Annotated in this window: 97 protein-coding genes and 1 other RNA gene (1 of these 98 running past the window's edge); 64 read left to right on the top strand and 34 right to left on the bottom strand. The window is 69.1% G+C overall.

The window, feature by feature from the left end; genetic code table 11:
* Together pknB and EY822_RS00485 are read right to left on the bottom strand one after the other, a co-directional pair.
* A protein-coding gene (gene pknB / locus EY822_RS00490; protein ID WP_150306478.1) for a Stk1 family PASTA domain-containing Ser/Thr kinase crosses the window boundary here: on the bottom strand, positions 1–168 show its 5' portion. It extends 1,797 nt beyond the left edge of the window; only the first 168 of its 1,965 coding nucleotides appear in the window; it begins with the start codon at positions 166–168; its stop codon lies off the left edge, out of view.
* Positions 169–248: 80 nt separating this feature from the next.
* Positions 249–1,445 (bottom strand): LysM peptidoglycan-binding domain-containing protein, encoded by a 1,197-nt coding sequence (locus EY822_RS00485; protein ID WP_454824029.1) that lies wholly within the window; start codon positions 1,443–1,445, stop codon positions 249–251.
* A 274-nt stretch (positions 1,446–1,719) separates the two neighbouring features.
* Between EY822_RS00485 and EY822_RS00480 the strand changes: the two genes are divergently transcribed.
* Positions 1,720–2,067, top strand: a complete 348-nt coding sequence (locus EY822_RS00480; RefSeq protein WP_406610288.1) for an Rv2175c family DNA-binding protein — start codon at positions 1,720–1,722, stop codon at positions 2,065–2,067.
* 89 nt (positions 2,068–2,156) lie between these two features.
* On the opposite strand, the gene EY822_RS00475 is transcribed toward EY822_RS00480, so the two are convergent.
* A complete protein-coding gene (locus EY822_RS00475) occupies positions 2,157–3,269 on the bottom strand; it encodes a polyprenyl synthetase family protein (protein ID WP_150306477.1) in 1,113 nt (370 codons plus the stop codon).
* A gap of 83 nt (positions 3,270–3,352) precedes the next feature.
* Here EY822_RS00475 and EY822_RS00470 point away from each other — a divergent pair, with 83 nt between their 5' ends.
* The 21 genes from EY822_RS00470 (at position 3,353) to dnaE (ending at position 27,558) form a co-directional block, all read left to right on the top strand.
* Positions 3,353–3,745: a DUF3040 domain-containing protein gene (locus EY822_RS00470; protein ID WP_150306476.1), complete on the top strand. Its 393-nt coding sequence runs from the start codon at positions 3,353–3,355 to the stop codon at positions 3,743–3,745.
* A 294-nt stretch (positions 3,746–4,039) separates the two neighbouring features.
* Complete coding sequence (gene mraZ, locus EY822_RS00465) at positions 4,040–4,471, top strand: division/cell wall cluster transcriptional repressor MraZ (RefSeq protein ID WP_150306475.1); 432 nt, start codon at positions 4,040–4,042, stop codon at positions 4,469–4,471.
* A gap of 105 nt (positions 4,472–4,576) precedes the next feature.
* The gene (gene rsmH / locus EY822_RS00460; RefSeq protein WP_150306474.1) at positions 4,577–5,533 is read left to right on the top strand and encodes a 16S rRNA (cytosine(1402)-N(4))-methyltransferase RsmH; all 957 of its coding nucleotides are present in this window, start codon (positions 4,577–4,579) and stop codon (positions 5,531–5,533) included.
* Positions 5,530–6,174 (top strand): hypothetical protein, encoded by a 645-nt coding sequence (locus tag EY822_RS00455; RefSeq protein ID WP_150306473.1) that lies wholly within the window; start codon positions 5,530–5,532, stop codon positions 6,172–6,174. The genes rsmH and EY822_RS00455 overlap by 4 nt, the downstream gene beginning before the upstream one ends.
* A gap of 49 nt (positions 6,175–6,223) precedes the next feature.
* A complete protein-coding gene (locus EY822_RS00450; protein WP_150306472.1) occupies positions 6,224–8,005 on the top strand; it encodes a peptidoglycan D,D-transpeptidase FtsI family protein in 1,782 nt (593 codons plus the stop codon).
* Between the two features lie 10 nt (positions 8,006–8,015).
* Positions 8,016–9,560, top strand: a complete 1,545-nt coding sequence (locus tag EY822_RS00445) for a Mur ligase family protein (RefSeq protein WP_150306471.1) — start codon at positions 8,016–8,018, stop codon at positions 9,558–9,560.
* 4 nt (positions 9,561–9,564) lie between these two features.
* Positions 9,565–10,974, top strand: coding sequence for a UDP-N-acetylmuramoyl-tripeptide--D-alanyl-D-alanine ligase (locus EY822_RS00440; protein ID WP_150306470.1), 1,410 nt, complete (start codon positions 9,565–9,567; stop codon positions 10,972–10,974).
* The gene (gene mraY, locus EY822_RS00435; protein WP_150306469.1) at positions 10,968–12,068 is read left to right on the top strand and encodes a phospho-N-acetylmuramoyl-pentapeptide-transferase; all 1,101 of its coding nucleotides are present in this window, start codon (positions 10,968–10,970) and stop codon (positions 12,066–12,068) included. The genes EY822_RS00440 and mraY overlap by 7 nt, the downstream gene beginning before the upstream one ends.
* A complete protein-coding gene (murD, locus tag EY822_RS00430; RefSeq protein ID WP_150306468.1) occupies positions 12,053–13,576 on the top strand; it encodes a UDP-N-acetylmuramoyl-L-alanine--D-glutamate ligase in 1,524 nt (507 codons plus the stop codon). The genes mraY and murD overlap by 16 nt, the downstream gene beginning before the upstream one ends.
* 148 nt (positions 13,577–13,724) lie before the next feature.
* The gene (gene ftsW / locus EY822_RS00425; RefSeq protein WP_227496897.1) at positions 13,725–14,969 is read left to right on the top strand and encodes a putative lipid II flippase FtsW; all 1,245 of its coding nucleotides are present in this window, start codon (positions 13,725–13,727) and stop codon (positions 14,967–14,969) included.
* Entirely contained in the window at positions 14,966–16,051 is a 1,086-nt protein-coding gene (locus EY822_RS00420; protein WP_150306467.1) for a UDP-N-acetylglucosamine--N-acetylmuramyl-(pentapeptide) pyrophosphoryl-undecaprenol N-acetylglucosamine transferase, read from the top strand. The genes ftsW and EY822_RS00420 overlap by 4 nt, the downstream gene beginning before the upstream one ends.
* Positions 16,052–16,123: 72 nt before the next feature.
* Positions 16,124–17,527: a UDP-N-acetylmuramate--L-alanine ligase gene (gene murC, locus EY822_RS00415; protein ID WP_150306466.1), complete on the top strand. Its 1,404-nt coding sequence runs from the start codon at positions 16,124–16,126 to the stop codon at positions 17,525–17,527.
* A gap of 200 nt (positions 17,528–17,727) precedes the next feature.
* A complete protein-coding gene (locus tag EY822_RS00410) occupies positions 17,728–18,429 on the top strand; it encodes an FtsQ-type POTRA domain-containing protein (RefSeq protein ID WP_227496896.1) in 702 nt (233 codons plus the stop codon).
* Positions 18,430–18,643: 214 nt separating this feature from the next.
* Entirely contained in the window at positions 18,644–19,819 is a 1,176-nt protein-coding gene (gene ftsZ, locus EY822_RS00405) for a cell division protein FtsZ (RefSeq protein ID WP_150306464.1), read from the top strand.
* Positions 19,816–20,496, top strand: coding sequence for a YggS family pyridoxal phosphate-dependent enzyme (locus EY822_RS00400; protein WP_150306463.1), 681 nt, complete (start codon positions 19,816–19,818; stop codon positions 20,494–20,496). Before ftsZ ends, EY822_RS00400 begins: the two co-directional genes overlap by 4 nt.
* A gap of 33 nt (positions 20,497–20,529) precedes the next feature.
* Positions 20,530–21,027 carry a cell division protein SepF gene (locus tag EY822_RS00395; protein ID WP_150306462.1) on the top strand — a complete coding sequence of 166 codons (498 nt, stop codon included), beginning with the start codon at positions 20,530–20,532 and terminating at the stop codon, positions 21,025–21,027.
* Between the two features lie 44 nt (positions 21,028–21,071).
* Positions 21,072–21,371 (top strand): YggT family protein, encoded by a 300-nt coding sequence (locus tag EY822_RS00390; RefSeq protein WP_227496895.1) that lies wholly within the window; start codon positions 21,072–21,074, stop codon positions 21,369–21,371.
* Positions 21,372–21,532: 161 nt separating this feature from the next.
* A complete protein-coding gene (locus EY822_RS15555) occupies positions 21,533–22,417 on the top strand; it encodes a DivIVA domain-containing protein (protein ID WP_150306461.1) in 885 nt (294 codons plus the stop codon).
* A gap of 31 nt (positions 22,418–22,448) precedes the next feature.
* Positions 22,449–23,069, top strand: a complete 621-nt coding sequence (gene lspA, locus EY822_RS00380; RefSeq protein ID WP_227496894.1) for a signal peptidase II — start codon at positions 22,449–22,451, stop codon at positions 23,067–23,069.
* Positions 23,069–23,989 (top strand): RluA family pseudouridine synthase, encoded by a 921-nt coding sequence (locus EY822_RS00375; protein WP_150306460.1) that lies wholly within the window; start codon positions 23,069–23,071, stop codon positions 23,987–23,989. The genes lspA and EY822_RS00375 overlap by 1 nt, the downstream gene beginning before the upstream one ends.
* A gap of 113 nt (positions 23,990–24,102) precedes the next feature.
* Positions 24,103–27,558, top strand: a complete 3,456-nt coding sequence (gene dnaE / locus EY822_RS00370) for a DNA polymerase III subunit alpha (RefSeq protein WP_406610287.1) — start codon at positions 24,103–24,105, stop codon at positions 27,556–27,558.
* Between the two features lie 251 nt (positions 27,559–27,809).
* Here the strand turns inward: dnaE and EY822_RS00365 are convergent, their stop codons facing one another.
* On the bottom strand, positions 27,810–28,421 hold the full coding sequence (locus tag EY822_RS00365) for a flavin reductase family protein (RefSeq protein WP_150306458.1): 612 nt from the start codon (positions 28,419–28,421) through the stop codon (positions 27,810–27,812).
* A 94-nt stretch (positions 28,422–28,515) separates the two neighbouring features.
* Between EY822_RS00365 and hisD the strand changes: the two genes are divergently transcribed.
* From hisD to EY822_RS00350, 3 genes are all read left to right on the top strand, one after another.
* A complete protein-coding gene (gene hisD / locus EY822_RS00360; protein WP_150306457.1) occupies positions 28,516–29,826 on the top strand; it encodes a histidinol dehydrogenase in 1,311 nt (436 codons plus the stop codon).
* A gap of 28 nt (positions 29,827–29,854) precedes the next feature.
* On the top strand, positions 29,855–30,328 hold the full coding sequence (gene nrdR, locus EY822_RS00355; protein ID WP_150306456.1) for a transcriptional regulator NrdR: 474 nt from the start codon (positions 29,855–29,857) through the stop codon (positions 30,326–30,328).
* 72 nt (positions 30,329–30,400) lie between these two features.
* On the top strand, positions 30,401–31,432 hold the full coding sequence (locus tag EY822_RS00350; RefSeq protein ID WP_150306455.1) for a quinone-dependent dihydroorotate dehydrogenase: 1,032 nt from the start codon (positions 30,401–30,403) through the stop codon (positions 31,430–31,432).
* Here EY822_RS00350 and EY822_RS00345 read toward each other — a convergent pair.
* Entirely contained in the window at positions 31,422–32,000 is a 579-nt protein-coding gene (locus EY822_RS00345) for a DUF3043 domain-containing protein (protein WP_150306454.1), read from the bottom strand. The genes EY822_RS00350 and EY822_RS00345 overlap by 11 nt on opposite strands.
* Positions 32,001–32,041: 41 nt before the next feature.
* Between EY822_RS00345 and EY822_RS00340 the strand changes: the two genes are divergently transcribed.
* The 7 genes from EY822_RS00340 (at position 32,042) to EY822_RS00310 (ending at position 39,917) form a co-directional block, all read left to right on the top strand.
* Positions 32,042–33,481 carry a dipeptidase gene (locus tag EY822_RS00340; RefSeq protein ID WP_150306453.1) on the top strand — a complete coding sequence of 480 codons (1,440 nt, stop codon included), beginning with the start codon at positions 32,042–32,044 and terminating at the stop codon, positions 33,479–33,481.
* Between the two features lie 174 nt (positions 33,482–33,655).
* Complete coding sequence (locus EY822_RS00335) at positions 33,656–34,018, top strand: HesB/IscA family protein (protein WP_150306452.1); 363 nt, start codon at positions 33,656–33,658, stop codon at positions 34,016–34,018.
* Positions 34,019–34,251: 233 nt separating this feature from the next.
* Positions 34,252–35,130: an aa3-type cytochrome oxidase subunit II gene (ctaC, locus tag EY822_RS00330; RefSeq protein WP_454824027.1), complete on the top strand. Its 879-nt coding sequence runs from the start codon at positions 34,252–34,254 to the stop codon at positions 35,128–35,130.
* Positions 35,131–35,138: 8 nt separating this feature from the next.
* Positions 35,139–36,881: an aa3-type cytochrome oxidase subunit I gene (ctaD, locus tag EY822_RS00325; protein WP_150306450.1), complete on the top strand. Its 1,743-nt coding sequence runs from the start codon at positions 35,139–35,141 to the stop codon at positions 36,879–36,881.
* Between the two features lies 1 nt (position 36,882).
* Entirely contained in the window at positions 36,883–37,299 is a 417-nt protein-coding gene (locus EY822_RS00320) for a cytochrome c oxidase subunit 4 (RefSeq protein ID WP_150306449.1), read from the top strand.
* Positions 37,300–37,306: 7 nt separating this feature from the next.
* On the top strand, positions 37,307–37,738 hold the full coding sequence (locus tag EY822_RS00315) for a GNAT family N-acetyltransferase (RefSeq protein ID WP_150306448.1): 432 nt from the start codon (positions 37,307–37,309) through the stop codon (positions 37,736–37,738).
* Between the two features lie 283 nt (positions 37,739–38,021).
* Positions 38,022–39,917 carry a putative bifunctional diguanylate cyclase/phosphodiesterase gene (locus EY822_RS00310; protein ID WP_150306447.1) on the top strand — a complete coding sequence of 632 codons (1,896 nt, stop codon included), beginning with the start codon at positions 38,022–38,024 and terminating at the stop codon, positions 39,915–39,917.
* 4 nt (positions 39,918–39,921) lie between these two features.
* Here the strand turns inward: EY822_RS00310 and EY822_RS00305 are convergent, their stop codons facing one another.
* The 5 genes from EY822_RS00305 to ctaE form a co-directional block, all read right to left on the bottom strand.
* Entirely contained in the window at positions 39,922–40,770 is an 849-nt protein-coding gene (locus tag EY822_RS00305) for a putative RNA methyltransferase (RefSeq protein ID WP_150306446.1), read from the bottom strand.
* A gap of 18 nt (positions 40,771–40,788) precedes the next feature.
* The gene (gene qcrB / locus EY822_RS00300; RefSeq protein WP_150306445.1) at positions 40,789–42,354 is read right to left on the bottom strand and encodes a cytochrome bc1 complex cytochrome b subunit; all 1,566 of its coding nucleotides are present in this window, start codon (positions 42,352–42,354) and stop codon (positions 40,789–40,791) included.
* Positions 42,355–42,442: 88 nt separating this feature from the next.
* The gene (qcrA, locus tag EY822_RS00295) at positions 42,443–43,564 is read right to left on the bottom strand and encodes a cytochrome bc1 complex Rieske iron-sulfur subunit (RefSeq protein WP_150306444.1); all 1,122 of its coding nucleotides are present in this window, start codon (positions 43,562–43,564) and stop codon (positions 42,443–42,445) included.
* A 35-nt stretch (positions 43,565–43,599) separates the two neighbouring features.
* Positions 43,600–44,397, bottom strand: coding sequence for a cytochrome bc1 complex diheme cytochrome c subunit (gene qcrC, locus EY822_RS00290; RefSeq protein ID WP_150306443.1), 798 nt, complete (start codon positions 44,395–44,397; stop codon positions 43,600–43,602).
* A gap of 25 nt (positions 44,398–44,422) precedes the next feature.
* On the bottom strand, positions 44,423–45,052 hold the full coding sequence (gene ctaE, locus EY822_RS00285; RefSeq protein ID WP_454824026.1) for an aa3-type cytochrome oxidase subunit III: 630 nt from the start codon (positions 45,050–45,052) through the stop codon (positions 44,423–44,425).
* Between the two features lie 106 nt (positions 45,053–45,158).
* On the opposite strand from ctaE, the gene trpD reads away from it, so the two are divergent.
* On the top strand, positions 45,159–46,214 hold the full coding sequence (gene trpD, locus EY822_RS00280; RefSeq protein ID WP_150306441.1) for an anthranilate phosphoribosyltransferase: 1,056 nt from the start codon (positions 45,159–45,161) through the stop codon (positions 46,212–46,214).
* Between the two features lie 10 nt (positions 46,215–46,224).
* Here the strand turns inward: trpD and glpK are convergent, their stop codons facing one another.
* Positions 46,225–47,739 (bottom strand): glycerol kinase GlpK, encoded by a 1,515-nt coding sequence (gene glpK, locus EY822_RS00275; protein ID WP_150306440.1) that lies wholly within the window; start codon positions 47,737–47,739, stop codon positions 46,225–46,227.
* A gap of 248 nt (positions 47,740–47,987) precedes the next feature.
* Here glpK and dhaK point away from each other — a divergent pair, with 248 nt between their 5' ends.
* From dhaK to EY822_RS00255, 4 genes are all read left to right on the top strand, one after another.
* The gene (gene dhaK / locus EY822_RS00270; RefSeq protein ID WP_150306439.1) at positions 47,988–48,989 is read left to right on the top strand and encodes a dihydroxyacetone kinase subunit DhaK; all 1,002 of its coding nucleotides are present in this window, start codon (positions 47,988–47,990) and stop codon (positions 48,987–48,989) included.
* Positions 48,990–48,994: 5 nt separating this feature from the next.
* Complete coding sequence (gene dhaL, locus EY822_RS00265) at positions 48,995–49,630, top strand: dihydroxyacetone kinase subunit DhaL (RefSeq protein ID WP_150308683.1); 636 nt, start codon at positions 48,995–48,997, stop codon at positions 49,628–49,630.
* The gene (gene dhaM, locus EY822_RS00260) at positions 49,627–50,328 is read left to right on the top strand and encodes a dihydroxyacetone kinase phosphoryl donor subunit DhaM (protein ID WP_150306438.1); all 702 of its coding nucleotides are present in this window, start codon (positions 49,627–49,629) and stop codon (positions 50,326–50,328) included. The genes dhaL and dhaM overlap by 4 nt, the downstream gene beginning before the upstream one ends.
* A 328-nt stretch (positions 50,329–50,656) precedes the next feature.
* Positions 50,657–51,211: a hypothetical protein gene (locus EY822_RS00255; protein WP_150306437.1), complete on the top strand. Its 555-nt coding sequence runs from the start codon at positions 50,657–50,659 to the stop codon at positions 51,209–51,211.
* Positions 51,212–51,280: 69 nt separating this feature from the next.
* Here EY822_RS00255 and EY822_RS00250 read toward each other — a convergent pair whose 3' ends face one another.
* Both EY822_RS00250 and EY822_RS00245 read right to left on the bottom strand, forming a co-directional pair.
* Positions 51,281–51,664, bottom strand: coding sequence for a VOC family protein (locus EY822_RS00250; protein ID WP_150306436.1), 384 nt, complete (start codon positions 51,662–51,664; stop codon positions 51,281–51,283).
* 98 nt (positions 51,665–51,762) lie between these two features.
* Entirely contained in the window at positions 51,763–52,686 is a 924-nt protein-coding gene (locus EY822_RS00245; RefSeq protein WP_150306435.1) for a phosphotransferase family protein, read from the bottom strand.
* A 302-nt stretch (positions 52,687–52,988) separates the two neighbouring features.
* On the opposite strand from EY822_RS00245, the gene EY822_RS00240 reads away from it, so the two are divergent.
* From EY822_RS00240 to rnpB, 4 genes are all read left to right on the top strand, one after another.
* Complete coding sequence (locus EY822_RS00240; protein WP_150306434.1) at positions 52,989–53,237, top strand: hypothetical protein; 249 nt, start codon at positions 52,989–52,991, stop codon at positions 53,235–53,237.
* Positions 53,238–53,350: 113 nt separating this feature from the next.
* Complete coding sequence (locus EY822_RS00235) at positions 53,351–54,169, top strand: Nif3-like dinuclear metal center hexameric protein (protein ID WP_150306433.1); 819 nt, start codon at positions 53,351–53,353, stop codon at positions 54,167–54,169.
* Positions 54,170–54,197: 28 nt separating this feature from the next.
* On the top strand, positions 54,198–54,932 hold the full coding sequence (locus EY822_RS00230; RefSeq protein ID WP_150306432.1) for a zinc ribbon domain-containing protein: 735 nt from the start codon (positions 54,198–54,200) through the stop codon (positions 54,930–54,932).
* Between the two features lie 215 nt (positions 54,933–55,147).
* An RNA gene (gene rnpB / locus EY822_RS00225) (RNase P RNA component class A) lies at positions 55,148–55,526 on the top strand.
* A 52-nt stretch (positions 55,527–55,578) separates the two neighbouring features.
* On the opposite strand, the gene ppgK is transcribed toward rnpB, so the two are convergent.
* Positions 55,579–56,391 carry a polyphosphate--glucose phosphotransferase gene (ppgK, locus tag EY822_RS00220; RefSeq protein ID WP_150306431.1) on the bottom strand — a complete coding sequence of 271 codons (813 nt, stop codon included), beginning with the start codon at positions 56,389–56,391 and terminating at the stop codon, positions 55,579–55,581.
* Between the two features lie 144 nt (positions 56,392–56,535).
* Between ppgK and EY822_RS00215 the strand changes: the two genes are divergently transcribed.
* Positions 56,536–56,724, top strand: coding sequence for an SPOR domain-containing protein (locus EY822_RS00215; RefSeq protein WP_150306430.1), 189 nt, complete (start codon positions 56,536–56,538; stop codon positions 56,722–56,724).
* Between the two features lie 61 nt (positions 56,725–56,785).
* Here EY822_RS00215 and panB read toward each other — a convergent pair whose 3' ends face one another.
* The gene (panB, locus tag EY822_RS00210) at positions 56,786–57,604 is read right to left on the bottom strand and encodes a 3-methyl-2-oxobutanoate hydroxymethyltransferase (protein WP_150306429.1); all 819 of its coding nucleotides are present in this window, start codon (positions 57,602–57,604) and stop codon (positions 56,786–56,788) included.
* 100 nt (positions 57,605–57,704) lie between these two features.
* On the opposite strand from panB, the gene EY822_RS00205 reads away from it, so the two are divergent.
* The 3 genes from EY822_RS00205 (at position 57,705) to EY822_RS00195 (ending at position 64,020) form a co-directional block, all read left to right on the top strand.
* Positions 57,705–59,042 (top strand): glutamine synthetase family protein, encoded by a 1,338-nt coding sequence (locus EY822_RS00205; RefSeq protein WP_150306428.1) that lies wholly within the window; start codon positions 57,705–57,707, stop codon positions 59,040–59,042.
* Positions 59,043–59,054: 12 nt separating this feature from the next.
* Complete coding sequence (locus EY822_RS00200) at positions 59,055–62,072, top strand: bifunctional [glutamine synthetase] adenylyltransferase/[glutamine synthetase]-adenylyl-L-tyrosine phosphorylase (protein WP_150306427.1); 3,018 nt, start codon at positions 59,055–59,057, stop codon at positions 62,070–62,072.
* A gap of 493 nt (positions 62,073–62,565) precedes the next feature.
* On the top strand, positions 62,566–64,020 hold the full coding sequence (locus EY822_RS00195) for an HNH endonuclease signature motif containing protein (RefSeq protein ID WP_150306426.1): 1,455 nt from the start codon (positions 62,566–62,568) through the stop codon (positions 64,018–64,020).
* Positions 64,021–64,304: 284 nt separating this feature from the next.
* Here the strand turns inward: EY822_RS00195 and glnA are convergent, their stop codons facing one another.
* Entirely contained in the window at positions 64,305–65,729 is a 1,425-nt protein-coding gene (gene glnA, locus EY822_RS00190; protein WP_150306425.1) for a type I glutamate--ammonia ligase, read from the bottom strand.
* Between the two features lie 142 nt (positions 65,730–65,871).
* On the opposite strand from glnA, the gene EY822_RS00185 reads away from it, so the two are divergent.
* Entirely contained in the window at positions 65,872–66,300 is a 429-nt protein-coding gene (locus EY822_RS00185) for an RDD family protein (protein WP_227496893.1), read from the top strand.
* Between the two features lie 27 nt (positions 66,301–66,327).
* Here the strand turns inward: EY822_RS00185 and EY822_RS00180 are convergent, their stop codons facing one another.
* Together EY822_RS00180 and EY822_RS00175 are read right to left on the bottom strand one after the other, a co-directional pair.
* Entirely contained in the window at positions 66,328–67,050 is a 723-nt protein-coding gene (locus tag EY822_RS00180) for a J domain-containing protein (RefSeq protein ID WP_150306423.1), read from the bottom strand.
* A 25-nt stretch (positions 67,051–67,075) separates the two neighbouring features.
* Positions 67,076–67,798 (bottom strand): DUF4191 domain-containing protein, encoded by a 723-nt coding sequence (locus tag EY822_RS00175; RefSeq protein ID WP_150306422.1) that lies wholly within the window; start codon positions 67,796–67,798, stop codon positions 67,076–67,078.
* A gap of 218 nt (positions 67,799–68,016) precedes the next feature.
* Between EY822_RS00175 and EY822_RS00170 the strand changes: the two genes are divergently transcribed.
* Positions 68,017–69,606, top strand: a complete 1,590-nt coding sequence (locus EY822_RS00170) for a protein kinase domain-containing protein (RefSeq protein ID WP_227496892.1) — start codon at positions 68,017–68,019, stop codon at positions 69,604–69,606.
* Between the two features lie 10 nt (positions 69,607–69,616).
* Here EY822_RS00170 and sucB read toward each other — a convergent pair whose 3' ends face one another.
* From sucB to EY822_RS00155, 3 genes are all read right to left on the bottom strand, one after another.
* The gene (gene sucB, locus EY822_RS00165; protein WP_150306420.1) at positions 69,617–71,068 is read right to left on the bottom strand and encodes a 2-oxoglutarate dehydrogenase, E2 component, dihydrolipoamide succinyltransferase; all 1,452 of its coding nucleotides are present in this window, start codon (positions 71,066–71,068) and stop codon (positions 69,617–69,619) included.
* 71 nt (positions 71,069–71,139) lie between these two features.
* Positions 71,140–72,513, bottom strand: a complete 1,374-nt coding sequence (lpdA, locus tag EY822_RS00160) for a dihydrolipoyl dehydrogenase (protein ID WP_150306419.1) — start codon at positions 72,511–72,513, stop codon at positions 71,140–71,142.
* 95 nt (positions 72,514–72,608) lie between these two features.
* Positions 72,609–74,099, bottom strand: a complete 1,491-nt coding sequence (locus tag EY822_RS00155) for a leucyl aminopeptidase (protein ID WP_150306418.1) — start codon at positions 74,097–74,099, stop codon at positions 72,609–72,611.
* Between the two features lie 123 nt (positions 74,100–74,222).
* On the opposite strand from EY822_RS00155, the gene EY822_RS00150 reads away from it, so the two are divergent.
* A complete protein-coding gene (locus EY822_RS00150; protein WP_150306417.1) occupies positions 74,223–75,149 on the top strand; it encodes a proteasome assembly chaperone family protein in 927 nt (308 codons plus the stop codon).
* Positions 75,150–75,187: 38 nt separating this feature from the next.
* On the opposite strand, the gene EY822_RS00145 is transcribed toward EY822_RS00150, so the two are convergent.
* On the bottom strand, positions 75,188–76,054 hold the full coding sequence (locus EY822_RS00145; RefSeq protein WP_150306416.1) for an oxidoreductase: 867 nt from the start codon (positions 76,052–76,054) through the stop codon (positions 75,188–75,190).
* Positions 76,055–76,425: 371 nt separating this feature from the next.
* Between EY822_RS00145 and EY822_RS00140 the strand changes: the two genes are divergently transcribed.
* The 3 genes from EY822_RS00140 to EY822_RS00130 are packed head-to-tail and all read left to right on the top strand — an operon-like array spanning position 76,426 to position 79,780.
* On the top strand, positions 76,426–77,790 hold the full coding sequence (locus EY822_RS00140) for an RNA polymerase sigma factor (protein ID WP_150306415.1): 1,365 nt from the start codon (positions 76,426–76,428) through the stop codon (positions 77,788–77,790).
* A gap of 2 nt (positions 77,791–77,792) precedes the next feature.
* Complete coding sequence (locus EY822_RS00135) at positions 77,793–79,070, top strand: MurT ligase domain-containing protein (RefSeq protein ID WP_150306414.1); 1,278 nt, start codon at positions 77,793–77,795, stop codon at positions 79,068–79,070.
* A complete protein-coding gene (locus EY822_RS00130) occupies positions 79,067–79,780 on the top strand; it encodes a type 1 glutamine amidotransferase (protein ID WP_150306413.1) in 714 nt (237 codons plus the stop codon). Before EY822_RS00135 ends, EY822_RS00130 begins: the two co-directional genes overlap by 4 nt.
* An 89-nt stretch (positions 79,781–79,869) precedes the next feature.
* On the opposite strand, the gene EY822_RS00125 is transcribed toward EY822_RS00130, so the two are convergent.
* Entirely contained in the window at positions 79,870–80,103 is a 234-nt protein-coding gene (locus EY822_RS00125) for a DUF7455 domain-containing protein (RefSeq protein ID WP_150306412.1), read from the bottom strand.
* 214 nt (positions 80,104–80,317) lie between these two features.
* Between EY822_RS00125 and EY822_RS00120 the strand changes: the two genes are divergently transcribed.
* Entirely contained in the window at positions 80,318–82,399 is a 2,082-nt protein-coding gene (locus EY822_RS00120; protein ID WP_150306411.1) for a DNA gyrase/topoisomerase IV subunit B, read from the top strand.
* Between the two features lie 51 nt (positions 82,400–82,450).
* Here the strand turns inward: EY822_RS00120 and EY822_RS00115 are convergent, their stop codons facing one another.
* Positions 82,451–84,928, bottom strand: a complete 2,478-nt coding sequence (locus EY822_RS00115; RefSeq protein WP_150306410.1) for a DNA gyrase/topoisomerase IV subunit A — start codon at positions 84,926–84,928, stop codon at positions 82,451–82,453.
* Between the two features lie 29 nt (positions 84,929–84,957).
* On the opposite strand from EY822_RS00115, the gene EY822_RS00110 reads away from it, so the two are divergent.
* Positions 84,958–86,094: an alkaline phosphatase family protein gene (locus EY822_RS00110; protein ID WP_150306409.1), complete on the top strand. Its 1,137-nt coding sequence runs from the start codon at positions 84,958–84,960 to the stop codon at positions 86,092–86,094.
* A gap of 47 nt (positions 86,095–86,141) precedes the next feature.
* On the opposite strand, the gene sepH is transcribed toward EY822_RS00110, so the two are convergent.
* Complete coding sequence (gene sepH / locus EY822_RS00105) at positions 86,142–87,215, bottom strand: septation protein SepH (protein ID WP_150306408.1); 1,074 nt, start codon at positions 87,213–87,215, stop codon at positions 86,142–86,144.
* Positions 87,216–87,418: 203 nt separating this feature from the next.
* Between sepH and EY822_RS00100 the strand changes: the two genes are divergently transcribed.
* Positions 87,419–87,712: a DUF4193 domain-containing protein gene (locus EY822_RS00100; RefSeq protein ID WP_150306407.1), complete on the top strand. Its 294-nt coding sequence runs from the start codon at positions 87,419–87,421 to the stop codon at positions 87,710–87,712.
* Positions 87,713–87,734: 22 nt separating this feature from the next.
* Here the strand turns inward: EY822_RS00100 and EY822_RS00095 are convergent, their stop codons facing one another.
* Complete coding sequence (locus tag EY822_RS00095; protein WP_150306406.1) at positions 87,735–88,190, bottom strand: DUF3093 domain-containing protein; 456 nt, start codon at positions 88,188–88,190, stop codon at positions 87,735–87,737.
* A 38-nt stretch (positions 88,191–88,228) separates the two neighbouring features.
* Here EY822_RS00095 and dut point away from each other — a divergent pair, with 38 nt between their 5' ends.
* The 5 genes from dut to dxs all read left to right on the top strand — a co-directional run bounded on the left by dut (position 88,229) and on the right by dxs (position 95,331).
* The gene (dut, locus tag EY822_RS00090) at positions 88,229–88,687 is read left to right on the top strand and encodes a dUTP diphosphatase (RefSeq protein WP_150306405.1); all 459 of its coding nucleotides are present in this window, start codon (positions 88,229–88,231) and stop codon (positions 88,685–88,687) included.
* Complete coding sequence (locus EY822_RS00085; protein ID WP_150306404.1) at positions 88,684–89,442, top strand: DUF3710 domain-containing protein; 759 nt, start codon at positions 88,684–88,686, stop codon at positions 89,440–89,442. Before dut ends, EY822_RS00085 begins: the two co-directional genes overlap by 4 nt.
* Positions 89,443–89,448: 6 nt before the next feature.
* Complete coding sequence (locus EY822_RS00080; RefSeq protein WP_150306403.1) at positions 89,449–90,222, top strand: DUF3159 domain-containing protein; 774 nt, start codon at positions 89,449–89,451, stop codon at positions 90,220–90,222.
* 160 nt (positions 90,223–90,382) lie between these two features.
* On the top strand, positions 90,383–93,250 hold the full coding sequence (locus tag EY822_RS00075; RefSeq protein WP_150306402.1) for an aconitate hydratase: 2,868 nt from the start codon (positions 90,383–90,385) through the stop codon (positions 93,248–93,250).
* 125 nt (positions 93,251–93,375) lie between these two features.
* Positions 93,376–95,331, top strand: a complete 1,956-nt coding sequence (gene dxs, locus EY822_RS00070) for a 1-deoxy-D-xylulose-5-phosphate synthase (RefSeq protein ID WP_150306401.1) — start codon at positions 93,376–93,378, stop codon at positions 95,329–95,331.
* Here the strand turns inward: dxs and EY822_RS00065 are convergent.
* The 4 genes from EY822_RS00065 to EY822_RS00050 all read right to left on the bottom strand — a co-directional run bounded on the left by EY822_RS00065 (position 95,328) and on the right by EY822_RS00050 (position 102,269).
* A complete protein-coding gene (locus EY822_RS00065) occupies positions 95,328–95,864 on the bottom strand; it encodes a dihydrofolate reductase family protein (RefSeq protein WP_150306400.1) in 537 nt (178 codons plus the stop codon). The genes dxs and EY822_RS00065 overlap by 4 nt on opposite strands.
* Positions 95,865–95,973: 109 nt before the next feature.
* A complete protein-coding gene (locus EY822_RS00060; protein WP_150306399.1) occupies positions 95,974–96,759 on the bottom strand; it encodes a nucleotidyltransferase domain-containing protein in 786 nt (261 codons plus the stop codon).
* Positions 96,746–99,568, bottom strand: a complete 2,823-nt coding sequence (locus EY822_RS00055) for a family 78 glycoside hydrolase catalytic domain (RefSeq protein WP_150306398.1) — start codon at positions 99,566–99,568, stop codon at positions 96,746–96,748. The genes EY822_RS00060 and EY822_RS00055 overlap by 14 nt, the downstream gene beginning before the upstream one ends.
* Before the next feature lie 52 nt (positions 99,569–99,620).
* On the bottom strand, positions 99,621–102,269 hold the full coding sequence (locus EY822_RS00050) for an alpha-L-rhamnosidase (protein WP_150306397.1): 2,649 nt from the start codon (positions 102,267–102,269) through the stop codon (positions 99,621–99,623).
* Positions 102,270–102,491: 222 nt separating this feature from the next.
* Here EY822_RS00050 and EY822_RS00045 point away from each other — a divergent pair, with 222 nt between their 5' ends.
* From EY822_RS00045 to EY822_RS00030, 4 genes are all read left to right on the top strand, one after another.
* The gene (locus tag EY822_RS00045) at positions 102,492–103,823 is read left to right on the top strand and encodes an ABC transporter substrate-binding protein (protein WP_150306396.1); all 1,332 of its coding nucleotides are present in this window, start codon (positions 102,492–102,494) and stop codon (positions 103,821–103,823) included.
* 167 nt (positions 103,824–103,990) lie between these two features.
* The gene (locus EY822_RS00040) at positions 103,991–104,932 is read left to right on the top strand and encodes a carbohydrate ABC transporter permease (protein WP_150306395.1); all 942 of its coding nucleotides are present in this window, start codon (positions 103,991–103,993) and stop codon (positions 104,930–104,932) included.
* Positions 104,929–105,762 (top strand): carbohydrate ABC transporter permease, encoded by an 834-nt coding sequence (locus EY822_RS00035; RefSeq protein WP_150306394.1) that lies wholly within the window; start codon positions 104,929–104,931, stop codon positions 105,760–105,762. The genes EY822_RS00040 and EY822_RS00035 overlap by 4 nt, the downstream gene beginning before the upstream one ends.
* On the top strand, positions 105,759–108,452 hold the full coding sequence (locus EY822_RS00030; protein ID WP_150306393.1) for a family 78 glycoside hydrolase catalytic domain: 2,694 nt from the start codon (positions 105,759–105,761) through the stop codon (positions 108,450–108,452). Before EY822_RS00035 ends, EY822_RS00030 begins: the two co-directional genes overlap by 4 nt.
* Here the strand turns inward: EY822_RS00030 and EY822_RS00025 are convergent.
* The 4 genes from EY822_RS00025 to EY822_RS00010 form a co-directional block, all read right to left on the bottom strand.
* Positions 108,449–110,578, bottom strand: coding sequence for a 3-hydroxyacyl-CoA dehydrogenase NAD-binding domain-containing protein (locus EY822_RS00025; protein ID WP_150306392.1), 2,130 nt, complete (start codon positions 110,576–110,578; stop codon positions 108,449–108,451). The two genes, EY822_RS00030 and EY822_RS00025, sit on opposite strands and share 4 nt — an antisense overlap.
* Entirely contained in the window at positions 110,575–111,789 is a 1,215-nt protein-coding gene (locus EY822_RS00020) for a thiolase family protein (protein WP_150306391.1), read from the bottom strand. Before EY822_RS00020 ends, EY822_RS00025 begins: the two co-directional genes overlap by 4 nt.
* A 71-nt stretch (positions 111,790–111,860) precedes the next feature.
* Positions 111,861–113,042: an HRDC domain-containing protein gene (locus tag EY822_RS00015; protein WP_227497292.1), complete on the bottom strand. Its 1,182-nt coding sequence runs from the start codon at positions 113,040–113,042 to the stop codon at positions 111,861–111,863.
* A 67-nt stretch (positions 113,043–113,109) separates the two neighbouring features.
* Complete coding sequence (locus tag EY822_RS00010; protein WP_150306389.1) at positions 113,110–113,706, bottom strand: DUF3000 domain-containing protein; 597 nt, start codon at positions 113,704–113,706, stop codon at positions 113,110–113,112.
* Between the two features lie 157 nt (positions 113,707–113,863).
* Here EY822_RS00010 and EY822_RS00005 point away from each other — a divergent pair, with 157 nt between their 5' ends.
* Positions 113,864–115,087: an alpha/beta hydrolase family protein gene (locus EY822_RS00005; RefSeq protein WP_227496891.1), complete on the top strand. Its 1,224-nt coding sequence runs from the start codon at positions 113,864–113,866 to the stop codon at positions 115,085–115,087.
* Positions 115,088–115,343 lie beyond the last annotated feature (256 nt).

The raw sequence follows: 115,343 nt of genomic DNA, 5'->3' as shown, positions 1-115,343 counted from the left end.
GTCATCGGCGAGGTGACCGTGCATCACCTTGATCGCCACGCGTCGCTCGAGACGCAGATCCGTGGCCACGTACACCGTCGCCATGCCGCCGCGCGCAATGCGGGAGCGCACCTGGTATCGGCCGTCGAGGAGACGGCCGATCATCGGGTCGGTCTGGCTGGTAGTCACTCGTCGATTCTAGGTTCGAGCCTCTTCACGATCCGGCCGAAACACCGCGGGGACCGATCCGTCGCCGACCCGACGACGGGTCATCCCAGCTGGTCGAGCCAGCCCCAGGCCGACGCCTCCCACTTGGCATACGCGGCGGGGTGCCCGGAGATCTGCACGGCCTGAGCGGCCTGCGACACGGTCATGGTCTGCCAGCCGCGGATGTCGAGGAGGCCGCGGGTAAGTCCCTTGTTGGGGTTGCTCGGGCCGCCGAAGAACGCACGGGTGCTGGCCGCGGGGTCGAGCAACCGCTCGCGCGGTCCCCAGCCCTGAGACGATCGCTGCTGGAACAGGCCGAGCGAGTCCCGGTCGCCCCAGGCGATGTTGCGCAGTGAGGACTCCTGCGCCGCGGTGGCCAGGGCGATCACGATGCCGTAGTCGCTGACGCCGAGGCTTCGTCCGACCGAGATGATGGTCGACGCGTGCCCGGCCATTTCCGCGGTCAGCGGCACGACGCCGTTGCGCACGGCCGGCGCGGCTGCGGGAGCGGCCGCCGGGGCAGCCGCGCTCGCACCCGGGATGACCAGGGTGCGGCCCGCGTAGATGATGCTCGACCAGTTGAGCCCATTGGCGTTCAGGATGTCCTGCACTGTGACGCCGTGTCGCCGGGCGATGCTCGTGAGCGTGTCACCGCTCTGGATGGTGTGGCTGCCTCCGACGGCCGCGACCGGAGCGCGAGCCGGAATCGGGGTGCTGACCACGGCCGCGGGAACGGTGCGCCCCGGAACGACGAGGGACAGACCGGGGTAGATGACGCTCCGCATGCCGAGGCCGTTGGCGGCGAGCATGGCCGCGGTGCCCACACCGTACTTCTGCGCGATCCTGCTCACCGTCTCGCCGGAGACGACGGTGTGCGTTCCGGAAGATGCGACGGGTGCCGCGACCGCCGCGGGGGTCGCAGCGGGTGCAGCCACGGCAGCGCCGGGGCCGAGGGTGAGCACCTGGCCGGGGAAGATCAGCGAACGCCAGCCGAGCCCGTTCTGGGCGAGCACCGACGCGGTCGACAGGCCGAAGCGGCCCGCGATGCTGCTGATGGTGTCACCGGAGACGACCCGGTACTGCTGCGGCGCGGCGGCCGGAGCGACCACGGTCGGCGCGGCGACCGGCGCAGCGGTGGGTTTCACCGGGGCGATCGCGGGGCCGCTCTTCGACTTCAGGGGCTTCTTCGGCGTCGAGGCCTCCGCGGGAGAGGCAATGCCGAGCGACAACGCCAGGGATCCCGCCAGCACGATCGGCATGGTGCCCAGCATGCTGCGGCCCAGTCGACCCTTGCCCTTCGGCGTGATCTTCCCCATGTCGGGCAGAGCGGAACTGCGCTCACCCTCGATGGTGCGTTTGGTGGTGTCGGTCATGGCGTCCCCGTCTACTCCGGCGATAGTTACGTTTCGTTAACACTTATACAGAAGGAGTGCTACGTACTCTACTGTTTCGGATGTTACTGGTGTGATTTGTACCCCGATCTGGGTAGCGCCCGGGATATTGGGCTCACCGGGACGTCCGTGGCACGCTTGGATCGTGACCGATATCTATTCCGACCGTTCGTGGCTCACCGTTCCCGACCTCGTGGACATGCTCGGCGTGAGTGCGGGCCGGGTCCGACGCCTCTTCGAGGACCGGCAGTTGCTCGCCGTGCGCATCGACGGGGTGCTCAAAGTCCCCGCCGACTTCCTGCGCGACGACGAACCGCTCCGCGAGCTGCGCGGCACCCTGGTGCTGCTCGCCGACGACGGGTTCAGCGATGACGAGGCGATGCGCTGGATGCTGACGCCGGAGGAGAGCCTCGGTGTGGCGCCGATCGACGCGCTGCGCTCCGGGCGCAAGACCGAGGTTCGCCGGGTCGCGCAGGCGCTCGCATTCTGAGCGCGTCCTCGCGATCGTTCTGAGCAGGCAGCCCCCGGCCGCTCCGGGCTATCGCTCGCGAACGCGGACGGTTCGGGGAGAACGGGTCGTCAGGACGTCCGACGGGTGACCGAGTCGGCGAGCCGCGTCAGCTCATCCACGGCCGGCGCCGACAGCGGTGCGCGGTTCAGCACGTCCAGTGCCTCGCTCACGTGCGCGTCGATCATGTCCTCGACCTCCGCCACGGCACCGCTTCGGACGATCCGGTCCTGCAGGCGGGAGATCGCCTCGATGTCGAGGGTGGGATCCCCGAGGAGCCGGTCGAGTTCCTCGCGATCATCCCGTGCGAGCCGGCCCCGGGCGGCAGCGATGAGCACGGTGCGCTTGCCCTCGCGGAGATCGTCCCCGCTCGGCTTACCGGTCACGGCCGCATCGCCGAACACTCCGAGGAGATCGTCGCGGAGCTGGTAGGCGATGCCGAGGGGGAGACCGAAGGCCCGGAGCGACTCCACCTGCTCCTCCCGTGCTCCTCCCAGCCGAGCGCCGATGACGAGCGGAGCCTCGACGCTGTATCTCGCCGACTTGTGCACGATCACTCGACGTGCCCGGGTCAGCGTGTCCGACTCCGGCACGGTGGGCCAGGCCCGCTCCTCCGCGACGTCGAGGTACTGGCCCAGGGTGACCTCGGTGCGCATGCGGTTGAACTCGTCCCGGGCGGCGGATGCGGCCTGGGCGTCGAGTCCGGCGAGGGCATCGCCGACGAGCTCGTCGCTCCAGGCCAGCAGCAGGTCGCCGAGCAGGATGGCGGCAGCCTCGCCGAACGCCTCGGCGTCGCCGACCCAGCCCGCCCCCCGGTGCTCGCTCTCGAATCGACGGTGTGCCGCGGGGGAGCCGCGGCGGGTGTCGGAGGAATCGATGATGTCGTCGTGCACGAGTGCCGCCGCGTGAAAGACCTCGAGTGCGCCCGCCATCCCGATCATCGACCCGGCCGAGGGCAGTGCCCGCCACGCGTCGGCGCCCGATCCCGGGGCGTCGACGACGGCCCGCCAGCCCCAGTGGCAGAACGACGCCCGGAACCTCTTGCCGCCTCTCAGGAAGTCCCTAGAAAACTGGAGGAAAGGGGCCAGATCAGGTCCGATGTGGCGCAGTGTCGCGTCGCGGGTGTCGAGGAAGTCATCCAACCGGCTCTGCACGAGGCTCACGAAGGGTCTACTTTCCAACACCCGCCTAGCCTAGCCACGGGCTGCACACTAGAATCGAAGCCTTACACATTCTTAGCGTCGAGCCCGAGCCTGAGGGGGACAAGATGCCGCTATCTGAGCAAGAGCAGCGCCTTCTCGAAGAGATGGAACGCAGTCTCTACCACAACGATGCCGACTTCGTCGCGACCGTCAGCGGTCGCCGGGGAAAGCCGAACTACACCTCCCTCGTGGTTGGCGTTCTGGTCTTCGTCCTGGGCATCGCCGCCCTGGCGACCGGCGTCATCGTGAAGATGCCGCTCATCGGCGTCCTCGGGTTCGCGATCATGCTCGCGGGCGTGCTGCTCGCGGTGTCGCCGGGCAAGGCGGGGCGTACCGGAGCGACTCCGTCGACACCGGGCCGAGCCTCGCCCATCCGTCCGCGCACCACCTCCTCCGGTGGTGACTTCATGACGAGACTCAACGACCGTTGGGAGAAGCGACAGGGCGGTCAGGACTAGCTCCTCCACTTCTCCCCACACCGCGATTCGCGCGAACTTTCGGGTCGACCTTCGGGTCGGCCCTTTTTCGTGCGCCCGTGCGTTCGCGGGCACCCGTACCGCGCATCCGCAGGTGCACCGCATAGCCGCACCCTCCCTTCGGCGTCTTTCCCTCCACCGTCCTCCACCCCTGCATCTTCTGGGGAAAGCGCCCCCAAAAGGTGGCGCAACGGACGCGATGTCGTAGGTGTGTGGGGCGTAGTGGAGTAAAGTGGAGGAACACACCATCCGCGGCCGGCATGAAGGGGGAGCGCCATGTTTCTCGGCACGTACGCCCCCAAGCTCGACGACAAAGGTCGCCTCATCCTCCCGGCCAAGTTCCGGGACGAGCTCGAGGGTGGTGTCGTCCTCACGCGCGGCCAGGACCGGTGCATCTACGTCTTCAGCACGCGCGAGTTCGAGGAACTGCACGAGCGGATGCGGCAGGCGCCGGTCACGAGCAAGCAGGCCCGCGACTACATGCGGGTGTTCCTCTCCGGCGCTCACGCCGAGACCCCGGACAAGCAGCACCGGGTCACCATTCCCGCGGCGCTCCGCTCCTACGCCGGTCTCGATCGCGAACTCACCGTCATCGGCGCCGGAAGTCGCGCCGAGATCTGGGACGCCGAAGCGTGGAACAGCTACCTGGCCGAGAACGAAGCCGCCTTCGCCGATACCGCCGAGGAGGTGATCCCGGGACTCTTCTAGCTCCTTGGGCCTGACTCCCAGCCGTTTCTCGCCCTGACGCACTTCCCCGGTGTCAGGTCGGAATGGATGGGGATCAGACCTCAGGATCACCGGTTCCTCCTCGTTATGGCACTCGATCGCATCCACACCCCGGTCCTGCTTCCCCGATGCATCGAACTGCTCGAACCCGCCCTCGCCCGCCCGGGCGCGGTGCTGGTCGACGCGACGCTCGGCATGGCGGGTCACGCGGAGGCGTTCCTGACCGCGCTGCCCGAACTCACCCTCGTGGGCATCGATCGTGACGAGGAGGCGCTCGCCATCGCGGGGGAGCGCCTCTCGTCGTTCCGCGATCGCGTTCGTCTCGTCCACGCCGTGTACGACGAGATCGGTGACGCTCTCGACGACCTCGGCATGCCGACCGTCGACGGCATCCTGTTCGACCTCGGGGTCTCGTCGCTGCAGCTCGATCGGGTGGAGCGCGGATTCTCCTACTCGAAGGACGCACCGCTCGACATGCGCATGGACGGCACCGCCGAGCTCACGGCGGAGCGCGTGCTCGCCGAGTACAGCGAGGCCGACCTCCGCCGTATCTTCTTCGCCTACGGCGAGGAGAAGCTCGCGAACCGCTACGCCAGGCGGATCGTCGAGGCGCGCACCCGGGAACCGCTCACCACCTCCGCGCAGCTCGTCGAGCTGCTGCAGGCCGCGACGCCCGCCGCGCTGTCGCGGGCCGGCCACCCGGCCAAGCGCGTGTTCCAGGCGCTGCGGATCGAGGTCAACGGCGAGCTCTCCGCTCTCGAGGGCGCGATCCCGACCGCGCTCGACCGACTCGCCGTGGGCGGCCGCATCGTCGTGCTGGCCTATCAGTCGCTCGAGGACCGGATCGTGAAGCGCGAACTCGCGACCCGATCGTCGTCGTCGGCCCCCGCCGGCCTCCCGGTCGAGCTCCCCGAGCACGCCCCCGAATTCCGCCTCCTCGTGCGCGGCGCCGAACTGGCGACCGACGAAGAGAAAGCCACCAATCCTCGCGCGACGCCGGTCCGGCTGCGCGCGGCAGAACGACTGAGAGGACGTGCCGCATGAGCGGAAACGTTGCACACGCGGTTCCCCGCACGGGGTGGATCGGTTCCCGTACCGATGCCGTCCGCGAGCAGGCCCGCAGGCACATCGAGATCGTGTCCACGCGCGATCAGCGGAAGGCCCGGCCGCGCACCGTCTACGCGTTGCTCATCGTCGGTGCACTCTTCGCCGTGCTGATGTCGCAGCTGCTCCTCAGCATCGGCCTCTCCGACGGTGCGTACGCCATCCAGGGCCTCCAGCAGCAGCAGCGCGAGCTGAGCCGCACGCAGCAGGTGCTCACCGAGGACCTCGAGCGACTGTCGTCGCCGCAGAACCTCGCCGCGAACGCCCAGGCTCTCGGCATGGTCAGCAACGCCGCCCCGGTGTACCTGCGGCTCTCCGACCGCGCCGTGCTCGGTGCGCCGGTCGCGGCGACCGCGGATGCGGGAGCCGCGCCCCTCGTCGGCAACGTGCTGCTCTCCGGTGTCGCCGTCGCCGCGGCGGGGTCCGCGGCGGAGCAGTCCGCGACGGACGACACGGCCGCGTCGACCCCCCCGGTGACCGGTGCCGACGGCATCCCGGTGACGGGAATGGGGTCCGGTGCCGCAGCGACGGACGCCGATGGCGTACCGGAATCGGGACTCCCCACGCCAATCACCCGCTGACGACCGATCGGCACGTACGATCCAGCAGTACCCAACGGAAGGCCAACGAGTGTCGACTCGATCCCACCGGCGGCGAATCGCCTTCGCCATGCTGACCATCGCCATAGTCCTCGGGATCTTCGTCGTGAAGCTCGTCGACATCCAGGTCGTGCAGGCCGATGAGATCAACGCGGATGCGCTCGACAAGCGGTCCATCCCGAACCTCACGTTCGGCGTGCGCGGCAACATCGTCGACTCGGACGGCGTGACGCTCGCCGACAGCGTGCTGCGCTACGACGTCACCGCATCGCCGAGGGATGTGCGGGACTTCACCCGCTACAGCACGACCGCGTCCGGCGTCGCGGTGGAGACCGACGTCACCTGGCCGGAGGCCGCCGCCGAGATCGCCGCGGAGACCGGGCAGACGGCCGGCGAGGTGCAGCGGATCATCGCCGACAAGCTCGCCGCCGACCCCGACTCCAATCACGCGTACCTGGCCCGTGGAATCGACACCGAGGCCTACCGGGCCCTCGTGCAACTGGGCATCCCGGGCATCTACTTCGAAGCGGTGCAGAGCCGCACCTACCCCAACGGTCAGGTGGCGGGCAACCTCGTGGGCTTCGTCGGTTCCGACGGCGCCCCGCAGGCCGGGCTCGAATACACCGAGAACGACTGCCTGCAGGCCACCAACGGCTCCGAGACGTACGAGAAGGGCGCGGACGGCGTCCGGATCCCGGGCAGCACCGTCACCGAGAAGCAGGCGGAGGACGGCAACGAACTCGTGCTCACCATCGACCGCGACCTGCAGTGGTTCACGCAGCAGGCGGTGGCCGAGCAGGCGCAGGCCGTGGGCGCGCCCTGGGGCGTCGCCACCGTGCAGGAGGTCAAGACCGGCAAGCTCCTGGCCGTGGCGGACTATCCCTCCGTCGACCCCAACGACGTCAACCTGACCGAGGAGCAGTACCGCGGTTCCCGGGTCTTCAACTCGCCGTACGAGCCGGGGTCGACCTTCAAGTCGGTCACCGCCGCGGCGCTCGTGGACGCCGGGCTCGCGAACGCGGGAACGCACGTGCTCGCGCCCTATCGCTTCACGAAGGACGGCGCGAGCCTGCGCGACAGCTTCGGCCACCCCGACCTGCCGCTCACCCTCGCCGGCGTGCTCGCCGAGTCCTCGAACACCGGCATCTCCATCCTCGGCGAGCGGATGCCCACCGCCGACCGGTTCGATCTCATCACCGATTTAGGTGTGGGGCAGCGTACCGAGGTCGGCTTCGCCGGCGAGGAACCCGGGATCGTCCCCGACCACACGTCGATGGACGTGCAGACGAAGTACGCGACCATGTTCGGTCAGGGTCTCGCCACCACGGCGGCCCAGGTGTCGAGCATCTACCAGACGCTCGGCAACGACGGCGTGCGCATGCCGGTGCAACTGGTGGAGGGGTGCCGCACCGCCGACGGCGAGTGGATCAGCCAGCCCACCGGAGAGCCCCGCCAGGTGATCTCCGCCCGTGCGGCCGACGAGACCGTGCACATGATGGAGACCGTGGTCACCGACGGTCACTTCGGCGACACCCTCGTCATCCCGGGCTACCGGGTCGCGGCCAAGTCGGGCACGGCCCAGGTGTCGGACGGCAGCGGCGCGTACGGCTCGAACTACCTCGTGTCGATGGCCGGCGTCGCTCCCGCGGAGGACCCGGAGTACGTCGTGACGATCAGTCTCGCCAACCCCACTACGATGAAATCGTCGGCTGCGGCAGCCCCGGTGTTTCAGAAGATCATGTCCCAGGTGCTGAAGACCTATCGAGTCCCGCCCTCCAGCGTGCCGTCACCCAACCTTCCGACGACCTACTGAGAGTGAGGCCATGAGCGCCCAGGCTCCCCAGGCTCTCCGGCCCGAGCATCCCATCGCGCGGTCGCTTTCCGGACTCGCATCCGACTTCGCACTGGACCACGTCGGCTCGATCGACGATGTCGAGGTGAGCGGTGTCTCGCTCTCGTCCACCGACATCGCGCCCGGCGACCTGTACGTCGGCGTGAAGGGCAGGTTCGCGCACGGCGCGAGCTTCGCGGACGCCGCCCGGGACTCGGGAGCCGTCGCGGTGCTCACCGACCCGGAGGGCGCCGAGCTCGCCGCCTCGAGCGGGCTCCCCGTGCTCCTCACCGCCGATCCCCGTGCCGCGCTCGGCGACGTGTCGGCGTGGATCTACCGCACGGGCGACCACGCGCCGACGATGTTCGCCGTCACCGGCACCAACGGCAAGACCAGCGTGGTGTACCTCCTCGACGGCATCCTGCGCCAGCTCGGCGTGGTGACCGGTCTCACCTCGACGGCGGAGCGCCGCATCGGGGCCGTCAGCATCGCCTCGCGGCTCACCACCCCGGAGGCCAGCGAACTGCACGGACTGCTCGCCCGCATGCGCGAGGCGGAGGTGCGCGCCGTGTCCATCGAGGTGTCCGCGCAGGCCCTCAGCCGCCACCGCGTCGACGGCCTCGTGTTCGACGTGGCCGGGTTCATCAACCTGAGCCACGACCACCTCGACGACTACGCCGACATGGAGGAGTACTTCCGGGCGAAGCTCGCCCTGTTCGATCCCGACCGGGCCCGCCGCGGCGTCGTATCGCTCGACTCCGAGTGGGGCGAGCGCATCGTCGCCGAGTCCCGCATCCCCGTGGTCACCGTTTCGGCGACGCCGGGAACGGCCGCCGACTGGACCGTGCGCGTGCTCGCAGAGGAGGCCGAGTACACCGAGTTCGAGCTGTCGGGCCCGGACGGGCGCAGCCTCGTCACCCGCGTGCCCGTGCTCGGCTGGTTCATGGCGGCGAACGCCGCGTTGGCCATCGTCATGCTCGTCGAGTCCGGGTTCGACATCGGCGCCATCGCCCACGTGCTCGATCGGGACGGCGGCATCGACGCCTTCATCCCGGGACGCGCGGAGCGCGTGTCCGGCTCGTCCGGGCCCACCTTCTACGTGGACTACGGTCACACGCCCGACGCGTTCCTGCAGACGCTCCTCGCCATCCGCAAGTTCACGCCCGGCCGCATCTTCATGGTGTTCGGCGCCGACGGCGACCGCGACACCACCAAGCGCGTGGACATGGGCGAGATCGCGGCGCACAACGCGGATGTGGTGATCGTGACCGACTACCACCCCCGATTCGAGGACCCGGCCGAGATCCGCGCGGTGCTGGTCGCCGCCGCACGAGCCGCGGTGCCCGACCGCGAGGTGCACGAGATCGCCGACCCGAGCCAGGCCGTGCGCACCGCGGTGTCGCTCGCGCGCGAGGGCGACACCATCCTGGTCGCGGGACCGGGGCACGAGGACTATCACGAGGTCGCGGGCGTGAAGATTCCGTACTCCGCGCGAAACGACGCGCGCGAGGCGCTGCGCGAAGCCGGCTGGGAGTAGAGGAATGCTCGAACTTCGACTGTCCGAGATCGAGGCCGCAGTTGGTGGTCGTCTCCTGCTGCATGCCGGAGCGACGCCCGACACCGTGGTCGGCGGTGCGGTGGAGACGGATTCCCGCGAGATCGCCGCGGGCGGCATCTTCGTGGCCAAGCCCGGCGAGACCACCGACGGACATCTCTTCGCCCCGGCGGCGGTTGCCAACGGTGCCGCCCTGCTCCTCGTCGAGCGCGAGCTCGAGCTGGACGTGCCGCAAATCGTGGTGCCCGACGTCGTCGACGCGCTCGGCGCGCTGGCCACCGAGGTCGTGTCGCGGGTGCGAGCGGGCGGCACGCTCACGATCGTCGCCGTGACCGGCTCGAACGGGAAGACCACCACCAAGAACCTGCTGCGCTCGATCTTCTCCCTCGTGGGCGAGACGGTCGCGCCGATCGCCTCCTTCAACAACGAGGTGGGCGCCCCGCTCACCATGCTCAAGCTGACGCCGGAGACCCGCTACCTCGTCGCGGAGATGGGCGCGAGCGCCCCCGGCGAGATCCGGCGGCTCGTGCGGATGGCCAAGCCGGACGTCGGCATCGTGCTGACCGTCGGCCTCGCGCACGCCGGCGAGTTCGGCGGCATCGAGACCACCCTCCGCACCAAGACGGAGATGGTCGCCGATCTGGAGCCGGCCGACACTGCCGTGCTGAACCTCGACGACCCCCGCGTCGCCTCGATGGCCGACAAGACCGACGCCCGGGTGGTGTTCTTCGGCACCGGGCCGGACTCCGCCGTGCGCGCCACCGACATCGACGCCTCCGCACGCGGCACGGCCTTCACGCTGCACCTCCCCGGCGACCGATCCGCCCGCGTCGCCTTCCGCGTGCTGGGGGAGCACCACGTGACCAACGCCCTCGCTGCCGCGGCCGCCGCGGATGCCCTCGACATCCCGCTCGACACGATCGTCGCCGCGCTCGAGTCCGTGGAGCGTGCCGAGCGCTGGCGGATGGAACTGCTCGGCGGCAACGGTGTCACGGTCATCAACGACGCCTACAACGCCAGCCCCGACTCCATGGCGGCGGCGCTCCGCACCCTCGCGCAGATCGCCACGCCCGACCAGCGCACCGTCGCGGTGCTCGGCGAGATGAGCGAGCTCGGCGAATTCGCCGGAGAGGAGCACGACCGCATCGGCGAACTCGCGGTCCGGCTCAACATCAACCAGCTCGTGGTCGTCGGGCGGCCCGCCCGTCGCCTGCACCTCCAGGCGATCGCCCAGGGATCGTGGGACGGCGAGTCCGTGTTCGTGGAGACCCCGGACGAGGCCTACGACACCCTCAAGGACTCCCTCCGACCCGGCGACCTCGTGCTCGTGAAGTCGTCGAACTCGGCGAGCCTGCGGTTCCTCGGCGACCGACTGGGAGAATTGTTCGCGTGGTAGCCCTCCTTTTCGCCGGCGCGTTCTCGATGGCGTTCACCCTGCTGATGACACCCCTGTTCATCCGGTTGTTCAAGCACCTGGAGTGGGGCCAGTTCATCCGCGACGACGGACCGCAGGCGCACCACACCAAGCGCGGAACGCCCACCATGGGCGGGCTCGTCATCATCCTCGGTGCCACTCTCGGCTACTTCCTCGGTCACCTGGTGAACGATCCGGACGAGATCACGCCGTCCGGGCTGCTCGTCATCCTGATGATGGTGGGCCTCGGGTCCGTCGGGTTCCTCGACGACTTCCTGAAGACGCGCAAGCAGCAGAGCCTCGGCCTCGGCGGCTGGCAGAAGATCGCCGGTCAGCTCCTCGTGGCGGTGGTGTTCGCGCTCCTCGCCATCTCGATCGTCGATCCGAGGACGGGGTTGAGTCCCGCCTCGACCTCGATCTCCTTCATCCGGGACCTCCCGCTCGACTTCCTCACCCTCGGGCCCATTCTCGGCATCGGTCTCTTCGTGATCTGGATCGCCCTCATCGTCGCCAGCGCGTCGAACGGCGTGAACGTGGCCGACGGCCTCGACGGCCTCGCCGCAGGATCGTCGATCCTGGCCATCGGCTCGTACGTGATCATCGGCTTCTGGCAGTTCAACCAGTCCTGCTCCTCGTCGCAGCTCTCCGCCGACGTGGCGTACAAGTGCTACGAGGTGAGCAACCCCCTCGACCTCGCCGTCATCTCCGCCGCCATCGTCGGATCGCTGATCGGCTTCCTCTGGTGGAACACCTCGCCCGCTCAGATCTTCATGGGCGACACCGGCTCGCTCGGCCTCGGCGGCGCCCTCGCCGCTCTCGCCGTGCTCAGCCGCACCGAACTGCTCCTCGTCTTCATCGGTGGCATCTTCGTGATCGTCGCCGGATCCGTGATCGTGCAGCGGATCTACTTCAAGCTCACGCGCGGCAAACGCATCTTCCTGATGAGCCCGCTGCACCACCACTTCGAACTCAAGGGGTGGGCGGAGATCACGGTGGTGGTGCGCTTCTGGATCATCGCCGGACTGCTCGTCGCCGCGGGCGTCGGCACCTTCTACCTCGAATGGATCTCACGCTGATTCCCCACGACGACCTGGCCGCCCTGACGAGCTGGCACGCGCGGTGGGCGGGACTCCGCGTCGCGGTGCTCGGACTCGGTCGCACCGGGTTCGCGGTCGCCGACACGCTGGTCGACCTCGGTGTGTCGGCGCTCGTCGTGACCGAGAGCGCGCCCGAGGCGCAGGCGTCGCTGCTGCGGGCGATCGGCGTGCCCTACGTCGCGGCCGACGAACTGCCCGCGGCGCCGGGCGTCCCGCGCCCGACACTCGCCGAAGCGGGCAGCGCCGCCCTGGCGGACTTCGGACCGGAGCTCGTCATCGTGTCGCCCGGCTTCGCGCCGACGCATCCGCTGCTCGGCTGGGTGGCGGACGCGGGCATTCCGATCTGGGGCGACATCGAGCTGGCGTGGCGCCTGCGCGACCGCCTGGGCACCCCCGCCGAGTGGCTCACGGTCACCGGTACGAACGGCAAGACCACCACCGTGCAGCTCACCGAGCACCTGCTCCGCTCGGCCGGTCTCCGCGCTGCCGCGGTGGGCAACATCGGTGTGCCGGTGCTCGACGCCATCGTCGCCCCCGAGCCGTTCGACGTGCTCGTGGTGGAGCTGTCGAGCCATCAGCTGCACTACCTCCCCGACACACTCACCCCGCATTCGAGCGTCTGCCTCAACATCGCCGAGGATCACCTGGAGTGGCACGGGTCCCTCGACGCCTACATCGCCGCCAAGGGCAAGGTCTACGCCAACACCCGGGTCGCCTGCGTGTACAACCGGGCCGATCCCGTGACGGAGCGACTCGTCGAGGACGCCGAGGTCACCGAGGGCGCCCGCGCGATCGGCTTCGGCCTCGACAGTCCGGGCCCGAGCGACTTCGGGATCGTGGACGGGATCCTCTGCGACCGTGCGTTCGGCGAGGACCGCCACACCACCGCCCTCGAGCTCAGCACCGTCGCCGAGCTCGCCGCAGTCGGCCTCGGGGCGCCGCACATCGTGGCGAACGTGCTCGCGGCCAGCGCCCTCGCCCGTGCCATCGGGGTGCCCGCGGCGAGCATCCATGCCGCCCTCGGCAGTTTCCGGCTCGACCGCCACCGCATCGAGCCCGTCGCCTCGCACGCCGACGTGCACTGGGTCGACGACTCGAAAGCGACCAACCCGCACGCGGCCGACGCGTCGCTGCGCGCGTACCCGTCCGTGGTCTGGGTCGTCGGCGGGCTGCTCAAGGGAGTGGAGCTCGACGAGCTCGTGCAGCGCCACGCGTCGCGGTTGCGCGCGGCGGTGGTCATCGGCGTGGAGCGGGCGGACGTGCTGCGGGCATTCGCGCGACACGCGCCGGAGCTGCCCGTCTTCGAAGTTCAGGCGGGTGACACTGGACAGGTCATGCCAGCCGTTGTGGAACGGGCCGCGGGGGTCGCGATTGCGGGGGACACCGTTCTGCTTGCGCCCGCGGCCGCATCCATGGACCAGTTCACGGACTACTCCGATCGCGGCAGGCGATTCCAGGCGGCGGTACACGAGTTCTACGGGAGGTAACCGAGTGGCACAGGCTCCGCGCACCCCGCCCCGGCCCACCGGATCGACGACCGCGCGACCCGCGGCCGCCCGACAGAATCCCGGACCGACCCCGACCTCCCGACCCTCGACCGCCCGGCCGGTGCTCGCGGTGAGCGGCAGGAGGCCCTTGACCGCTCGCCCCGTGGCGCATCCCGTCCCCGGCTCCGAGGAAAGCGACGGCCGCCCCGGCACCGACCGCGCACGGGCCACCAGGATCTCGCTCGGTTCGGCCTTCGCGGCCGAATCGGGCAACTACTTCCTCCTGCTCGGCACCGTGCTCTTCCTCGTGTCGTTCGGGCTCGTCATGGTGCTCTCGGCCTCCACCATCGACTCGTTCAACGACAACCAGGGCTTCTTCGGCGCCTTCCTGCGGCAGGCGCTGTACGTGTTCATCGGGGTCCCGCTGATGCTCGTGGTCTCGCGGATGTCGCCGCAGTTCTGGAAGCGCTGGGCGTGGGTGCTCATCGTCGGTGCGAGCGTGCTGCAGCTGCTGGTCTTCTCCCCGCTCGGATACTCCGTCGGTGAGAACCGCGGGTGGATCCGGATCGGCGGATTCACGGCCCAGCCGGCCGAGGCCGTCAAGGTCGCCCTCGTGGTGTGGCTCGCGTACATCCTCTCCCGCAAGCGGCATCTGCTGAACTCGTGGCCGCACGTCATCATCCCGGCCGGCCCGGTGGCCGGCGGCGCGATCCTCCTCGTCATGCTCGGACAGGACCTCGGTACCGTGCTCATCATGGCCGCCATCGTGATCGGCGCCATGTTCTTCGCCGGCGTCCCCCTGCGCATCCTCGGCACGCTCATCGCGTTGGGGGCCCTCGGCTCCGTCGTCATGACGATGACGAGCGCCAGCCGATCGTCTCGCGTGATGAACTTCATTCAGGGCACCTGCGACTACGCCTCGGACTGCTGGCAGCCCACCCACGGCATGTACGCCCTCGCCGCCGGCGGCGTGTTCGGCGTGGGACTCGGCAACTCCAAGGCGAAGTGGTCCTGGCTGCCGGCCGCCGACAACGACTACATCTTCGCGATCATCGGCGAGGAGCTCGGCATGATCGGCGCGATCGTCGTTCTCCTGCTCTTCGTCGTGATGGCCGTGGCGTTCATCCGCATCATCCGCTCCACCACCGACTCGTTCTCGCGCATCCTCACCGGTGCGGTGATGGTGTGGATCATCGCGCAGGCCTTCGTCAACATCGCCGTCGTGCTGCGGCTCCTGCCCGTGCTCGGCGTGCCCCTGCCGCTCATGTCCTCGGGCGGGTCCGCGCTCATCACCACGCTGGTCGCGCTCGGGATGGTGCTCGGCATCGCCCGTAAGCCCCCGACGGGGGAGCTCCCCGACGTGACGCCCATCGGCGCGGGCCTCGCCCGATGACGGTCTACCTCCTCGCGGGGGGCGGCACCGCCGGTCACGTCAATCCACTCCTCGCGGTGGCGGACTGCATCCGATCCCGGGAACCCGAGTCGACGGTGCTCGTCCTCGGCACGCGGGAAGGGCTCGAGGCCCGCCTCGTGCCCGACCGCGGCTACGAACTGCTGACCATTCCCCGACTCCCGTTCCCACGCCGGGCCAACCGGGCCGCAGCGCGATTCGCACCGGACTTCCGGCGCACCGTGGCCACCATCGCCGGCATCCTCCGCGACCGGAACGTCGACGCCGTAGTCGGCTTCGGCGGCTACGCCGCCGCGCCGGCCTATCTCGCCGCCCGATCCACGCGCACCCCGCTCATGCTGCACGAGGCGAACGCCAAGCCCGGCCTCGCGAACCGCCTCGGCGCCCGGATCACCCCGCACGTCGGCGTCGCGTTCCCGAACACGCCGTTGCGCCGCGCCACCGTCGTCGGCATGCCGCTCCGTTCCGAGATCACCCGGCTGGATCGGGAGGCCATGCGGGCGGAGGCCCTCGCGTTCTTCGGTCTGAGCCCTGAGCGCCGCACCCTGCTCGTGACCGGGGGGTCCACCGGCGCCCGTCGTCTCAACGGCACCGTCGGCACCAGCGCCGCCGCCGTGGTCGCAGCGGGATTCCAGGTACTGCACATCGTGGGCGGCAAGCAGGAGTTCGAGCCGCCGGTGCTCGAGCACTACGCGATGCTCCGCTACTGCGATCGCATGGACCTCGCCTTCGCGGCGGCCGACTTCGCCGTCTCCCGCGCCGGAGCCGCGACCCTCAGCGAGCTGACCGCTCTCGGCATCCCCGCGGCCTACGTGCCGTACCCGGTCGGCAACGGCGAGCAGCGGTACAACGCGGTGAGCGTGCTGGCGGCGGACGGCGGAATACTCGTCGAAGACGCGGCGTTCACCCCGAGCTGGGTCGAGCGGGAGCTGGTGCCGCTCCTCGGCGACGAGCAGAGGCTCGAGCGCATGGCCGCCGGTGCGGCATCCGTGGGAGTGCGTGACGGCGACGCCCGCATGACCGACCTGATCCAGCGCGGGTTGGCGGATCGCGCTCCGCGCTGATCCCCGACCCATCCGCCTGCCGTATCGTGAAGCGCGAGGCGCGCACCCACCACCGAAGAGGAAGCATCTCCCGTGATCAAGCCTGACCCGACGCTCGTACTGCCCGACGACCTGGGCGCCCTGCACTTCGTCGGGATCGGCGGCTCCGGCATGAGCGGAATCGCTCGACTGTTCCTCGCCGCCGGCCACACGGTCACCGGCTCGGATGCCCGCGAGAGCGCCAACATCGACGCGCTCCGGGAGCTCGGAGCCGTCGTGCACATCGGCCACGACGCCGCACACGTGGGGGCCGCCGACACGCTAGTGGTGACCAGCGCGCTGTGGCAGGAGAATCCCGAATACCAGCTCGCCCTGCAGCGCGGCATTCCGGTACTGCACCGATCGCAGGCGTTGGCCTGGCTGATCTCCGGCTCCCGGCTCGTCGCCGTCGCCGGCGCCCACGGCAAGACCACTTCCACCGGCATGATCGTGACCGCGCTGCTCGCGCTGGACGCGGATCCCAGCTTCGTGAACGGGGGAGTCATCGAGGGGCTCGGGGTGAGCTCCGCTTCCGGATCGGGAGAGTTGTTCGTCGTCGAGGCCGACGAGTCCGACGGCTCGTTCCTGCTCTACGACACATCGGTCGCCCTGATCACCAACGTGGACGCGGATCACCTCGACCACTACGGAACCCACGACGCCTTCGACGCCGCCTTCGTCACGTTCGCCGACCGCGCCCGTGAGCTCGTCGTCATCTCGAGCGACGACGCCGGAGCACGCCGGGTACGCTCCGGGCTGTCCCACCGCAGGGTGATCACGTTCGGGGAGGACGAGAGCGCCGACGTGCGCCTGCACTCCGTGGGCACGAGCGGCCCCGTGTCGCTCGCCCTCCGCCACGAGGGCGAGGACTACACCACCACCCTGCGGGTGCCGGGCCGCCACAATGCGCTCAACGCGGCGGGCGCCTTCGCCGTGCTCGTCGGGCTCGGCTTCGATCCCGCCCGGAGCCTCGACGCGATCGCCGGATTCGGTGGTACCGAGCGCCGGTTCGAGCTGCACGGAACCGTGCGCGGGGTCAGCGTCTACGACGACTACGCCCACCATCCCACCGAGGTGGCGGCAGCGCTCCGCGCCGCCCGCACGGTCGTCGGCGACGGGCGCATCATCGCCGTGCACCAGCCGCACCTCTACAGCCGCACGCAGCTCATGGCCGGTGACTTCGCCGCCACCTACGAGGAGCTGGCCGACGAGACGATCGTGCTCGACGTCTACGGCGCGCGCGAGGACCCGGTGCCCGGAGTGACCGGCGCCCTCGTCGCCGACCGCTTCACCGACCCCGACCGGGTGGCCTACCTGCCCGACTGGCAGGAGGCGGCCGATCGAGCCGCCGCGATCGCCCGGCCGGGCGACTTCGTCATCACCCTGAGCTGCGGCGACGTCTACCGGATCATCCCGCAGATCCTCGACTCGCTGAGTGCGTCCGGCCCGACCGAATGAAGCGGCCCCAGGGATTCAACCCGGAGGCTCCCGGCGGGCCCGGAAAGCCGACGCCTCCACCGGAGCCGGTCCGCGCCCCGGGGAAGCCCCGCCCTGTCGCCCGTGCCGTCCCCCGGGAATCGACGCGGTCCGCGGAGGCCGAGGCCCGCGGGTCCCTGCGCCGGGCGAAGCGTGAGCGCCGCAGATTCGAACGGGACGAGGTGCGCCGGTTCACCCGTCGGAGCAGGCGCCGCAGAATCGGCTGGCTCACCGCGGCCGGAGCGGTCGCAGTGCTCGCCGGACTGCTCCTCGTCGCCATCTACTCCCCGCTGCTCGCCCTGCGGAACATTCAGGTCGAGGGTGCGTCCCGCATCCCCGCGGGCGAACTCGTCTCGGCTCTCGACGACCAACTCGGCACACCCCTGCCCCTGCTCGATCTCGGCCGGGTGCGTGACGAGCTGCGCGCGTACCCCCTCATCGAGAGCTACTCCACCGAGAGTCGCCCACCCGACACCCTCGTCGTTCGCATCGTCGAACGGACGCCCATCGCGACGGTGCCCGCGGAGGACGGCTTCCGGCTCGTCGACCCGGCCGGTGTGGTGATCGAACTGCTCGCGGAGCGCCCGGCGGGGGTTCCGCTCCTCGACATCGGGGACGCCGACACATCGAGCGACCGATTCGACGCGGCCGCCGAGGTCCTGGTCGCCCTGCCGGCCGACTTCGTCGGATCGGTCGACACCGTGAGCGCCAGCACGCAGGACGACGTGAGCCTCGTCCTCACCGACGGCACCCGCGTGGTGTGGGGGAGTTCCGACGCATCCGCAGTGAAGGCCGCCCGGCTCCCGGCGCTCGTCGAAGCGAACGCCGGTCGCGAGGTGTCGGAGTACGACGTCTCCTCGCCCGACAACCTCGTCGTCCGCTAGCGCAGGTCATACCCGCGCTGTCGGCGGTCGCGCCCGTGGTTCCGGACGCGCGATCGACGAGGGAAGAACTTTCCGACACACCTTTTTGCGACACGCGGGTGTGTCCTCCCGGATCGGGCATAACGCGCCCGTACCTTCGGAATCAGGAAATACATACTGAGTAAAACTTTAAACCTCGACTACAGGTTTAGGGTTCCAGCGGAGGCCGGTCATCGTGTCAAGTAACCAGAACTATCTCGCCGTGATCAAAGTCGTGGGTATCGGCGGCGGCGGTGTCAATGCCGTCAACCGAATGATCGAACTCGGTCTGCGCGGCGTCGAATTCATTGCGATCAATACAGACGCTCAGGCGCTCCTCATGAGCGACGCCGACGTCAAGCTCGACGTCGGACGCGAGATCACTCGCGGCCTCGGCGCGGGCGCCGATCCGGAGGTCGGCCGTCGTGCCGCCGAGGATCATGCCGAGGAGATCGAGGAAGCGCTCGCCGGCGCCGACATGGTCTTCGTCACCGCGGGCGAGGGCGGCGGAACCGGCACCGGTGGTGCCCCCGTGGTCGCACGCATCGCGAAGTCGATCGGCGCCCTCACCATCGGTGTGGTCACCAAGCCGTTCGGGTTCGAGGGCAAGCGCCGCCAGGCGCAGGCCGACGTGGGTGTCGCGACCCTGAAGAACGAGGTCGACACCCTCATCGTGGTACCGAACGATCGGCTCCTCGAGATCAGCGACCGAGGCATCAGCATGCTCGAGGCGTTCTCGACCGCAGATCAGGTGCTGCTGGCCGGTGTGCAGGGCATCACCGACCTCATCACCACGCCCGGCCTCATCAACCTCGACTTCGCCGACGTCAAGTCGGTCATGCAGGGCGCCGGTTCGGCACTCATGGGCATCGGCTCGTCGCGGGGCGCGGACCGGTCGATCAAGGCCGCCGAGCTCGCCGTCGCCTCACCGCTGCTCGAAGCGAGCATCGAGGGTGCGCACGGTGTGCTGCTGTCCATCCAGGGTGGTTCGAACCTCGGTATCTTCGAGATCAACGACGCCGCCAAGCTCGTGCAGGAGGCCGTCCACCCCGAGGCCAACATCATCTTCGGTGCCGTCATCGACGACACCCTCGGAGACGAGGTGCGCGTCACCGTCATCGCCGCGGGCTTCGACGGCGGCGAGCCGAACCCGAAGGTCGTGGAGGGTCGACGGTCCAACTTCGTCCCCGCCGCCCAGCAGGTGCCCGTGCTGGCCGGTGCATCGGTCGGCGACAGCCGGTCCGGGAGCTCCGACACCGGAGCGCAGCGCTGGTCGCCCGCGGCCGAGGCGCCGAGCCTTCCCCCGCGGAACGAGAACCACCCGAAGTTCGAGGACGACAGCGACCTGGACATCCCCGACTTCCTGAAGTGACGAACGAACCCGACCTCGCGCACCGCCTCACCGCGGTGCGCGAGGGCGTGTCGGACGCCCTTGCGGCGGCCGATCGGATCGGCGAACCGATCGTGACGGTCGTCGTCACCAAGTTCCATCCCGCCGGGCTCGTGCGCGAGCTGCACTCGCTCGGCGTGCGGGACTTCGGGGAGAGCCGTCACCAGGACGCGCGGGAGAAGGCCGTCGAGTTGGCCGATCTCGATCTCACCTGGCACTTCGTCGGGCAGTTGCAGGGCAAGAAGGCGCGCCAGGTGCAGCGGTACGCCCGCGTGCTGCACTCCGTGGACCGGGTCTCTCTCGCCGAAACGCTCGGCGACGCCGACCCGAGAACGGATGTCTTCGTGCAGGTGAACCTGACGGAGGACCCGACTCGGGGAGGCGCCGTTCCCGCGGACCTCGAGGCCGTCGCCGAGCGCGTGCTCGCGAATCCGGCGCTCGTGCTCCGCGGCGTCATGGCCGTCGCACCCGTGGAGTCGGAACCCCGCCGGGCCTTCGCGCACCTGCGCGAACTGTCGGATCGCGTGCGCCTGCTCGACCCCACCGCCGACCGTATTTCGGCCGGTATGACCAACGATTTCCGCGATGCGATCCTCGAGGGTGCGACACACCTTCGCATTGGATCGGCAATCACGGGCAAACGCCCAGAGCGGCGTTAATGTCGAATCAGCGATCCACTCACGGAGGTAATAATGGCCAACCCGCTCCGCAAGACCATGGTGTATCTCGGTCTTGCCGATGAAGAGCTCGACTACGAGACTTCGCAGCAGCCGCAGAACACGCAGCAGCAGCAGCAAGCGTCTCCCGTAGCCGCCGTAGCTCACCCGGTGCAGGCGCAGCCCAAGCGCGCCTCGGTCACCCCTCTGCACAAGCCCTCGACCACCACAAGGAATGCGGCGCCGGCTGACATGAACGAAATCCTCACCGTCCACCCCAAGGCCTACAAGGACGCCCAGGTCATCGCGGAGAACTTCCGCGAGGGCATCCCGGTCATCATCAACCTCTCGCAGATGACGGAGCAGGACGCGCGCCGCCTCATCGACTTCGCCAGCGGCCTCTCGCAGGGCCTGTTCGGCAAGATCGAGCGCGTCACCAACAAGGTGTTCCTTCTCTCGCCCGCGCACGTCGTCGTCTCCGGCGATCAGTCCGCGGCCGAGGCGGACATCGAAGCGTCATTCTTCGCGCAGTAGGCGGTGGGGCGAGTGGCCCCCTCGACCCTTGTCATACTTGATCCGTGGGAAATATCGTTTCGCTGACCGCCTTCCTGTTGTGGTTCGCTCTGCTGCTCTTCATCCTGATGATGTGGGGACGGTTCGTGCTCGACCTCGTCCAGGCGTTCTCGCGCGAGTGGCGACCGCGGGGGGCGGTGCTCCTGCTCGCGGAAGCGTCGTACACGGTGACCGATCCACCCATCCGATTCGTGCGGAAGATCATTCCGCCGCTCCGGCTCGGGCCCGTCGCGCTCGACTTCGGGTGGATGCTCACCATGCTGGCCGCCATCATCCTGTTCAACATCGCCGGTAGCCTGCGCTGATCGCGGCGGCACCGCCCATCGGCGCGTTTCGCGCCGATGTATCCTGAGTCGGATGTCGCGCCGAACGTCTCCTCCCCGGGAGTCGCCCCTCCCGAGGGCGCACGGTTCGCGTCAGCGCGCGTTCCCCCTTCCGCACGATCGAATTCCCGAGGTGGCAGTCCATGGCTCTGACTCCTGAAGACGTTGTCAACAAGCGTTTCCAGCCGACCAAGTTCCGCGAGGGATACGACCAGGACGAGGTCGACGACTTCCTCGACGAGGTCGTCGTCGAACTGCGTCGACTGAACCAGGAGAATGCCGAGCTGCGCGCGCGCCTTGACGGCGGCACCCCGGCTCCCGTCGCGGCCGACATCGATCCCGCCGACGTCCCGCCCGCCACGGCGGCGCAGTTCGCGGAGGTCCCCGCGACCGACGCCGCGATCACGGCCGGCGAACCCGCCGTCGACGCCGGACCGGTAGCGGTCCCCGTCGACCTGGATGACGAGACGGCGAGCACCGCCAGTCTGCTGCAGCTCGCGCGACGCCTGCACGAGGAGCATGTGCAGGAAGGCCTCCAGCGCCGGAACGCCCTCATCGCGGAAGGCGAGGCCAATGCCGCGCGCATCACCGCAGACGCGGAAGCGGCGCAGGAGGCACGGCTCGTCGAGGCGGAGGCGGCTCAGCACGCCCGGCTCGCGGACATCGAGGCCGCGCAGCAGGTGCGGATCGTCGAGCTGGAGACCGAGCAGCAGGCGCGGCTCGCCGAACTCGAGGCCGAGCAGCAGGCGCGGCTCGCCGAACTCGAGGCCGAGCAGCGAGCCCGGCTCGCCGAGGCCGAGGCGGCCGAGCGGGCGAGGATCGACGCGCTCGACTCCGACCGTCAGCAGCTGGAGGCGCGGGTCGACGAGTTGCGGATCTTCGAGCGCGAATACCGCGAGAACCTGAAGGCGTACATCGAGAGCCAGCTCCGCGAGCTGGACGGTTCCGACGAGGTCCCGAGCGGGCGGGCCGCCACGGACGCGAATGAGGGGTCGTTGTCCGATCGCCAGGACAGTGCCGGAGGTTAGCCCCGTCGACGGCGGTCGTTCCGGTTCGCGCATGCGCACCGGGACGCTGGTGCTCCTGGTAGTGGTGGCCGCGGGGGTCTACGCGTTCGACCAGATCAGCAAGGCGCTGGTCGTCGAGAACCTCACCGAGTTCGAGCGCATTCCCGTGCTCGGGGACCTGCTCGCCTTCCAGTTCGTGCGCAACTCGGGCGCCGCTTTCTCGCTCGCGAGCGGCAGCACCTGGATCTTCACAGTCATCGCGAGTGCCGTCACGGTGTTCATCGTGATCTTCGCCCGCCGCATCCGATCCACCGGTTGGGCCGTGCTGTTCGGACTCCTCTTGGGCGGCACGGTGGGAAACCTGACCGATCGCTACTTCCGGGAGCCAGGGTTCCCCAGCGGCCACGTCATCGACTTCCTGCAGATCCCGCTGCTGCCCGCGATCTTCAACATCGCCGACGTGGCGATCGTGAGCAGCATGGCGGTGTTCCTCGTGCTCACCCTCCGGGGGATCGGGCTCGACGGCACGCGGGAGGTGCGAGGCGGCACGGCCGACCCCGCGGCCGTCCACCCCGAGGCCGTCGAGCCGGCGGCGGATGCGTCCCAGGCCCGGCCCGACGCACCGTCGATCGCCCCGCCACCCGCCAGCACCACCGACCCGGATCGCACCTGATGGAATCTCGTACCCTGCCCGTTCCCGACGGCCTCGAGGGCGTGCGGATGGATGCCGGCATCGCCAAGCTGCTCGGCTTCTCCCGGACCTTCGCCGCGGAGGTGGTCGACGCGGGCGGTGTGTCCGTCGACGGTTCGATAGCCGACAAGTCCGACCGGTTGCGGGCGGGGAGCTGGCTCGAGGTCACCTGGCAGCCCCGCGCCGAGGTCAGCATCGTTCCGATCGCCGTACCGGATCTCCGCATCGTGCACGATGACGACGATCTCGTCGTCATCGACAAGCCGGTCGGTGTCGCGGCGCACCCGTCCGTCGGCTGGACCGGTCCCACCGTGCTCGGGGCCCTCGCCGCAGCCGGCTTCCGCATCAGCACGTCGGGTGCGACCGAACGCGCGGGCATCGTGCACCGCCTCGATGCCGGAACCAGCGGCCTCATGGTGGTGGCCAAGAGCGAGAGCGCGTACAGCGCCCTGAAGCGGCTCTTCCGCGACCGGGAGGTCGAGAAGGTGTACCACGCGGTCGTGCAGGGCCACCCCGACCCGCTGTCGGGCACGATCGACGCGCCCGTCGGCAGGCACCCCTCCTCCTCGTGGAAGTTCGCCGTCACGTCGGCGGGCAAGCCGTCCGTCACGCACTACGAGACGATCGAGGCGTTCCCCAGCGCGTCCCTCCTCGAGGTGCACCTCGAGACGGGACGTACGCACCAGATCCGCGTGCACATGGCCGCGCAACGGCACCCGTGCGTCGGAGACGCGATGTACGGCGCGGATCCCACCATCTCCGCGCGACTGGGCCTCGATCGCCAGTGGTTGCACGCCAAGCAGCTCGGCTTCGTGCACCCCGCGACCGGCGAACCCGTCCTCTACACCACCGGGTATCCCGACGACCTGCAGCACGCTCTCGACGTGTTGCGGCAGGACTGACGCCCGTCCCGCTTAGGCTAGATCGACCCCCGCACAACCTCCGCTAGGAAAGGGAACCCGTGCCTTCCAGCGCCGATTCGTTCGTCCACCTGCACGTCCACAGCGAGTACTCCATGCTCGACGGTGCGGCCCGGGTGAAGCCCCTCATCGCCGCAGCGGTGGAGCAGGGGATGCCCGCCGTGGCGGTGACCGACCACGGCAACGTGTTCGGGGCGTACGACTTCTGGAAGACGGCGACGGCAGCGGGCATCAAGCCCATCATCGGCACCGAGGCCTACGTCACGCCCGGCACGCACCGCGGTGATCGCACCCGGGTGCGTTGGGGCAACGGCGGCTCCGATGACGTGTCCGGATCCGGCGCCTACACGCACATGACCCTGCTGTCCGAAACCACCGAGGGAATGCACAATCTGTTCCGGCTGTCGTCCAAGGCGTCGCTCGAGGGGTACTACTTCAAGCCGCGCATGGACCGCGAGCTGCTGAGCACCTACGCGAAGGGCCTGATCGCCACCACCGGATGCCCGAGCGGCGAGGTGCAGACCCGGCTCCGGCTGGGCCAGTACGACGAGGCGCGGCGCGCGGCCGCCGACTTCCGGGACATCTTCGGAGCGGAGAACTACTTCTGCGAGATCATGGACCACGGGCTCGGCATCGAACGCCGCATCATGTCGGATCTGCACCGGCTGGCCAAGGACCTCGGACTGCCCCTCGTGGCGACCAACGACCTGCACTACACGCACGCCCACGACGCGACCAGCCACGCGGCGCTGCTCTGCGTGCAGTCGGGCACCACGCTCGACGACCCCAACCGGTTCAAGTTCGACGCCGACGAGTTCTACCTGAAGTCCGCGCAGCAGATGCGCCACCTGTTCCGCGACCACCCCGACGCGTGCGACAACACGCTGCTCATCGCGGAGCGGTGCAACGTGGCGTTCAACGAGAGCGCGAATTACATGCCGCGCTTCCCGGTTCCCGAGGGAGAGACGGAGCAGACCTGGTTCGAGAAGGAGGTCGAGCGCGGACTGGCCGAACGCTACCCCGACGGCATCTCGGCGGAGGTGCGGGAGCGCGCCGACTACGAGGTGGGCGTCATCTCGCGGATGGGGTTCCCCGGGTATTTCCTGGTGGTCGCCGACTTCATCAACTGGTCGAAGCGCCACGGCATCCGCGTGGGCCCCGGCCGAGGCTCGGGCGCCGGCTCGATGGCCGCCTACGCGATGCGCATCACCGACCTCGATCCGCTCCGCCACGGGCTCCTGTTCGAGCGGTTCCTGAACCCCGACCGCGTCTCCATGCCCGACTTCGACATCGACTTCGACGAGCGTCGCCGCGGTGAGGTCATCCGCTACGTGACCGAGAAGTACGGCAGCGAGCGCGTGGCCCAGATCGTGACCTACGGCACGATCAAGGCGAAGCAGGCGCTCAAGGACTCCTCCCGGGTGCTCGGCTACCCGTTCTCGATGGGCGACAAGCTCACCAAGGTGATGCCGCCCACGATCATGGGCAAGGACATCCCGCTCTCCGGCATCCTCGACCCGGAGCACAAGCGGTACAGCGAGGCGGCGGACTTCCGCGAGGTGCTGAAGTCCGACCCCGAGGCGCAGAAGGTGTTCGAGACCGCGCAGGGGATCGAGAATCTGAAGCGGCAGTGGGGCGTGCACGCGGCCGGCGTCATCATGTCGTCCGAGCCGCTCATCGACATCATCCCGATCATGAAGCGGGAGCAGGACGGCCAGATCGTCACGCAGTTCGACTATCCGGCGTCCGAGGCCCTCGGTCTCATCAAGATGGACTTCCTCGGGCTCCGCAACCTCACCATCATCGACGACGCGCTCGACAACATCGAGCTGAACGGGGGAGTGCGACCGGAGCTGGAGCTCCTCCCGCTCGAGGACGAGCAGACCTACGCTCTGCTCGCCCGCGGTGACACGCTCGGGGTGTTCCAGTTCGACGGCGGACCCATGCGGTCGCTGCTCCGGCTGATGAAGCCGGACAACTTCGAGGACATCTCCGCCGTCGGCGCCCTCTATCGCCCGGGCCCGATGGGCGCGAACTCGCACACGAACTACGCCCTCCGCAAGAACGGCCTGCAGGAGATCGAGCCCATCCACCCCGAGCTCGCCGAGCCCCTGGCGGACGTGCTCGGCACCACGCACGGGCTCATCGTGTACCAGGAGCAGGTCATGTCGATCGCGCAGAAGCTCGCCGGCTTCACGCTCGGCCAGGCCGACCTGCTGCGCCGAGCCATGGGCAAGAAGAAGAAGGAGGAGCTCGACAAGCAGTTCGAGGGCTTCTCCGCCGGCATGCAGGCCAACGGCTACTCGATGGCCGCGGTGAAGGCGCTGTGGGACGTGCTGCTGCCCTTCTCCGACTACGCCTTCAACAAAGCCCACTCCGCCGCCTACGGCGTGCTCAGCTATTGGACCGCGTACCTCAAGGCCCACTTCCCGGCCGAGTACATGGCCGCCCTGCTCACCAGCGTCGGCGACTCCAAGGACAAGATGGCGATCTACCTGAACGAGTGCCGACGCATGGGCATCAAGGTGCTGCCGCCCGACGTGAACGAGTCCGTCGGGGGCTTCGCGGCCGTCGGGGCCGACATCCGGTTCGGCTTGAGCGCGGTGCGCAACGTGGGCAGCAACGTGGTCGAGGCCATCCGGGAGGCGAGGGAGAAGGAGGGGGCGTTCACCAGCTTCTCCGACTACCTCAAGAAGGTGTCGGTGGTGGCCGCCAACAAGCGGGCCATCGAGTCCCTCATCAAGGCCGGTGCCTTCGACTCGCTCGGCTCTACGCGTCGAGCGCTGCTCGAGGTGCACGAGGACTTCGTGGAGGAGGCCGTGAAGCTCAAGAAGAACGAGGAGTACGGCCTGGTGGCCTTCGACTTCGGCTTCGACCTCGAGGAGGAGCCCAACCCGGTGCCGGTGCGTCCCGAGTGGGCGAAGCGCGACAAGCTCGCCTTCGAGCGCGAGATGCTCGGCCTCTACGTGTCCGATCATCCGCTCGCCGGGCTCGAGCTGCAGCTCGCCAAGCTCGCGACGACCGGTATCGCCGAGCTGCTTGCGAGCGAGTCCCCCCGTGACGGCGAGACCGTGACCGTGGCCGGGCTCCTGACCAGCGTGCAGCACAAGACGGCGCGGAACTCCGGCAACCAGTACGGCATGGTGCAGGTGGAGGACTTCGGCGGGGAGATCACGGCCATGTTCATGGGCAAGGCGTACCAGGAGTTCGCTCCCGCGCTCGTCGCCGACACCATCGTGGTGGTGAAGGGCCGGGTGAGCGTGCGCGACGACGGCATGAACCTGCACGCCTTCAGCGTCTTCGCTCCGGAGCTCAGCCAGGCCGGCGGGTCGGGACCGCTCGTCATCAGCCTCGCCGAGAACCGGGCGACGACCGACACGGTGCAGAGCCTCAACGACGTGCTCATCCGTCACTCCGGTGACACCGAGGTGCGCCTGCAGCTCGTGAAGGGCGACAACGGGCGGATGTTCGAGATCCCGTTCCCGGTGTCCCTCACGGCGGACCTGTACGGGGAGCTGAAGAGCCTTCTCGGCCCCAACTGCCTCGGATAGCGGTCCCTGAGCCTGTCGAAGGGCGGTCCTTGAGCCTGTCGAAGGGCGGTCCCTGAGCCTGTCGAAGGGCGGTCCCTGAGCCTGTCGAAGGGGGGTCCCTGAGCCTATGGAAGGGCGGTCCCTGAGCCTGTCGAAGGGCGGTCCCTGAGCCTGTCGAAGGGGCGCTGCGTGCGGCGAACGTGACGTCTCTTCGACGAGCTCAGGGACCGTACTCCGGGACCGTAGGTGAGCGGTCCCCGAGGCGGTCCCGGCTAGGCGTGCAGTCCGGGCTGGAAGTACTGGCGCTCGTGGTACAGCAGGGGCCGGTCGGGCTCGCCCACACCGCCCTCCTCGATCTGCACGACGACCAGCACGCTGGTGTGCACGAGCACGCGCTCCTCGACCCGGCCGACCATCCATGCCGTGACGTCGTTCAGCACGGGGAGCCCGTGCGGGCCGCGGTACCAGTGATCGCCGCGGAAGCGGTCCGCGGACGGGCCGCTCAGCTTCTGCGCCACGGCGCGGTTGCGCACACCGAGCATGTGGATGACGACGCGGTCGGTTTCCGCGATCGCGGGCCAGGAGCTGGCCGACCGCGCCATGTTGAACGTGGCGAGTGGCGGCACGGCCGAGAGCGACGCGAGCGACGTCGCAGTGAACCCCACCGGCGAACCCTGCGCGTCGAGCGCCGTGATGACGGCGACGCCCGCGGCGTGCCGGCGGAAGGCCTGCTTGAACGCGGTCAGGTCGTCCGGCGTCGCACTGTCGAGCGGGCCCTTGGCGGGATCGATCGCCGCTACGGCCTCGGCCGCGGGCACGTCGGCGTCCGCCTGGCCGTTCCCGATGGGGTGGGTTCCCGCAGAGGGGAGCAGTGTGTTCCTCATAACGTCCTGTTCAATCCGTGCAAGGTCCGCGGTATTCCCCGCTCAGGCTAGCGCGGGCGGATCGCCCTCCCGCGATCGTTAGACTCGGGGGGTCATGATGCGAACCGTTGATCTCCGGGGCACTCCTTCCACCGCGACCCGGTTCGACGGACTCGTTCCGCGCGCCGCCTACGACGTGTCCTCGGCGACCGCCGCCGCGGCCGACCTCATCCGCGACGTGCGGGACCGGGGAACGGCCGCTCTGCTCGATCAGGCCGAGCGCTTCGACGGGTCCCGTCCGGCGCACCTCCGCGTGCCGCCCGCGGACATCGCCGTGGCCGTGGAGCTGCTCGACCCCGCGGTTCGCGCCGCGATCGACGAGATGATCGTGCGGGTGCGGGCGGGCAGCGCCGCGCAACTGCCGGCCGCGCGATCGACGAGCATCGCCGACGGCGCGACCGTCGATCAGCGCTGGGTCCCGGTCGCCCGCGCCGGCCTGTACGTCCCGGGTGGCAAGGCCGTGTACCCGTCGAGCGTCGTCATGAACGTCGTCCCGGCGCAGGTCGCCGGTGTGGCGTCGATCGCGATCGCGTCGCCACCGCAGCGGGCCTTCGGTGGTGCGGTGCACCCGACGATTCTCGGTGCGGCCGGTCTCCTCGGCATCGATGAGGTGTACGCGATGGGCGGCGCCGGAGCCATCGGGGCCCTCGCCTACGGCGTGCCCGACGCCGGGCTCCGCCCGGTGTCGGTGATCACGGGGCCGGGCAACGTGTACGTCGCCGCCGCGAAACGGCTGGTGCGCGGGGCGGTCGGCATCGACTCCGAGGCGGGGCCCACCGAGATCCTCGTGATCGCCGATTCCGCGGCCGATGTCGCCTTCGTCGCCGCCGACCTCGTGAGTCAGGCGGAGCACGACGAGATCGCCGCGGCCGTACTCGTCACCGACTCTCCCGAGTTCGCGAGCGCGGTGAGCGCCGAGGTGGACCGCGCCGCCGCGGCCACGCCCTCCGCCGAACGCGTCACCGAGGCCCTGACGGGGGTGCAGTCGGCCGTCGTGCTCGTCGACGACCTCATCGCGGCCGCCGAGTTCAGCAACGCCTACGCCCCCGAGCACCTGTCCATCCAGACGGTCGACTCGGATGCCGTGCTCGCGTCGATCACGAACGCCGGAGCGATCTTCCTCGGCCCGCATGCGCCGGTCAGCCTCGGCGACTACCTGGCCGGATCGAATCACGTGCTCCCGACCGGCGGCCAGGCGAAGTTCTCGTCCGGGCTCGGTGCGTACACCTTCCTGCGTCCGCAGCAGATCGTCCGGTACTCCGAGGCGGCGCTGTCCGAGGTCGCCGACCGGATCGTGCGGCTCGCGGGCGCGGAAGACCTCCCCGCGCACGGCGAGGCGATCACGGCGCGGTTCCCCGCGTCCTGATCCGGCGGGGGCTTATCCTTGAGCCACCATGTTCTGCCCGTTCTGCCGCCACCCCGACTCCCGCGTGGTCGACTCCCGCACGAGCGACGACGGCCTGTCGATCCGGCGCCGCCGGCAGTGCCCGGAGTGCGGCCGACGCTTCAGCACCACGGAGACCGCGAGCCTCAACGTGATCAAGCGGAGCGGGGTGATCGAGCCGTTCAGTCGCGAGAAGATCGTCACCGGCGTGCGGAAGGCCTGCCAGGGGCGTCCGGTCACCGACACCGACCTCGCGATGCTCGCCCAGCGGGTCGAGGAGTCGGTGCGGTCCACGGGCGCCTCCCAGATCGACGCGAACGACATCGGCCTGGCCATCCTGCCGCCGCTGCGCGAGCTCGACGAGGTCGCCTACCTGCGCTTCGCCAGCGTCTACCAGGGCTTCGACTCGCTCGACGACTTCGAAGCCGCCATCACGCTGCTCCGGGTGGAGCACGACTCCGCGAGTCCGACCGCCACGGACTAGGGACCCCGCCGATCCCGGCTCCGGGAGCGCACGGCGGAGGCATCGCCTCGCGGACGATAACGTTGAGGCGACATGTACCGTTTCTTCTTCGCCCTCGTGCTCCGCCGCCTCGACCCCGAGCTCGCCCACACCCTCGCCTTCGAGGTGATCCGCCTCCTGCCGACGCTCGGCATCGGCCGCGTGGTTCGGCGATTCACCCGCCCGGCCCCCGCTCTCCGCACCCGGGCGCTCGGGCTCGAGTTCGACTCGCCGTTCGGGCTCGCGGCCGGGTTCGACAAGGACGGAAAGGCGGTGCTCGGCCTCGGTCAACTGGGCTTCGGCCACGTGGAGGTGGGCACCCTCACCGCCGTGGCTCAACCCGGCAACGAGCGGCCGCGCCTGTTCCGCCTCGTGCCCGACCGCGCGGTGATCAACCGGATGGGCTTCAACAACGGGGGAGCGGAGGCCGCGGCGGCACGACTCGGCGCACTGGCCCGACGCGCCTCCCGCCCGGTGCTCGGCGTGAACATCGGCAAGAGCCGCGTCGTCGACGTGGCGGACGCGATCGACGATTACCTCGTGAGCGCGCGGGCGCTCGCCCCCATCGCCGACTACCTCGTGGTGAACGTCAGCTCGCCGAACACCCCCGGGCTGCGCGGTCTGCAGGAGCTCGACCGGCTTCGGCCGCTGCTCGGGGCGGTCAAGGGCGAGTGCGGATCCACGCCCCTGCTGGTGAAGATCGCGCCCGATCTCACCGATGACGAGGTGGAGCGCATCGCCGGGCTCGCGGTGGACCTCGGCCTCGACGGCATCATCGCCACCAACACGACGATCGCCAGGAACGGCCTCCGGTCCGACCCGGCCACGGTGACCGCGGCCGGCGCGGGCGGTCTGTCCGGCGCCCCGCTCCGGGCCCGCTCGCTCGAGGTGCTCCGGCTCCTGCGCGCGACCGTCCCGGCCGGGATGTGCGTCATCTCCGTGGGAGGAGTGGAGACGGCGGCCGACGTGGCCGAGCGGCTCGACGCCGGAGCCACGCTCGTGCAGGGCTACACCGGGTTCCTCTACCGCGGGCCGCTCTGGGCTCGATCGATCAACCGGGGTCTCGCGCGTCGAACTAGAAGGTGACCTTCGTGCCGCGCTTCACCTGCGGACGCGGCAGGCGCATCTTCCGCAACTGGAACGCGCGCATGGCCACGTACCACTTCACGCCGCGTTCGACCCGGTCGGCGCCGACCTTCTCGGCGATGCGTCGCTGGAGAATCCGGCCGTAGAGGTATGCGTCGATCGCCGCGGCGAAGAAGAACACGTAGATGAGCAGGAAGATGTAGGTCGCCACCACCGGGGGCAGGGCGAACGTGCCGATGATCACCGCGATCATGATGGGTACGAGCAGCTCGCCGATGCTGAACCGCGCATCCACGGCGTCACGCAGGTACTTCTTCTGCGGTCCGCGGTCGCGCATCGGCAGGTAGCGTTCCTCGCCGGCAGCCATACCGGCCTGCGCCTTCGCCCGCGCCGCCCGAGCCTTCTCCCGCTGCTGCCGAGCCGCTTCCTTGCGGTCGTTCGGCACCAGCGGCCGCTTGTTCGCCGCCTCGCGCTCTCGCCGCGTCGGCGTCGGCCGGCCCTTTCCGAGTCGCTCGGCGGTCTCCTCTGCCGTCTCGGAGGAGGGAATCGGTACGTCTTGCTTAGCCACGTGACAGGTCCTTTGAGAGGGTTCCTCTTAAGATTACCTCCATGAGCCTTGGCGACCCGCACGACGACTTCAGCACGAGACCCACCCCGAGCGGCACGGGGGACGCCGCCGGACGGATCCCCGAGATCGTCACCCTCGGTCTTCCCCGCACCATCGCGGACCTCTCCCGACTCGTGCGCATTCCGTCGGTGTCGTGGTCGGCCTTCGATCCGGCGCACGTCGCGGCGAGCGCGGACGAGGTCGCGGCGCTGTTCCGCGACCTCGGCATCTTCGACGACGTGGCTGTGCGTCGCTCCGCGATCGACGGAACCGGCGATCTCGGCCAACCCGCCGTGATCGCCACACGCGCGGCCCGGAACGGGCGCCCGACCATCCTGCTCTACGCGCATCACGACGTTCAGCCCCCGGGCGACGACGCGGACTGGCTCTCCCCGCCCTTCGAGCCGACGGTGCGCGGCGACCGCCTTTACGGGCGGGGCGCCAGCGACGACAAGGCGGGCGTGATGACGCACGTCGCCGCGCTCCGCGCCCTCGTCGAGGCCACCGATGGAGACCTCGACCTGGGGATCGCCGTGTTCATCGAGGGCGAGGAGGAGTTCGGGTCCAAGTCGTTCTCGACGTTCCTCGACGACAACCGCTCGTCCCTCGCCGCGGACGTGATCGTCGTCGCCGACTCCGATAACTGGGACATCGACACCCCGGCCGTCACGGTCGCGCTTCGCGGCAACGTCACGTTCCGGTTGACGGTGCGCACCCTCGATCATGCATCGCACTCCGGCATGTTCGGCGGCGCCGCGCCCGACGCCATGCTCGCCGCGATCCGACTCCTCAACACCTTCTGGGACGAGGACGGGTCGGTGGCCGTCGACGGGCTCGCCTCGCACGCGATGGAGACCCCGGATTACGACGAGGAGCGGCTGCGCGAGGAGGCGGGTCTGCTCGACGGCGTGACGCCGCTCGGCACCGGGCCCATCCTCGGTCGGCTCTGGGCTCAGCCGTCGATCACCGTCACCGGAATCGACGCGCCCACGGTGGACAACGCCTCCAACACCCTGCTTCCCGAGGTCACCGTGAAGGTCAGCGTGCGCATCGCACCCGGCACCACGTCGTCGGATGCGTTCGCCGCACTCGAGCGGCACATCGACGGAGCCCGCCCGTTCGGCGCGCACGTGGAGATCTCCGACGTCGATCTGGGGGACCCGTTCCTCGTCGACACGAGCGGCTGGGCCATGTCCGAAGTCAAGGCGGCCATGCGCGAGGCTTGGGGCCGCGACGCCGTCGAGACGGGAATCGGCGGATCCATCCCGTTCATCGCCGACCTCGTGCGAGTGTTCCCCCACGCCCAGATCCTGGTCACCGGAGTCGAGGACCCGGACACCCGGGCGCACAGTCCGAACGAGTCGCAGCACCTCGGCGTGCTGCGCCGCTCGATCGCCACCGAAGCGCTGCTGCTGCACGCCCTGAACTCCCGGCCCCGCTGACCGGGGGAGATTCGCCGACTACCGCGGCCGGATGGCGGAGATGAGGTTCGGGTCGAGGATCGCTTCAGTGACTTTTCCCCCGACATCCCGTCACCCGGGAATCGTCCGGGTGACGAAGGTACACTGAGGGCACGTTGTTGCGCTCGCGCGCGTCGTACAGGAACAGGAGCCATCATGAGCGACACCACCCTCACCCAGCCCGAGACGAAGGCACACGGCGTCGGTCTCTCGAGCGACGCGGCCGCCAAGGTCAAGAGCCTGCTCGCCCAGGAAGGTCGCGAAGACCTCCGCCTGCGAGTCGCCGTTCAGCCCGGTGGCTGCTCCGGCCTCATCTACCAGCTCTACTTCGACGAGCGACTGCTGGATGGCGATGCAACGGTGGACTTCGACGGTGTCGAGGTCGTCGTCGACAAGATGAGCGTGCCGTATCTCGACGGTGCGAGCATCGACTTCGAGGACACCATCCAGAAGCAGGGCTTCACCATCGACAACCCCAACGCGGGCGGGTCGTGCGCGTGCGGAGACTCCTTCCACTGACATCAGGCGGCACTCGCCGACGAAACGGTCACCTTCCGACGGGAGGTGACCGTTTTTTCGTGGGAGGGGCCTATCAGTCGCGGCCCGGGAGTCCCGGCGAAGGCGACGACACGCGCGCACGCCCCCCGGCGATGCCCCCGGCATCGTCGCCGTCGCCGGGGGAGTCGTCCGAGGCCCCGCCGAAATTCGCGTTAGACTCGGCCCATAACGTCCGCCACTTCGAAGGGTCAGTAGTGCGCTCTAGACGCCTATTCCGTTGGGCAGCAGTACCGATGGCAGCGACGCTCGTCGTTGCGCTTGCGGGGTGCACCCAGGCGCAACTGCAGGGCTGGTTGCCGGGTAACGCAGACACCACCAATCACACCGGTGACGTCATCGGACTGTGGGTCACGTCGTGGATCGTTCTGATGGTGGTGGGCATGATCACCTGGGCCCTCACCATCTGGGCCGCGGTGGTCTACCGCCGCCGCAAGGGCCAGACCGGCCTCCCGGTGCAGCTGCGCTACAACCTCCCCATCGAGGTCTTCTACACGATCGTGCCGCTGATCCTCGTGCTCGGGTTCTTCGCCTTCACGGCGCGTGACCAGGCCAAGATCGAGACGCGGGCCGAGGACCCCGACGTGACCGTCGAGGTCTACGGCAAGCAGTGGGCGTGGGACTTCAACTACGTGGACGAGAACGTCTACTCCGTCGGTGTGCAGGCCTCCACCGACCCCGAGGGTCCCGTCGGCAACGTCGACTACGACGCGCTTCCCACCCTGTACCTGCCGGTGGACCGCACGGTCGAGCTCGTGCTCGAGTCTCGCGACGTGCAGCACTCGTTCTGGGTCGTCAACTTCCTCTACAAGAAGGACCTCTATCCCGGCGTGACGAACTACATGTCGTTCGTGCCGCAGGAGGAGGGGACCTTCACCGGTAAGTGCGCCGAGCTGTGCGGCGAGTACCACTCGCAGATGCTCTTCCAGGTGAAGGTCGTCTCGCAGGGCGAATACGACGCATACATCGAATCGCTCCGCGACGCGGGCTTCGAGGGCGACTACGGCCAGGATTACGACCGCAACAGCAACCTGCCCGGCGTGAACGTGCCCGGCGAAGCAGAAGAATCAGAGTAGGACCCGTAATGACATCCACTCTCAATCGGCCCACCGGCATCCCCGAGGGCCAGGCCAAGGTGCTCGAGTCGAACAAGGCGGAGCGCAAGGGCAACCAGCTCGTCGGCTGGATCACGTCCACCGACCACAAGACGATCGGGTACCTGTACCTCGTCACCTCCTTCGTCTACTTCTGCCTCGGCGGCGTGATGGCGCTCGTCATCCGCGCCCAGCTCTACGCTCCCGGCCTGGAGATCGTGCAGACGAAGGAGCAGTACAACCAGCTCTTCACGATGCACGGCACGATCATGCTGCTGATGTTCGCGACACCGCTGTTCGCCGGCTTCGCCAACGTGCTCATGCCGCTGCAGATCGGTGCTCCCGACGTCGCGTTCCCGCGGCTCAACGCCTTCGCCTACTGGCTGTTCAACTTCGGCTCGCTCATCGCCGTCGCCGGGTTCCTCACCCCGCAGGGCGCCGCCTCGTTCGGCTGGTTCGCCTACACCCCGCTCTCGAGCACGACATTCAGTCCGGGTGTCGGCGGCAATCTCTGGGTGTTCGGTCTCGCCCTGTCGGGCTTCGGCACGATCCTCGGTGCGGTGAACTTCATCACCACCATCATCACGATGCGCGCTCCCGGCATGACCATGTTCCGGATGCCGATCTTCACCTGGAACATCCTGGTCACGTCGATCCTCGTGATCATGGCGTTCCCGGTGCTCGCGGCCGCCCTGTTCGCACTCGGCGCGGACCGTGTGTTCGACGCGCACATCTTCGACGCCGCGAATGGAGGACCGATCCTCTGGCAGCACCTCTTCTGGTTCTTCGGACACCCCGAGGTGTACATCATCGCGCTGCCGTTCTTCGGCATCGTGTCCGAGGTCTTCCCGGTCTTCAGCCGCAAGCCGATCTTCGGATACAAGACGCTCGTCTACGCGACCATCACCATCGCGGCTCTCTCGGTCACGGTGTGGGCGCACCACATGTACGTCACCGGCTCCGTGCTGCTGCCGTTCTTCGCGCTGACCACCATGCTCATCGCGGTGCCCACCGGTGTGAAGATCTTCAACTGGGTCGGCACCATGTGGCGCGGCTCGGTGACGTTCGAGACGCCGATGCTGTGGGCGATCGGCTTCCTCATCACCTTCACGTTCGGTGGCCTCACCGGTGTCATCCTCGCGTCGCCCCCGCTCGACTTCCACGTGTCCGACACCTACTTCGTCGTCGCTCACTTCCACTACGTGGTCTTCGGCACGGTCGTGTTCGCCATGTTCTCCGGCTTCTACTTCTGGTGGCCGAAGTGGACGGGCAAGATGCTCAACGAGCGTCTCGGCAAGATCCACTTCTGGCTGCTGTTCGTCGGCTTCCACACCACGTTCCTCATCCAGCACTGGCTGGGTGTCATGGGCATGCCCCGCCGGTACGCGACCTATCAGCCCGGTGAGAACCTGGAGTGGATGAACCAGCTCTCGTCGGTCGGTGCAGGCATCCTCGCCGTGTCGATGCTGCCGTTCTTCCTCAACGTGTTCCTCACGGCCCGGTCGGCTCCGAAGATCACGGTGAACGACCCCTGGGGCTACGGCCGTTCGCTCGAGTGGGCGACGTCCTGCCCGCCGCCCCGGCACAACTTCACCTCGATCCCGCGTATCCGCTCCGAGTCCCCGGCGTTCGACCTGAACCACCCCGAAGCCGGCGTGCCGGTGGGTATTGGTCCGGCCAAGGATGCTCCCGATGCTCCGACGTACGACGTCGCCGATGGAAAGGTGAAGTAGCGTGCGGGCTAACGCCGTCCTGTTCTGGATCCTCTCGCTGTTCTTCGGTGTCCTCGCGGTCATCTACCCGCTCTGGGGCATCCTCGAAGCCGACTACGTCGAGCCGGCGGGAACGGTCGCCCTGTCGCTCACGTCGATCCTCGGCGCGTTCGTCGGGTTCTACCTGCAGAAGAGCTACAACACCCAGGGAGCCGAGCTTCCCGAAGACCGCTCGGACGCGAACATCGACGACGGCGACCCGGAGCTGGGATTCTTCAGCCCGTGGAGCTGGTGGCCCATCGTCCTCGCCGCCGGTGGCGCGTCGGTCATGCTCGGCATCGCGGTCGGATTCTGGATCGCGATCATCGGGGTGTTCGTGACCGTGATCGCGCTCGTCGGTTGGACGTACGAGTACTACCGCGGCTACTTCGCCCGCTAGGGGGACCATGATCCGCTCGGCTACCGCCGCCGACAACGCGGCGGTATTCCGGTTGTGTCAGCAGCTCGACATGGTCAACCCGCCGGCGGACCGCGACGACTTCGACGTCACCTTCTACACCATCCTCGGGAGCCGGGGCGTCGGTCGCGACGTGCTGCTGGTCTCTGAAGACGACAGTGCTCGGGTGACGGGATACGCCTACCTCACGGTGTCCCGTCTCCTATACGCCGGTGGGCTGTCCGGTCACCTCGAAGAACTCGTCGTCGACTCGTCCGCGCGGGGAGCCGGAACCGGATCGGCTCTGGTACGGGCGTGCGAGCGCGTCTGCGCCGATCGCGGGGTGGGTCAACTCACCATGTCGACCCGTAGGGCGGGCGCGTTCTACAGCCGGTTGGGCTATGAGAGGACCGCGGAGTTCTACAAGAAGCGCTTCCGCTGAACGACCGTCGCTGACCAGCCGTCGCTGACCAGCCGTCGCTGACCAGCCATCGCTGATGCGGCGCGGAGGAGAATAATCGCGTCCGGGGACTCATTCCCGCTCCGGCGAATATAGAGTGAGCAGCAGACGCCCCCGGACCCGGTCGTCGATCACGCAACCTGCCGTCGGAATCGCCCGGTGCCGCCCCGCGCAGCATCAACTCGGCTCCGCCCTGGCAGGTCCAGGCCGCTCGACTCGATCGAGCGCTGATGTGCACTCCGGAACATCGGGGCGGAGGTCCGGGATGGACGGCAACGAGAAGATGGCGGCGTTGCTCGCCGAGTTCGCCCGCACCATGCTCACCGACTTCCCCATCGACGCCATCCTGGACCGGCTCGTCGAGAGGATCGTCGATGTGCTCCCGGTCACCGCAGCGGGGGTGACCCTGATGACCGACACCACCGAACCCCACTACATCGCGGCGTCGAACAACGCGGCGCTGCAGCTCGAGCGCCTCCAGTCCAGCCTCCGCCAGGGCCCGTGCGTGCTGGCGTACGAGTCGGGCGAAGCCGTCGTCTCGTCCGACATCGGAACCGATTCGCGCTTCGAGGACTTCGCGGCGAAGGCGGCGGAGGTCGGTATGGCCGCCGTTTTCGCCTTTCCCCTGCGGCACGACGCCGGTAACCTCGGCGCGCTCGACCTGTTCCGCGACGAGGCCGGCCCTCTCGACGCGTGGGCGATGGCGGCCGCACAGACGCTGGCGGATGTGACCTCCGCCTACCTCGTCAACGCCCAGGCGCGGGACGAGAGCAGGCACACCGCCGAGTTGTTCCGCACGAACGCCCTGCACGATGCGCTGACAGGATTGCCGAACCGGGTGCTCCTGCAGCAGCGACTGGAGCACGCCGCGCAGCGCGCGCGGCGCACGAACGCCCCGGCGACCGTGCTCTTCGCCGACCTCGACGGATTCAAGTCGGTCAACGACACGCACGGGCACTCGATCGGGGATGCCCTGCTCATCGCGGTCGCCTCGCGCTTGAAGACGCTGATCCGCCCGGGGGACACGCTCGCCCGCATCTCCGGCGACGAGTTCGTGATCCTGTGCGAAGATCTCGGGTCCACCGACGCGGTGGAGCAGATCGCCGCCCGCGTCACCGAGTCGTTCGTGGAGCCGTTTCTCCTTCGGAGCGATCCACGGTCCCCGGCCGTGGAGATCTCCATCACCGCGAGCGTCGGAATCGCATTCGCCGGCGAGGCGGACGGGATCAGTGAGCAGCTCATCGCGGATGCCGACATCGCGATGTACCAGGTCAAGCGCAAGGGCGGTGCCGCCCACCAGGTGCTCGACCTCCGCGAGGCCATCGCCGACGCGGATCGCGTCGAGCTCGAGCACGACCTGAGGGGGGCTCTCCGGGGCGACCAACTGGCCATCGCCTACCAACCCATCGTCCGGGTGAAGGACGGAGCGGTGATCGGCGCTGAGGCCTTGCTGCGCTGGACGCACCCGACGAGGGGGCCGGTGCCCGCCCTGCTCACAATCGCCCTCGCCGAGCGGAGCTCGTTCATCCAGGAGATCGGGGACTGGGTACTCCGGCGCGCGATCACCGATTGGTGCACCTGGCGCGCGCTGTTCCCCGGCCGGCCGCTCGAGCTCGCGGTGAATGTATCCGCCCGACAACTGATGTCCGCGGGATTCAGCAGGAACGTCGCCGACACGCTGGCCTCCGCCGAAGTCGATCCCGGCGTGGTCACCCTCGAGATGACCGAGAGCATGCTGCTCGAGGACGGACCCTATGCGATGACGGTTCTCACCGAACTGAAGGACATCGGCGTCAAGCTCGCGCTCGACGACTTCGGCACCGGATTCTCGTCCCTCAGTTATCTCCGGCAGTACCCGGTCGACATCGTGAAGATCGACAGGGCCTTCGTCGCCGACATCGGGGTGGCACCCGCGGGCGGTGCCATCATCGAAGCCGTGACGAACCTCGCCCACGTGCTCGGACTGTGCGTGACCGTGGAAGGCGTGGAGACCGTTCGACAGCGGGACGAGGTGGTCGCAATGGGCTGCGACTCGGCGCAGGGGTACCTGTATGCGAAGCCGATGAGCACCGGCGATTTCCAGGACCTTCTCCGGTCCCAGGCGGGCGGGGGAGTGCGTCTCCCAGCCGGTGAACCGCAGACCCTGGTTCGTCGCCGCTAGGCCGTCAGCGGCGACGGTAGAGGAGCACCCGCATCGCCGCGGTGACGGGCGGGGACTCCGTCGATGCATCGCCCGGCGGATCGTCGGCTGCCGCCGACGACGCATCGGTGCGGTGGTAGGCCGAGGGACCCATCCCGACGAGGGCTCCCACCGCCGACCGATCGAGGTGCATGGGGAAGCGGACGACCCGCTCCTCTTCGAGCGAGAAGAGATCGACGAGGCTCGCCTGGATCTTGGCGATCTTGTCGTCCTGCATCCCGAGCACGAGCCCCCGGGAACGCAACTCGGTCAGGTGGTCGGGCGCGGGCGCCACCACGAGCAGAACCCCGTTCCGCTCGAGCACCCGTGCGAACTCCGGAGGGTTTCGGGGGGCGAAGACGTTGAGCAGGATCGTCGCGGCCGCGTCCCGTAGGGGAAGCGGCGCCCACAGGTCCGCGACGAGCCCGTCCACCCGCACGCCGGGGCTCCGCACCGCGCGCGCCACGGCGGACGGGGAGAGGTCCGCGGCCAGGGCGTTCGCCGTGGGCCGCGTTCCGAGGAGACGCCGCAGGTAGTGGCCGGTGCCGCATCCGGCGTCGAGGATCCGCTCGTTCTCGCTGCGGGGGAGGACGCCGTCGAGAGCCGCCTCGAGCGGCGCGTAGTGGCCCGCGTCGAGGAATCCCTGCCGGGCGTCGAGCATCTCGGCCGAGTCGCCGTGCACCTTCGTGCGAGGCGGGAGGAGTGTCACGTAGCCGCGCTTGGCGACGTCGTAACTGTGTCCGTGAAGGCAGGCGAGGCTCAGGGCAGCGCTGGGGGACAGGTCCGCGAAGCAGATCGGGCAGCGAAGCCATCTCGACAGTGAGTCGAGGGTCATCGCTGCCCGATCCGGCGTCTAGTGCGTGTTGTCGTGCGAGACCTCGAGGTCCTTCGAGGCGACCGGAGCGATCCGATCCTCGAAGAACCAGCGGGACACGCCGGCCCGAGCGCGCTGGGCGACCGTGATCTTGCCACGGCTGTTCGGACGGATCATCAGCGGGGCGTAGTCGGTGTAGCTGACCAGCTTCCAGCGCTCGTACTCGTCGAGCTGCTCGTGCACCTCGATGAACTCGCCGCCCGGCAGCTTCACGATGCGACCGGACTCGAAGCCGTGCAGCGCGATCTCGCGGTCCTTCTTCTGGAGCGCGAGACAGATGCGCTTGGTGACGATGAAGGCGATGACCGGGGCGAGGAACACCAGGGCCTGCAGCGTGTGGATGACGTGCTCGACCGCGACGTGGAAGTGCGTCGCCATGAGGTCCGAGCTCGCCGCCGCCCACAGCACCCCGTAGAACGTGACGCCGGCGGCGCCGATCGCGGTGCGGACCGGAGCGTTGCGCGGGCGGTCGAGCAGGTGGTGCTCGCGCTTGTCACCGGTGATCCAGTATTCGATGAAGGGGTAGATCATCGCCAGCACGATGAACAGGCCGAGGGCCGCCATCGGGATGAGGATGTTGAAGGAGTAGGTGCGCTCCAGGAAGTCGAACTCGAGTCCCGGCGGGATCAGTCGGAGGGCGCCGTCGGCGAATCCGATGTACCAGTCGGGCTGCGTCCCCGCCGACACCGGTGACGGGTCGTAGGGGCCGTAGTTCCAGATCGGGTTGATGGTGAAGAAGGTGGCCATCAGTGCGATGACACCGAACACGATGAAGAAGAAGCCACCGGCCTTCGCGGCGAAGGTCGGGAGGATCGGCACGCCGACCACGTTCTGGTTCGTCTTGCCGGGACCGGCGAACTGGGTGTGCTTGTGCACGACCACGAACACGAGGTGCAGCGCGATGAGCGCCACGATCACCGCGGGCAGCAGCAGGATGTGCAGGGTGTACAGGCGGGGGATGATCACGGTGCCGGGGAACTCGCCGCCGAAGAGCAGGAACGAGATCCAGGTTCCGATCACCGGGATGCCCTTGACCATGCCGTCGATGATGCGGAGACCGTTGCCCGAGAGCAGGTCGTCGGGGAGCGAGTACCCGGTGAAGCCCTCGGCCATGGCCAGGATGAAGAGCACGAAGCCGATGACCCAGTTGAGCTCGCGCGGCTTGCGGAACGCACCGGTGAAGTAGATGCGCAGCATGTGCAGGCCGATGGACGCGATGAACAGCAGAGCCGCCCAGTGGTGCATCTGCCGCATCAGCAGGCCGCCCCGGATGTCGAACGAGATGTCGAGCGACGACGCCATGGCCGCCGACATCTCGACGCCCTTCAGCGGCACGAACGATCCCTCGTAGTCGACCTCCGTCATGGACGGGTCGAAGAAGAACGTCAGCCACGACCCGGTCAGGAGGATGACGACGAAGCTGTAGAGCGCCACTTCGCCGAGCATGAACGACCAGTGGTCCGGGAAGATCTTCCGCCCGAACTCCTTGACGACCGCCGAGATGCTCGTGCGGTCGTCGAGGTAGCTCGACGCTGCGGCGGTCATGCCACCGAGCCCACCCGCTGCCGGTGCGCCGGCGGGTGATGCCGGTGCGCCGACGGGCGACGCCGGTGCGGTGGCGGTTGGCTGCGGTTCAGTCGTTGTCGACACTTGCTCGCTCCCAGAAACTCGGTCCGACCGGCTCCGTGAAGTCACTTTGAGCGATCAGGTACCCTTCCGCGTCAACGGAGATGGGCAGTTGGGGTAGTGGCCGCGCTGCCGGACCGAAGATGACCTCGCAGTGATTGGTCACATCGAATTCGGACTGGTGGCAGGGGCAGAGCAGGTGATGAGTCACCTGCTCATACAGGGCGACCGGGCATCCCACGTGGGTGCAGATCTTCGAGTATGCGACGATCCCGTCATAGGACCAGCCTTGGCGTTCGGGGAGCTCGTTGAGGTCGGACGGGCGCAGGCGCATCAGGAGCACCGCCGCCTTCGCCTTCTCCTCGAGCTTGTGCTCGGCCTCCTCCAGCCCTTCCGGGATGACGTGGAAGACGGATCCGAGGGTCACATCAGCGGCGCGGATGGGGGTGCCCGAGGGGTCCCGCGCGAGGCGCATCCCCTCCTCCCACATCGTGTGACTGAGCTGACTGACGGGCTCGGGCGCGGTGCCGGGGTAGAGGTCGCGGAACAAGACGATCGCGGGCAGCGGGAAGACGACCAGGGCGCCGATGAGCGAGTTGCGGAGAACAGCTCGACGTCCGAGGCCCGACTCCTTGTTCGCCTCGTCGAAGATCTGCACGGCGCGCGCACGGGTCTCCGGGCTTCCGCTCGTCACGTGGCGCTGGTCGATCATCTCGTGATTGGACATCAGCGTCTTCGACCAGTGCACGACGGCGATACCGAGGGCCATGAGAGCGAGGGAGATTCCGATACCGAGCGCGAGGTTGTTGGCACGGGTCGACGCCGGGCTGTTCTCCTCGATCGGGAACGCGAAGTACGCGACGATCGTGAACAGGCTGCCGGCGAGCGACAGGTAGAACAGGCTGTAGACCCAGCGTTCCGCGGTGCGTTCCTTCTTCGGATCGACGTCCGTGACGCGGGGGCGGTGCGGCGGGAGTCCCGGGTTCTGCAGTGCATCGCGCGGTACGACGGCGGTCCCTGCGGAGACGGTGCTGCCGGAGTCGACGCGGGCGACCGCGTTCACCGGGTGGGCCGCACCCCTCGATTCGGGCGCGGCAGCCACGTCTCGTCCGCCGTTATCGTCTGCCATGGTCTTCCTTTTCCTGCCTGTTCGTAGAGCGCGAGCTAGTTCGACTTCGCCGTGAGCCACACGGTGACGGCGACAATCGCACCCATCCCGAACACCCACGCGAAGAGGCCTTCGGCAACCGGGCCCAGCGCACCGAGGGCGTACCCGCCCACGGACGGGGTGTCCTTGATGTATGCCAGTGCCGTGATGATGTCGCGCTTGTCCTCAGGTGAGAGGTTCGCGTCGTTGAACACCGGCATGTTCTGCGGGCCGGTGATCATCGCTTCATAAGTATGTGCTGGTGTGCTGTTAATTGCCGGTGCCCACTTGCCCTCGGTGAGAGCACCGCCGGAGCCCGCGACGTTGTGGCACATGGCGCAGTTGATGCGGAACAGCTCGGCGCCGTTCGCCGCGTCGCCCTGCTCGTCCAGGTAGCGGGGATCGGGGATGGGCGGGCCGACGGACAGGGACGCGACGTACGCGGCCATGGCCTTCACCTGCTGGTCGGTGAACTGCTCCGGCTTCTCCTGACCCTGGGGTCCGCTGGCGGCCAGCGGCATGCGCCCGGTGCCGACCTGGAAGTCCACCGAGGCGGCGCCCACGCCGATCAGCGTCGGGGCGATGTCCGAGCCCTCGAGGTTCACTCCGTGGCACGTCGCGCAGTTCGCGGCGAAGAGCTTCTCGCCCTCGTCGATCATCTCCTGCGAGTTGATGTCGGACTGCGCCTCGGCGGTGCCGTTCGAGATCAGCGCGTAGGCGCCGCCCGTGAAGAACAATCCGATGGCGAGAAGGGCAACAGTTGCCAGTGGACCACGGCGGCCGGCTCGGTTCTTGCGGTTCGTCGCTTTACTCATGCTGTGTACGTCTGCTCCCGCTCGCTCATTTAAGGACGTAGATGACCAGGAAGAGCCCGATCCAGACCACGTCGACGAAGTGCCAGTAGTAGGAGACGACGATGGCGCTCGTCGCCTCCCGGTGTCCGAAGTTGCGCACCGCGAAGCCGCGTCCGATCACGAGCAGGAAGGCGATGAGCCCACCCGTCACGTGCAGTCCGTGGAATCCGGTGGTCATGTAGAAGGCGGACCCGTAGGCGTTGGAGTCCAGTGCGATGCCCTCGTGGACGAGGGTGGCGTACTCCAGGATCTGGCCCGCGATGAAGATCGCGCCGAGCGCGTACGTGAGGAAGAACCACTCGACCATGCCCCACTGAGACGGCTTCCACCCGGTGGAGCGCGGCTGCAGGCGCTCGGCCGCGAACACGCCGAACTGGCAGGTGAACGACGACGACACCAGGATCAGGGTGTTGACGAGAGCGAACGGGACGTTCAGCCGGTTCGCCTCGAACGTGAACAGCTCCGGTGAGGTGCTGCGCAACGTGAAGTAGATGGCGAAGAGCCCCGCGAAGAACATGACCTCGCTGCCGAGCCACACGATCGTGCCAACGGCAACCGTGTTGGGCCGATTGACGACCGGCACGTGCGTTGCTGGGGATATTGAGGTGCTCGTCACAGATCCATTATGTCTCACTCGGCGCCCTCCTTCGGTCATTGCGGGGTCGCGTGCGCGTCGACCGGTTGCGCCGCCGGGGCGAGGACCTCGGAACTACGCTGGGGCCATGGGAAACACACCGACCTGGCCCTCGCTGCTCACCACTCTGCTGGGGTCCAGGGACCTCTCAGTGTCGGAATCGACCTGGGCCATGCGTCAGGTTATGCAGGGGAATGCCACGTCCGCGCAGCTGGCGGGATTGCTCGTCGCCCTCCGCTTCAAGGGGGAAACGGTGGACGAGATCGTCGGTTTCCGCGACGCCGTGCTGGAGAGCGCCGTGCCCCTGCCCATCGATCCGCACGCGCTGGACATCGTCGGCACGGGCGGTGACCCGTACGGCGCGGTTCTCAACATCTCGTCGGTGGCGTCGGTCATCGCGGCGGCGGCGGGCGTGCCGGTGGTGAAGCACGGCAACCGCGGGGCGAGCTCGGCATCCGGAGCGTCCGACGTGCTCTCGGAGCTGGGCGTCAACGTCGGAATTCCGGCCGAACGGGTGGCGGAGGTGTTCACGGAGACGGGGATCACCCTCGCGTTCGCGTCGCTGTTCCACCCCGGCTTCCGGCACGCGGCCGCGACCCGCAAGGAGCTCGGGGTGTCGACCCTCTTCAACATCCTCGGTCCGCTGTGCAACCCGGCGAGGCCCGAGGCGTCCGCGGTCGGCGTTGCCAACATCGACGCGGTGCCGCTCATGGCCGGCGTCTTCCAGGCGCGCGGGGCCACGGCCCTCGTCTACCGCGGTGACGACGGTATCGACAAGCTCACGACCACGGGACACAGCCGCATCTGGGAGGTGTCGAACGGGTCGGTCAAGCAGCACGATCTCGATCCGCTCGACCTGGGCATTCCGCGTGCCGAGATCGGGTCGCTGCTCGGCAAGGATGCCGCCTACAACGCCGACGTGGTGCGCCGGGTGCTCGCGGGGGAGCACGGACCGGCGCGCGACGTGGTGCTGCTCAACACCGCCGCAGGTTTGGTGGCCTACGAGCTCGCCGAAGATCCGAGCCGTTTCGGCGTGAGCATCCTCGACCGGCTGCAGGCGAAACTCGAGACGGCCGCCGAGTCGATCGACTCGGGTGCGGCCGCCGCCAAGCTGACGGAGTGGGTGGACGCCACCAACCGGTGAGACCGGCGGCTCAGATCACGTCCTCGTCGACCCAGTCGAAGGTCTTCGTGACCGCTTTCTTCCAGTTGCGGAGCTGACGGTCGCGCTCGGCCTCGTCCATGCGGGGCTCCCACCGGCTGTCCTCCTGCCAGTTGCTGCGGAGGGCGTCGAGGGATCCCCAGAAGCCGGTGGCGAGTCCGGCGGCGTAGGCGGCACCGAGCGCCGTGGTCTCGGCCACCACGGGCCGTACGACGGGGACGCCGAGGATGTCGGCCTGGAACTGCATCAGCAGAGTGTTCGCGATCATGCCCCCGTCGACCTTGAGCTCTGCCAGGTCGACCCCCGAGTCGGCGTTCACCGCGTCGAGCACCTCCCGCGTCTGGAATGCCGTCGCCTCCAGAGCTGCTCGAGCGATGTGACCCTTGTTCACGTAGCGGGTCAGGCCGACCAGCGCGCCGCGGGCATCCGACCGCCAGTAGGGCGCGAACAGTCCGGAGAAGGCCGGTACGAAGTACACGCCGCCGTTGTCGTCCACGGTCTTCGCCAGCGACTCGATCTCCTTGGCCGAGGAGATCAGGCCGAGGTTGTCGCGCAACCACTGCACGAGCGAACCGGTGACCGCGATGGATCCCTCGAGCGCATAGTGCGGCTTGGCGTCGCCCAGCTTGTACCCGAGCGTGGTGAGCAACCCGTTCTTCGAGTGCACGATCTCCTCGCCGGTGTTGAAGATGAGGAAGTTCCCGGTGCCGTAGGTGTTCTTCGATTCGCCGGCGTCGAACGCCGCCTGGCCGAAGGTCGCCGCTTGCTGGTCGCCGAGGATGCCGGCGATGGGCACCTCCCGCAGCAGGCTCGACGACTCGACGGTGCCGTAGACCTCGGACGAGCTCTTGATCTCCGGGAGCATCGACCGTGGAACGTCGAACACCGCGAGGATGTCGTCGTCCCAGTCGAGCGTCTCCAGGTCCATGAACAGGGTGCGGGATGCGTTCGTGACGTCGGTGACGTGAACCCCGCCATCTGTGCCGCCGGTGAGGTTCCAGATGATCCAGCTGTCCGTCGTGCCGAAGAGGAGGTCACCCGCCTCCGCCTTCTCGCGGGCACCCTCCACGTTCTCGAGGATCCAGACGATCTTCGTGCCGGAGAAGTAGGTGGCGAGCGGTAGTCCGACCGTGGACTTGAACCGCTCGATCCCGCCTTCCGCGGCCAGTCGATCGACGATCGACTGCGTGCGGGTGTCCTGCCAGACGATCGCGTTGTACACCGGCTCGCCCGTGGTGCGATCCCACACCACCGCCGTCTCGCGCTGATTGGTGATCCCCACCGCCGCCACGTCGTGCCGGGTGATGTCGGCCTTCGACAGGGCGAGCCCGATCACCTCACGGGTGTTCCGCCAGATCTCGATCGGGTCGTGCTCCACCCAGCCGGCCCGGGGGAAGATCTGCTCGTGCTCCCGCTGGCCCACGGAGACGACCGAACCGGAGGAGTCGAAGACGATGGCCCGGGTGCTGGTGGTGCCCTGGTCGATGGCGACGATGCATTCGGTCATGGGGCTGCTTTCCGATCGGGACGGGAACGACGTCGGGCACGACCGCGTCGTTGCGGTGGTCCCACGATAGACCGACCCGGATTCCGCCCTTCCCGACCCGATCGGCTGGCCTGTCGGGCCGCTGCCGCGCCGAGGGCGGATGGGCGTACATTGGGCACGCGGAGCCACGCCGATGCAGTTGTCCGGCTCAGTTCCCGGAGGAAGCGGACTGCCCTGCGGGAGCAGGAGCACGTCGAACCAGGAGCACGATGAAGAAACTTCTCAACGACCCGCGGTCAGTGGTGCAGGAGGCCGTGGCCGGTTTCGGCGCCGCCCACCCCGGGGTCGTGACCGTCTCGCAGGATCCCCTGTTCATCACGCGCGCTGAGCCCCCGCGGACGGGCAAGGTCGCCCTCGTCAGTGGAGGAGGCAGCGGGCATGAACCCCTGCACGGGGGATTCGTCGGGTACGGCATGCTGGACGCCGCGGTCCCCGGCCCGGTGTTCACGTCGCCCACACCCGATCCGATCGCCGCGGCGACCCAGGCCGTCGATCAGGGAGCCGGGGTGCTGCACATCGTGAAGAACTACACCGGAGACGTGCTGAACTTCGAGACGGCGGCGGATCTCGCCGACGCCGAAGGCATCGCCGTGCGGAGCGTGCTCGTCAGCGACGACGTCGCGGTGCGCGACTCGCTCTATACCGCCGGTCGCCGGGGAGTAGCGGGCACGGTGTTCGTGGAGAAGATCGCCGGGGCGGCGGCCGAGCGGGGCGATGACCTCGACGGAGTGGCCGCGATCGCCACCCGGGTCGCCGAACGGACGCGGTCGATGGGTGTCGCGCTTCGCCCCTGCATCGTGCCGCACTCGGGTGAACCCAGTTTCGAGCTCGACGACGACGAGGTGGAGATCGGTATCGGCATCCACGGCGAGCCCGGTCGGGAGCGGATCGGCATCGAGCCGGCCGACCGGATCATCGACCGCTTGCTCGGTCCGATCCTCGACGATCTGCCCTTCGAGAGCGGGGACCGGGTGGTGGCGCTCGTGAACGGCATGGGCGGGACTCCGTCGATGGAGCTGTACATCGCCTACCGGCGGGTCGCCGACGTGCTGGCCGGGCGCGGAATCGAGGTGGCACGGACGCTCGTCGGCGACTACGTGACCTCCCTCGAAATGCAGGGGCTCTCGCTCTCCCTGCTGCAGCTCGACGACGAGCTCCTCGAGTTGTGGGACGCGCCCGTGCAGACCGTCGCGCTGCGGTGGGGACGGTGAGCGGCGTGGTGCTCGACGCGGCATGGGTGCGCGAGTGGATCCGTCGGAGCGCGGAGGTCATCGCCTCGAACCGTGCTCAGCTCAGCACCCTCGATCGGGCCGTCGGCGACGGTGACCACGGCGAGAACATGGACCGCGGCTTCACCGCGGTGCTCGCCAAGGTGGAGGACGCGCCCCTTGACGCCACACCCGCCGACCTGCTGAAGCTCGTCGCGACCACCCTGATCTCCACGGTCGGTGGCGCGTCGGGGCCCCTGTTCGGCACCGCGTACCTCAAGGCGTCCGGCGCCGTCGCGGGCGCCGTGGAGCTCGACGGCGATGCGGTGCTCGCGATGCTGTCCGCGGCGCGGGACGGCATCGTGCTGCGGGGCAAGGCCGACGCGGGGGACAAGACGATGGTCGACGCATGGACGCCGGCCGTGGATGCGGCGGCGGCGCTTCCGTCGGGAAGAGACCCGATCGCGGTGCTCCGGGCCGCCGCCGACGCCGCGGAGGCCGGGGCGCGGGCGACCGAACCCCTCGTCGCCCGCAAGGGACGCGCGAGTTACCTGGGGGAGCGTGCGGTGGGGCACCGGGATCCCGGTGCCTCGTCGAGCGCGCTCCTCCTCCGCGCCGCTGTCGATGCGGCGGAAACGGGATGAGCGTCGGTATCGTCTTCGTCTCGCACAGCGAGAAGATCGCGCACGGCCTCGTCGACCTCGCCCGGCAGATGGCGCGCGGGGTGCGGCTGGAGGCGGCCGGCGGAACCGACGACGGGGGAGTGGGCACGAGCTTCGACCGGGTCACCGAGGCCATCACCGCGGCCTCCTCGGGATCCGGTGTGGTCGTGCTCTGCGACCTCGGGTCCGCCTACCTGACCGCGGAGACCGCAGTGGATTTTCTGGACGACGGTCTCCGCGCCGGAGTGCGCATCGTCGACGCGCCACTCGTGGAGGGCGGCGTGGCAGCGGCGGTGGCCGCCGAGAGCGGGGGCACCCTCGACGCCGTGGTGGCCGCCGCTCGGTCGGCTGCCGGTGAACCCGCCGCACCGGCCGACGGGTCGGGAGGCGAGGGCGCAGCACAGAGCGAGTCGCTCGACGGGGACGTCGTGAGCGCGACGGTCGCCATCGTGAACACGGACGGCCTGCACGCCCGACCCGCGGCCGAACTGGTGAAGCTCGCCAGCTCGTTCGACGCCAGAGTGACCGTCAACGGAGCGGATGCCCGGTCGCTCCTGCTCATCATGACCTTGGCGCTCGCACAGGGGACCGATGTGACGATCGCGGCGCGGGGTCCGCAGGCGCGGGACGCGGTCGAGCAGCTCACCGCCCTCATCCGATCGGGGTTCGGCGAGGTCTGACCCGCTCCTGCCAACGCCCGATTTGGGCCCCGAACGCGTGGAGGACTGTCACGGGGGATGCCCGGGGCACTCACAGGTTGCCCGCCGCGCCACCCCACCCGTGCTCGGCGTGGAATGAGGAATTCATCAGCCGGTTCGTTCCCGCGATCGGCATCGGGGCGACCCATTCGGGGCTCAGGGCGCGGGCGACTCGAATGTTTCAGTGTGGTCTCGAGCGGTAGCCGGTGCCGGCCCCGCTACCTAACGTGGCATCGCGGTTCACGCACAGCACCATCCGGTCGGTATCCCCGTTCCGACCGGTCACGCAGACAAGAGAATCGAGACAGTCATGAACGTCATCACGCACCCCACGAAGAAGAAGACCACCTGGATGACCCGCGCCGCCGTGCTCGGAGCCACCCCCGTCCTCGCTCTCGGCCTAGCCGGTTGCAGCACCGCCGGAGACGAGGAGGGTGCCAGCGTCGAGGACGTGCAGGAGATGGGCGAGGAGGCGGAGGAAGACCTGAACGACGGCGAGGCCGTCACACCCTACGAGGGTGCTTACGACCAGACCTTCTACGACGACGTCGAGGACGTCCACGCCGGTCAGTTCGTCACGGTGACCGCGCTCGTCAACCAGGTCGTCACTCCCGAAGCGTTCACCATCGCCGGAGGGGACAACACCACCGTCGACGAACTCCTCGTGCTGCACGAGGGAACCGTGGAGGGTCTCGAGCCGGAGCTCGACGTCTCGGTCAGCGGCACGGCGGAAGTCGCGTTCGTGCTCGTGGACGTGGAGGAGAGCATGGGCATCGATCTCGATGACGATGCGTTCGCCGAGTGGGAGGGCCTGCCCTACATCGACGCGACGACGGTCGACAGCACCGTCAATCTCGAGGAGTAATTCACCGACGAAGACGGCCCGCCGGGGGACATGTTCCCCTCGGCGGGCCTTTTTTCGTCACGGAGGCGTTCAGGCGGTGGACAGCACCGACAGCACGTTGCCGGCCGGATCGCGGAACCACGCGATGTCGGGCCCGTTGCCCCGCATGATGCCTTTGGCGTCGGTGGGCAGGTCCGGATCATCGCCGTAGATGGTCGTCGACACGCCCCTCGCGTTGAGGTCGTCGACTGCCGCGTCGATGTCGTCCACCGGGAAGTTCAGGATCGTGAACGACGCGGGCGTGTGCCCGTCCTTGCCGTAGACGAGCACGGTGGCGCCGCTGTCGAGGTGCAGGTCTAGGAAGCCCATCGAGTTCTCCGTGACGCGGATGCCGAGCGTCCCCTCGTAGAAGGAACGCGCCGTATCGATGTCATCGACGGAGAATCCGCTGAACGCCCGAGCCGTTGTGAACATGAGTTCCCCTCCCGGTATCCGAGAAACGGTGAAGTGTACGGTGTTCACAATGGCACTCCAGTGCGGCGGTGTCCAGCCCGCCCGGGATCGTCCGGTCGTCAGAGGATCGGCGGCAGGAACCTCGACAGCACGGTCGCGGCCGAGACGCGATAGTCGTCGAGGAGGTCGGGGCGCCACGCCATCGACCAGCGCACGAGATCGAGGGCTTCGAGCGCGAGCATCGCCTCGAGGTCGGGGAGGGTGCGCGTCCAGTCGAGGCCGCACTGCTCGGCGAAGATTCGAACTGAGTCGAGGTCAGGGCTTCCCTCGGTGACGTGCCAGCGGAACACGGAGAGCACATCGCCGAGGGGTGCCGGACCCGCGGACGCCGCTCCCCAGTCGAGCAGGACCGGCTCGCCGTCTCGCAGGATCACGTTGCGGGGGGCGAGGTCGCCGTGGCGAAGCCCGAAAGTGAACGGCGCGTCGCGCAGGCGCCCGAGCTCCTGCCGCAGGATCGGTGCGGCGGCGGCAGGGTAAACGCCCCAGTCGATCAGCGGATCGGTGGGGGACAGTTCCGCGAGGTTGTAGTCGACGTGGGACGCCCACGCCCGCGGCAGGTCGCGGCCGAACCGGGAGAACAGGGCGACCGGCGCATCCGCGGTGAGAGCCACGTCGCTCACCCGCGCGGCGAGAGCGCCGAGGCGATGCCAGGTGTCGTCCGTGTCCTTCGCGGAGTCCTGGACGGGGTGCCGACCGTCGACGAACTCCTGGACGAGGTACGGCACATCGTCCTCCTCGCCGCGGACGAGCAGCCGCGGAGACGCGATGCCGGCCGATGCCGCGGCACCGAGGCACCACGCCTCGATGTCGAAGTCATCCCGGCGGTGGGGATCGACGGCGAAGCGCAGGACGACGCGTGCGTCCGGCGGCCCGATCGCGAAGGAGTGATTGACGAAGCCTCCGGGCAGCGCGACGACGTCGATCGGCGGAATCCCGTGCCGATGGGCTATGGCCCGCGCCAGCTCGGCGTTACGTTCGCGCACCCCTCGACTCTAGAACGCGTCCTTCCTGAGTCGCGTCGCCGGAAGGACCGCCCCTGTACTGGGGGTCCGCCATTATGCGGACAAACCGATCTGTCTGTCCTCCGGTCCGCTATCGTCGATCTCGCACCGATTCCCCCGATCCGGTGCGATTCCGCGGATACCCGATCCGCTCGGGCAGCCCCTTCCCCCGTCAGGTTGCCAACCCGCACAGCACGTCCGGAGCGGTGTGCTCGACCGCATCGCGGTCGAACCCCCGACACCGCTCCGGGCTGCCGCACCCTGAGAGAAGGAGTAGAGCATTGATGAACACCGACCAGGCCTGGTTCGACTCGCTGGCGGCGCCGCTGCAGCAGCACCTGTGGGAGCACCGGGGCGAGCCCCTGTCTCCCGAGATCCTCGTCGATCTGTCGCGCCCGACACGTCCTCGGCCCCGAGTGCAGACGGAGTGGTCCGCGCGCGGGCCCGTTGTACGCCTGCCCTACGAGACGTGGGAGTACATCTGGAGCCGGATGAGCGCCCACGCGTCGGATCGCACCCTCGTTCCGGCCTGACCCTCGCGGTCCGCGCCCGTCACGGCTCTTCGCGAGTCCGGGTTAAGCGAGTCCGGTCCAGCGACCACCGGCTGTCGGCCGTTCCGACGCGACCCGGGAAGTAGGCTGGTGCGATGCCGTACTCCCTGGTTCAGGTGAACACCGCGATCGAGTCGCTGTGGCCCCTGTCCGGTGCGTCGGAATGGGATGCGCCCGGCCTCGTGTCGGGGGATCCCTCGGCGACGGTCGAACGGGTGCACCTCGCGGTGGACGCTGTCGCCGCAACCGTCGACGAGGCCATCGACCTTCGGGCCGACCTTCTTCTCGTCCATCATCCTCTGCTGCTCCGCGGGGTGACGTCGGTGGCCGAGGATCGCGTCAAGGGCGCCCTGCTCGCCCGGCTCATCCGCGCGGGATGCGGACTCGTCGCCGCCCACACCAACGCCGACGTCGTCGACGACGGCACCTCGGGGGTGCTCGCGGCCCGACTGGGTCTCCGGGACACCCGCCCTCTGGAGAACCAGGGCGAGAGCGGCGGCATCGGCCGCATCGGCACCCTTCCCGCTGCAGTGACGCTCGGTCGACTGGCAGGCATGCTCGCCGAGGTGCTGCCCGCCACGGCCACGGGCATCCGCGTCTCCGGGCCCTACGACGCCGCCGTCTCGACGGTGGCCCTCTGCGGCGGAGCGGGCGATTCTCTCCTCGGTTCGCCCGAGGTCGTGAGCGCCGATGTCTACATCACCTCGGACCTGCGGCATCATCCCGCATCGGAAGCCCGCGAATCCGCCACCCATGCGGGCGGCACGCCCTACCTCATCGACGTCTCCCACTGGGCGAGCGAGTGGTTGTGGCTCGACACCGCCGCCGAGGCGTTGCGCACGGCGCTGCCGCAGCTCAGTGTGACGGTGAGCGAGTTGCGCACCGACCCGTGGGATTTCGTCGTCACTCAGTGACGCACCGCATCGAAACGGTCAGGAGACCATGAAAGCCAGTCCCGAAGTTCAGAAGCAGCTGCTGACCCTGCAGAGCGTCGACAACCGCTTGCAGCAACTCGACCACGCCCAGCGCTCCCTCCCGGAGCACGCCACCATTCGCGACCTCCAGGGAACCATGAGCGGAATCCGCCGCGAGCTGGCGGTGCGGTCCGGTGCCGTGGAGGATGCGCGCACCGAACTCACCCGCACCGAGTCGGACGTCGCCGTGGTGGAAGCCCGCATTCAGCGCGATCAGCAGCGCCTGGCCGCCACAACCTCCGTGAAGGATGCCCAGGGACTCGAACACGAGCTCGCCTCGTTGCAGAGGCGACGGAACGACCTGGAAGAGATCCAGCTCACCGTGATGGAGCGACTCGAGGAACTGGAGGGCGCGCTCGCCGAGATCGTCGGCGAGCGCGATCGCGTGCAGGATGCGGTGTCGGCCGCCGAGGCGGCACGCGACGCGGCGGTGAACGACCTCCGCGCCGAGCGGAACCGGGTCGCCGACGATCGCGCGGCGCTCCTGCCGATGTTCCCGGACGAGCTGATCGACCTGTACGAGCGTCAACGGGCTCGCTACGGCATCGGTGCGGCACTGCTCCGAGGCGGCGTATCGCTCGGCAGCAACGTGCGGCTCACCGGATCCGATCTCGACATCGTGCGCCGTGCGGCACCCGACGACGTGGTCATCTGCCCGGACAGCAGCGCCATCCTCATCCGCACCGAGGAATCCGGCATCTGACGGTGCATCGAGGCAGCAGCGCCATCCTCATCCGCACCGAGGAATCCGGCATCTGACGGTGCATCGAGGCAGCAGCGCCATCCTCATCCGCACCGAGGAATCCGGTATCTGACGGCGCATCAAGGCAGCAGCGCCATCCTCATCCGCACCGAGGGATCGAGTGCCTGAGCGTGCACGAGGTAGCAGCGCGCTGCGCGATAGACTGCTCCCGCGAATGGGTCGACAAGACGGTCGCGTCGTTTCCCGGATCCGCGAGGAGTCGGGGAATGCCGAGGAACGTCCGGGCTCCGCAGAGCAGGGCGGTGGGTAACACCCACCCGGGGCAACCCGCGAGACAGTGCCACAGAAAACAGACCGCCGGCCTTGTGCCGGTAAGGGTGAAACGGTGGTGTAAGAGACCACCAGCGACCGGGGCGACCCGGTCGGCTCGGTAAACCTCGCCCGGAGCAAGGTCGAACAGAAGACGCATGGGGCTGCTCGCCTCGGTCTTCGGGTAGACCGCTAGAGGGTTGCGGCAACGCAACTCGTAGATAGATGGCCGTCCATGGCGCTTCGGCGCCGGGACAGAACCCGGCGTAGCAGTCGGCCCATTCGCCCCGGCCGCCTGCAGCGACCTCGGTGACCGTCGGCTCGCGCGGCCCGTTAGCTAGCCGGTCTTCTCGATCAGGTCCTTGCCCTCGGGAATGCGTCGCCGTGCCGCGGCGTCCGCGGCCAGCGCGGCGGCGCCGAGTATTCCGGCGTTGTTGCGCAGTACGGCGGGCACGATCGGGGTGCGCAGGCTGAGCAGCGGCAGGAACTGCTTGTGCTGCTTGGACACCCCGCCGCCGACGATGAACAGGTCGGGCCAGAGCAGCTTCTCGAGCTGCGAGTAGTACGTCTGCAGGCGAGCCGCCCACCGGTTCCAGGTGAGTCGACCGCGTTCCTTCGCGGCGAACGAGGCCCGCTTCTCGAAGTCCCGCCGTCCACCGATGTCGAGGTGACCGAGTTCCGCATTCGGGATGAGCACGCCGTTGTAGATCAGCGCGGAGCCGATGCCCGTACCGAGGGTGGTCATGATGACGAGGCCCTTCACGCCGCGGGCCGCACCGAAGTGGGCCTCGGCGACACCCGCCGCGTCCGCGTCGTTCACGAAGGTGATGTCGACGCCCAGGTTCTTCTCGAACAGTTCCTCGGCGGCGAGGCCGATCCACCTCGACGACACGTTGGCCGCGGACATCGTCGTGCCGTGCACGATGGCGGCGGGGAAGCACACGCCGATGGGGGTCCCGGCGGGCACGTCGCCCAGTTCCTCGACGATCTGCTTCACCGTGTCCACGATGGCCTGCGGCTCGCCGCCCTCGGGCGTCGGCTTCTTGACCCGGCCGCTCAGCAGCTCACCGGTGTCGATGTCGACGATCGCGCCCTTGATTCCGGTGCCGCCGATGTCGATGCCGATTGCTGTCGATGCGTCCTCTGCCATGCCTCACACCCTACTTCGTCGCCGTGCTCTCCCCGGCTCCGTCGTATACACCGGTGCGCACCGGTGCACGGAGTCCATCGGTGCACCTGGTCTTCCCGTGCGAGGGTCTGCCGGTGCGTGGCATCAGGGGCATACGCTGGGGTCATGGCACACGAGGCGGACACCCAGTTCTGGTTCAACTCCCGCACCGGTGAGGTGGAGCAGGGGGCGATATCCCCGGCTCCCGATCGGATCGGCCCGTTCGAGACGCGTCGCGAGGCTGAGCATGCCTGGGACAGGGTGCGCGAGAATTCGGCGCGCTGGGCGGCGGAGGACGCCGCCGAGAACCGCTGACCCGACCCGCTGGGGGTGCGTCGCATTCGCGCGGTGCGTCGCGTTCGCTAGGCGTCGTTCGCTACGCGTCGTAAGACTCGTCGGCGCTCGGATAGCTCCCGGATGCGACGTCGGCGCGGTACTCGGTCACCGCGGTCGTGAGCGTTTCGCGAAGATTGGCGTACTGTCGCACGAACTTCGGGACCCGCCCGCCGGTGAAGCCGGCGAAGTCGGTCCACACGAGCAGCTGCCCGTCGACGTGCGGGCCGGCGCCCACACCGATGGTCGGGATGCGCAACTCCTCGGTGACGCGCTTCGCGACGGCGCTCGGCACCATCTCCAGCACCACCGCGAACGCGCCCGCATCCTCCACGGCGTGGGCGTCGGCGAGCAGGCGCTCCGCAGCGTCGCCCCTGCCCTGGATGAGGTGGCCCCCGAGGCCGTGCTCGCTCTGCGGGGTGAAGCCGATGTGTCCCATGACCGGGATCCCGGCGTCGACGATGCGACGGATCTGCTCGGCGCTGCGCACCCCGCCCTCGAGCTTCACCGCGTGCGCCTCCGCCTCCTTCATGAAGCGGAAGGCGGTGTGCAGGGCCGCCTCCGGGCCGGACTCGTACGACCCGAACGGCATGTCCGCCACCACGAACGCCCGGCGCACGGATGCCGCGACGGCGCGGGTCAGCGGAAGCAACTCGTCGGTGGACACGGGAAGGGTGGTGTCGTACCCGAGCACGTTGTTGGCGGCGGAGTCGCCGACGAGGAGGAAGTCGATGCCCGCCGCGTCGAAGATGTCGGCCGTGAGCATGTCGTAGCTCGTGAGCCCGGTGATCTTCACGCCGGTGTCTTTCGCGTTCTGGAAGTGGCGGGTGCGCACCCGCTTGACGACCGGCTGTTCTGGCATCGCACCAGTCTATTGCCGGGCATCCCGTTCCGGCCGGTGTCAGCTTCGGCGAAGAAGCGGGGGAGCCACTAGCCTGTGGGAGGGGACAGGAAGGGTTGGAATGGACAAGCAGCGGGACTTCGTTCTTCGCACGATCGAGGAGCGCGGGATCAAGTTCATCCGCCTCTGGTTCACCGATGTGACCGGGACGCTCAAATCGGTGGCGATCGCCCCGGCGGAGGTCGAGGGAGCGTTCGGCGAGGGACTCGGATTCGACGGTTCCGCCATCGAAGGCCTCACCCGCTCGTTCGAGTCGGACATGCTCGCGCAGCCCGATCCGACGACCTTCCAGATCCTGCCGTGGCGGGGCGAGATCGACCCGACGGCCCGCATGTTCTGCGACATCACGACGCCCGACGGGCAGCCGGCCGTCGCAGATCCGCGCAACGTGCTGAAGCGCACGCTCGCGAAGGCCGCCGACCGCGGCTTCACCTTCTACACGCATCCCGAGATCGAGTTCTACCTGCTGAAGTCGTCGCACTACGGTCCGAACGGACCGGAGCCGGTCGACTCGGCCGGATACTTCGACAACGTGCCCGGCGGCACCGCGCACGACTTCCGCCGACGCTCCGTGCGGATGCTCGAGGACCTCGGCATCTCGGTGGAGTTCAGCCACCACGAGGCCGGTCCCGGACAGAACGAGATCGACCTGCGCTACGCGGATGCGCTCACCACGGCCGACAACATCATGACTTTCCGCACGGTGGTGAAGGAGGTGGCGATCGAGCAGGGCGTCTACGCGACGTTCATGCCGAAGCCGCTCTCCACCCAGCCCGGAAGCGGCATGCACACGCACATGTCGCTGTTCGAGGGCGACACCAACGCGTTCTACGAGGAGGGCGCGCAGTACCAGCTCTCCAAGATGGGACGCCAGTTCATCGCCGGCCTGCTGCACCACGCACCGGAGATCACCGCGGTGACCAACCAGTTCGTGAACTCCTACAAGCGCCTCTGGGGCGGGGGAGAGGCACCGAGCTTCGTCACCTGGGGGCACAACAACCGCTCCGCGCTGGTGCGCGTGCCGCTGTACAAGCCGCGCAAGGGCCAGAGCTCCCGCGTCGAGTACCGCGCCATCGACTCGGCCGCGAACCCGTACCTGTCGTTCTCGCTCATGCTCGCCGCCGGGCTCAAGGGCATCGAGGAGGGCTACGAGCTCCCCACCGAGGCCGAGGACAACGTCTGGATGCTGAGCGACTCGGAGCGCCGCGCCCTCGGCTACCGGTCGCTGCCGGCGAGCCTCGATCACGCCCTGCAGATCATGGAGGGGTCGGAGCTCGTGGCCGAGACCCTCGGCGAGCAGGTCTTCAACTACGTGCTCCTCAACAAGCGCCAGGAGTGGCGCGAGTACCGGGCTCAGGTGACGCCGTACGAGTTGCGGTCCAACCTCGAGCTGCTCTAGCGCCCGTCCGCGATGCGGCGTGACGCCCTCAGTCTCAGCGAACTCGCCAAGGCGGGGTTCGCTGAGCTGAGCGCCACCCGCCCGGCACTCGACGAGGCGGCGGTTCTGTCCGGTGAGGATCCGGCCCGTCTCCTCCGCCTGTTCTCCGCCGGAGCGGATGCCGACGGCGGCCTGCGCTCGCTGATCGCGCTGCTCGACCGTCATCCGGAGCCGGTCCGTCGACTGCTCGCCGACGACCCGGCCGCGGACCGTCTCGTCCGCGTGCTGTGCGCGTCATCCGGGCTCGCGGAGTTCTTCCTGCGCAACCCCGACGAGCTCGAGGCGCTCGTGTTCCCGCTGTCGCGACTGCCCGAGGCTGCGGAGCTCCGTGCGGACCTGCTCGACGCCGTGGGAGTGCCCGACGGGGATCCGGGCGGTTTCGCGCGACTGGTCGGCGACGAGGGCAGAATGGCGCTGCGCGTGCGTTACCGCCGGCACCTCGCTCGCATCGCGGCGTACGACCTCACGCATCCGAGCCCGCTCGGAGCCATCGCCGAGGTGACCGCGTACCTCGCCGATCTGGCCGGAGCCGCGCTCGACGCGTCGCTCGCGGTGGCGCGGGCGCAACTCGTCACCGGGGGCGGCCCCGGGCGCTTCGGCGCCGAGGAGATCGCCGACACGCGGCTCGCCATCATCGGAATGGGCAAGGCCGGGGCGCGCGAGTTGAACTACGTGAGCGACGTGGACGTGATCTTCGTGGGGGAGGCGGACGACACGGAGCTGACGACCTCGCGCGCGATCGACGTGGCGTCCCGGTTGGCGGTGCTCACCATGCGGGGCATCGACGAGTCGGCGATCGAGCCGGCGCTCTGGGAGGTGGACGCCAATCTCCGGCCCGAGGGCAAGGCGGGCGTGCTCGTGCGCACGCTCGACTCGCACCTCGCCTATTACGACCGGTGGGCGAAGGGTTGGGAGTTCCAGGCGCTGCTGAAGGCCCGCCCGCTCGCAGGCGATCCGGAGCTCGGCGCCCGGTATGTGGAGGGCGTCGCTCCCAAGGTGTGGATCAGCGCCGGCCGGGAGAACTTCGTGGAGTCGGTGCAGCGGATGCGCCAGCGCGTCGCGGAGAACATCCCGAGGGCCGACGTCGACCACCAGTTGAAGCTCGGGCCCGGGGGACTCCGTGACATCGAGTTCACGGTGCAGCTGCTGCAACTGGTGCACGGCCAGAACGACGATGCGGTGCGGCAGGGTGGGACGCTCCGCGCGCTGCATGCGCTCGCCTCCCGCGGCTACATCGGGCGTCGCGAGTCCGCGGAGTTCGCGGAGGAGTACCGGTTCCTGCGGCTCTTGGAGCACCGACTGCAACTGCAGCAGCTCCGCCGCACCCACCTCATGCCGCGCGCGGAGGACGACCTGCGGATCCTCGCCCGATCGACCGGGCTTGTCGGCAGCGCCGCAGCCCTCACCGAGCGGTGGAACGCGACGAAGGCGGCGGTGCGCACGCTGCACGAGCGGCTCTTCTACCGCCCGCTCCTCACCGCGGTCGCGGCGCTGCCCGAGGAGGATTTTCTGCTCACGAGCGAGCAGGCGACGGCCCGGCTCGCGGCAATCGGCTTCACCAACGCCAAGGGGGCGCTCGCGCACATCGGTGCGCTCACGCAGGGCGTGTCCCGGCGCGCCACCATCCAGCGGAACCTGCTCCCCGTCATGCTGCAGTGGTTGTCCGCGGGTACCGACCCCGACTACGGGCTGCTCGAGTTCCGCCGGTTGAGCGAGGCGCTCGGCGAGAGCAGCTGGTTCCTGCGCATGCTGCGGGACTCCTCCGGTGCCGCGCAGCGCCTCATGACCGTGCTCTCCGGTTCGCGTTTCGTCGGCGATCTGCTGGAGCGCATCCCCGAGGCCGCCGCCTGGTTCGACGACGACGACGAGCTCCGGCCCCGCACCTGGAAGGCGCTGAACGATGAGGCGGTCGCCACCGTCAACCGGCACGCGACGCTCGAGGGCGCGGCGGTGGCGCTGCGTACCGCGCGACGGCGGGAGGTGCTGCGCCTCGCGATCGGCGCCATCGTCGGTCTCATCTCGGTGGAGCAGCTGGGCAGGGGACTGTCGGACATCACGACCGCGCTGCTCCGTGGCCTCGTGCACGGCATCCGGCAGGGGACCGGGCCGTGGCCGGAGTTCGCGATCATCGCCATGGGGCGGTACGGCGGCGGCGAGCTGGGCTTCGGGTCGGACGCCGATGTCATGTACGTGTTCCGGCCGATCGCCGGCATGGACGGCGACCTCGCGCACCGGCGTGCGCAGTTCGTGGTCTCCGAACTCAACCGGTTGAGCGAGGATGCGCGACTGCCGCTCGACCTCGACATCGGTCTCCGACCCGAGGGCAAGAACGGCCCCGCGGTGCGGTCGCTCACGTCGTACCGGTCGTACTACGAGCGCTGGTCGCTCACCTGGGAGGCGCAGGCTCTGCTGCGAGCACGCGGCGTGGTCGGTGACCTAGGGCTGCTGCAGGACTTCTCCGAGCTGGCCGACCGGTTCCGCTACCCTGAGGCGATCGGCGACGCGGACGTGCGGGAGATCAAGCGCATCAAGGCGCGGGTGGAGAACGAGCGACTGCCGCAGGGCGCGGATCCGGCGCGGCACCTGAAGCTCGGACGCGGGTCGCTCAGCGATGTGGAGTGGTACGTGCAACTTCTCCAGCTGCGGGAGGCTCACCGGGTGCCCGGGCTCCGCACGCCGTCCACGCTCGAGGCGCTCGCCGCGGCCGCGGATGCCGGGCTGGTTCCGCGGACGGATGCCGAGCGGCTGCGGGACGCCTGGATCTTCGCGTCGCGGGCGCGCTCGGCGATGACGCTGTGGACGAGCCGCACCGCCGACGTGCTGCCCACCGACCGGCTGCAGCTGGAGGGCGTCGCACGACTCCTCGAGTATCCGCCGCACTCCGCCACGCGGCTGGAGGAGGACTACCTCGGCGTCACGCGTCGCGCCCGTGCCGTCTTCGAGCGCGGCTTCTACGGTGTCGACACTCAGCCGGCCCCGACCCCGATCTGAGCCCTCCCTCCTCCGGTCCCTGAGCCCGTCGAAGGGACGTTCCCACACGGTCTCTGAGCCTGTCGGAGGGATGCTCCCACACGGTCCCTGAGCCTGTCGAGGGGACGCGACCTCACGGTCCCTGAGTCTGTCGGAGGGGACGCTCCCACACGGTCCCTGAGCCTGTCGAAGGGACGCTCCCACACGGTCCCTGAGTCTGTCGAGGGGACGCACCCCACACGGTCCCTAATTCTGTCGAAGGGACGTACCCACACGGTCCCTAATTCTGTCGAAGGGACGTACCCACACGGTCCCTAATTCTGTCGAGGGGACGTACCCACACGGTCCCTAAGCTCGTCGAAGGGACGTGCCCCACATGGTCCCTGAGCTTGTCGAAGGGTCGTGAGACGCGGTCGACCGGCCCTCTACTCCTCCACAGCCTCCGCCAAGAAATGGCCGCTGACCGGGCCTAAAAGCCATCAGGAATGTCGTAGGTACCTGCGATAGTACCTGTATGAAAGCCTCGGTCGGCGAAGCCACAGCCCAGCAGAAACCCCAGGGCGCCAGCAATCCGGTCGCTCACATCCGGGCACTTGCGACTGAGTGCGCTGATGCGCTCCCGTACGCCACCATCCCGCACCTGACTGACGAGGACACGCTCGCGCTGGTGGCCGAGGTCGAGCGTCTCGGCCGTCGCGTCGACGCTCTGCGCGTCGTCCTGGCTGGTGAGGTTGCGGACCGGTCCCGGCCCAATCGCGGTGCGCGCGGGCTGGCTGTGTCCCGCGGTTGTCGGACTCCGGCAGACCTGATCGAGCGGCTGACGCAGGTGTCCGGCACGACAGCTCGCCGGCGGGTCATCCTGGCCGGTGATGTGCGTCGTGACCCGTTCCCGGGTGGCGACCGCACACACGCCCGGTTCGACCTCGTCGCGGGTGCGCTGGAAGACGGCACCCTCGGCATCGACGCCGCCACGGTCATCACGAAGGGCCTCACACCGCTCCTCGCCCACGGATCGCTCGACGACCTGAAGAGAGCGGAAGTCGAGTTGGTCGCCGCTGCCACCGGCACCGGTCCTGACAGCACGGTGCCGGTGTCGGCGGACTCGTTGCGGGTCATGGTGGGCGTGTGGCAGGCGAAGATCGACCCCGACGGTCTCGATCCGGCGGAAGACCGGGCGATGGCGGTCCGGGGGTTCCGGTTCGGTCCGGAACGCAACGGGCTGCTGCATGGCTCGTTCCGGCTCATGGCGGAAGCCGGAGGTCGGGTGAAGACTCTGTTCGACGCGTACCTGACCCCGACCACCGCACCCGCATTCATGACTGCGGAGGAGCGCGCGGCCGCGGAAGCGGAAGGCGGGAAGGATTCTCGGACGCCGGCTCAGCAGCGGCATGACATCTTCGTCGCGATCATCGACGCCATGGCGCGAAGCGGCCAGGCACCCACCATCGGTGGTGCCGCGCCCACCGTGCTCGTGTCGGTCCGGGCAGAGGACCTCGAAGCGAACCGAGGTGCCGGCTGGTCCGACCGCGTCGACGCGCCGATCTCGATGCGCACCGTGCGGCAAATGGTATGCACCGGCGGCATCCAAAAAGTCGTCCTCACCGGTGAGGGACGGATCGTGCAACTCGGTTCACCGGAGCGGTGCTTCACCCCTCAACAACGACGCGCGATCTCCCTCCGAGACGGCGGGTGCATCATTCCCGGCTGCACCATCCCCGCAGGCTGGTGCGAGATCCACCATGTGGTCCCTGACCGGGACGGCGGGCCCACGCATCCGGACAATGGTGTGCTGTTGTGCTGGTTCCATCACCGCACCATCGACAGTTCCGAGTGGCAGATCCGGATGCGACACGGGGTCCCCGAGGTGAAACCGCCGCCGTGGATCGAGTACTTCGGCACGTGGCGACCCGCGACCAAGTCCCGCACCCGACTCCTCGACCGACTCCACACCCCAAATCACGGTCGCTGAGCCAGTCGAAGCGACAGGACCAAAGCGGCTTACGCCCCTTCGACAAGCTCAGGGACCGTACGAGGTCGCGTTCCCGTCGGGATCCGCAGCAGGTGGCGCGATAGCTACGGTCGCTGAGCCTGTCGAAGCGACGGGATCCAGTGCGGCGAGCGTCCCTTCGACAGGCTCAGGGACCGTGGGGTGCGTCCCTTCGACAGGCTCAGGGACAAGGGACCTACGACAGCACCGCGCACGACGAAGGCCCCCGGGATGTCCCGAGGGCCTTCGTCGTGGCAGAGGTGCGACTAGACGCCGTAGTAGAGCTCGAACTCGAACGGGTGCGGACGCTGCGCGAGGGGCTTGATCTCCTTCTCGCGCTTGTACTCGATCCAGGTCTCGATCAGGTCCTTCGTGAACACGTTGCCCGCCATGAGGAACTCGTGGTCCTCCTCGAGAGCGGTCAGCGCCGCGTCGAGCGAGGCCGGAACCTGCGGGATGTTCTTCGCTTCCTCGGGCGGCAGCTCGTAGAGGTCCTTGTCCACCGGCTCGTGCGGCTCGATGCGGTTCTTGATTCCGTCGAGTCCGGCCATCAGCTGAGCGGCGAACGCGAGGTACGGGTTGCTGGACGCGTCGGGTGCGCGGAACTCGATGCGCTTCGCCTTCGGGTTGGTGCCGGTGATCGGGATGCGGATCGACGCCGACCGGTTACCCGCCGAGTAGACGAGGTTGACGGGAGCCTCGAAACCGGGCACGAGGCGGTGGTACGAGTTGACCGTCGGGTTGGTGAACGCCAGCACGGCGGGAGCGTGCTTCAGCAGACCACCGATGTACCAACGGGCCAGGTCGGACAGGCCACCGTAGCCGGCCTCGTCGTAGAACAGCGGCTTGCCGTCGTTCCAGAGCGACTGGTGGGTATGCATACCGGACCCGTTGTCGCCGAAAAGCGGCTTCGGCATGAAGGTCGCCGTCTTGTTCCACGTCTCCGCGGTGTTCTTGACGATGTACTTGAACTTCAGGATGTCGTCGGCCGCGTGCACCATGGTGTCGAAGCGGTAGTTGATCTCGGCCTGTCCGCCGGTGCCCACCTCGTGGTGCGCGCGCTCGAGGATGAGGCCGGCGTCGATCAGCTTGAGGCTGATGTCGTCGCGGAGGTCGGCCTGCTTGTCCACGGGGCTGACCGGGAAGTAGCCGCCCTTGTACGGAGTCTTGTTGCCGAGGTTGTGGCCGCCCTCGTCGCGTCCGGAGTTCCAGGCGCCTTCCTCGGAGTCGACCGAGTAGTAGCTCGTGTGCTGGTTGATCTCGTAGCGCACGTCGTCGAAGATGTAGAACTCGGCCTCGGGGGCGAAGAACGCGGTGTCGGCGATGCCGGTGGACGCGAGGTACTTCTCGGCCTTCTTCGCCACCTGGCGCGGGTCGCGGGCGTAGATCTCGCCGTTGCGGGGGTTGTAGATGTCGAACACCATGATCAGCGTCTTCTCGGCCCGGAACGGGTCGAGGTACGCCGTCGTGACGTCGGGAATCAACTGCATGTCGGATTCGTGGATGGAGGCGAAGCCCCGAATGGACGACCCGTCGAACAGCTGGCCGACGGAGAAGAACTCCTCGTCCACCGTCGAGGCGGGGATGTTGAAGTGCTGCTGCACACCGGGGAGGTCGGTGAACCGGATATCAAGGAACTTGACGTCGTTCTCCTTGATATAGGTGAGCACTTCAGACGAATCACTGAACATGTGGCGAACTCCAAAAGGGGGTCGTGATCTCGGGCGGCTGAAGAATACAACCGGCATCGAGCCTAGCGAACGGCCATTACCCGGTTCTTTCCCCCATGTTTCGGCGATGTTACGAACGGCGCGCCGAATTAGACTTGGCCGAGTGCCGAACGCTTCCCCGTCTCCCCCGCCGCACGGCGACCCTGCCGCCAATCTCTGGCCGGGGCATCGCCTGGGTCTGCCTCGGGAGGGGCCCGGATCGATCGCTCGGCCGGGCCGGCGAATCGCGGCGATCTCGATCGACTTCGCGCTGTGCGCGCTGATCACCTACGCCTTCTTCTTCGGTGCGGATTTCGCCTCGCTCGGCATCTTCGCGATCGAGCAGGTGGTCTTCCTCGCCACCCTCGGAGCGAGCATCGGACACCTGACGCTCGGGTTGCGCCTGATCACGATCACCGGTGAGCACTGCGGCCTCTGGCGCCCCATCCTCCGCACCGCGCTGCTGTGTCTGCTCCTCCCGGCGCTGGTCTGGAACGCCGATCAGCGCGGTCTGCACGACGTGTTCTCCGGCACCGTGCTCGTGCGTCGCTGACGGCCTCCTCGGGCGGGCGCTTCGCGCTTACTCGTCGCAGCCGAGGTAGATGAGCCGGGCCGAGGTTCCGGCGAACGCGACCTCCACAGGGCGGTCCGCCCTCAGGTCGATGAGTTCACGGGTCGCGGTGGATTCATCGGTGTCGGACGTCACCTCGAAGCGGGCGATCGCATCGGCGCAGTCCTCATCCGAGGTGAGTTCGACCAGCACGCAGGACCCCGCTGCCGGGCAGCCCAGGTCGGCGTCCGTGCCGTCCGAGAGTTCGGAGACTACGGTGGCATTCGCGGTGAGGTCGCGACCCACCACGCCGAATTGCGCGGCCCGCCAGCCGTCCTGCAGGGTGACGATGACGACCAGCACGACGGCCAGTGCGATCACGGAGGCGATTGACCCGCCCATTCCCCGGCTTTTGCCGCGGCGCCCTGCCGTATGCCAACCGACGTCGTCCGACCGCTGCGGCGGGTTGTCGAACTGCTCAGACCCGTGAGGCCCGAATCCGTTCGACCTGAACCCGTTCGACCCAGGCGCGCCAGACGCTGACGGATTCGGGAGCGGACTCCGGAGAAGGATGTCGCGGGCGAGCGTCAGCCGGATGAAACGCTCATTCGCCGAGCGCACGGCGTCGGGCGTCGGGTCCGGCAGCAGGTCCGGGTGGGTCAGGCGGGCCGACCGCGAGTAGGCGTGCAGGATGTCGGCGCGGGTGTACGCGCCCGCAAGCCCGAGCACACCGGCGGCCTCGTCGGGATTCATCCTTCACTCGCCGCCGGAACCCGCGTCAGCGGGGTCGCTGGGCGCGAACCTTGAAGGGGTCGACGCCCTTCGGGATCGGCATCGAGGACTGACCGAGACTGGCCAGTCGGTTGCTCACGGCGATGACCTCGGCCTTGGTGAGCGTCTTCTTGAAGCGCTTGAGGGAGCCCGCCAGCTTGTGCAGGGCCACGGAGTCCTGGTCGGGTCCGACCGACACGAAACCGATCGGCACGTTCGGCAGGACGCGCTGCACCTTGCGGCGTTCGTCCTCGAGCATGCGGGTGGTGCGGCTCTTCGGTCCCTCGCTGATCAGCACGATGCCACCGCGCCCCACAGCCCGGTACACCGCGTCCTGCGTTTTGGCGTTGACGGCCACCGGCATCTCGCTTCCGCGCCAGCCGCGCTTGAGCGAGCTCCGCAGCACCACGCCCACGGCGCCCGGCTGACCCTTGAGCTGCGAATACGCGGCCTTCTCGGCCTTGCGCCCCAGGATGATGAGGAACAGCAGCATCCCCGCGAGGACGCCGGAGATGATGTACAGGATGATGTTCAGCACGTTGCCGCCGGCCACCCAGATCGACAGTGCGACGGCGATCAGGATCGGGCCGAAGAACCCGAGAGCCATCCACCAGACGGAACTCTTGTCGTACCGCCGGGTCATCTTGAAGACCTGCCACATTTGCTTCATGCGGCCCGGCTCTTTCGCGGGTTTGGCGGGCTGGGCGGGAGAGGCTGGGGAGCGTGCCATGAGTCCAAGGATACCTGTCGCCATCACCGCTTCCGCACCGCCGATGGCACACCGGCGAGCGCTCGGTCCTCCCCAGCGAAGGTGGTGATCCGCACTCCACCGGTGCGGGATTCGCCGCCCCCCGTGGTCGGATCCTCGGAAACGATGGGGGCATGCGACGGGCAAGAGGGTGGCCGGGCCCCCGGCGGGCGGTGCGCGGGACATCCGAAGGAGGCGGCGTGGCGACGCGACCCGTCGTCGCGCCCCCGCCCCCGCCGTGGTTCGGGTCGGGTGACGACGATGAGGATGACGAGTCGGTCGCTCCTCCCGGCTACCGCATCCTCCGCACCCTCGGGACGGGCTCCCGCGCCGTCGTCTATCTCGGGCGGGGAGTGGAGCCCGGACCGGCCGACGCAGCGCTCAAGGTCTTCTCGTCGACCTGCGCCCCCGCGGACATCGACGCGGAGATCTCCGCACTCGATGCGGTGAACGCCGTGGACTCGCCGCATCTGGTCCGCCTGCTCGATGTCGGGGAGACCGGCCGTGGCACGCCGTTCCTCGTGCTGTCGCCCTGCACCTCCGGTACCCTCTCCGAGCTCCTCGTCCGCCGCTGGAGCATCGATGCGGGGGAGGCGGTGACCGTGCTCGCGCCGGTGATCGAGGCGCTCGGTGCCGTGCACGCGGCCGGTTGGTGCCACGGCGCTCTGCGCGGGTCGTCCATCTGCTTCGACGCGACGGGCGCGCCCGTCATCACGGGGTGGGGCCACGGCGCTCGCCTCCGCACCGCCCGGGCCGGACCGAAGGGAGACGACCAACGCGCGGCGAACGCGCGAGCCGTCGACGCGGATCTCAGCGGATTCCTCCAGCTCGCCTCCAGCGTGCTCGACGGCGTTACCGCGTCGGGCTCGACGGACGAGGTCGCCGCCCTCCGTACCCGGTTCGGTCGCCTGCGACGGGTCGGCGGGTCGGCGGCGACGAACGACATCGCCGACCTGCTGTACGAGTTCGCCGATCCGCTGCCGATTCGATTGGCGGACTCCCCGTCCTCGGGAGCGGGCGACGTCGCATCCGTCGACCCCGCACCGGTGGCGCCCGCACCGGTGGTGCCCGCACCGGACGCAGCCGCACCGGACGCGTCGGACGCCGCCCCGCCGGATCCGCCTCGGCAGATTCCGGCGCTCCGGCGGCCCTCCCTTCTCCGGCGGTGTCGGAGTGCGCTCCGCGCCGTGCGAGCCCGGGTCTGGGTCGGCGCGGCGCTCCCGACCGCGGCTCTTCTCGGCGTTCTGCTGCTGCCGTCCTTCCCTGCGCCGCGGGAATCGGCTGCGCTCCCGGAGGCTACTGCGCTTCCGGAGGCTACTGCGCTTCCGGAGTCCACTGCACTCCCGGGATCCCCGGGATCCACGGGGCCGCCGGACGCAGCCAGTGCGCAGGGCAGTGTGCCGGACACGGCGGCGAACCCACCGGTCGACCCGGCGGCGATCGCGGGGGATGACCCGGTGGCGGCGGCCGTGGCACTGCTCGCGGCGCGGGAGGAGTGCTTCCGCACCCTGTCCGTGCTCTGTCTCGACCGAGTGGCGGCCGTAGGGTCCGTCGCCCTCGAGGTGGACCGCACGGCCGTGCGCGGCCTTCAGGAGGGGCGGGAGGTCACCGTTCCCTCGTTCGAGGCGAGCACGCCGGTGCTCATCGAGCGGCTCGGGGATTCCGCTCTGCTCGACCTGAGGCCATCGCCCGGTGCTTCACCGGGGGATGCAGCCGGAACGACACCGGCCTCGCTCCTCCTGCAGAGGGGCGAGGCCGGGTGGCGCATCCGGAGCGTGCTCGCGGACTAGACGGGGTCGACTAGATGCCGAGGTTGCCCGCGAAGTCCCCGCCCTCGAGGCGGTTCTTGACCTGCACCAGGAATCGGGCGGCGTCGGCCCCATCCACGATGCGGTGGTCGTAGGAGAGCGCGAGGTACACCGTCGAGCGGATGGCGATCGCGTCGGCACCGTCGTGGTTCACCACGACGGCCTTCTTCGCGACGATGCCGGTGCCGAGGATCGCGACCTGCGGGAGGAACACGATCGGAGTGTCGAACAGCGCACCGCGCGAGCCCGTGTTGGTGAGGGTGAACGTGCCACCGGCCAGCTCGTCGGGCGTCAGCTTGTTGTCGCGCGTGCGGGCGGCGAGGTCCGCGATCTCCGTGGCGAACTGGGCGAGCGTCTTGTCGCCCGCGTTTTTCACCACGGGGGTGAGGAGACCGCGTTCGGTGTCGACCGCGACACTGATGTTCTCGTGGTCGGGGTAGACGATCGTGTCGCCGTCGATCGTCGCGTTGATGATCGGGTAGGACTTCAGCGCTTCCGTGGCGGCGAGGGCGAAGAACGGCAGGAACGACAGCTTCGCCCCGGCCTTCTCGGCGAACTCGGCCTTCACCTTGTCGCGGAACGCGGCCACCTTGGTCACGTCCACCTCGACCACGGAGGTGAGCTGCGCGGACGTCTGCATGGACTGCACTGCGCGCTCGGCGATGACCTTGCGGAGGCGGGACATCTTGACCGTGGTGCCGCGCAGCGGCGACACCTCGACAGCGGCGGGAGCGGCGGGGGCGCTGGCGCTCTCTCCCGCTCCGGCGCTCGCCTCGGCCGCGGCGAGCACGTCCTCCTTGCGGATGCGGCCCCCCACACCGGTCCCGGTGAGGGAAGAGAGGTCGACACCCTTCTCGTTGGCGAGTTTGCGCACGAGGGGCGTCACGTATCCGGCGTTCGTACCGGAGGCGGGCTGGTCCGTCTTCGGTGCTTCCGTCTTCGGCTGCTCGGCCTTGGGCTGCTCGGCCTTCGGCGCTTCAGCCTTGGGCGCTTCAGCCTTGGGCTGCTCGGCCGGCTTCTCCTCGGCGGGCGCAGGCTCGGGCTTCGCCGGCTCGGGTGCGTCCTCCTCGGAGGGGGCGTCGGTCGAGGGAACCTCGGCTCCGAGGTCCTCCTCGCTGTCGGCGGGCGCTTCTTCGGCCTGTGCCTCCTCAGCGGGCGCCTCTTCGGCGGGCGCTTCGTCGGCCGGTGCGGCGTCACCGCCTCCGGATCCGTCGCCGATGCGGACGAGTGCGGTACCAACCTCCACCGTCTCGTCCTCCTGCACGAGGATCTCCTCGATCACACCGGCGACCGGCGAGGGGATCTCGGTGTCGACCTTGTCGGTCGACACCTCGAGCAGCGGCTCGTCCACCTCTACGCTGTCGCCCACGTTCTTGAGCCAGCGGGTCACCGTGCCCTCGGTGACACTCTCGCCGAGTGCGGGAAGGTTGACGGATTCGCTCATCAGCTTGTCTCCTCTGGAACCGCTTGTCCGGTTCCGGTTGTTTGTCTTCTCTTGTCGAGACTAGGGATTGATCAGAGGGCGTGCAGAGGGTGACCGGCGAGTGCCAGGTGGGCCTCGCCGAGCGCCTCATTCTGCGTGGGGTGCGCGTGCACGAGTGCGGCGACGTCTTCGGGGTACGCCTCCCAGTTCACGATCAGCTGCGCCTCACCGATCTGCTCGCCCATGCGACCACCGATCATGTGAATGCCGACGACCGGACCGTCATTGACGCGCACGACCTTCACGAACCCGCCGGTGCCGATGATCGAGCTCCGACCGTTGCCGCCGAGGTTGTACTCGTAGCTCGACACCTTGTCGGCGCCGAACTTCTCGGCGGCCTTCGCCTCGGTGTAGCCGACGGAGGCGACCTCGGGGTCGCAGTAGGTGACCTTGGGGATGTTCACGTCTTCGACGATCTGCGGCTTCTGACCGGCGATCTCCTCGGCCACGAAGATGCCCTGCTGGAATCCGCGGTGCGCGAGCTGCAGGCCGGGAACGATGTCGCCGATGGCGAAGACGCCGGGAACGCTGGTGGCGAGGCGCTCGTTGGTGAGCACGAAGCCGCGATCCATCTTCACGCCCACCTCTTCGAACCCGAGGTTCGCGGTCGCCGGACCGCGACCCACGGCCACGAGGAGGAGGTCGGCCTCGAAGGTCTTGCCGTCTTCGAGCGTGATCACGACGCCGTCGTCGTTCTGCGTCACGCCGGAGAAGCGGGTGCCGAGCGTGAAGTTGATGCCGCGCTTGCGGAACGCTCGCTCGAGGGCCTTGCTGATGCCCTCCTCCTCGTTCGGGACGAGGTGGGGGAGAGCCTCGACGATCGTGACGTCCACGCCGAACGACTTCCAGACGCTGGCGAACTCGACGCCGATGACGCCGCCACCGAGAACCACGACCTTGGACGGCACGTGGTCGAGCTCGAGCGCCTGCTCGGAGGTGATGACGCGGCCACCGAGCTCCAGGCCCGGAAGGGTGCGGGAGAACGAGCCGGTCGCCAGCACAACGTTCTTGCCCACTACGGTGTCGTTCCCGACCTGCACGGTGTTCGGGGCGACGAGGCGTCCCTCGCCCTCGATGACGGTGATACCGCGAGCCTTGATGAGGCCGACGAGGCCCTTGAACTTGCTCGCGATGATGCCCTCGCGATAGGAGGTCAGGGCAGGCATGTCGATGCCGTCGAACGTGGCGGAGACGCCGAACTTCGAGGAGTCGCGGGCGCCGTCGGCGACCTCGGCCGCGTGCAGGAGCGCCTTGGTGGGGATGCACCCCCAGTGCAGGCAGGTTCCACCCAGCTTGTTCTTCTCGATCAGTCCGACCGTGAGGCCCAGCTGGCTCGCGCGGAGTGCCGCTGCATAGCCACCGCTTCCCCCGCCGAGAACCACGAGGTCAAAATTCTGTTCCGACACCCGGTTACTCCCTTGTCCGCATAGCGATACGCATGTGTGTTCCACCCGAATCCACGAGCGGTTCCGGCCGAGCTGATTCGGCCGTATCGAGCCTACTACGCACGTGAAATCTCCTCGGCCAGAGCGAGAAGCGTGCGGACGGTGACGCCCGTGGCTCCCTTGCCGGTGAAGCCGTAGGGCGACCCCTGGTTGTTCGACGGGCCGGCGATGTCGAGGTGCGCCCACGGGATGGGCGACGCGTCCGCGGAGTCGTCGACGGTCCCGACGAACTCGCGCAGGAACACGCCGGCGAGCAGCATCCCGGCAGCGGTCTGTCCGGGCTTCGCGTTGGCGAGGTCGGCCACGTCGGAGTTCAGCAGCGGGCGGAGCTCGCCCGGCAGTGGCATGGCCCAGATCGACTCGCCTGCGCCGGTGGCAGCTGCCACGACGCGGGACACGAATGCGTCGTCGCCCATGGCGCCGACGGTCCGGTTGCCGAGCGCTACCACCTGCGCCCCGGTGAGCGTGGCCACGTCGATGAGGTAGTCCGGGCGCTCCTCGCTCGCCGCGACGAGACCGTCGGCCATCACCAGCCGCCCCTCGGCGTCGGTGTTCAGCACCTCGACGGTCTTCCCACCACGGATGCGAAGCACGTCATCCACCCTCATCGCCGAACCCGACGGCATGTTCTCCGCGATGCAGAGCCATGCGGTGAGTCGGATGGGCAGGGCCAGCCGGGCGGCCGCGAGGACCACCTCCAGCACGGTCGCCGCTCCGGTCATGTCGAACTTCATGCCGATCATCGGGATGGCCGGCTTCAGCGAGAGTCCGCCGGAGTCGAACGTGATGCCCTTGCCGACGAGGGCGAGGTGCGCGCCCGCGTCCTCGGGGGAGTAGGCGACCTTCACCAGTCGCGGCGGGCGTGTCGATCCGGATCCGACGCCCAGGATGCCGCCGAAGCCCTCCTCCGCCAGCATCGTCTCGTCCCAGACGGTCACCTCGACGGGGAGGCCCTCGGCGTGGGCGATCGCCGCGTCGGCGAGGTCGGCGGGGGAGAGGTTCCCGGGCGGTGTGTTCTCGAGGTCGCGCACGGCGGCCATGGCGGTACCGAGCGACGTGGCTCGATCGAGGACGCCGTCGTCGGGCGAACGGTCGGTCAGAACGACGACCTCCGCTGCCGGGGTCTTGGTGGACGGGGAACCGGACCCTCGGAAGGCGGTGAAGGAGTACCCGCCGATCACGGCTCCCTCGAGTACCGCCGAGAGGTCGTCGTCGCTGTCGAGAGGAAGGGCCAGTGCCACGGAGGCGACACCGACGAGCTGCCGCACTGCGGAGCCGGCGGCGTAGCGCAGCGAGTCCGGCGTGATCGGGGCCGGGCCGAGTCCGATCAGCGCGATCGGCGTCGTGGATCCGGGCAGCACCACGCGCGTGAGTTCGTCCGGGCCGCCGGAGATGCGGAGGGGACCGACATTGTCGTTGAGCGCATCGAAGCCGTCGGGGGCGAGAATCCGTGCGCCGTCGCCCTCGGGGATCACGCCGATCACGAGCACCTCCGCGGGAGCCTCCGAAGGAGAGGCGGCGGACACGAGCAGATTCGGAATCGTCATGATTCGACCCTAGCCTCGCGTTTTCCGCGTCGGCGGAGCGGCCGGTTGGCGTGTTCGCTGACGGCTTCGCGGTGGAGGCCCGGCACGGAGGAGACACCGGAGAAGGGCCGTTAGAGTGAAGGCATGGGAGATCCCGCCGAGCTGTACGAGATCGATCCTTCCGCGTACGACGTGCCGAAGGGGCTTCACCTCGTGGCCGGTCTCACCGGGTTCGCCGACGCCGGATCGGCCGTGACGCAGTTCACGGAGTACCTCCTCGGGGCGCTCGAGTCCCGCATCATCGCGTCGTTCGACGCCGACGTGCTGCTCGACTACCGCGCCCGCAGGCCCACGATCTACTTCGATCAGGACCATCTCACCGACTACCGGCCGCCCGCGCTGAACCTCTATCTCGCCCGGGACGAACTGGGGCAGCAGTTCCTGCTCCTCGCCGGCTTCGAGCCCGACTTCCAGTGGGAGCGGTTCACCGCCGCGGTGCTCGGCCTGATCGAGCGCTTCTCGGTGTCCACCACGACGTGGGTGCATGCCATTCCGATGCCCGTGCCGCACACCCGTCCCATCAGCGTCACGGTGAGCGGCAACCGCAGCGAGCTCATCGATTCGCTGTCGGTGTGGAAGCCGCACACCCAGGTGCCCTCCAACGCCCTGCACCTCGTGGAGTACCGACTCCACCGGCTGGAGCATCCGGTCGCCGGCTTCGTGCTGCTCATCCCGCACTACCTCGCCGACACCGAGTACCCGTCCGCCGCCGTGGCCTCCCTCGAGAGCATCAGCTCGGCGACCGGCCTCATCTTCCCGACCGACCGGCTGCGGGAGGAGGGGCGCGACTTCGTCGCGAAGATCGACGAGCAGGTCGGTGCGAACACCGAACTCGCACGCCTCGTCGCCACCCTGGAGGAGCGTCACGACAGCTACATGGAGGACTCGCCCCTCAAGTCGCCGTTGACCGACGAGGACGGGCTGCTGCCGAGCGCGGACGAGATCGCCGCCGAGCTCGAGAAGTTCCTCGCCCACCGTCGGGGTGGCGACGACGAGCAGCCTCGCGCCTGATCCGCCGCACCGACGATCCGCCTATCGGCTGATCCGCTTCACCAGCTGACGCGCGTCAGCTGCCCGGAGATGCGCCAGAGCCGGTGCGCCACCGCCTCCTCGTTGCGGATCCGCGGATCGCGGAGCACCTCGGGTTCGCCGGCGATCTGGAACGGCCCCGCCGGCCCGACGAACGCGCCGCCGAGGACCGACGCATCCGTCGCGGCGTGCACCAGAACGGCGGCACCCTCCTCCGCGGGCGAGGCGAAGATCCACTCCACCCGGCGGAGGTACCGCGCGTTCGTCTCGCTCGCCGACAGGCCCGGGTGCACCGCCACCGACGTGAGGTCCCGGCCCTCGCGCACCGCCTTCCGCTGCAACTCCCGGGCGAACAGCAGGTTCGCGAGCTTGCTCGCCGCGTACGCCTTCGTCGGCGTATGCCCGTGATCCCAGCGCAGGTCGTGGAAGCGGATGCGGCCCAGCCGGTACGCGAGCGACGTCACCGTCACCACGCGGGCGGCGGGCGCGGCGAACGGCAGCAGCAGCCCGGTCAGGGCGAAATGGCCGAGGTGGTTCACGCCGAAGTACTGCTCGAAGCCGTCCGCCGTGAGGGTGCGGCCGGGTTCCACCTTGACCGCGGCGTTGTTCACCAGCACGTCCCATGTGCCGAACGTCTCGGCGGTGCGCGCGGCGAACTCCCGAACCGACGTCAGAGAGGCGAGATCGAGGGCCGACACGTGCACCGACGCGTCGGGCACCTCGTCGAGGATCCGGCGCCGGGCGCTCACGCCCCGTTCCAGGTTCCTCACCGCGAGGATCACCTCATGGCCCGCACCCGCGAGTCGTCGCGCGGCATGGAATCCGAGGCCCGAGTTCGAGCCCGTGAGGAGGATGCGCTGGGGGCGGCTCTCCGCTTCTCGACTCACTCTTCGAGCCTAACCGCCGCCGCCGGTGCTCCCGAGCCGGGCGGGCACCCCGTGCTGCGTGTGCGCAGCCGCACGCCGACCCGGCGGCGTCATCCCGACGATGAGGGAATACGGATGGGGCGACTCCGGGTTGCATTAGCCGAAGCGCGCGCCGGACGCAAGGGGTGACTGGCTCGGGTGAACGGCTTTCCGTGCAATAATTGACGCCAGAGACCCGTTCTTGCTCGTGCACGGTTCATCTCCTCCGGAGTGAACACGCACCGAACTTGACATGGGTCTTAGTAATGTCCAAATTCAACCTCGACCCGATGCCAGACGCGCTTCCCCGCGCGATTTCCACCAGCCCGGCACAAGGTTCGAAAGGTATACGAATGGCCTCTCGCACGTCACAGACCCCGACACTCGACACCGAGTCGACGCCCGAGGCGGAGCCGGAATCGGCCGCCCCCGCCGCTCCCAAGCGCGCGGCGAGGAAGGCGCCGGCCAAGACCGCCGCGAAGACCGCGGGGGCTCCGAAGGCCGCCGCGAAGAAGGCAGCACCCAAGGCGGCTGCCAAGTCCGCGAAGAAGTCCGACGAGAACGAGAACGACGACGACGTCGAACCCGATGTCGAGGACATCGCCGAGGACGTCGTCGACGTCGCCGACCCGAAGGCGGTCGTCGATGACGACGCTGCCGAGGTCGATGGCGCCACGACCGGGAAGGACGACTCGGACGACGACACCAAGAGCGCCGACACGGACGAGCCGCTCCCCACGGGCGCCCTCGTGCTGCGCGCCGTGGACGACGAGGATGACATTCCCGTCTACTCGACGGCCATCACCGGCGCCACCGCCGACCCGGTCAAGGACTACCTGAAGCAGATCGGCAAGGTCGCCCTGCTGAACGCGGCCGAAGAGGTCGAGCTCGCCATGCGCATCGAGGCCGGACTCTTCGCGGAGGACCGTCTCGCCAACTCGACGAACCTCTCCCGCGAGGTCGAGCGCGAACTGCGCTGGGTCGCCCGCGACGGGCAGCGCGCCAAGAGCCACCTGCTCGGAGCGAACCTGCGCCTCGTCGTCAGCCTGGCGAAGCGCTACACCGGTCGCGGTATGCAGTTCCTCGACCTGATCCAGGAGGGCAACCTCGGTCTCATCCGTGCGGTCGAGAAGTTCGACTACACCAAGGGCTTCAAGTTCTCCACCTACGCCACCTGGTGGATCCGCCAGGCGATCACCCGCGCCATGGCCGACCAGGCTCGCACCATCCGCATCCCCGTGCACATGGTGGAGGTCATCAACAAGCTGGCCCGCGTGCAGCGCCAGATGCTGCAGGACCTCGGCCGGGAGCCCACGCCCGAGGAACTGTCCCGCGAACTGGACATGACGCCCGAGAAGGTCGTCGAGGTGCAGAAGTACGGGCGCGAGCCGATCTCCCTGCACACCCCGCTCGGCGAGGACGGCGACAGCGAGTTCGGCGACCTCATCGAGGACACCGAGGCCGTGGTGCCCGCCGACGCCGTGGGCTTCACCATGCTGCAGAAGCAACTCGAGTCGTTGCTCGACTCGCTGTCCGAGCGCGAGGCCGGTGTCATCCGCATGCGCTTCGGTCTCGGCGACGGGATGCCGAAGACGCTCGACCAGATCGGTGACACGTTCGGTGTGACGCGCGAGCGCATCCGCCAGATCGAGTCGAAGACGATGGCGAAGCTCCGCCACCCGTCGCGTTCCCAGTCGCTGCGCGACTACCTCGAGTAACCGTGCGTCTTCGCCTGGCGGTCGCCGCCGGACGACTGGTGAGAGCTGTCGCGCGACGGCGCGGCGGCGGCTCGGCCATCCCGGGCTACGTCGCCCTGCGGATCGCTCCGAGGTTCCTCGAGCGCACTATCGCCGACCTGCCCCTCGGTGTCATCGCCGTCTCGGGGTCGAACGGCAAGTCCACGACCACCCACATGGTCGCGGCCATCCTGCGTGCGCACGACCTCCGGGTCTTCACGAACCCCTCCGGGGGTAACCTGCCGCAGGGGATCGCGTCGGCCGTGCTCGCCGACGCCGACGCCGCGGGTCGACTGAAGGCCGACATCGCGGTGCTCGAGGTCGACGAGGCCTACGGCGTCGAGCTGACGCGTCTGTTGACGCCCACCGTCGTGCTCCTGCTGAACGTGCAGATCGACCAGCTCAACCGGTTCTTCGAGCCCGACCGCGTGGCCGGCATGCTCGCGAAGATCGCCGCCACCGCCACGTCGGAGCTCGTGCTCAACCGCGACGACGAACACCTCGTCGGACTCGCCGATGAGCTGCCCGCGGGGTCGTCCGCCCGGGTGTCCTACTTCGGCACGGTGCCCGAACTGCTCGGCAGCGTCTCGCAGGGCATGCTGTCGGCGCCTCGGTTCGGCGGCGCCGCCACAGTCGCCCCGGCCTCGGCCGACGTCGTCGCCACCGCACTCCAGGGACGGGACGCCACCCTCGACATCGCCGGCGTGCCCACACGCATCCGGCTGCCCGCCCGCGGCGTTCACTACGCGGTGGATGCCGCCGGGGCGATCGCCGCCTCGCGGGCTGCGCTGGGCGATCGGTTCTCGGCCGATGCCGCGGTGCGGGCCCTCGACGAGCTCGGCACGGTCTACGGGCGCGGCGAGACCCTGGTCTCCGCTGGCGAGGAGATCGAGATCATCATGATGAAGAACCCCGCGAGCCTGCAGATGAACCTCGACTCCCTCGATGCCGTTCCCGAGCAGGTCTTCCTCGCGGTGGACGACGGCACGCCCGACCCGTCGTGGTTGTACGACATCGACCTGTCGAAGTTGGACCACGCCGACGTGCTCTCCGGCAGCAAGGGCTACCAGCTGGCCGTGCGCCTCGGCTACGAGGGGATCCGCGTCGGAGAGGTCGAACCCGACCTCCGCACGGCCGTCAAGCGGTTCCTCGCGCTCCCGCGCCCCACGGCGGGACGCAAGACCATGATCGTGAACTACGAGCAGATGATGCTGATCCGTCGCATGCTCGGCTACACCGACCTCGAGGGCGGACAGTCGTGACCGAGCTCCGCATCCTGCACCTGTATCCGCGGGAACTCGGCATCAACGGGGACCGCGGCAACGTGCTCGTCCTCCGCCAGCGCGCCGAGCGCCGGGGGATCGCGGTGACTGTGCTCCAGCACGACGTGGCACAGGGTCCGCTGCCGGACGCCGACCTCGTCTTCGTCGGTTCGGGTCCGCTGTCGGCGCAGCGAGCCGTGCACGCCGACCTGCTCGCGCACGCCGGGCGCCTCCGAGAACTCGCCGAAAGTGGGGCGCCGTTCCTCGCGGTCGCCGGCGGCATGCAGCTGCTCGGCGAGCGGATTACGCTGCTCGACGGATCGGTGCTCGACGGCGCAGGGGTGCTCCCCGTCCGCACGAGGCTCGTCGCCCAGCGCTCCGTCGGGGACATCGTCGTCGACACCCCGACCGGGGTGCTCGTCGGCTTCGAGAATCACGGATCGACTCTCGAGGTGACCGACGATGCCGTGCTCGGCCGCGTGCGCCGCGGTTTCGGCAACACCGGAGCGGGTGGCGGAGAGGGCGTGCGCATCGGCTCGCTCGTCGGCACCCACCTGAACGGTCCCGTGCTCGCGCTGAATCCGTCGCTCGCCGACGAACTGCTGGCGGCGGCGATCGCCCGCACCGGCACTGCGACGCTGGCGGACGAGCAGAGCCTCACCCAGCTCGACGAGTGGGCGAGCCGCGCCCGCGCCACCATCGACGCCTGACGTTCCGGCCCGATCGCCCTTCGACAGGCTCAGGGACCACGCAAAAAGGCGCATCCCAGAAGGGATGCGCCTTTTCCGTTCGCGACGAGTTACGCGCGCTGCTCGTCGAAGAGTCGGGCGGACTCGTCGTGCCAGCTGGTGGCGATCGACGAGAGCTTCTCCTGGTGCTTCTTGCCGTGGTGGGCGCAGAAGAGGAGCTCGCCGCTCGACACCACAACGCGGATGTACGCCTGGGCACCGCAGCTGTCGCAGCGGTCGGCCGCCGTCAGCTGGTGCGAGTGCATCTCGTCGACGGTGGTGGCCTCGGTGGCTGTCTGTGGCATGGAATGCTCCCCTCCGGTTCGGGTTCGTACGACTCGGATGATCCATACAAGCATGCTTGCGCGCGCGCGACGACACCGCGGGGGCGCATTTCGCTTTGCGCGTAGTGCATTCGCGGGCGGGGGTGTCCTGCGCGGGAAGCCCGGAGGCGACGATTACGCTGGTCCGGGCTCCCGAAACGAAGCGGGAGCGAAGCATCGTACGGAGGGAAGTCACGTGGCAGGTTCCGACTATCTGGCCCGTCACCTCTCCGTGCTCGAGGGTCTCGAGGCGGTGCGCAAGCGCCCCGGCATGTACGTCGGTTCCACCGACTCGCGGGGGCTCATGCACTGCCTGTGGGAGATCATCGACAACTCCGTCGACGAGGCCCTCGGGGGGCATGGCGCCGAGATCCGGGTGCTGCTGCACGCGGACGGCAGTGTGGAGGTGCGCGACCGCGCCCGCGGCATCCCGGTCGACGTGGAGCCGAAGACGGGACTGAGCGGCGTGGAGGTCGTCTTCACCAAGCTGCACGCCGGTGGCAAGTTCGGCAGCGGCTCCTACGCCGCGTCCGGTGGTCTGCACGGGGTCGGCGCGAGCGTGGTCAACGCCCTCTCGGAGCGACTCGACGTGGAGGTCGACCGCAACGGCAAGACGTGGGCGATGTCGTTCCACCGCGGCGAGCCCGGAACGTTCGCCGACGCCGGGGACCCGACGCCGGACGCGCCGTTCACCCCGTTCGTGTCGGGCAGCGAGTTGCGTGTGGTGGGCAAGGTGGCGAAGGGCGTCACGGGCACTCGCGTGCGGTACTGGGCCGACCGCCAGATCTTCACCCGCGGAGCCGAGTTCCAGACCGACGAGCTCGTGGATCGCGCGCGCCAGACGGCATTCCTCATCCCCGGGCTGCACATCGAGATCCAGGACGAGCGGGGGGACGAGCACCGGGTCGAGTCGTTCCGCTACGACGGCGGCATCGCCGAGTTCGTGGATCACCTCGCGGCCGACGCGCCGATCACGGAGACCTGGCGGCTGCAGGGCAGCGGAAGCTTCACCGAGACGGTTCCCGTGCTGTCGCCGGGCGGGGCGATGGTGCCCACCGAGCTCACCCGCGAGTGCGAGGTGGACATCGCACTCCGCTGGGGGATCGGCTACGAGACCGAGTTCAAGAGCTTCGTCAACATCATCGCCACCCCGAAGGGCGGCACGCACCAGGCGGGCTTCGAGGCGGGACTGCTCCGCTTCCTCCGTCAGCAGCTCGAACTGAACGCCCGCCGCCTCAAGGTCGGCAACGACAAACTGGAGAAGGACGACATCCTCGCGGGTCTCACGGCGGTGCTCACCGTCCGTCTTCCCGAACCGCAGTTCGAGGGGCAGACCAAGGAGATCCTCGGCACGCCGGCGGTGCGCAACATCGTCTCCAGCGTGGTCACGAAGCAGCTCGCGGAACGCTTCTCGTCGCCCAAGCGCGACGACAAGACGCAGTCGGCGCTGGTGCTCGACAAGATCGTCGCCGAGATGAAGTCGCGGATCTCCGCCCGGGCGCACAAGGAGACGCAGCGTCGCAAGAACGCGCTGGAGAGCTCGACGCTGCCCGCGAAGCTCGTGGACTGCCGCTCGAACGACGTGGCGAATAGCGAGTTGTTCCTCGTGGAGGGCGACTCGGCGCTCGGCACCGCGAAGCTCGCGCGCGACAGCGAGTACCAGGCGCTGCTGCCGCTCCGCGGCAAGATCCTCAACGTGCAGAAGGCCACCATCTCGGACATGCTGTCGAACGCAGAGTGCGCATCGATCATCCAGGTGATCGGAGCCGGCTCCGGTCGGTCGTTCGACCTGTCGGCGGCCCGCTACGGCAAGGTCATCGTGATGAGCGACGCCGACGTCGACGGCGCGCACATCCGTACCCTCCTGCTCACGCTGTTCTTCCGCTACATGCGCCCGATGATCGAGGACGGTCGCGTCTTCGCCGCCGTGCCGCCGCTGCACCGCGTGGTCGTGATGCACCCCGGCTCGAAGCCGAACGAGACCATCTACACCTACTCGGAGACGGAGTTGACCGCGTTGCTCGCGAGCCTCCGGCGCAGCAACAAGCGCTATCAGGATCCGATCCAGCGGTACAAGGGGCTCGGCGAGATGGACGCCGACCAGTTGGCCAACACCACGATGGACCGGCGGAACCGCAGCCTCCGCCGGGTGAACGTCGCCGATGCCTACGCCGCGGAGACGATGTTCGAGCTGCTCATGGGCAACGACGTCGCTCCCCGCAAGGAGTTCATCATCCAGGGATCGTCGGATCTGTCGCGCGAGCGCATCGACGTCTGACGCCGTCCCCGTGCCGAGCGGGCTCGAGTGGATCGGGGCGGTCGGAGCGGTCTAGCGGGAGAAGCCGACGAACGCCACCTCGGCGGCGAGCGGCGTGCCCGACGCGTCGCGCTTCGCCCCCGGCTCCGGCAGCTCGCGCACCGCACCGTCCGCTCCGCTCGCCAGAGCGGGCGCGGGGCCGGCCCATGCCAGGGCGAGGCTGTCCTCACCGCGGACGAACCGGTGCGCGCGCACTCCCGCGGTGGCCCTGCCCTTCCGCGGGAACTCGGACCAGTCGCTCACCTTGGCGGTGCTCGCATCCGTGCCGTCGAGCGTGGCGCTGTTCTTCGCGACGGTGACCACCACGGCGTGAGCATCGGGAGGAACCGCGCCGAACATCAGCGCGCGACTGCCCGACGCGAGAGTCATCCCCGCCATGCCGCCGGCGCCCCGACCCTGCGGGCGCACCGCCGCGGCGGCGAAGCGGAGCAGCTGCGCGTCACTCGCCACGAACACGAGGTCGTCAGTGTCGGGACCCTGGGTCGCCCCCACCACGGTGTCGCCCGGCTTCAGCGGCAGAATCTCGACGTCGGGCTTGTTCGCCAGTTCGGTCGCGGCGACGCGCTTCACTACGCCTAGCGCCGTGCCGAGGGCGATGGGGAAGGGGGAGGACAGGTCGACCAGGGCGAGCGCCCGCTCCGAACGGTCCGGAAGTGCCAGGTAGTCCCGGATGCGCACGCCGGCACCGAGCTGCACCGAGCTCGCCGGGACCACCGGGAGGTCGACCGGTGACATCCGCAGCAGTCGGCCGCGGGACGTGACGACGCCGATATCGGAGCGGCTGGTGGTGGCGACGCTGGAGAGCAAAGAGTCGTGCTTGCTGCGGCGCGCGGCGCGCGGGGTGGCCTCCGGGTCGGTGACGGCCGGGGCGTCCACACGGATGATGCGGCCCGTCGTGCTGAGATACACCCGCGTCGGGATGTCGGCGACCTCGAGCGACACCGGCGCCCGCTTCGAGCCGGCCGTGGCGATGCTGGGCGCCGCCTCGGTGAGCAGGGTGCGACGGGGAGTGCCGAACTGCTCGGCCACCTCCCCGAGCTCATCGCTGACCAGGCGGCGGAGGTTCGCCTCGTTCGCCAGCAGCTCCTCGAGCTGCTCGATCTCCCGGCGCAACTGGTCCTGCTCCGCCTCGAGCTCCACGCGCGAGAACTTCGTCAGTCGGCGGAGGCGCAGCTCGAGGATGTACTCGGCCTGCGTCTCGGTCAGCTCGAAGACCGTCATGAGGCGCCCGCGGGCCTCGCCCGCGTCGTCGCTCGTGCGGATCACCTGGATGACCTCGTCGATGTCGAGGATGGCGATGAGGAGCCCGTCGACGAGGTGCAGGCGCTCGCGCCTCCGGGCCAGGCGGAATCGCGTGCGGCGGGTGACCACGGAGATCCGGTGGTCGATGTAGACGCGCAGGAGATCGAGCAGCCCGAGCGTGCGGGGGCCGCCGTCGACCAGTGCCACGTTGTTGATGTTGAACGAGTCCTCGAGGGGGGTGTAGCGGTAGAGCTGCTCGAGCACGGCCTCGGCGCTGAACCCGGTCTTGATGCCGATGACGAGGCGCAGGCCCTTCGCCCGGTCGGTGAGGTCGGTCACGTCGGCGATGCCGCTGAGCTTCTTCGCGGTGACGCCGTCCTTGATCTTCTCGATCACCCGCTCCGGACCCACCAGATAGGGCAGTTCGGTCACCACGATGCCGGTCTTCCGCGCGGTGATGCTCTCGATCGACACGCGCGCCCGCGTCTTGAACGCGCCACGCCCGGTGGCATAGGCGTCGCGCACGCCGGCGAGGCCCATGATCGTGCCGCCCGACGGCAGGTCGGGTCCGGGGATGTACTCCATGATCTCGTCGAGCGTGGCGTCGGGATGCGCGATGAGGTGCTGCGCCCCGGCGATGACCTCGATCAGGTTGTGCGGCACCATGTTCGTCGCCATGCCGACCGCGATGCCGCTCGCGCCGTTGACCAGCAGGTTGGGGAAGGCCGACGGGAGCACCTCGGGCTGCATGTGCGAGTTGTCGTAGTTCGGCTGGAAGTCCACGACGTCCTCGTCGAGCCCCGCGGTCATGGCGAGGGCGGGCGGCGCCAGCCGAGCCTCCGTGTAGCGCGCCGCGGCGGGTCCGTCGTCGAGGGAGCCGAAGTTGCCGTGACCGTCGATGAGCGGCACCCGCAGCATGAACGGCTGCGTCAGCCGCACCATCGCGTCGTAGATGGAGGCGTCGCCGTGGGGATGCAGCTTCCCCATCACCTCGCCGGTCACCCGCGCGGACTTCACGTGCCCGCGCTCCGGGCGGAGGCCCATCTCGCTCATCATGTAGAGGATGCGGCGCTGGACGGGCTTCAGGCCGTCGCGCGCGTCGGGCAGGGCCCGGGAGTAGATGACCGAGTAGGCGTATTCGAGAAAGGACCCCTGCATCTCGGTCGAGACGTCGACGTCTTCGATGCGTTCGGGGGTAGCGGGGTCGGCGGATCCGGGAGACTTCGGTGGGCTGTTGCGTGGGGTCATTCTCGATCTCTGCACGTAGTATTTCGATCATGCTACCGGCCAGGCAATCGCACCGGGCGTGCCTTGCCGACGTTCTGCCGAGTTGCCTCGCGGCCCTCGACGGCGCGGCCAATCCGCTGGCGTTGGGACCCGTCGATGCGGCGGTCGTGGTTCTCGCCGACGGCCTCGGCAACGCCGCGTTGCGCGCGCGGGCGGGCCACGCGCGCACCCTCACCCGGGGCCTCGTCAAGGCCGACGTGCTGGTCAGCGGATTCCCGAGCACCACGGCCGCGGCCATCGCCTCGTTCGCCACCGGGGTGCTGCCCGGGGAGCACGGGCTGGTGGGGTACACGGTGCTCGACCCCGCGAACGACCGGGTGGTGAATCAGCTCTCCGGATGGGACGAGCATCTCGAACCGGACACCTGGCAGCGCAGCCGCACCCAGTTCGAGCGGGCGCGGGAGCACGGGATCGGCGCGTACTCGGTCGGCCCGACCCGGTACGCCTCGACGGGCTACACCCGGGCGGTGCTGCGCGGCAGCGAGTACGTTCCCGCGGGCGACATCGGCGACCGCTTCGCCGTCGCGAGCGCCGTGCTGGACCGGGATCCGCGATCGCTCGTGTACGTCTACGTGCCGGAGCTGGATGTGGCGGCGCACGCCTCCGGATGGGAATCGGACCGCTGGCTGGCCGCGCTCGAGGCGCTGGACGCCGCCGTCGCCGCGTTCTCGGCCTCGCGGGGAGCACGCCAGGGCCTGCTGGTGACTGCGGACCACGGCATGCTCGATGTGCCGCCCACCTCGCATGTGCTGTTCGACAGCGAGCCGGACCTGGTGGCGGGGGTGCGGCACGTGGCGGGTGATCCGCGCTGCCTGCAGCTGCATCTTGAGCCCGGTGCATCGCCCGGCGACGTGGAGCGCCTCGCCGGAGCGTGGCGGGATGCCGAGGGCGGCCGCTCGTTCATCGCCACCCGCGACGAGGCGATCGACTCCGGCTGGTTCGGCGACGTTGCCGCTGAGGTGCGTCCGCGGATGGGTGACGTGTTCGTCGCCGCGCGCGCGCGCATCGCGTACTACGACTCCCGCGAGACCAATCCCGGTCCGCGCCGGATGGTCGGTCAGCATGGCTCGTTGTCGCCGGAGGAACTGCAGGTGCCGCTCGTCCGGCTCGGCGCGTTCGCCCGCTGACCATCACCCCTCGGTGCTGGCCGCTCGAAGCGGTCGGTTGAGTCGGGCTAGGCGGGGTCTTCGTCGCTCCGCGCGCCGAAGACGATCTCGTCCCAGCTCGGCATGGCGGTGCGCCCGCGCTTGGCGGACTTCGCCCCGCTGGACCGGCCGAAGGATGGCACCGGCGATGCCGTCGACGGCGTCGGGTCGCCGGCATCCGCGGATTCCTCGGCGAAGTCGCCGAGCGGCACGTCGATCACGCGGATCCCGTTGCCGTTCGGAACCGACTCGGCCGGAGCCGGACGCTCGTCGCCCCACGCGGCGGCCTCGCGTTCGCCCCGACGGCGGCGCAGCGCGTCGAGGAGATCGGCCGTCTGGTTCAGCTGCGGCTTGGCCTCCGCCGCACGGGCGATGCCCGACACCGTCCCGGAGGTGCGACCGTCGGCGCGTGCCCCGGAGTCGGACTCCGGAGCTTCCTCGGGCGCACCCACATCCGTGATGCGGAAGGCGCCACTGTCGAACCGGCTCTCGGGCGCACTCTGACCCTCGCTCGGAACGGCACGGAGCCGCGGGATGAGGGCGCCCTTGATCTCGCCCTGCTGGGAGAGGGTGATCGCCTCGTTGTTCTGGGGCGCGAGTGCGCGCTTCTTGGGGTCGTAGCTCCAGCGCGCGTCGTGGTCGATCTGCTCGGCGGTGAACTCGAGGCGCACCACCCAGTGATCCTCGTCCTTCCAGCTCGTCCACTGCTCGCCCTCGGCGCCGAGCGCCACGAGGCGCTCCGAGATGACGTCGCCGAAGCGGGTACCGGGGCTCAGCGGGTCGACGTCGATGGCGGTGTGCACGGTCACCGACAGTGCGGAGGTGACGATGTGCTCGCGCTCCGCGAGCACTGGTCCCTCGTACCGCTGCACGTGCTCGATCGGCAGACCGGTGGCCGCGGCGACCTCGGCGGCCGACATGCCCGAGCGGATCTGCGCCTGGATCTCGCGCGGCGGCACCTTGCGTCCGCTGTGCTGCTCGGGGGTGTGCGGGCGGAGCCGCGACTGCAGCACCTCGTCGATGGGAATGCGGTAGCGGCCGCCCTGTTCGGAGGAGGCCAGCAGTGCGCCGTTCTCGACTCCGATGACTTTCAGATCCTGCATGGTGAAAGGCCTCTCGCGGTTCTCGGTTGCCCCAAGGATTACATGCGCCGAGCGCATTTACCGGGAATACCTCAGGCGTGCCGAAAGTTGCAGAAAACAGGCGGAAGGCAGACCGAATCCGACGGTTTGCTATTCGCATCAAACTGATGCAAACTGTCGCCGCCGATGACGCGTCGGCGGCGATTTTCTAAGACTGGATGGGCATGGCAACTGATTACGACGCTCCGCGCAAGACCGAGGACGACTCCGAGTCGATCGAGGCGCTGAAGGAGCGGGTCCCGGACCGCATGTCCGGGGTCGTGGACGTGGAAGATGCCGACAACCCCGGTGGCTTCGACCTCCCCGGTGCCGACCTCTCCGACCTCGACCTCGAGACCGTCGTACTCCCGCCCCAGGCCGACGAGTTCACCTGCGTGAGCTGCTTCCTCGTGAAGCACCGCTCGCAGATCGACCACGAGGAGAAGCTCGGCCCGATCTGCGCGGAGTGCGCCGCCTAGGCCCGACCGCTTCCCTTCTTCCTCATCGCCGTGATCCTTCGATCGCGGCGATGAGTCGTTCCGGGGTGCGGGTGGAGAGCACCCAGTACGGGACCGGATCCTCCGGATCGGTGATGGGCACCGTGACCACGGGATCGACCCAGCCCCGGATGCACAACCAGGCGCGGGCATCCAGCCGTTGCCCGCGCTCCAGCGTCGCCTCGGCCCCGCGGAACGCCCGCGGCGTCCCGACCAGCGCCAGCGGGACGTGCGCCCGTCCCGCGCGCAGCTCACCGTCCTCGACCGACAGCACCGGCGCGAGCAGGCTGAGCGCCGCGATCGATCCGCCGTAGAGCACCAGAGCGACCACGACGCCGGCGAGCACCGAGATCGGCAGGAAGACCAGGAGGCTCGCGGGAATGACGAGGGCCACGGCCAGATACATCCACGCGGCGGGCCACAGCCTCTCGCGATAGACGGCGTTGGTTCCAGGGGGCATGTCCCTATTGGATCAGAGTTCTGCACTACCCTCGTCACGTGACAGATAGCGTAGACGTCCTGATTCGGGCCGATTTCGTTCCCGGGTACGCGCACCCGGGCGACGCCGGAGCCGACCTCCGATCGGCCGAGGCGCTCACTCTCGCACCCGGCGAACGGGCCACCGTGGGCACCGGCGTATCCATCGCCCTGCCGAACGGGTACGTCGCCTTCGTCGTGCCGCGGAGCGGCCTCGCCGCCAAGCACGGCATCACCATCGTGAACAGCCCGGGCACCGTGGACGCGGGATACCGCGGCGAGATCCGGGTGACGCTGCTCAACACCGACGCGCGCGAGCCGTACGGCATCGCCGTCGGCGACCGCATCGCGCAACTCATCGTGATGCCGGTGAGCCGCGCCGAGTTCACGCAGGTCACCGAGCTGCCCGGGAGCCAGCGGGGGGAGTCCGGCTTCGGATCCACCGGCTACAACGCGCACACGTCAGGAGATTCCGTATGACCGATCCGCAGAGCGAGACACCGCAGCCGAACGGCGATCCGGCCGCGGAGGCCGAGAACGCCGACACGCGTCAACCGAAGTCCGCACCGGCCGATCGCGCCGAGTCCGGCCCGTTCGACGACGCCGAGGCCAACGCGGTACGCCCGTACGTGGACCTCGGCGGGGTGCGCATCCTGCCGCGGGAGGGACTGCACCTCAGACTCGAGGTGGCGGAGGGGACCCAGCGCGTCGTCGCCGTCGGACTCGAGTACGCCGGGTCCAGCCTGCAGGTCCAGCCGTTCGCCGCGCCGCGGTCGAGCGGTCTCTGGCACGAGATCCGCGGGCAGATCATCGAGCAGATCCAGAAGCAGGGCGGTACCACCGCGCTCACCGATGGACCGTTCGGTCCGGAACTGCTGGCCGAGATCCCCGCCGTCGTCACCGCCGGTGCGCCGCCCACCACCCGCATCGCCCGGTTCATCGGCGTCGACGGTCCCCGCTGGTTCCTCCGCGGCGTCATCACCGGCGCCGGTGCGACCCAGCAGGAGGCCGCGGAGCGCATCGAGGACCTGTTCCGCAGCGTGGTCGTGGTGCGCGGCACAGCACCGATGCCACCCCGTGACCTCATTCCGCTCAGCATGCCGCAGAACGCGACGCTGGGGCAGAATGCCGCGGCCGGCCAGACCGCCCCGGGTCAGACCCCGCCCGGCCAGGCCGCACCCGGTCAGACCCCGCCGACCGGCCGCAGCACGCGGCCGCCGGTCACGAACGTCTAGCCCGCCGTGTCGGGAAGCACCCCGCCGACAGGACGCGAACCCGACGCGGGCGGCGCCGCAGACCCGGACCGCGCGTCGAGGGACGCGCTCGCGAACGGGCTCGCCGACGCCGCCCGCCGTGCGGGATTCGGCACCGTGGCCGAGGGCGACCGGATCTCTCCCCGGGACGTGCTCGGCGCCATGGGCGGCGTGCGCGGCATCCTCGAGGCGGTGCTGCCCGGACTCGTCTTCATTCTCCTCTTCACCTTCACCCGGGACCTGCTCCCGTCGGTGATCGCGCCCGCCGTCGTCGGCGTCGTCTTCGTGGTGCTGCGGCTCGTTCAGCGATCACCGGCGACCCCGGCGATCGCCGGGCTGATCGGCATCGTGATCTCGGCGCTTCTCGCCCTCCGCACCGGCGAGGGCAAGGACTTCTTCGTTCTGGGTTTCTGGACCAACGGCGCCTACCTCACCGCCTTCCTCCTCTCGATTCTCGTGGGCTGGCCGCTCCTCGGCCTCGCGGTCGGTTTCCTGATGGGCGAGGGAACGGCATGGAAGCGCCACCGGCCCAAGTTCCGCGCCATGCGGATGCTGACCCTGATCTGGGCGGGGTTCTTCGGGCTCCGTCTCGCGGTGCAGATGCCCCTGTACTTCGCCGACAATGTGGAGGCCCTCGGCGTGACCCGGCTGGTGATGAGCACGCCGATGTACGGGGTGCTCCTCGTGCTCTCCTGGCTGTTCGTTCGCGCGGTGTACGCGAAGTATCCGGCCGACCGGACGGATTCCGCCGACGCGAGCTGATGCTAGAATTATCTCGATATCAAGATACTTAGGGATCGACGCCGACATGGGACGGTGCCGCGCTCGGGCGAAGCGTTAGCCTTGCTGGAGGGTGCATTCCCGGCGATCTCCCATCGACGGGCGAACTCACCCGCCGCATCCAACGAAGGAAGAGGGCATCGTGTCTGCAGTGAACAGTTTCGGCGCGAAGGACACCCTTCACGTCGGCTCGAACGACTACGAGATCTACCGTCTCGACGCCGTACCCGGGTATGAGGCGCTCCCGTTCAGCCTCAAGGTGCTGCTGGAGAACCTCCTGCGCACCGAGGACGGCGCGAACATCACCGAGTCGCACATCCGCGCCATCGGCAACTGGGTCCCCACGTCGGAGCCCGACACCGAGATCCAGTTCACCCCGGCCCGGGTGGTCATGCAGGACTTCACCGGAGTGCCCTGCATCGTCGACCTCGCCACCATGCGCGAGGCCGTCGCCGAGCTCGGCGGCGACCCCACCAGGATCAACCCGCTCGCCCCGGCCGAGCTCGTCATCGACCACTCCGTGATCGCCGACCTCTTCGGCTCCGAGAACGCGCTCGAGCGCAATGTGGAGATCGAGTACGAGCGCAACGGCGAGCGCTACCAGTTCCTCCGCTGGGGCCAGACGGCGTTCGAGGACTTCAAGGTCGTTCCGCCCGGAACCGGCATCGTGCACCAGGTGAACATCGAGTACCTCGCCCGGGTCACCATGACCCGCGAGGTGGACAGCGACGGCCAGCGCGTTCTGCAGGCCTACCCCGACACCTGCGTCGGCACCGACTCGCACACCACCATGGTGAACGGACTGGGTGTGCTCGGCTGGGGCGTCGGCGGCATCGAGGCCGAGGCCGCGATGCTCGGTCAGCCCGTCTCCATGCTCATCCCCAAGGTGGTCGGCTTCAAGCTCTCGGGCGAGATCCCCACCGGCGTCACCGCCACGGATGTGGTGCTCACCATCACGCAGATGCTCCGCCGGCACGGCGTGGTCGGCAAGTTCGTCGAGTTCTACGGATCCGGGGTCGCCTCGGTGCCGCTCGCGAACCGAGCCACCATCGGCAACATGAGCCCCGAGTTCGGTTCGACCGCCGCCATGTTCCCCATCGACGACGTGACGCTCGAGTACCTCCGGCTCACCGGTCGGAGCGCCGAGCAGGTCGCTCTGGTCGAGGCGTACGCCAAGACGCAGACGCTCTGGCACGACCCGGAGGCCGAGGCGAAGTACAGCGAATACCTCGAACTCGACCTCGGCACGGTCGTCCCGTCGATCGCCGGACCGAAGCGTCCGCAGGACCGCATCGAGCTCAGCGCCGCCAAGGTGCAGTTCGAGCAGGATCTGAACGACTACGCGGCCGCCGACCACGGCAAGCACAGCCGGGTGGACGAAGCGGTGGAGGGCACGTTCCCGGCATCGGACCCCATCGGGTTCACCGCGCAGGACGAGGACACCGCCCACGAGCAGACGCCGTCCGAGGCGAGCTTCTCGCACCAGTTCGCCGCCGACGAAGTGACACCGCATCCGCTGTCGAAGCCCACTTCGGTCACGCTCGACGACGGCCAGGAGTTCACCCTCGACCACGGCGCCGTGGCGATCGCCGCGATCACGTCGTGCACCAACACGTCGAACCCCTCGGTCATGCTCGCCGCCGGACTCCTCGCCCGCAACGCGAGCCAGAAGGGACTGAAGGCGAAGCCGTGGGTGAAGACCACCCTCGCGCCCGGATCGAAGGTCGTCACCGACTACTACGAGAAGGCCGGCCTCACCGCCTACCTCGAGGACCTGGGCTTCTACACGGTGGGCTACGGCTGCACCACCTGCATCGGCAACTCCGGTCCGATCATCGACGAGGTCTCGGCCGCGGTGCAGCAGAACGATCTCGCCGTCACTGCCGTGCTCTCCGGCAACCGCAACTTCGAGGGGCGCATCAACCCCGACGTGAAGATGAACTACCTCGCGAGCCCGCCGCTCGTCATCGCGTACGCCCTCGCCGGGTCGATGAACTTCGACTTCGAGAAGGACGCGCTCGGCGTCGGTTCCGACGGAACCGACGTCTACCTGAAGGACATCTGGCCCGACGCGGCCGAGGTGCAGCACACGATCGACACGTCGATCGACACCGCGATGTTCACCCACGAGTACGCGGGCGTGTTCGACGGCGACGAGCGCTGGCGTTCGCTGCCCACGCCGACCGGTGCCACCTTCGAGTGGGATGCGGAGTCGACCTACGTGCGGAAGCCCCCGTACTTCGACGGCATGACGCGGGAGACCTCGCCGGTCACCGACATCGCCGACGCCCGCGTGCTCGCCAAGCTGGGGGACTCGGTCACCACCGACCACATCAGCCCCGCCGGATCGATCAAGGCCGACAGCCCTGCCGGTGCGTACCTCGAGGAGCACGGCGTCGGCCGCAAGGACTACAACTCCTACGGGTCGCGCCGGGGCAACCACGAGGTGATGATCCGCGGAACCTTCGCCAACATCCGGCTGCGCAACCAGCTGCTCGAGGGCGTCGAGGGCGGCTACACCCGCGACTTCACGAAGCCGGATGCGCCGCAGTCGTTCATCTACGACGCCGCGCAGAACTACGAGGCCGCGGGCGTGCCGCTCGTGATCCTCGCCGGGAAGGAGTACGGCTCAGGGTCGTCGCGCGACTGGGCGGCGAAGGGCACCAGCCTCCTCGGCGTCCGCGCGGTGATCACCGAGAGCTTCGAGCGCATCCACCGCTCGAACCTGATCGGCATGGGCGTCGTCCCGCTCCAGTTCCCGGCGGGCGAGACCTGGGAGTCCCTCGGCCTCGACGGCACGGAGAGCGTGAGCATCACGGGTCTCGAGCAGCTGAACGAGGGCACCACGCCGAAGACCGTTCGGGTGGTCGCGAACCCGACCGAGCACTCGCCGGAGGGCAAGCAGCCGATCGAGTTCGACGCGGTCGTGCGCATCGACACCCCGGGCGAGGCGGACTACTACCGCAACGGCGGCATCCTGCAGTACGTGCTGCGCAGCCTCGTGGCGTAACGCTGCGGGAGGAACTCACGGAGGCCGGGGCTCGTGTCCCGGCCTCCGGCAGTTCCAAGAGTCGGTGCGTAGACTCGGGAAGTCTGTACCGGCCGGTGCGGGCTCGTGCGTGAAAGGCAACCTGCATGGCTCTACTGGGAACGATCTCCGGGCCCCGGGATCTCGACCGGCTCTCGCGGAGCCAGCTGGTCGAGCTCGCCGCCGAAGTACGCGCATTCCTCGTCGCACAGGTGTCCCGCACGGGAGGCCACCTCGGCCCGAACCTCGGGGTCGTCGAGACGACCATCGCCATCCACCGCGTATTCGATTCGCCCCGGGACGCCATCGTCTTCGACACCGGACACCAGTCGTACGTGCACAAGCTCCTGACCGGGCGGCAGGACTTCACCACCCTGCGCCAGACCGGTGGACTCGCCGGGTATCCGCAGCGCGCCGAGTCGGAGCACGACATCGTCGAGAGCTCCCATGCATCGAGTTCGCTCAGCTGGGCCGACGGCATCTCCCGCGCGTTCCAGATGACCGGCCAGGACGACAGGCACGTCATCGCCGTCGTCGGTGACGGTGCGCTCACGGGCGGCATGACGTGGGAGGCGCTCAACAACATCTCCGACGACAACAGCCGGCGCCTGATCATCGTCGTGAACGACAACGGACGCTCCTACGCCGCCACCATCGGCGGCATGGCCCGCTTCCTCAACACCGTGCGCACCCGGCGCTCGTACCGCGACCTCTACCTCAGCAGCCGCCGCGTGTTCGACCGCCTCGGCAAGCCGGGACAGGCCGTGTACCGCGGACTCCGCGGGGGCATGCACGGGTTCCTCAGCCGGTTCTCGAACAACGAGGCGCTCTACTCGAACCTCGACATCAAGTACATCGGGCCCGTGCACGGCCACGACCTCCATGCGATGGAGGAGGCACTTCGTCAGGCGAAGAACTACGGCGCGCCGGTGATCGTGCACGCGATCACCCAGAAGGGCCACGGCTACGAACCGGCGCGGCAGGACGTCGCCGACCAGTTCCACGCGGTGGGCCAGATCGACCCGGAGACCGGGGAGCCCGTCGACACGTCGAGCGCCCCGTCCTGGACGAGCGTGTTCGCCGACGAGATCGTCTCCCTCGCCGACGAGAACCCGAGGCTGATGGGCATCACGGCGGCCATGCTCCGACCGGTCGGCCTGCACAAGTTCGCCGACAAGTATCCCGACCGCGTGCTCGACGTCGGCATCGCCGAGCAGCACGCCGTGACCTCGGCCGCGGGACTCGCCTTCGGCGGCATGCATCCCGTCGTCGCCGTGTACGCCACCTTCATCAACCGCGCGTTCGACCAGGTGCTCATGGACGTCGCGCTGCACCGCGCCGGTGTCACGTTCGTGCTCGACCGCGCAGGTGTCACCGGACCCGACGGTCCGAGCCACCACGGCATGTGGGACCTCGCCATCCTGCAGGTCGTGCCGAACATCCGGTTGAGCGCCCCGCGAGACGCCACGCGGCTCCGCGAGGAACTGGGCGAGGCGGTTCAGGTGGAGGACGCGCCCACCGTCGTGCGGTTCTCGAAGGGGAACGTGGGACTCGAGATCGAGGCGGTCCGCCGTCACGACGACGGGGTCGACGTTCTCGTCGAGGGGGATCGGCGCGACGTGCTGATCGTGACCGTCGGCCCGATGGCGACCACCGGGTTGCGGGTGGCCGAGGCCCTCGCGGCCCAGGGCATCGGTGCCACGGTCGTCGACCCGCGCTGGGTCGTCCCGGTTCCCGAGAGCGTCATCCGCGAGGCCGCCGAGCACCGTCTGGTCGTCACGATCGAGGACGGCATCCGGGTCGGCGGCATCGGCACGCGCATCCGTCAGGACCTGCGTCGCGCGGGCGTGGACACCGCCGTGACCGAACTGGGGCTGCCCGCCGAGTTCCTCGACCAGGGATCGCGCGACGACATCCTCGAGCAGGTGCGGTTGACGCCCCAGCACATCGCGCGCGACGTCGTGGCGCAGGTGCTGGGGAGCAAGATCCCCGTCGCCCGTCCTCGCGCCGCGTCGGAGAACGAGCGGGTTCTGAGCGCCTCGGGTGACGGGGCGGGCGACTAGCTCCCGAGGGCGTACCGCAGCTCAATGCACCCGCTGGGGAACGGAGTCGATCCCTCGAGGCGGGCCCGACGCGGGCCGGAGGTCACCGGGAGCAGCCGTTTCCCCTCACCGAGGAACACGGGCACGACCGTCACCAGGACCTCATCGAGCAGACCGGCGTCGGCGAACTGCGCCGCGACCGAGCCCCCGCCCACCACCCACACGTTCCGATCGCCCGCGGCGGCCGTGGCTCGCGCGTGCGCCTCGGCCACCGGCAGCGGTCCGATCTCGATGCGGGCGCCCTCGATGCCGGGAAGGTCGCGGGTCGTCAGCACCCAGGTCGGCACGGAGCCGTACGACCAGGAGGAGGGGCCCTCGCCGAGGATGTACTCGTAGGTGGCCGAGCCCATCACGATCGCGCCGACGCCGGCGAGGAACGCGTCGAAGTGAGCGGTGAACTCGTCGAAGCCGAAGTCGAGCAACCAGTCGATGCCGTCGTCGTTGTCGGCGATGAAGCCGTCGACGGTCGAGGCGACGTAGTACTGCGTGGACATGGCGACACGGTAGACCGCCTCCCCATGCCACGGCAAGCGGATCGTGATTCGCGGCACGTGATCCGGGAGCCCGGACACCCGGGGGTCGGCTCCGTCGGACGCGTCCGGGTCAGGAATACTCCGGCGGCGGGGTGCGATAGCGCCACGCCAGCTCGGAGTCGAGGACGAATCTCGACAGGGTGCTCTCGGCCGGTACCGGCCAGTCGCGGAAGCCCTCCAGCAGATCGAGCAGGGCCGCGCCCGACTCGATCGTCGGTCGTGACACCACGTCCCGAAGGGCGGCCTCCACTCCCGGCGGCTTCACCGGGAGCGAGGACACGGCCGCGTCCAGATACTTCGGCCCCTGGTACAGCACCCGGTTGTGGGCGAGGAGCGCGCGGCCGACCGCGAGCACGAGGTGCACGGCGGCGTTCGCCGTGAGGAGGACGTCACCGCGCTCGATGCCCTGCCGCAGGAAGTACCCGCCGTGCAGCCGGGCCTGCGCCACGAAGGAGCCCGCTCGGCGGTCCCAGATCTCGTCGGGAAGGCTCGCAATCAGGGCCAGGCGGGCGTCGAGGTCGTCGATCCTGCTGAAGGCGATGCGCGACGCGGCGAAGCTGTCGCGCACCGGGTCGTCGCCGCGCTCCGCGGCGTCGTCGAGATAGGACAGCGTCGCCAGCTTGATGTCGAAGTAGCCGTGCTCGTATCCGGCGCCCTCGCGCTCCACGTACATAAGTCGATGCGCCTCGAACGCGGAGTCCCAGCGCTCCTCGGTGACGACGAGGTACAGGTCGACGTCCGAGTCGGCGCGCTCCGTGCCGCGAGCCACCGAGCCGGTGATCACCACGGCGAGCACGTCGGGGTCCCGGGCGACGCGCTCGACGTAACGGGCTATCGCCTCCTCATGCTGCCGCATCCGCCGCTCGTTCCGCGTTGAGCCGCTCGAAGCGGGTCTCGATGAGATCGCGGGCGGTCCCCGAGGCGTGCCGGCCGAGCATCTCTCCGACGCTACGACCCGGCAGCCACACGGTGTGCGCGCGCACGTCCTTCACGATCGCCGGGGCGGCCTCGGTCAGCGATTCGATCACGATGGCGTAGGCCGCGGGGTCGTCGATGACCTGCGCGAGCGAGGAGTCGAGCCCGAGGGGCGCGTACGTCTCGTCTGCACGGGGTGCATCGACGGTGAAGGCGTGCTCGCCCGAGCCGACGGTGAGCTCCGTTCCGTCGGGCAGCGACACCTCCGCCGACGAGTTGGGCGGTACGGTCGCCGACACGACGATGCGGGATCCGTCCCGTCGCCACGCCACGCGAGCCGGGCCGTAGGGGGTCCGGTGCTCCGCACTGGCGGAGTCGAAGCCGGCGATCGGTGTGGGCGCAATGCGGATCACGCGGTACCCCGGTTCGGCCGGGGCGAGCCCCGCCACGACCCGGTGCAACCAGTCCGCGATCGCACCGAGGGCGTAGTGGTTGAAGGAGGTCATCTGGCCGGGGTTGATGGTGCCGTCGGGCAGCATCGAGTCCCAGCGCTCCCACACCGTGGTCGCGCCCATCGTCACCGGGTACAACCAGGACGGATTCTCCGTCTGCAGCAGCAGACGGGTGGCGGTGTCGAGGTGACCCGTCCGCGTGAGCGCGTCCTGGATGATGGGCGTGCCCACGAAGCCGGTGCGGATGCGGTAGCCGTGCTCGCGCACCAGATCGGCGAGCCGCCGACCGAGTGCCTCGTGCTGCTCCGTCGGGGCGATGTCGAACATGATGGCCATCGCATACCCGGTCTGCGCGTCGGACATCATCCGGCCCGCCGGCGTCACGTACTCCGCCAGGAAAGCGGCGCGCACCGTCTCCGCGATGTCGCGGTACGTCGTCTCCTCCTCCGTGCGGCCGAGGAGGGCCGCAATGCGCGCGGTGAGATCGGCCGAGCGGAAGAGGTACGCCGTGGCGACGATGTCGGCATGCGTCGCGGCTTCGGCGGGATGCTCGGGCGGCGCGGTCGGGTCGAGCCAGTCGCCGAACTGGAAGTCGCCCTCCCACAGCGAGTTGTCGCCGGCGAGCCGGACCAGGAGGTCGACCCACGCCCGCATGCTGTCGAACTGCTCGGTCAGCACCGCGCGATCGGCGAAGCGCTCGTGCAGGACCCATGGCACGACCGCGGCGGCGTCGCCCCAGGCCGCCGCGGGACGAGCCGGACCGAGCACGTTCGGCACGGTGAAGGGCACCACACCGTCGGAGTTCTTCTGATCGAGCCACAGGTCCCGCAGCCACGAGGCGAGGAATCCGCGGGTGTCGTAGAGGAACGCCGACGTCGGCGCGAACACCTGGATGTCACCGGTCCAGCCGAGACGTTCATCGCGCTGCGGGCAGTCGGTGGGCAGGGAGAGGAAGTTGCCCCGCAATCCCCAGACCACGTTCTCGTGCAGGCGGTTCACCAGTTCGTGGGAACTGTCGAACCACCCCGTCCGCTCCATGTCGCTGTGGACCACGACCGCGGTGATGTCGGCGGGATCGAGCTCGCCGGGCCATCCGTCGATCTCGGCGTAGCGGAAGCCGTGGAACGTGAATTCCGGTTCCCACACCTCCGGACCCGCGCCTTCCGCACCGGCGCCTTCCGCACCGGCGAGGGTGTAGCTGTCGGTCGCGGCGGCGCGGCGGAGCGGGCGCGTGCCGAGTTCCCCGTGCTCCAGCACCTCGGCGTGCCTCAGCGTGACGGTGCTGCCTGCCTCGCCGCGCACCCGGATGCGCAGCCAGCCCACCAGGTTCTGACCGAAGTCGAGCACCGTCGCCCCGGCGGGGGTGCGGATCACCTCCTGCACCGCCAGCTCCTCGATGCGACGCACCGCGGGGGAGCGGCGCGGCTCGGGCACGACCGCCGTCTCGGCTACGGCCGCGGCGGCCCACCCGCTGTCATCGAACCCGGCGCGGTCGAACCCGGCCTGCTCGAGGCGGGCGTCGTAGTGCTCGCCCTGGTAGATGCCGCTGGCGGTCACCGGTCCGGGGGCGGCGCGCCACCCGTCCCCGGTGACGACCTCCGCCACCCGCCCGTCGGCGTACTCGATGACCAGCTGCGCCGCCACGGTCGGCTGTTCGGCGTAGAAGGTGCGCTGGTGGCCGCGGAAGCCGTACACCTCGGTGGCCCACGCCCCGGCGAGCCGGATCGCCAGTGCGTTGGTGCCCTGGGTCAGGAGCGCGGTCACGTCGGTCGTCTCGTGCACGGTGCGGTACTGGTAGACGGTCCAGCCCGGCTTCAGCACCTGGTCGTCGACGTCGGACCCGTTGAGAGCAGCCTGGTACGAGCCGAGCGCGGTGGCGTACAGAGTGGCGCTCGCCACTGGGCCGTCGATCGTGAACTCGGACCGCAGCAGCGCCGGCTGCGCGTAGACCTCCGGCGAGGCGAGACCGATCGGCGCCGCGTGCCAGCCGTCGGCGGGGAGGAAACCACCGCGCACCTCGAGGGGAGCGCTCCAGTCGCCGACGCCCCCGTCGGCTCCGGTGACGCGCACCCGCACGCTCGCGCGCTCGCGCGGGGCGAGCGGCGCGAACGGCCAGTCCACCAGCACCGACTCGGCGCCGTCGAGGGTCACCGGTTCGCCGCCGTCGCGTTGCACCTCCGCGGAGGCCTGCAGCCAGTCCGGCGTATCGGTCTCGGTCGTCCAGCTGAGCGGTGGCGTGGCGGTGGGGACGAAGTCGTCCCCACTCGGGCGTTCGGCGGTGAGAATGGTCGTGATCATGTCGGCGGATGCTCGCTTTCTTCGATGCGGATCGGAACGGTCGTCGAGGAACTCAGGCTGCGGTCGACACGACCGCAGGCCGGGCGATCGAGATCGTGTGCCGGCCGTGGCCGAGTTCGGTCACCCCGCCGCTTCCGTTCACGCTGAGCTCCGAATCCTCGCCCACGGGCAGGTCGAGGGTCGCGGTCGCGCCGTACGGCACGTCGAGCTCGGCGGTGAAGTCGCCGTCGTCCCCGAGTCGCCAGTCGATCGACAGGGTGCCGAGCGCGGTGTCGATCGTGGCCGCCGCGGCGGTGAGCGAGTCCGCCGGGCGCGGGGCGACGAGGACCCGGCGGTAACCGGGTGCATCGGGATCGGGCGCGAGGCCCGCCACGGTGCGGTAGACCCAGTCGATCATGGCGCCGTAGGCGTAGTGATTGAACGACAGCATCCCGCCCCCGCCGCCCGTGTCCATCTCGCCGCCGTGGATCGACCCGTCCGTCTTGATCGCATCCCAGCGTTCCCACACGGTCGTCGCCCCGCGGTCCACCTGGTAGAGCCAACTCGGCGCCTCCCGGCGCAGCAGCATCAGGTACGCCTCGGCGAGGTGGCCGGACTCCGACAGGGCGAAGAGCACGAGCGGGGTGCCGAGGAAACCGGTGGCGATGCGGCCGCGCTCGCGGCGCACGTCGGCCGCCAGCCCGTCGGCGATCGCTGCGCGTCGGTCGGTCGGGGCGATGCCGAACTGCAGGGCCAGTGCGGCGCCGGTCTGCGTGGTCACGGCATCGGTTCCCCAGCGTTCCCAGGTCGCGGCCGCGACCCGGTCGGCGAGCGCGTCGTACTCGGCGGCGGCGTCCGCGTCGCCGACCAGCCGTTCGGCACGGGCGAGCAGACGGGTGGAGTGCACGTAGAACGCGTTCGCCACGTAGTCGGAATCGACCTTCGCCTCCCACGGCCGGTCGCCGGGGGCATCGGGGTCGAGCCAGTCGCCGTACTGGAACGGCTCGTGCGGCAGCACCACATCGCTCCCCGCGCGTCGGCGCAGGTGCTCGACCCACCGCCGCATGCTGCGGAGCTGCTGCACGAGCACCTCGTCGCTGCCGTAGGACTCGTACACGGCGAACGGGACGATGGTCGCCGCGTCGGCCCAGCCGGCACGGCCGAGGGGATCGGCGTCCGGGCTGCCCATGGTCAGGTCCTCGAAGCGGATGATGTCGGGCACGATCGACGCGACGCCGCCCTCGTCGGTCTGGTCGATCTCGAGGTCGAGCAGCCAGGAGCGCCAGAACGTGTGGGAGTCGAAGAGGGTGGATGCCGTCGCGGCGAACGCCTGAGCGTCACCGGTCCAGCCGAGCCGCTCGTCGCGCTGCGGACAGTCGGTGGGCAGCGACACGAAGTTGTCGCGCTGGGACCATTGCACGTTGCTGTGGAACCGGTCGAGGGCCTCGTGCGAACTGCGGAAGGTGGACCTCGGGGGAGTGTCGGAGCTGATGGCCACCGCCGTCGCCGACACCACCTCGGCGCCGGTCACCTCGGCGTAGCGGAAGCCGTGGAAGGTGAACCGCGGCTCGAGCGTCACCTCATCGTCGGAGGCGAGGATGTACGTGTCGGTGGCCTTCGCGGTACGCAGTGCCGCGGTGAAGAGGTCGCCCGCGCCGTCCAGGATCTCGGCGTGACGCACCGTGACGGTGTCGCCGGCCCGGCCGCGCACGGTCAGACGCACCCACCCCGACACGTTCTGGCCCGCGTCCAGCTGCGTCGCGGTCGGCCGAGCCGTCTCGGTCATCGGGAGTTCCGCCACGGTCCGCACGGGCGGCGCGAACCGGGGGGCGAGCCGGCCGAGGTCGAACTCGATGGTGCCGACGGGGGACCAGCCGGAGTCGTCGAAGCCGACGGTGCTGACCGTGCCGGCGTCGGGGAGGCGAAGGTCGGCCGCGGTGCCGTCGTAGATGCTCGCCGCCCGGACGACACCGGTCCCGCCGCGCCACCCGTCGTCGGTGACCGTCACCGGAGCGCCGTCGACCTCCACTTGCACGAGGGCGCCGAGACGATCGCCGTAGATGCCGGTGCGGCCCTTGAAACCGAACCGCCCGCGGTACCAGCCGTCCGCCACGACCGCGGCGACGGCGTTGTCACCGGCGACGAGCAGAGCCGTCACATCGAAGGTGGAGACGAGCACGCGCTCCTGGTACGAGGTCCAGCCTGGCGCGAGGTGCTCATCCCCGACGCGGGTTCCATTGATCCACAGCTCCCCGATGCCGAGGAAGGTCGCGTAGGCACGGGCCCGCTCCGGTGCGTCGTCGAGCGTGAACTCGTGACGGAGCAGCTGCGCCGGTCCCTCCGCGGGCGTGTCGATACCGACGACGGCGGCCGTCCAGTCGGACGGGGAGAGGCCCGCCTCCACGACCACGGGGTCGCTCCAGTTCGACCAGCCCGCCTCCGTGGCGACACGCACGGCGTAGGTGCGGGACTGCCGTGCGCCGAGGGGAGCGCCCGGCGCGGGAATCCCGATCGAGTCGGTGGACGACACAGCCGCCTCCACCCGGTCGTCGACGCGGAGCTGGTATCCGATCGAGGGCGCGGCACCCGCGTCCGCGTCGACCCGCCAGCTGAGCCGAACACCGTCGGCGGGCACGCCGAGCATCCCGGATTCGTACTGGGTGGACAGGCGCACTCGGCGGAGTCGCGTGTCGAAGGTGTCGTCCGCGGGCAGAAGGGTCACGTCGTTGTTCCTCACCGGCGGCGTCGGTGCCGCACCGTTCGATCATGAAACGATTCACCGCCGGTGTCAAACGACGTCCGGGTTCCGCGGGAACGGTGTCGATAACGAATGAAAACCGAGCGACTCGGATCGATTGACACACGAGCGAACCGGCGTATACGATAACCGCGATGTTGAATCGTTCCAATCGATTCGATTGAGCCCTTTACGAGGAGGTAAAGAATGCTTTTCCGCACCCGAGCCCTGCGCACAGCAACCGCTATCGCCGGCACAGCAATGATCGTCACCCTCACCGCGTGTTCCAGCGGGGGAGGAAGTGGTGGTGGTGGTGGTGGCGCCGACGGCGCCGTCGAGATCGAATGGCTCGTGCAGAACGGTGGATCGACGCCCGCCATGGCCGAGGCCATGATCGCGGCCTTCGAGGCCGAGAACGATGACATCACCGTCACGATGCAGACGCAGCCCGGAGGAACCGAGGGCGACAACCTCATGAAGACGAAGCTCGCCACCGGCGAGATGTCGGACCTCTTCCACTACAACTCGGGATCGCTGTTCCAGGCGTTGAACCCCAACACGACGCTCGTCGACCTCTCCGACCAGCCCTGGGTCGACGACCTGACGGAGGACTTCGTCACCGTCGTGAGTACCGATGAGGGCATCTACGGAGCCCCGATCGGTTCGTCGTTCGCCGGTGCCGTCATCTACAACAAGCCCATCTACGAGGAGCTCGGGCTCGAGGTCCCGACCACATGGGACGAGTTCATGGCCAACAACGAGGCCATCGCGGCCGCGGGTACGGCCGCCCCCATCATCCAGACTTACGGCGACACCTGGACGAGCCAGCTGTTCGTGCTGGGTGACTACGCCAACGTGAACACCGCCGACCCCGACTGGGCCGTGGAGTACACGGCGGGCAATCGCAAGTACGCCGAGGAGCCCGCCATCGCGGGATTCCAGCACCAGCAGGACGCCTTCGACGCCGGGTTCTTCAACGAGGACTACGCGTCGGCGCTGTACGACGACGGTATCCGGATGATCGCTACCGGAGAGGGTGCCCACTACCCGATCCTCACCAACGCGCTCGCCACCATCCAGCAGAACTACCCGGACAACGCCAACGACGTGGGCGTCTTCGCCCTCCCCGCCGACGATGCGGCGAACACCAGCATCACCATCTGGCAGCCGAACGCGGTCTACATCCCGCAGACGACCGAGGGCGAGAAGCTCGAGGCCGCCAAGGAGTTCGTCGCCTTCATGACCTCGCCCGCCGGGTGCGAGGTGCAGAACGAGACGCTCGTTCCCTCCGGTCCCTACGTCACCTCGGCGTGCAGCGTCCCGGACGACGTGCCCGACCTGATCGGCGAGCTGCAGACCTACTTCGACGAGGAGAAGACCGCTCCGGCGCTCGAGTTCCTCTCGCCGATCAAGGGACCCAACCTCGAGAACATCACCGTGCAGGTCGGCTCCGGCATCAGCACGGCCGAGGAGGGTGCGGCTCTGTACGACGAGGACGTGAAGAAGCAGGCGCAGCAGCTCGGGCTCGAAGGCTGGTGAGCCGAGGCGCCGACTGAGGTCGGATCCTCACCGGGCCGGCGGTGACCACCCACCGCCGGCCCCGTCCCGGTGCCGGAGCATGCCGGTTCCCGGGTGCCGAACCCGTTCCATCATCCCCGAGCTTGTCCATCCCGAGCCGTTCCATCCCCGAGCCCAGAGGAGTGACGATGACGTCAACCACGACCGCTGCGGTGCCCCCGGTCGCCGTGACCGGTGACCCGGCGCGCACGCCGAAGAAGCGGGGCAAAGGCGGAATCGCCAGCGCCTACCCCACCTGGTTCTACCTTCCCGCCGCCGCCCTGTACATCGTGTTCTTCGCGGTGCCGACGTTCGCGTCGTTCTACTTCTCCCTGACCCGGTGGTCGCTGTTCGACATCGAGTTCATCGGCTTCGCCAACTTCGTGCAGTTCTTCTCCGAGGCGCAGCTTCTGCAGGGGTTCCTGAACACGTTCGCCTACGGATTCATGACGAGCGCTCTGAAGGTGATCCTCGGCCTCGCGCTCGCGCTGCTGCTCACCTCGCAGATCATCGCGCGGGGATACCTGCGGTCGGTCGTGTTCTTCCCCGTGCTGGTCTCGACCATCGGCATCGGCATCACCTTCAAGGTGCTCCTCGACCCGTTCGGCGGCCTCGTGAACGAGTCGCTCGCGGCGATCGGCATCACCGGCCCCGGCTGGCTGACCGACCCCCAGTGGGCGCTGTTCTCGGTGGCGTTGATCGACGTCTGGAAGGGCGTCGGGATCGCGTGCCTCATCTACATCGCGGGCATCGTCGCCATCCCCACCGAGTACTTCGAGGCCGCCAAGGTGGACGGGGCGAGCGCCTGGAAGAGCTTCCGCAGCATCACGCTGCCCCTCGTGCGCCCGGCGACGGCCACCGTCGTCATCCTGTCGCTCATCGGCGGGTTGCGCTCGTTCGAATTGATCTGGGCCACGACCCGGGGCGGGCCCGGCTTCACCAGTGACGTGATCGCGTCGGTGATCTACAAGCAGTACCAGGCGGGCTTCTACGGCCTCTCCACCGCGGGCAACGTCGTGCTGTTCCTCGTCGTGACCGCCATCATGATCCCGATCTCTTTCCTCCTCAACCGGAAGCAGGTCGACGCATGAAAGCCACCCGGGTGCGCGCCACCGTCGTCGGCACGGTGGCGGTCCTGCTCTCCATCGTCGTCTTCCTCGTGCCGTTCGCGTTCATCTTCCTCACGGCGTCGAAGACCGCCGCGGAGTCGTCCTCCCTGGCCTTCAGCTGGCCGCAGGAGTGGGCGTTCTGGGACAACCTCGTCGCCGTGCTGAGCGTGCGCGACGGCATCGTGATCCGGGCGTTCGTCAACTCGACCATCCTCACCGTCGGCAGCATCGCCCTCATGGTCGTGTTCGCCGCGATGGTCGGGTACGTGCTCCAGCGCAAGACGACCAGGTGGAACCCCGTGGTCAACTTCTTCGTTCTGGCGGGTCTGATCGTGCCGCCGGCCGTGGTGCCCACCATCTGGGTGCTGCAGGGCCTCGAGCTGTTCAAGACGATCCCCGGAATGATCCTGATCAACGCGACGTTCGGTCTGTCGTTCTGCATCCTGCTGTTCCGGGCCTTCGTGTCCACCATTCCCCGCGAGCTCGACGAGGCGGCGATCATCGACGGCGCTGGGTCGCTCCGGTTGTTCTTCCGCGTCGTACTGCCGTTGCTGAAGCCCGTCGTGATCACGGTCATCGTCGTGCAGGCGGTGGCGGTGTTCAACGACTTCACCGGTCCGCTCTACTTCCTGCCCGGCGACGAGAACGCCACCGTGCAGCTCACGCTGTACAACTTCCAGAGTCAGACGCTGAGCCAGTGGAACCTCCTGTTCATGGACATCCTCCTGATCACGATCCCGCCGCTCGTGATGTACATCTTCTTCAACCGGCAGATCGTCGCCGGGATGACGAGCGGAGCGGTCAAGGGGTGACCCGGGGGGCGCACGAGAGCGCGCGCGTCGTCGACGTCCGGTTCGAGCACTCCCGGGCCGCGCTCGGCATCGGCCAGGCCCGTCCGCGGGTGTCCTGGCGGGTGACCGGTGCTGCCGCGGGCTGGGCTCCGGTCGCCTACGAGCTCTCCGCGACGAATCCGGTGACCGGTGCCGCCGAGTCCACCGGTCGCATCGAGTCACCGGACAGCGTGCTCGTTCCCTGGCCTTTCGCGCCGCTCGCGTCCCGGGAGCGGCGGAACGTGCGAGTGCGGGTGTGGGGACGGGCGGGCGGACCCCGTTCCGCACCCGCCTCGACGAACGACCCGACGCCGTGGAGCGACCCGGCGGCCGTCGAGACGGGCCTCCTCGACGCCTCCGACTGGAGCGCGCTTCCGATAGCACCGCTCGCCGACTCGGGTTCCGGAGGGCCGGCGGCCCTGGTGCGACGCGAGTTCCTCCTGGGCGCGCCCGTGCGTTCCGCTCGGCTGCACCTGACCGCGCAGGGGATGGTCGTGCTCACGATCAACGGCTCGAGGATCAGCGAGGAACGATTCGCTCCCGGCTGGACCAGCTACGCGCACCGGCTGCGGGTGCGCACCCACGACGTCACCGCGCTGGTCCGGGAGGGGCCGAACGCGGTGCAGGCCACCCTCGCGGACGGGTGGTTCCGCGGCCGGCTGGGGTGGGAGGGCGGCATCCGCAATGTGTACGGGAACCGGACCACGCTCCTCGCGCAGCTCGAGGTGGAACTCGTGGACGGGTCCACCGTCGTGATCGGCACCGACGGTACATGGCACAGCGCCCGGTCGGCGATCGTGTCGACAGGGATCTACGACGGCGAGCATCGCGACGAGCGCCTCGTGCTCGCAGGCTCGGAGCGGCCCGGCTTCGACGATTCCGTCTGGTCGGGCGTCGACCCGCGCGAGATCGACCCCGCGGTGCTCGTCGCCGCGGACGGACCGCCCGTCCTGCCGACCCGGGTGCTCGACCCGGCAGCCGAGGAGTGGCGCACTCCGACCCGCCTGCGGGTCGACCTGGGCCAGAACATCGTCGGGGTGCTGCGCGTCGCGGTGACCGGCCCGTCGGGCGCCACCGTCACCCTGCGGCACGCCGAAGTGCTCGAGTGCGACGAGCTCGGGGTGCGCCCGCTTCGGGACGCCGCAGCCACCGACTCGCTCACCCTCGCCGGGGGCGGTGCCGTCTGGCAGCCCGAGTTCACCTTCCACGGCTTCCGGTACGCGGAGCTGACCCTGTCGACCCCCGACATCACGATAGACCGGGTCGAGGGGGTCGTGCTGCACAGCGACATGGAACGCACCGGGGACTTCACCTGCTCGGATCCGGAGATCACCCGGCTGTTCGAGAACGTCGTCTGGGGCATGCGCGGGAACTTCGTCGACGTTCCCACCGACTGCCCCCAGCGCGATGAGCGGCTCGGGTGGACCGGTGACCTCACGGTGTTCGCGCCCGCCGCGACGGGCATCTACGACTGCGCCGGCGTGCTCATCTCCTGGCTCGCCGACCTCGCGGCCGAGCAGTTCGACGATCCCGACGGCATCCCCCCACTGGTGGTGCCCAACATCCTCGCGGACCGCATGGCCAACGCGGTCTGGGGCGACGCCACGGTGGCCGTGCCGTGGGCGCTCTACGAGCGCTACGGCGACCTCGCGGTGCTGGAGCGGGCGTGGCCGAGCATGTCGGCGTGGGTCGACGCCGTGCGCCGCCGGGTCGGTGACCGACTCGTCTGGGACGCCGAGTTCCAGCTGGGTGACTGGCTCGATCCCTCGGCTCCGCCGGACAACGCCGCCGCGGGGCGAACGGACGGCGGGCTCGTCGCGACGGCGTGGTTCGCGCACTCGAGTCGTCTGGTCGCCCGCACGGCCGACCTCCTCGGGCGGACCGACGACGCCCGGGACTACGAGGAGCTGTCGCGACGGGTCCGCGTGGCGTTCGCGGACGAGTACTGCGCGCCGTCCGGGCGTCTCTCGAGCGACTCCCAGACCGCGTACGCGCTCGCGATCGTATTCGACCTGTACCCGGATGCGCGGAGTCGCCAGCGGGGCGCCGACCGGCTCGCCGAACTCGTCCACCTGCAGCGCTACCGGATCGGCACCGGGTTCGCGGGCACCCCCGTGATCGCCGACGCCCTCACCCTCGGCGGGCATGCCGGCCTCGCTCATCGGATGCTCGCGGAACGCGAGTGCCCGTCATTCCTCTATCCCGTGACCATGGGCGCGACGACGGTGTGGGAGCGCTGGGACTCGATGCTTCCCGACGGCTCGATCAACCCGGGCGCCATGACCTCGTTCAATCACTACGCGCTCGGCGCCGTCTCCGACTGGATGCAGCGCACGGTCGCCGGTCTCGCCCCGGCGGCGCCCGGTTATCGCCGCCTGCGCATCGCCCCCGTACCCGGGGGAACCCTGGAGTGGGCGACGGCGCGCATCCGGACGCCGTACGGGCCGGCATCGTCGACGTGGCGTCGGACCGGGAATGCGTTCGTGCTGGAGACGGACGTGCCGCCCGGGGCGACCGCCGAGGTCCTGCTCCCGGACGGCTCCCGTCACGAGGCGGAATCCGGGCGTTCCACGTACCGCTGGACCTCAGACATCCCGTGGCCGCCGGTCGACCCCACCCCGGCGGCCATGGGCGCCCTCGGTCTGGCGATACAGGCGCCCCCGCAGCGCTAGCTCACGCCGCGGATGGGCGGAGTGTGGAAGGTGCCGCCGAACGCTCGCTCGCTCGCCCCCACGCGGTCGAGGTAGGGGGTGAGCCCACCCATCTGGAACGGATATCCGGCGCCGAGGACGAGGCAGAGGTCGATGTCCTCGGCGGCGTGCACCACGTCGTCCTCGAGCATCCGGTGCACTTCGTCGGCGAGACCCAGCTCGACCCGACGACGAAGCTGTTCACCCGTCATCGGGCTGGTGCCGCCCTGCACGATCCGGCGGGCGGCCGGGTCGAAGCCCTTCACCGCCCCCTTGGCGTTCCGCTCGTAGATGTGCCCGAGGTCCGCCAGCGCGTGCAGGTTCTCGCTCGCGAAGAACCGGTCGGGGAAGGCCGCGGAATGCGTGTCGAGTACGTGCGCCCCGACCTTGAGTCCAACCAGTTCGAGCAGTTCGAAGGGCGACATCGGCATGCCGAATGCGTCGAGCGCCGAGTCGACCACCTCGAACGGGGTTCCGGTGTCGACCGCGTGCATGGTCTCGCCGAGGATCTTCGCGAGGATGCGATTGACCACGAAGCCGGGGGTGTCCCGGGTGATCACCGCGGTCTTCTTCAGCTTCGCGGCCACGCTCATCGCGGTGCTGAGAGCCACGTCGGTGGTGGCGGGTGCCCGCACCACCTCGACCAGGGGCATCACGGCCACCGGGTTGAAGAAGTGGAAGCCCACCACGCGTTCGGGATGCTCCAGCTTCTCGGCGATCCGCTCCACCGACAGCGACGACGTGTTGGTGGCGAGGATAGCGGTGTCGGACACGTGGCGCTCGACCTCGGCGAACACGTCCTGCTTCACCCCGAGCTCCTCGAACACCGCCTCGATCACCCAGTCCGCGTCGGCGAAATCGGCCATGTCGGTGGTTCCGGTGACGAGGGCGGCGAGCCGGTTCGACTCGTCCGGAGAGATCCGGCCCTTCGTCGCCAGCGCGTCGATCTCGCCGCGGATGCGGGCGACACCGGCGTCGACGCGGGCCTGATCGAGGTCCGTGATCACCACGGGCACCTGCAACCGCCGGGCGAAGAGCAGGGCGAACTGGCTGGCCATGAGCCCGGCGCCGATCACGCCGACCTTCGTGATCGGTTGGGCGAGCGCCCGGTCGGGTGCCCCCGCCGGGCGCTTCGCCCGCTTCTGCACCAGGTTGAACGCGTAGATGGACGCCCGGAACTGATCGCCCGAGATGAGGTCGGCGAGGGCCTCGTCCTCGGCCGCGAACCCCTCGGCCCGTGTCGTGTTCTTCGCCGCCTTGATGAGGTCGAGCGCCCGATACGGGGCGTGGGCGACCGTGCCGATCTTCGATTCGAGGGAGCGCCGGGCGATGCCCACGGCGATGTCCCATTTGGCGATCCGTTCGAGCTTGCCCGGGGCATTCGGTCGCTTCACCTCGATGGCGCCGCTCAGCACCCGGTCGGCCCAGGCGATCGAGTGCTCGAGGAAGTTCGCCGGGCCGAACATGGCGTCGGCGATCCCCAGCTCGAGCACCTCCGGCGCCTTCAGGGTGCGGTTGTTCTTCAGCGGGTTCTCGATGATCACCTTGAGGGCGTTCTCGATGCCGATGAGGTTCGGCAGGAGCCAGGATCCGCCCCAGCCGGGGATGATGCCGAGGAACACCTCGGGCAGTCCGAGCGCCGGGATGCTGCTGTCGACCGTGCGATACGTGGAGTTGAGGGCGATCTCCGTGCCACCCCCGAGGGCCAGCCCGTTGATGAAGGTGAAGGACGGCACTCCGAGTTCCGCCAGTGCGCCGAGGGTGCGGTGCCCGAGCATGGCCATCTGCCGGCCGACCTCTCGACTCGGGATCTCGCTGACCTTGCTCAGGTCCGCGCCGGCGGCGAGGATGAACGGCTTACCCGTGATGGCGACTCCCGCGATCTCGCCGCGGCCGGCGCGGGAGGCGAGTCGATCGAGCACCGAACCGAGCTCCAGGAGGGTCGCCGGGCCGAGGGTGTTCGGCCGGGTGTGATCGCGACCGTTGTCGAGGGTGATCAGGGAGAGCACTCGGCCGCCCGACAGCGGGATGTCCCGTACGAAGGAGTGAGTGACGACCTCGTCCGGGTCGAGGGCGACGAGCTGCTCGAAGGTGGTCGTGGCGGTCATCGTCCGTTCCTCTTCCTCTTTTTGCCGTCGAAGTGCGGGTTCTCCCAGATCACGCTGCCGCCCTGACCGAGGCCGATGCACATGGCGGTGAGGCCGTACCGCACCTCGGGATGCTCCTCGAACTGGCGCGCCAGTTGGTTCATCAGTCGCACACCGGATGAGGCGAGGGGGTGCCCGAACGCGATCGCGCCGCCGTACTCGTTGACGCGGGGATCGTCGTCGTCGATGCCGAAGTGATCGAGGAGGGACAGGACCTGGACGGCGAACGCCTCGTTCAGTTCGAAGAGCCCGATGTCGTCGATCGACAGCCCGGCCTTGCGCAGGGCCTTCTCGGTCGACGGCACCGGGCCGATACCCATGATCTCCGGTTCGACGCCGGCGAAGGCGAAGCTCACCAGGGTCATCTTCGTGCGCAGCCCCAGCTCCTTGGCGGCGTCGGCACTGGCGAGAAGCGCGGCGGTCGCGCCGTCGTTAAGGCCGGACGAGTTGCCGGCGGTCACCCGGCCGTGCGGGCGGAACGGGGTGCGGAGGCCGGCGAGTCCCTCCATGGTGGTCTCGGGGCGGGGTCCCTCGTCGGTGGTGGCGAGGCCCCAGCCGGACTCGCTCCGAACGGCCACGGGGATGAGGTCCCGCTGGATCCTGCCCGTCGCGTATGCCGCGGCGACCTTCTGCTGGCTGCGCATGGCGAACCGGTCCGCGCGTTCCCGGGTGAGGGCGGGGAAGCGGTCGTGGATGCGCTCCGCGGTCTTGCCCATGTTGAGCGCGTCCTCACTGACGAGCCGTTCGGCGAGGAACCTCGGGTTCGGGTCGGCGCCGAAGCCCATCGGGTGCCGGCCCATGTGCTCGACACCGCCCGCGATGGCGACGTCGTACGCACCGAAAGCGATGCCCCCGGCGGTCGCCGTGACGCTCGTCATCGCCCCCGCGCACATGCGGTCGATGGCGAAGCCGGGCACCGACTGCGGGAGACCCGCGAGCATGGCCGCGGTTCGGCCGAGAGTAAGGCCCTGGTCGCCCTGCTGGGTGGTCGCCGCGATGGCGACCTCGTCGACCCGCTCCTTCGGGAGGGAGGGGTTGCGTTCCAGCAGTCCGATCATCGCCTTGACGACGAGGTCGTCCGCTCGGGTCTGCCAGTACATTCCCTTTTCGCCGGCACGTCCGAACGGGGTGCGAACCCCGTCGACGAACACGACTTCAGCTCTTTCGGCCACTGTGCCTCCTCGGTCAAGTCGACACCGATCCTAGGGAGAGCCCCGGAGCGTTCTGAATCCTTTGACTGTTCCTACGACGCCGGTTCCGGCGCCGGAACGGGTTCTTGGCGGGCTTCGACAAAGGCATCGGCGATCAGCTGTGCTGTTCGCTCAATTTGCCACGGTCGCGCCGACCATTCGGCCAATGCTGCGCCGATGGTGTCCGCCGAGATGTCGTCGGGCGGGGTCCACGCGATCCGACGGAGTGTGTCGGGGGTCAGCAGGTTCTCCAGGGGGATCTCGATCTCCTCGGACACCGTGGCAAGCGCCGTGCGCGCGCGCTTCAGTCTGCGGTCGGCCTCCGGGTTCTTGTCCGCCCACGCCTTCGGCGGGGGCATGGACTCGCCGGTGCCCCGGAACTGCGGAAGCTCGCTGGTGGTCAGCCCTCGCTCCACGGCACTCCACCAGCGATCGATCTCCGTGCGGCTCGCCCGCCCGGTGAACTCCCGCATGTTGGCGAGATCGCGCTTCGACGCGGGCAGCGCGCGCACGACGTGCAGCAGCGACGCGTCGGGCAATAGGCGACCCGGCGCCGTGTCGACCTCCTGCGCGAAGTCGTCCCGGGCCAGCCAGAGTTCGCGGGCGACGGCGAGGTTGCGGGCACCGCGCACGGAGTGGATGCCGGACAGCCGGCGCCATGGGTCGGCGCGCACGAGCTTGGCCTCCCGAGTGAGGGTGGCGTCGAACTCCTGCTGCGCGATCTCGGTCTTGCCCGACTCCTCGAGTCGGCGCACCATCACGTCGCGGAGATCCGGGAGCAACTCCACGTCGAGCGCCGCGTAGACGAGCCACGACTGGGGCAGCGGCCGCGTGGACCAGTCCGCCGCCGAGTGCTCCTTGGCCAGGTGGATGCCGAGGAGCTCCTCCACCACCGTGCCGAGCCCGGCGCGGGGGAGACCGAGCAACCGCGCGGCGAGTTCGGTGTCGAACAGCACCGCCGGGTCGAGTCCGACCTCGCGCAGGCAGGCGAGGTCCTGACTCGCGGCGTGCAGCACCCATTCCTCGGCGCCGATGGCGTCGTTGAGCTCGGTGAACGACCCGATCGCGGGCGGGTCGAACAGGAAGGTGCCCGCGTCGCGGCGGTACACCTGAATGAGGTAGGCACGTTGGGAATAACGGAAACCGGAGGCGCGCTCGGCGTCGATCGCGATGGGGCCGGTCCCGTTCGCGATGCGCGTGACCGCCTCGAGGTAGTCCGCTCGCGTATCGAGCACGACAACGGCGTCGTGCTCGGGGCGAGTGGACGTGGCGGCCGGGGCGACCGGCCGGTCGTGGCGCGTCTCAGTCACGCGCGGCTCGTCGGGCTGATAGCGAACTCACTCCCTCGCCGACCGGCGGAAGCCCGGCCAGCATGCACAGTAATTCTCCCCAGCCTTCCACATGCGCGGTGACATCGGAGTTCCTCGGCGTCCAGGACGCCCGTAGCTCTATCTTGGCCCCACTGCCCTGGCTGGCGAGCTCGCCGAAGCCCGTCGAGAGGATCTTCGTCGCGGTCCCGGACGCGGCCGTGTACTCGGCGCCGCGGGAGTTCAGGCCGTCGACGAGCCACGACCAGGCGACTTCGGCGAGGAACGGGTCGATGCCGATGTCGGTCTCGAGCGGGGCCTGCGCGAAGCAGACGACCCGGAAGCTGCCACCCCACGCCTCCGGCTCGCTCTCGTCATGCAGGAGGATGAACCGTCCGGTGCCGAGGTCCGAATCGCTGCCGTGTCGCGCGGGCGAGACGTCAGCGGCCAGTGCGACCGCGTTCGGCGCGAGACTGCCCGGCGCGGTGATCTCGTGCACCACGAGTTCCGGACGGGTCTCCGCCCGGCGCAGGGCCTCGAGCGCGGCGGCGAACTCCGGCGGCAACCGCGTATCATCCCGGGACTCAGGCACAGGATGAGACTAGAGTTCTTGAGGAATTCGGGGGCGTAGGCTCGCCGTTCGGCCGGAACGGTGTAAGAGCCTTCCGGAAGCGGGGACCGGTGTCGTCTCGGCGCATCGGACGGTCCGGGCACGGGCCGGATCGCACAGTCCAGGAGAGGGAGGGCGCGTGGCACGACGAACCGGTCGCCCGGTGTCGCGACGGAGGACATCGCGCTCGCCGCTCGCAGCGTCGGCGGGCGCGCTCCTTCCCGCCGGACTGTTCGTGGGGAGTCTCGGACTGGCCCTCGCCCTGTCCGCCGGTAGCGTCGCCACCGCTTTCGCCCGGGGCATCGTCACACCGGTGCGACGTCGGCATGAGAGCATCCGCGTGCTCGGTGTGAACACCGCGGGCGACCGGATCACCCTCCGCCCGCATCCCGATGCGCTGCTGCCCGGCAATTACAGCTTCTGGTTCGCGCAGGGCGGCGGGCACACCCGCGTGGGGGAGATCACCGGGCGCAGCGAGACGACCGTGACGCGCGAGCTGATCGCCACCGACTTCGGCGATATCCGGAGCGCCCGGACCGGACGCTTCGCCGGGTGGTTCTACCTCGGACCCCGGGAACTCGGGTTCCCCTACGACAATGTGACGGTCGCCACCCCCGTGGGGCGCGCGCCGGCGTGGCTCATCCCCGCCGAGCGGTCGACCGATCGGTGGGTGATCCACGTGCACGGTCGCGCCACCCGTCGACCCGAGGCCCTTCGGGGCGTTCCGGTGTTCCGGGAGGCCGGCTTCACATCGCTGCTCATCTCCTATCGGAACGACGAGGAGGCGCCGCCCAGCGGCGACGGGCGGTACGCCCTCGGCGACACCGAGTGGGCCGACATCGACGCCGCGATCGACTTCGCGGTGGCGGGAGGCGCGAAGTCCGTCGTGCTGATGGGCTGGTCGATGGGCGGTGCGGTGGCCCTGCAGGCGGCCCTCCGGTCCACGCACGGATCAGTGATCCGCGCCGTCGCGCTGGACTCTCCCGTGGTCGACTGGGTCGACACGTTGAACTATCAGGGCGACGCCCGCCGGCTCCCGCGGCCGGTCAAGCGCGGTGCGATCGGCATCCTGGGCAGCCGGTGGAGTCGGCTGCTCACCGGACTCTCGGTACCGGTCGACTTCGCGCGGCTGAACGTGCTCGAGCGTGCCCAGGAACTCCGGGTCCCGATCCTTCTGCTGCACAGCGACGATGACGGCTTCGTGCCGTCGAGTGGCTCGCGCGAACTCGCTGCGGCCCGCCCCGACCTCGTGACGTTCGTGCCGTTCGAGACGGCGCGGCACACGAAACTGTGGAACTACGACCGGGACCGCTGGAACGGAGCCATCGCGGAATGGCTGCACTCCCTCGGTCTCACCTCCTGAGACGACGCCCGCGCGCTCGATGGGGCGCACCGAAACACGGACAAGCGGGTCCCGGCGATGCCGGGACCCGCTTGTCGCGTTTCGTCGCTGAGCGTTACTGGACGGTGGTGACGGTGAAGTCGTCCCAGCTGACGGTGAGGGGGAGGCTGGTCATGCCGGATCCGATGTAGGAGCTGATTCCGGTGTGGCCGGCGGTCTGGAGGCCGGTGGTGCTGTCGGTGGTTTCGACCTGCCAGGTGGTGGGCTCGGTGGTGCC

Source organism: Planctomonas psychrotolerans, from assembly GCF_008642235.1.
In the GTDB taxonomy this organism is placed as follows: Bacteria; Actinomycetota; Actinomycetes; order Actinomycetales; family Microbacteriaceae; genus Planctomonas; species Planctomonas psychrotolerans.
This window is presented reverse-complemented; position numbering and strand designations above follow the sequence as displayed.

Excerpts from the sequence above, each read along its gene's own strand:
- murD (WP_150306468.1), top strand. The coding sequence starts at position 12,053 with ATGGATCTCACGCTGATTCCCCACGACGACCTGGCCGCCCTGACGAGC.
- EY822_RS00215 (WP_150306430.1), top strand. The coding sequence starts at position 56,536 with ATGGCACACGAGGCGGACACCCAGTTCTGGTTCAACTCCCGCACCGGT.
- EY822_RS00440 (WP_150306470.1), top strand. The coding sequence starts at position 9,565 with ATGCTCGAACTTCGACTGTCCGAGATCGAGGCCGCAGTTGGTGGTCGT.
- EY822_RS00470 (WP_150306476.1), top strand. The coding sequence starts at position 3,353 with ATGCCGCTATCTGAGCAAGAGCAGCGCCTTCTCGAAGAGATGGAACGC.
- EY822_RS00445 (WP_150306471.1), top strand. The coding sequence starts at position 8,016 with ATGAGCGCCCAGGCTCCCCAGGCTCTCCGGCCCGAGCATCCCATCGCG.
- EY822_RS00095 (WP_150306406.1), bottom strand. The coding sequence starts at position 88,190 with ATGCCCCCTGGAACCAACGCCGTCTATCGCGAGAGGCTGTGGCCCGCC.
- EY822_RS00310 (WP_150306447.1), top strand. The coding sequence starts at position 38,022 with ATGGACGGCAACGAGAAGATGGCGGCGTTGCTCGCCGAGTTCGCCCGC.
- glnA (WP_150306425.1), bottom strand. The coding sequence starts at position 65,729 with ATGTTCAGTGATTCGTCTGAAGTGCTCACCTATATCAAGGAGAACGAC.
- EY822_RS00110 (WP_150306409.1), top strand. The coding sequence starts at position 84,958 with ATGCTACCGGCCAGGCAATCGCACCGGGCGTGCCTTGCCGACGTTCTG.
- EY822_RS00115 (WP_150306410.1), bottom strand. The coding sequence starts at position 84,928 with ATGACCCCACGCAACAGCCCACCGAAGTCTCCCGGATCCGCCGACCCC.
- ctaD (WP_150306450.1), top strand. The coding sequence starts at position 35,139 with ATGACATCCACTCTCAATCGGCCCACCGGCATCCCCGAGGGCCAGGCC.
- EY822_RS00305 (WP_150306446.1), bottom strand. The coding sequence starts at position 40,770 with ATGACCCTCGACTCACTGTCGAGATGGCTTCGCTGCCCGATCTGCTTC.
- EY822_RS00175 (WP_150306422.1), bottom strand. The coding sequence starts at position 67,798 with ATGGCACGCTCCCCAGCCTCTCCCGCCCAGCCCGCCAAACCCGCGAAA.
- EY822_RS00340 (WP_150306453.1), top strand. The coding sequence starts at position 32,042 with ATGAGCCTTGGCGACCCGCACGACGACTTCAGCACGAGACCCACCCCG.
- ppgK (WP_150306431.1), bottom strand. The coding sequence starts at position 56,391 with ATGGCAGAGGACGCATCGACAGCAATCGGCATCGACATCGGCGGCACC.
- EY822_RS00195 (WP_150306426.1), top strand. The coding sequence starts at position 62,566 with ATGAAAGCCTCGGTCGGCGAAGCCACAGCCCAGCAGAAACCCCAGGGC.
- EY822_RS00060 (WP_150306399.1), bottom strand. The coding sequence starts at position 96,759 with ATGCGGCAGCATGAGGAGGCGATAGCCCGTTACGTCGAGCGCGTCGCC.
- EY822_RS00155 (WP_150306418.1), bottom strand. The coding sequence starts at position 74,099 with ATGACGATTCCGAATCTGCTCGTGTCCGCCGCCTCTCCTTCGGAGGCT.
- EY822_RS00230 (WP_150306432.1), top strand. The coding sequence starts at position 54,198 with ATGAAAGCCAGTCCCGAAGTTCAGAAGCAGCTGCTGACCCTGCAGAGC.
- EY822_RS00335 (WP_150306452.1), top strand. The coding sequence starts at position 33,656 with ATGAGCGACACCACCCTCACCCAGCCCGAGACGAAGGCACACGGCGTC.
- sucB (WP_150306420.1), bottom strand. The coding sequence starts at position 71,068 with ATGAGCGAATCCGTCAACCTTCCCGCACTCGGCGAGAGTGTCACCGAG.
- qcrB (WP_150306445.1), bottom strand. The coding sequence starts at position 42,354 with ATGACCGCCGCAGCGTCGAGCTACCTCGACGACCGCACGAGCATCTCG.
- EY822_RS00455 (WP_150306473.1), top strand. The coding sequence starts at position 5,530 with ATGAGCGGAAACGTTGCACACGCGGTTCCCCGCACGGGGTGGATCGGT.
- qcrA (WP_150306444.1), bottom strand. The coding sequence starts at position 43,564 with ATGGCAGACGATAACGGCGGACGAGACGTGGCTGCCGCGCCCGAATCG.
- EY822_RS00395 (WP_150306462.1), top strand. The coding sequence starts at position 20,530 with ATGGCCAACCCGCTCCGCAAGACCATGGTGTATCTCGGTCTTGCCGAT.
- EY822_RS15555 (WP_150306461.1), top strand. The coding sequence starts at position 21,533 with ATGGCTCTGACTCCTGAAGACGTTGTCAACAAGCGTTTCCAGCCGACC.
- EY822_RS00350 (WP_150306455.1), top strand. The coding sequence starts at position 30,401 with ATGTACCGTTTCTTCTTCGCCCTCGTGCTCCGCCGCCTCGACCCCGAG.
- EY822_RS00420 (WP_150306467.1), top strand. The coding sequence starts at position 14,966 with ATGACGGTCTACCTCCTCGCGGGGGGCGGCACCGCCGGTCACGTCAAT.
- mraZ (WP_150306475.1), top strand. The coding sequence starts at position 4,040 with ATGTTTCTCGGCACGTACGCCCCCAAGCTCGACGACAAAGGTCGCCTC.
- EY822_RS00180 (WP_150306423.1), bottom strand. The coding sequence starts at position 67,050 with ATGAATCCCGACGAGGCCGCCGGTGTGCTCGGGCTTGCGGGCGCGTAC.
- EY822_RS00055 (WP_150306398.1), bottom strand. The coding sequence starts at position 99,568 with ATGATCACGACCATTCTCACCGCCGAACGCCCGAGTGGGGACGACTTC.
- EY822_RS00025 (WP_150306392.1), bottom strand. The coding sequence starts at position 110,578 with ATGACCGCCACGACCACCTTCGAGCAGCTCGTCGCCCTCGACCCGGAC.
- rsmH (WP_150306474.1), top strand. The coding sequence starts at position 4,577 with ATGGCACTCGATCGCATCCACACCCCGGTCCTGCTTCCCCGATGCATC.
- EY822_RS00085 (WP_150306404.1), top strand. The coding sequence starts at position 88,684 with ATGACCGATCCGCAGAGCGAGACACCGCAGCCGAACGGCGATCCGGCC.
- EY822_RS00315 (WP_150306448.1), top strand. The coding sequence starts at position 37,307 with ATGATCCGCTCGGCTACCGCCGCCGACAACGCGGCGGTATTCCGGTTG.
- qcrC (WP_150306443.1), bottom strand. The coding sequence starts at position 44,397 with ATGAGTAAAGCGACGAACCGCAAGAACCGAGCCGGCCGCCGTGGTCCA.
- sepH (WP_150306408.1), bottom strand. The coding sequence starts at position 87,215 with ATGCAGGATCTGAAAGTCATCGGAGTCGAGAACGGCGCACTGCTGGCC.
- EY822_RS00150 (WP_150306417.1), top strand. The coding sequence starts at position 74,223 with ATGGGAGATCCCGCCGAGCTGTACGAGATCGATCCTTCCGCGTACGAC.
- EY822_RS00035 (WP_150306394.1), top strand. The coding sequence starts at position 104,929 with ATGAAAGCCACCCGGGTGCGCGCCACCGTCGTCGGCACGGTGGCGGTC.
- EY822_RS00375 (WP_150306460.1), top strand. The coding sequence starts at position 23,069 with ATGGAATCTCGTACCCTGCCCGTTCCCGACGGCCTCGAGGGCGTGCGG.
- EY822_RS00235 (WP_150306433.1), top strand. The coding sequence starts at position 53,351 with ATGCCGTACTCCCTGGTTCAGGTGAACACCGCGATCGAGTCGCTGTGG.
- EY822_RS00125 (WP_150306412.1), bottom strand. The coding sequence starts at position 80,103 with ATGCCACAGACAGCCACCGAGGCCACCACCGTCGACGAGATGCACTCG.
- EY822_RS00365 (WP_150306458.1), bottom strand. The coding sequence starts at position 28,421 with ATGAGGAACACACTGCTCCCCTCTGCGGGAACCCACCCCATCGGGAAC.
- dxs (WP_150306401.1), top strand. The coding sequence starts at position 93,376 with ATGGCTCTACTGGGAACGATCTCCGGGCCCCGGGATCTCGACCGGCTC.
- EY822_RS00205 (WP_150306428.1), top strand. The coding sequence starts at position 57,705 with ATGGACAAGCAGCGGGACTTCGTTCTTCGCACGATCGAGGAGCGCGGG.
- EY822_RS00255 (WP_150306437.1), top strand. The coding sequence starts at position 50,657 with ATGAACGTCATCACGCACCCCACGAAGAAGAAGACCACCTGGATGACC.
- hisD (WP_150306457.1), top strand. The coding sequence starts at position 28,516 with ATGATGCGAACCGTTGATCTCCGGGGCACTCCTTCCACCGCGACCCGG.
- EY822_RS00200 (WP_150306427.1), top strand. The coding sequence starts at position 59,055 with ATGCGGCGTGACGCCCTCAGTCTCAGCGAACTCGCCAAGGCGGGGTTC.
- EY822_RS00040 (WP_150306395.1), top strand. The coding sequence starts at position 103,991 with ATGACGTCAACCACGACCGCTGCGGTGCCCCCGGTCGCCGTGACCGGT.
- EY822_RS00240 (WP_150306434.1), top strand. The coding sequence starts at position 52,989 with ATGAACACCGACCAGGCCTGGTTCGACTCGCTGGCGGCGCCGCTGCAG.
- EY822_RS00100 (WP_150306407.1), top strand. The coding sequence starts at position 87,419 with ATGGCAACTGATTACGACGCTCCGCGCAAGACCGAGGACGACTCCGAG.
- EY822_RS00485 (WP_454824029.1), bottom strand. The coding sequence starts at position 1,445 with ATGCCGATCGTGCTGGCGGGATCCCTGGCGTTGTCGCTCGGCATTGCC.
- EY822_RS00065 (WP_150306400.1), bottom strand. The coding sequence starts at position 95,864 with ATGTCCACGCAGTACTACGTCGCCTCGACCGTCGACGGCTTCATCGCC.
- EY822_RS00250 (WP_150306436.1), bottom strand. The coding sequence starts at position 51,664 with ATGTTCACAACGGCTCGGGCGTTCAGCGGATTCTCCGTCGATGACATC.
- trpD (WP_150306441.1), top strand. The coding sequence starts at position 45,159 with ATGGGAAACACACCGACCTGGCCCTCGCTGCTCACCACTCTGCTGGGG.
- dnaE (WP_406610287.1), top strand. The coding sequence starts at position 24,103 with ATGCTCGACGGTGCGGCCCGGGTGAAGCCCCTCATCGCCGCAGCGGTG.
- EY822_RS00140 (WP_150306415.1), top strand. The coding sequence starts at position 76,426 with ATGGCCTCTCGCACGTCACAGACCCCGACACTCGACACCGAGTCGACG.
- panB (WP_150306429.1), bottom strand. The coding sequence starts at position 57,604 with ATGCCAGAACAGCCGGTCGTCAAGCGGGTGCGCACCCGCCACTTCCAG.
- dhaM (WP_150306438.1), top strand. The coding sequence starts at position 49,627 with ATGAGCGTCGGTATCGTCTTCGTCTCGCACAGCGAGAAGATCGCGCAC.
- glpK (WP_150306440.1), bottom strand. The coding sequence starts at position 47,739 with ATGACCGAATGCATCGTCGCCATCGACCAGGGCACCACCAGCACCCGG.
- EY822_RS00045 (WP_150306396.1), top strand. The coding sequence starts at position 102,492 with ATGCTTTTCCGCACCCGAGCCCTGCGCACAGCAACCGCTATCGCCGGC.
- dhaK (WP_150306439.1), top strand. The coding sequence starts at position 47,988 with ATGAAGAAACTTCTCAACGACCCGCGGTCAGTGGTGCAGGAGGCCGTG.
- nrdR (WP_150306456.1), top strand. The coding sequence starts at position 29,855 with ATGTTCTGCCCGTTCTGCCGCCACCCCGACTCCCGCGTGGTCGACTCC.
- lspA (WP_227496894.1), top strand. The coding sequence starts at position 22,449 with ATGCGCACCGGGACGCTGGTGCTCCTGGTAGTGGTGGCCGCGGGGGTC.